General features: G+C 60.2%; 78 protein-coding genes, 1 tRNA gene and 2 pseudogenes. 46 read left to right on the top strand and 35 right to left on the bottom strand.

Translation table 11 applies throughout. The features are described 5' to 3' along the window. Positions 1–510, bottom strand: a pseudogene (locus tag AU381_RS30840) (hypothetical protein); the annotation flags it as partial. Positions 511–707: 197 nt separating this feature from the next. Here AU381_RS30840 and AU381_RS24095 point away from each other — a divergent pair. Beyond that, positions 708–1,274, top strand: a complete 567-nt coding sequence (locus AU381_RS24095) for a transglutaminase-like cysteine peptidase (protein WP_064244289.1) — start codon at positions 708–710, stop codon at positions 1,272–1,274. A gap of 50 nt (positions 1,275–1,324) precedes the next feature. Here AU381_RS24095 and AU381_RS30835 read toward each other — a convergent pair whose 3' ends face one another. After that, positions 1,325–1,735, bottom strand: a complete 411-nt coding sequence (locus AU381_RS30835; RefSeq protein ID WP_244520123.1) for a MerR family transcriptional regulator — start codon at positions 1,733–1,735, stop codon at positions 1,325–1,327. Positions 1,736–1,932: 197 nt separating this feature from the next. Between AU381_RS30835 and AU381_RS24090 the strand changes: the two genes are divergently transcribed. Both AU381_RS24090 and ilvC read left to right on the top strand, forming a co-directional pair. Continuing rightward, positions 1,933–2,580, top strand: a complete 648-nt coding sequence (locus AU381_RS24090; protein WP_064244288.1) for a TetR/AcrR family transcriptional regulator C-terminal domain-containing protein — start codon at positions 1,933–1,935, stop codon at positions 2,578–2,580. A 60-nt stretch (positions 2,581–2,640) separates the two neighbouring features. Beyond that, complete coding sequence (ilvC, locus tag AU381_RS24085; protein ID WP_064244287.1) at positions 2,641–3,660, top strand: ketol-acid reductoisomerase; 1,020 nt, start codon at positions 2,641–2,643, stop codon at positions 3,658–3,660. A gap of 108 nt (positions 3,661–3,768) precedes the next feature. Here ilvC and AU381_RS24080 read toward each other — a convergent pair whose 3' ends face one another. Further along, the gene (locus tag AU381_RS24080; RefSeq protein WP_064244286.1) at positions 3,769–4,023 is read right to left on the bottom strand and encodes a hypothetical protein; all 255 of its coding nucleotides are present in this window, start codon (positions 4,021–4,023) and stop codon (positions 3,769–3,771) included. Positions 4,024–4,573: 550 nt separating this feature from the next. Between AU381_RS24080 and AU381_RS24075 the strand changes: the two genes are divergently transcribed. The 3 genes from AU381_RS24075 to AU381_RS24065 all read left to right on the top strand — a co-directional run bounded on the left by AU381_RS24075 (position 4,574) and on the right by AU381_RS24065 (position 10,059). After that, entirely contained in the window at positions 4,574–6,331 is a 1,758-nt protein-coding gene (locus tag AU381_RS24075; protein WP_064244285.1) for an adenylate/guanylate cyclase domain-containing protein, read from the top strand. Positions 6,332–6,507: 176 nt separating this feature from the next. Next, on the top strand, positions 6,508–7,734 hold the full coding sequence (locus AU381_RS24070; protein WP_064244284.1) for an aminotransferase-like domain-containing protein: 1,227 nt from the start codon (positions 6,508–6,510) through the stop codon (positions 7,732–7,734). A gap of 354 nt (positions 7,735–8,088) precedes the next feature. After that, positions 8,089–10,059, top strand: a complete 1,971-nt coding sequence (locus AU381_RS24065) for an acyltransferase family protein (protein WP_064244296.1) — start codon at positions 8,089–8,091, stop codon at positions 10,057–10,059. A 238-nt stretch (positions 10,060–10,297) separates the two neighbouring features. Here the strand turns inward: AU381_RS24065 and AU381_RS24060 are convergent, their stop codons facing one another. Together AU381_RS24060 and AU381_RS24055 are read right to left on the bottom strand one after the other, a co-directional pair. Beyond that, positions 10,298–11,347, bottom strand: a complete 1,050-nt coding sequence (locus AU381_RS24060; protein ID WP_064244283.1) for an aldo/keto reductase — start codon at positions 11,345–11,347, stop codon at positions 10,298–10,300. A gap of 80 nt (positions 11,348–11,427) precedes the next feature. After that, positions 11,428–12,102 carry a glutathione S-transferase family protein gene (locus tag AU381_RS24055; RefSeq protein ID WP_064244282.1) on the bottom strand — a complete coding sequence of 225 codons (675 nt, stop codon included), beginning with the start codon at positions 12,100–12,102 and terminating at the stop codon, positions 11,428–11,430. 287 nt (positions 12,103–12,389) lie between these two features. Between AU381_RS24055 and AU381_RS24050 the strand changes: the two genes are divergently transcribed. From AU381_RS24050 to AU381_RS24040, 3 genes are all read left to right on the top strand, one after another. Beyond that, on the top strand, positions 12,390–13,202 hold the full coding sequence (locus tag AU381_RS24050) for a class I SAM-dependent methyltransferase (RefSeq protein WP_064244281.1): 813 nt from the start codon (positions 12,390–12,392) through the stop codon (positions 13,200–13,202). A 231-nt stretch (positions 13,203–13,433) separates the two neighbouring features. Then, positions 13,434–14,042, top strand: coding sequence for a glutathione S-transferase family protein (locus AU381_RS24045; protein ID WP_064244280.1), 609 nt, complete (start codon positions 13,434–13,436; stop codon positions 14,040–14,042). A gap of 189 nt (positions 14,043–14,231) precedes the next feature. Further along, on the top strand, positions 14,232–15,944 hold the full coding sequence (locus tag AU381_RS24040) for an HAD-IIB family hydrolase (protein ID WP_064244279.1): 1,713 nt from the start codon (positions 14,232–14,234) through the stop codon (positions 15,942–15,944). Positions 15,945–15,969: 25 nt separating this feature from the next. Here AU381_RS24040 and AU381_RS24035 read toward each other — a convergent pair whose 3' ends face one another. Next, on the bottom strand, positions 15,970–16,164 hold the full coding sequence (locus AU381_RS24035; protein WP_064244278.1) for a hypothetical protein: 195 nt from the start codon (positions 16,162–16,164) through the stop codon (positions 15,970–15,972). Positions 16,165–16,484: 320 nt separating this feature from the next. Here AU381_RS24035 and ftsZ point away from each other — a divergent pair, with 320 nt between their 5' ends. After that, entirely contained in the window at positions 16,485–17,522 is a 1,038-nt protein-coding gene (ftsZ, locus tag AU381_RS24030) for a cell division protein FtsZ (RefSeq protein ID WP_064244277.1), read from the top strand. A 149-nt stretch (positions 17,523–17,671) separates the two neighbouring features. Here the strand turns inward: ftsZ and AU381_RS24025 are convergent, their stop codons facing one another. Together AU381_RS24025 and AU381_RS24020 are read right to left on the bottom strand one after the other, a co-directional pair. Then, a complete protein-coding gene (locus AU381_RS24025) occupies positions 17,672–19,441 on the bottom strand; it encodes an adenylate/guanylate cyclase domain-containing protein (RefSeq protein WP_064244276.1) in 1,770 nt (589 codons plus the stop codon). A gap of 307 nt (positions 19,442–19,748) precedes the next feature. After that, on the bottom strand, positions 19,749–21,086 hold the full coding sequence (locus tag AU381_RS24020; RefSeq protein WP_064244275.1) for a PQQ-dependent sugar dehydrogenase: 1,338 nt from the start codon (positions 21,084–21,086) through the stop codon (positions 19,749–19,751). A gap of 263 nt (positions 21,087–21,349) precedes the next feature. On the opposite strand from AU381_RS24020, the gene AU381_RS24015 reads away from it, so the two are divergent. From AU381_RS24015 to AU381_RS24005, 3 genes are all read left to right on the top strand, one after another. Next, on the top strand, positions 21,350–22,492 hold the full coding sequence (locus AU381_RS24015; RefSeq protein WP_064244295.1) for a TRAP transporter substrate-binding protein: 1,143 nt from the start codon (positions 21,350–21,352) through the stop codon (positions 22,490–22,492). A gap of 76 nt (positions 22,493–22,568) precedes the next feature. Continuing rightward, on the top strand, positions 22,569–23,237 hold the full coding sequence (locus AU381_RS24010; protein ID WP_064244294.1) for a TRAP transporter small permease subunit: 669 nt from the start codon (positions 22,569–22,571) through the stop codon (positions 23,235–23,237). Beyond that, a complete protein-coding gene (locus AU381_RS24005; protein WP_064244274.1) occupies positions 23,234–24,976 on the top strand; it encodes a TRAP transporter large permease in 1,743 nt (580 codons plus the stop codon). The genes AU381_RS24010 and AU381_RS24005 overlap by 4 nt, the downstream gene beginning before the upstream one ends. 476 nt (positions 24,977–25,452) lie before the next feature. Here AU381_RS24005 and AU381_RS24000 read toward each other — a convergent pair whose 3' ends face one another. Next, positions 25,453–27,477: a BTAD domain-containing putative transcriptional regulator gene (locus tag AU381_RS24000; RefSeq protein ID WP_064244273.1), complete on the bottom strand. Its 2,025-nt coding sequence runs from the start codon at positions 27,475–27,477 to the stop codon at positions 25,453–25,455. A gap of 526 nt (positions 27,478–28,003) precedes the next feature. Here AU381_RS24000 and AU381_RS23995 point away from each other — a divergent pair. The 6 genes from AU381_RS23995 (at position 28,004) to AU381_RS23970 (ending at position 37,642) form a co-directional block, all read left to right on the top strand. After that, positions 28,004–30,919: a calcium-binding protein gene (locus tag AU381_RS23995; RefSeq protein ID WP_064244272.1), complete on the top strand. Its 2,916-nt coding sequence runs from the start codon at positions 28,004–28,006 to the stop codon at positions 30,917–30,919. A gap of 231 nt (positions 30,920–31,150) precedes the next feature. Then, positions 31,151–32,488, top strand: a complete 1,338-nt coding sequence (locus tag AU381_RS23990; protein WP_064244271.1) for a TadE/TadG family type IV pilus assembly protein — start codon at positions 31,151–31,153, stop codon at positions 32,486–32,488. Positions 32,489–33,239: 751 nt separating this feature from the next. Beyond that, positions 33,240–33,683 (top strand): NlpC/P60 family protein, encoded by a 444-nt coding sequence (locus tag AU381_RS23985; protein WP_064244270.1) that lies wholly within the window; start codon positions 33,240–33,242, stop codon positions 33,681–33,683. Between the two features lie 115 nt (positions 33,684–33,798). Then, the gene (locus AU381_RS23980) at positions 33,799–34,905 is read left to right on the top strand and encodes an endonuclease/exonuclease/phosphatase family protein (RefSeq protein ID WP_064244269.1); all 1,107 of its coding nucleotides are present in this window, start codon (positions 33,799–33,801) and stop codon (positions 34,903–34,905) included. A 4-nt stretch (positions 34,906–34,909) separates the two neighbouring features. Further along, positions 34,910–35,710: an NUDIX hydrolase gene (locus tag AU381_RS23975; RefSeq protein WP_156528658.1), complete on the top strand. Its 801-nt coding sequence runs from the start codon at positions 34,910–34,912 to the stop codon at positions 35,708–35,710. 198 nt (positions 35,711–35,908) lie between these two features. After that, positions 35,909–37,642: an adenylate/guanylate cyclase domain-containing protein gene (locus AU381_RS23970; RefSeq protein ID WP_064244268.1), complete on the top strand. Its 1,734-nt coding sequence runs from the start codon at positions 35,909–35,911 to the stop codon at positions 37,640–37,642. Between the two features lie 21 nt (positions 37,643–37,663). Here AU381_RS23970 and AU381_RS23965 read toward each other — a convergent pair whose 3' ends face one another. Further along, a complete protein-coding gene (locus AU381_RS23965; RefSeq protein WP_064244267.1) occupies positions 37,664–38,866 on the bottom strand; it encodes an MFS transporter in 1,203 nt (400 codons plus the stop codon). A gap of 318 nt (positions 38,867–39,184) precedes the next feature. Here AU381_RS23965 and AU381_RS23960 point away from each other — a divergent pair, with 318 nt between their 5' ends. After that, positions 39,185–40,102, top strand: coding sequence for a PhzF family phenazine biosynthesis protein (locus AU381_RS23960; RefSeq protein WP_064244266.1), 918 nt, complete (start codon positions 39,185–39,187; stop codon positions 40,100–40,102). 160 nt (positions 40,103–40,262) lie between these two features. Here AU381_RS23960 and AU381_RS23955 read toward each other — a convergent pair whose 3' ends face one another. From AU381_RS23955 to AU381_RS23935, 6 genes are all read right to left on the bottom strand, one after another. Then, complete coding sequence (locus AU381_RS23955; protein WP_064244265.1) at positions 40,263–41,390, bottom strand: tyrosine-type recombinase/integrase; 1,128 nt, start codon at positions 41,388–41,390, stop codon at positions 40,263–40,265. Beyond that, positions 41,276–41,569: a helix-turn-helix domain-containing protein gene (locus tag AU381_RS31270; protein WP_162273456.1), complete on the bottom strand. Its 294-nt coding sequence runs from the start codon at positions 41,567–41,569 to the stop codon at positions 41,276–41,278. Before AU381_RS31270 ends, AU381_RS23955 begins: the two co-directional genes overlap by 115 nt. A gap of 931 nt (positions 41,570–42,500) precedes the next feature. Then, positions 42,501–45,464 (bottom strand): type I restriction endonuclease subunit R, encoded by a 2,964-nt coding sequence (locus AU381_RS23950; protein ID WP_064244264.1) that lies wholly within the window; start codon positions 45,462–45,464, stop codon positions 42,501–42,503. Further along, positions 45,461–46,648 carry a restriction endonuclease subunit S gene (locus AU381_RS23945; RefSeq protein ID WP_064244263.1) on the bottom strand — a complete coding sequence of 396 codons (1,188 nt, stop codon included), beginning with the start codon at positions 46,646–46,648 and terminating at the stop codon, positions 45,461–45,463. Before AU381_RS23945 ends, AU381_RS23950 begins: the two co-directional genes overlap by 4 nt. Then, the gene (locus AU381_RS23940; protein WP_064244262.1) at positions 46,641–48,143 is read right to left on the bottom strand and encodes a type I restriction-modification system subunit M; all 1,503 of its coding nucleotides are present in this window, start codon (positions 48,141–48,143) and stop codon (positions 46,641–46,643) included. The genes AU381_RS23945 and AU381_RS23940 overlap by 8 nt, the downstream gene beginning before the upstream one ends. Next, positions 48,140–49,669: a type I restriction-modification system subunit M gene (locus tag AU381_RS23935; RefSeq protein ID WP_064244261.1), complete on the bottom strand. Its 1,530-nt coding sequence runs from the start codon at positions 49,667–49,669 to the stop codon at positions 48,140–48,142. Before AU381_RS23935 ends, AU381_RS23940 begins: the two co-directional genes overlap by 4 nt. Positions 49,670–49,885: 216 nt before the next feature. On the opposite strand from AU381_RS23935, the gene AU381_RS23930 reads away from it, so the two are divergent. Both AU381_RS23930 and AU381_RS23925 read left to right on the top strand, forming a co-directional pair. Next, positions 49,886–51,442: a hypothetical protein gene (locus AU381_RS23930; protein ID WP_064244260.1), complete on the top strand. Its 1,557-nt coding sequence runs from the start codon at positions 49,886–49,888 to the stop codon at positions 51,440–51,442. Continuing rightward, positions 51,439–53,778 (top strand): phospholipase D-like domain-containing protein, encoded by a 2,340-nt coding sequence (locus tag AU381_RS23925; RefSeq protein ID WP_064244259.1) that lies wholly within the window; start codon positions 51,439–51,441, stop codon positions 53,776–53,778. The genes AU381_RS23930 and AU381_RS23925 overlap by 4 nt, the downstream gene beginning before the upstream one ends. 433 nt (positions 53,779–54,211) lie before the next feature. Here the strand turns inward: AU381_RS23925 and AU381_RS23920 are convergent, their stop codons facing one another. Next, on the bottom strand, positions 54,212–55,822 hold the full coding sequence (locus tag AU381_RS23920; RefSeq protein ID WP_082910340.1) for an anti-phage dCTP deaminase: 1,611 nt from the start codon (positions 55,820–55,822) through the stop codon (positions 54,212–54,214). 578 nt (positions 55,823–56,400) lie between these two features. Between AU381_RS23920 and AU381_RS23915 the strand changes: the two genes are divergently transcribed. After that, positions 56,401–57,033 (top strand): DUF2971 domain-containing protein, encoded by a 633-nt coding sequence (locus AU381_RS23915; protein ID WP_064244258.1) that lies wholly within the window; start codon positions 56,401–56,403, stop codon positions 57,031–57,033. A 1,272-nt stretch (positions 57,034–58,305) separates the two neighbouring features. Here the strand turns inward: AU381_RS23915 and AU381_RS23905 are convergent. Continuing rightward, complete coding sequence (locus AU381_RS23905) at positions 58,306–58,605, bottom strand: hypothetical protein (RefSeq protein WP_064244256.1); 300 nt, start codon at positions 58,603–58,605, stop codon at positions 58,306–58,308. 2,367 nt (positions 58,606–60,972) lie between these two features. Here AU381_RS23905 and AU381_RS23895 point away from each other — a divergent pair. Beyond that, positions 60,973–61,221 (top strand): hypothetical protein, encoded by a 249-nt coding sequence (locus AU381_RS23895; RefSeq protein WP_064244254.1) that lies wholly within the window; start codon positions 60,973–60,975, stop codon positions 61,219–61,221. A gap of 98 nt (positions 61,222–61,319) precedes the next feature. Further along, positions 61,320–62,345 (top strand): hypothetical protein, encoded by a 1,026-nt coding sequence (locus AU381_RS23890; protein ID WP_156528657.1) that lies wholly within the window; start codon positions 61,320–61,322, stop codon positions 62,343–62,345. Between the two features lie 455 nt (positions 62,346–62,800). Here the strand turns inward: AU381_RS23890 and AU381_RS23885 are convergent, their stop codons facing one another. Beyond that, entirely contained in the window at positions 62,801–64,681 is a 1,881-nt protein-coding gene (locus AU381_RS23885; RefSeq protein WP_162273455.1) for an AAA family ATPase, read from the bottom strand. Positions 64,682–64,694: 13 nt separating this feature from the next. After that, positions 64,695–64,994, bottom strand: coding sequence for a DUF6634 family protein (locus tag AU381_RS23880; RefSeq protein ID WP_064244251.1), 300 nt, complete (start codon positions 64,992–64,994; stop codon positions 64,695–64,697). A gap of 563 nt (positions 64,995–65,557) precedes the next feature. On the opposite strand from AU381_RS23880, the gene AU381_RS23875 reads away from it, so the two are divergent. After that, positions 65,558–65,890, top strand: a complete 333-nt coding sequence (locus AU381_RS23875) for a helix-turn-helix domain-containing protein (protein ID WP_064244250.1) — start codon at positions 65,558–65,560, stop codon at positions 65,888–65,890. Positions 65,891–66,157: 267 nt separating this feature from the next. Here the strand turns inward: AU381_RS23875 and AU381_RS23870 are convergent. After that, a tRNA-Lys gene (locus AU381_RS23870) sits at positions 66,158–66,233 on the bottom strand. Positions 66,234–66,506: 273 nt separating this feature from the next. On the opposite strand from AU381_RS23870, the gene AU381_RS23865 reads away from it, so the two are divergent. From AU381_RS23865 to AU381_RS23850, 4 genes are all read left to right on the top strand, one after another. Beyond that, positions 66,507–67,277: a Stf0 family sulfotransferase gene (locus tag AU381_RS23865; protein WP_064244249.1), complete on the top strand. Its 771-nt coding sequence runs from the start codon at positions 66,507–66,509 to the stop codon at positions 67,275–67,277. A gap of 187 nt (positions 67,278–67,464) precedes the next feature. Then, positions 67,465–68,475, top strand: coding sequence for a glycosyltransferase family 2 protein (locus AU381_RS23860; protein WP_064244248.1), 1,011 nt, complete (start codon positions 67,465–67,467; stop codon positions 68,473–68,475). Between the two features lie 214 nt (positions 68,476–68,689). Continuing rightward, complete coding sequence (locus tag AU381_RS23855; RefSeq protein WP_064244247.1) at positions 68,690–69,685, top strand: TIM44-like domain-containing protein; 996 nt, start codon at positions 68,690–68,692, stop codon at positions 69,683–69,685. Between the two features lie 250 nt (positions 69,686–69,935). After that, entirely contained in the window at positions 69,936–70,619 is a 684-nt protein-coding gene (locus AU381_RS23850; RefSeq protein WP_064244293.1) for a pentapeptide repeat-containing protein, read from the top strand. Between the two features lie 106 nt (positions 70,620–70,725). Here the strand turns inward: AU381_RS23850 and AU381_RS23845 are convergent, their stop codons facing one another. The 4 genes from AU381_RS23845 to AU381_RS23830 form a co-directional block, all read right to left on the bottom strand. Next, the gene (locus AU381_RS23845) at positions 70,726–71,253 is read right to left on the bottom strand and encodes a hypothetical protein (protein ID WP_244520120.1); all 528 of its coding nucleotides are present in this window, start codon (positions 71,251–71,253) and stop codon (positions 70,726–70,728) included. A 14-nt stretch (positions 71,254–71,267) separates the two neighbouring features. Then, a complete protein-coding gene (locus AU381_RS23840; RefSeq protein ID WP_064244246.1) occupies positions 71,268–71,531 on the bottom strand; it encodes a hypothetical protein in 264 nt (87 codons plus the stop codon). After that, positions 71,531–71,857 carry a hypothetical protein gene (locus AU381_RS23835; protein WP_064244245.1) on the bottom strand — a complete coding sequence of 109 codons (327 nt, stop codon included), beginning with the start codon at positions 71,855–71,857 and terminating at the stop codon, positions 71,531–71,533. The genes AU381_RS23840 and AU381_RS23835 overlap by 1 nt, the downstream gene beginning before the upstream one ends. 219 nt (positions 71,858–72,076) lie before the next feature. Beyond that, positions 72,077–72,766, bottom strand: coding sequence for a S24 family peptidase (locus AU381_RS23830; protein ID WP_064244291.1), 690 nt, complete (start codon positions 72,764–72,766; stop codon positions 72,077–72,079). A 307-nt stretch (positions 72,767–73,073) separates the two neighbouring features. On the opposite strand from AU381_RS23830, the gene AU381_RS23825 reads away from it, so the two are divergent. The 4 genes from AU381_RS23825 (at position 73,074) to AU381_RS28980 (ending at position 75,608) form a co-directional block, all read left to right on the top strand. Then, positions 73,074–73,571 (top strand): helix-turn-helix domain-containing protein, encoded by a 498-nt coding sequence (locus AU381_RS23825; RefSeq protein ID WP_064244244.1) that lies wholly within the window; start codon positions 73,074–73,076, stop codon positions 73,569–73,571. A gap of 115 nt (positions 73,572–73,686) precedes the next feature. Further along, positions 73,687–74,307 carry a hypothetical protein gene (locus AU381_RS23820; RefSeq protein WP_064244243.1) on the top strand — a complete coding sequence of 207 codons (621 nt, stop codon included), beginning with the start codon at positions 73,687–73,689 and terminating at the stop codon, positions 74,305–74,307. Between the two features lie 202 nt (positions 74,308–74,509). Beyond that, positions 74,510–75,016: a BA14K family protein gene (locus tag AU381_RS28985; protein WP_082910343.1), complete on the top strand. Its 507-nt coding sequence runs from the start codon at positions 74,510–74,512 to the stop codon at positions 75,014–75,016. A 199-nt stretch (positions 75,017–75,215) separates the two neighbouring features. Then, positions 75,216–75,608 carry a BA14K family protein gene (locus AU381_RS28980; RefSeq protein WP_082910336.1) on the top strand — a complete coding sequence of 131 codons (393 nt, stop codon included), beginning with the start codon at positions 75,216–75,218 and terminating at the stop codon, positions 75,606–75,608. Positions 75,609–75,635: 27 nt separating this feature from the next. Here AU381_RS28980 and AU381_RS23810 read toward each other — a convergent pair whose 3' ends face one another. The 3 genes from AU381_RS23810 to AU381_RS23800 all read right to left on the bottom strand — a co-directional run bounded on the left by AU381_RS23810 (position 75,636) and on the right by AU381_RS23800 (position 77,684). Further along, positions 75,636–75,815: a hypothetical protein gene (locus AU381_RS23810; RefSeq protein WP_064244241.1), complete on the bottom strand. Its 180-nt coding sequence runs from the start codon at positions 75,813–75,815 to the stop codon at positions 75,636–75,638. 105 nt (positions 75,816–75,920) lie between these two features. Next, complete coding sequence (locus AU381_RS23805) at positions 75,921–76,115, bottom strand: hypothetical protein (RefSeq protein WP_064244240.1); 195 nt, start codon at positions 76,113–76,115, stop codon at positions 75,921–75,923. Positions 76,116–77,177: 1,062 nt separating this feature from the next. Next, positions 77,178–77,684 carry a hypothetical protein gene (locus tag AU381_RS23800; RefSeq protein ID WP_425288633.1) on the bottom strand — a complete coding sequence of 169 codons (507 nt, stop codon included), beginning with the start codon at positions 77,682–77,684 and terminating at the stop codon, positions 77,178–77,180. Between the two features lie 120 nt (positions 77,685–77,804). Here AU381_RS23800 and AU381_RS23795 point away from each other — a divergent pair, with 120 nt between their 5' ends. Continuing rightward, positions 77,805–78,203 carry a hypothetical protein gene (locus AU381_RS23795; protein ID WP_064244239.1) on the top strand — a complete coding sequence of 133 codons (399 nt, stop codon included), beginning with the start codon at positions 77,805–77,807 and terminating at the stop codon, positions 78,201–78,203. Here the strand turns inward: AU381_RS23795 and AU381_RS23790 are convergent, their stop codons facing one another. Next, a complete protein-coding gene (locus AU381_RS23790; RefSeq protein ID WP_064244238.1) occupies positions 78,204–78,608 on the bottom strand; it encodes a hypothetical protein in 405 nt (134 codons plus the stop codon). A gap of 321 nt (positions 78,609–78,929) precedes the next feature. Here AU381_RS23790 and AU381_RS23785 point away from each other — a divergent pair, with 321 nt between their 5' ends. After that, entirely contained in the window at positions 78,930–79,085 is a 156-nt protein-coding gene (locus AU381_RS23785) for a DUF3309 family protein (protein WP_064506657.1), read from the top strand. 35 nt (positions 79,086–79,120) lie between these two features. Here the strand turns inward: AU381_RS23785 and AU381_RS23780 are convergent, their stop codons facing one another. Beyond that, a complete protein-coding gene (locus AU381_RS23780) occupies positions 79,121–79,462 on the bottom strand; it encodes a GFA family protein (protein WP_064244236.1) in 342 nt (113 codons plus the stop codon). 175 nt (positions 79,463–79,637) lie between these two features. Between AU381_RS23780 and AU381_RS30455 the strand changes: the two are divergent. Next, positions 79,638–80,432, top strand: a pseudogene (locus AU381_RS30455) (terminase large subunit domain-containing protein); the annotation flags it as partial. Positions 80,433–81,347: 915 nt separating this feature from the next. Further along, complete coding sequence (locus tag AU381_RS23770) at positions 81,348–81,818, top strand: hypothetical protein (protein ID WP_064244234.1); 471 nt, start codon at positions 81,348–81,350, stop codon at positions 81,816–81,818. Positions 81,819–81,952: 134 nt separating this feature from the next. Here AU381_RS23770 and AU381_RS23765 read toward each other — a convergent pair whose 3' ends face one another. The 3 genes from AU381_RS23765 to AU381_RS23755 all read right to left on the bottom strand — a co-directional run bounded on the left by AU381_RS23765 (position 81,953) and on the right by AU381_RS23755 (position 85,067). Further along, positions 81,953–82,999: a glycosyltransferase family 2 protein gene (locus AU381_RS23765; RefSeq protein ID WP_064244233.1), complete on the bottom strand. Its 1,047-nt coding sequence runs from the start codon at positions 82,997–82,999 to the stop codon at positions 81,953–81,955. Positions 83,000–83,379: 380 nt separating this feature from the next. Further along, entirely contained in the window at positions 83,380–84,207 is an 828-nt protein-coding gene (locus AU381_RS23760; RefSeq protein ID WP_064244232.1) for an NAD-dependent epimerase/dehydratase family protein, read from the bottom strand. A gap of 17 nt (positions 84,208–84,224) precedes the next feature. Further along, positions 84,225–85,067, bottom strand: coding sequence for a glycosyltransferase family 2 protein (locus AU381_RS23755; RefSeq protein WP_064244231.1), 843 nt, complete (start codon positions 85,065–85,067; stop codon positions 84,225–84,227). Positions 85,068–85,242: 175 nt separating this feature from the next. Here AU381_RS23755 and AU381_RS23750 point away from each other — a divergent pair, with 175 nt between their 5' ends. The 4 genes from AU381_RS23750 (at position 85,243) to AU381_RS23735 (ending at position 88,082) form a co-directional block, all read left to right on the top strand. Beyond that, on the top strand, positions 85,243–86,001 hold the full coding sequence (locus tag AU381_RS23750; RefSeq protein WP_064244230.1) for a TylF/MycF/NovP-related O-methyltransferase: 759 nt from the start codon (positions 85,243–85,245) through the stop codon (positions 85,999–86,001). 559 nt (positions 86,002–86,560) lie between these two features. After that, positions 86,561–87,376 carry a lysozyme family protein gene (locus tag AU381_RS30130; protein WP_064244229.1) on the top strand — a complete coding sequence of 272 codons (816 nt, stop codon included), beginning with the start codon at positions 86,561–86,563 and terminating at the stop codon, positions 87,374–87,376. A 123-nt stretch (positions 87,377–87,499) separates the two neighbouring features. Further along, a complete protein-coding gene (locus AU381_RS30830; protein WP_064244228.1) occupies positions 87,500–87,751 on the top strand; it encodes a hypothetical protein in 252 nt (83 codons plus the stop codon). After that, positions 87,744–88,082: a DUF1515 family protein gene (locus AU381_RS23735; protein WP_064244227.1), complete on the top strand. Its 339-nt coding sequence runs from the start codon at positions 87,744–87,746 to the stop codon at positions 88,080–88,082. Before AU381_RS30830 ends, AU381_RS23735 begins: the two co-directional genes overlap by 8 nt. A gap of 92 nt (positions 88,083–88,174) precedes the next feature. Here AU381_RS23735 and AU381_RS23730 read toward each other — a convergent pair whose 3' ends face one another. Together AU381_RS23730 and AU381_RS23725 are read right to left on the bottom strand one after the other, a co-directional pair. Then, positions 88,175–88,477, bottom strand: coding sequence for a hypothetical protein (locus AU381_RS23730; protein WP_064244226.1), 303 nt, complete (start codon positions 88,475–88,477; stop codon positions 88,175–88,177). A 32-nt stretch (positions 88,478–88,509) separates the two neighbouring features. Continuing rightward, a complete protein-coding gene (locus AU381_RS23725) occupies positions 88,510–88,788 on the bottom strand; it encodes a hypothetical protein (RefSeq protein ID WP_064244225.1) in 279 nt (92 codons plus the stop codon). 330 nt (positions 88,789–89,118) lie between these two features. Here AU381_RS23725 and AU381_RS23720 point away from each other — a divergent pair, with 330 nt between their 5' ends. The 4 genes from AU381_RS23720 (at position 89,119) to AU381_RS23705 (ending at position 93,173) form a co-directional block, all read left to right on the top strand. Continuing rightward, entirely contained in the window at positions 89,119–90,894 is a 1,776-nt protein-coding gene (locus AU381_RS23720) for an SLC13 family permease (protein WP_064244224.1), read from the top strand. 163 nt (positions 90,895–91,057) lie between these two features. Beyond that, the gene (locus AU381_RS23715) at positions 91,058–91,618 is read left to right on the top strand and encodes a DUF924 family protein (protein WP_064244223.1); all 561 of its coding nucleotides are present in this window, start codon (positions 91,058–91,060) and stop codon (positions 91,616–91,618) included. 126 nt (positions 91,619–91,744) lie between these two features. Continuing rightward, complete coding sequence (locus AU381_RS23710; RefSeq protein ID WP_064244222.1) at positions 91,745–92,224, top strand: GFA family protein; 480 nt, start codon at positions 91,745–91,747, stop codon at positions 92,222–92,224. A 448-nt stretch (positions 92,225–92,672) separates the two neighbouring features. Beyond that, the gene (locus AU381_RS23705) at positions 92,673–93,173 is read left to right on the top strand and encodes a hypothetical protein (RefSeq protein ID WP_064244290.1); all 501 of its coding nucleotides are present in this window, start codon (positions 92,673–92,675) and stop codon (positions 93,171–93,173) included. Positions 93,174–93,197: the final 24 nt, after the last annotated feature.

The following is a 93,197-nucleotide window of genomic DNA, read 5'->3' as shown; positions in this document are numbered from 1 at the left end:
GCCGCCATCGCCGCCGCCGCTGCCGCCGCCATCACCGCCGCCGCCGCCATCGCCGCCGCCGCCATCGCCGCCGCCGCCGCTGCCGCCGTCATCACCGCCGCCGCCGCCGTCGCCGCCGCCATCGCCGCCGCTGCCGCCGTCGCCGCCGCTTCCTCCGCCGCTGCCGCCGTCGCCGCCGCTTCCTCCGCCGCCACCGCCGGTTCCGCCGCTGCCGCCAGTGCTCGGACGAGTTGCGTCGGAATCGCTGCGATCGCGGCTGGGGGCAGTGGCGCCTATGGCCGCTGTCGTCAACGGCGGGCACATTTTGATTTGCGCGGGAGTAAGAATTCTCGATCGATTTATTGCAACGCAGCACGCTGCAAAGTTGTTTTCCGTCAACGGGCTGCATTGCGCTGCAGTCATCCGCCGACGCTCTACTGCGTCCGCGTCTGTAACTACAACGACGGCTGCTATCGAGGCCGTGGAGAGCATGAAAAATGTTCTAAATATCGATCTATGAATTCTTTTCATTACTTTACTCCACGCAAATATAAATCATGAAAATAAAGTGATGATTTACTTAAAGATGCTGGCGGTCAATTTACGAAATATTAGTAGGGTCGTCACAAGAATGCCCTATTCCGAGCTAATCAAGCACGGGCTAATCCTTATGATTTAAACTCTCTACGTCGCGCTTTGGGGAGTGCGACTACCTTTGGGGGAATTTCATGAAACGCTTCATCGCGCTGACCGCTATTCTATTGTCGATCGCTGCCCCAAGGGTGGCTGATGCAGGGACGATCATGAAAACGACCGGCAAGGCTTTTGCGCCCCCGGCCTTCCACACCTTCTGTTCGCGGGAACCGAGGCTGTGCAGAACCGGCGGAGGCAGGGGAACGGTCACCCTCGGCGCGGAAAAGGTAAGCGAACTCAGACAAGTCAACAGTGCCGTCAATGCCCGTATCAAGGAGCGCAGCGATCGTGCGAATGTCGGCAGGACCGACGACTGGCGCGTACCGACAGCCTATGGAGACTGCGAGGATTTCGCAATTATGAAGAAGAGCGAGCTCCTGAAGCGCGGCTGGCCGGCCTCCGCATTGCTGCTGACGGTTGCCCGATATCACGGCGATGGCCATACGGTACTGACCGTCCGCACCAGCGAAGGGGATCTTGTGCTCGACAACCTGACCAATTCGGTCAGGGACTGGTCGAGCACGCCCTATGACTATTTCGCCCGCCAGTCGCAATCGAACGGCAGCCGCTGGGAGCGGATCGGCGGAGCACAGCGCATCTGATTGAGGCTCGCCTGCGGCCGACTCGGCGCGACTGCTGCAGCCTGCAAGCATCAAGCGACCGATGCGCAGGCCAGCCGAGAGGCGCCGAAAGGCGGGCGCCTCCGGCTCAGTGCGCTACAGCGTGGGCCGACATATACATGCCGCCGAGGCGTCCGTCGGCGGCAGACGTCGAAGCCGTCGCGCGCGACTCCCAGAGTCGACTGCCTAAGGCAACACGAGTGTCGATTGCTGCGGCCAGGATGACGGTGATCTTCGACAGGCTCGGGCCAAGGCGCTTCAGGGCCTGAATCTCGTGCAGGCGAGCCAGCTCTGCGGCGCCATAGAGCCGCCAGTTCGCCTGTGCGCCTCGGAAAGACCAGCCCGCGGCTTTCGTAGACGCGCAGCGCCCGGACGGTCAGGCCGAAGCGCTTGGCACAATCGGCGGCGGTCAGCCATTGGTTTTCTTCGATTTTACGAGCCATCGCATCTCCTTTGAGAATCTCTTCTAAGGTGTGACCTTGGGTTCGGCTCAAGAGGCAGCAAAATCGCACGAGAGCTCCCGGACCTTTCTGCTTCTTTCACAATTGCTTCCGCGTTGCAGAATCGGCCTTGACGTCCTGCTGCCGTCTCAATAAAAGTTGCGAACCGTACCGTACGGTACTGATGGAGCGGCAGTGAAGTGCAAGGTGTCGGAGCGACAGAGGAGGCAGGTGCCGGAAGCGGCGTGACGGAGCGTCAGGGTGCCGTTCTGGAACAGGCGTTGCGGCTCCTCGTCGATGGCGGCGAGAGGGCGCTGACGACCGCGGGGGTGGCGCGCGCGGCGAATTGCTCCAAGGAAAGTCTCTATAAATGGTTCGGCGACCGCGACGGGTTGCTCTCGGCGATGATCGCCTTCCAGGCGAGCAAGGTGAGGACGCTCGACGTTTCTGGCGAGGCGCTGGACGGGGCGAGGCTCAGGGCGCATCTTGTCGCCTTCGCAACGGACCTGCTGGAGGTGCTTGCCGGCGACGTGTCGCTGGCGCTCAACCGGCTGGCGATCGGCCAGGCAAGCCGCGAAGGCTCCAGGCTCGGCCGGCTGCTCGAGGAGCGCGGACGCCGGCAGATCGGCCGCAGGGCAGGGGCCTTGCTCGAGGCAGGCCGCAACGCGGGGCTTCTCGGCTTCGATGATGCGGAGGAGGCCTATGGCGCGCTCTATGGACTCGTCGTCGCCGACTGGCATTTGCGCATGCTGCTCGGCGAGGATCCGAGCGGATTGAAGAAGAATTTCGGCCTGAGGGCGGAGCGGGCGGTGAACGCCTTTCTCGCGCTCTACGGCAGAAAAGGGTAACGGCGGTCGGACATCTGGACCGTCAAAGCGAAACGGACAAGCAAAGGGAAGGAAAGTTCAATGCGCGTCTATTACGATCGTGATGCCGATCTCAACCTCATCAAGTCGAAGAAGGTCGCTATCATCGGCTATGGCTCGCAGGGCCGCGCCCATGCGCTGAACCTCAAGGACTCCGGCGCACAGAACGTCGCCATCGCGCTCAAGGCCGGCTCGGCCACGGCGAAGAAGGCCGAAGCCGACGGCTTCAAGGTCATGACGGTTGCCGAGGCTGCCGCCTGGGCCGACCTGATGATGATGGCGACCCCGGACGAGCTGCAGGCCGACATCTACAGACAAGAGATCGCCGGCAACATCCGCGATGGCGCGGCGATCGCCTTCGCCCACGGCCTCAACGTTCATTTCGGCCTGATCGAGCCGAAGGCATCGGTCGACGTCGTGATGATCGCGCCGAAGGGCCCGGGCCACACGGTTCGCGGCGAATACCAGAAGGGCGGCGGCGTTCCCTGCCTCGTCGCCGTTCACCAGAACGCTTCCGGCAATGCGCTCGATCTCGCGCTCTCCTATGCCTGCGGCGTCGGCGGCGGCCGCTCCGGCATCATCGAAACCAACTTCAAGGAAGAGTGCGAAACGGACCTCTTCGGCGAGCAGGTCGTTCTCTGCGGCGGTCTCGTCGAGCTCATCCGCGCCGGTTTCGAAACGCTGGTCGAAGCCGGCTACGCGCCGGAAATGGCCTATTTCGAGTGCCTGCACGAGGTGAAGCTGATCGTCGACCTGATCTATGAAGGCGGCATCGCCAACATGAACTACTCGATCTCCAACACGGCCGAGTGGGGCGAATACGTCACCGGCCCGCGCATCATCACGGAAGAGACCAAGGCCGAGATGAAGCGCGTCCTGAAAGACATCCAGACCGGCAAGTTCACCTCGGAATGGATGCAGGAGTATCGTTCGGGTGCAGCCCGCTTCAAGGGCATCCGCCGCGTCAACGACGCGCACCAGATCGAGGAAGTCGGTGCCAAGCTGCGCGGCATGATGCCGTGGATCGGCAAAAACAAGCTGGTCGACAAGGCGAAGAACTAAGCCTTACCTCCCAAGGCCAGAGGAAGCCGGGGCCCGTGCCTCGGCTTCTCATTGTGGGTGAAGGGAAGGATGGTGCGGGCAACGGGGCCGCGCCGAGGCTTGACCGCATCACATCGGGTCTTTGCCCTTCATGGCATTTGCCATATGTGTCTTGCACTTATCCTGGTCATTCGCCGCCAATGCTTCCTTGGCCATGGCGAGCTCTTTCTGGGCCATCTCCTTGCGTCCCGAGTCGGTAATCTGGCCCACCTCCGTTTCGAGCTTCGTCATGCCCGCCTGATCGCAGACAATATCCGCCTGTGCGAGAGCGGGGGACACGCAAGCAGCCGATATCGCGGCGGCAACCAACAGTTTCTTGAACATATGTAACCTCCAATTTCATCGCTTGGTGCGATACACGGGGCCAAACCGCCGTCGGGCGGTTCAGTTCCTTCAAGGAGGCTATCAATGCTGTAGAAATCGCGCTGCCACCCGTGCGCCCGTAGCTTCTCGCGCTGTACTTGCGGGCAGCCCAAGGCTGCCGCTGATGGTGCAGTTGCGATCGGCAAGCCAATTCTCGGGCTGTGGTGGGCGCCGGATCAGTCACTCTGTGGTGCTTCCGACATGGTCCTCTGTCATCGCTCGATCTCCACTGCGAGAGCCCGTAACCACCGGTTTCAACCGGTTGCACAATTCGCCACGCGAATCCATCTCGGCTCCAGCAATCGTCAGCCCCCTCAGCCGCCAATAGTCCTGAACGTCCAATGGAGAAAATCGTCGTGAGCTTGCAACCTGCGGATGACGCACCGGCCCATTATGTTTAGGCCGAACACAACCCCGCCTTGATCCCGCTGCCAATTTGCGCTTCTCCGGTTTTCGTATTTAAGCTACCCTTGAAACATCCTGGCCCTGTGCCGAAGGAGCGGCAGTTCTCGTGGAACGCAAGCTCGCAGTGATCCTTGCCGCTGACGTAGCTGGCTACAGCCGGCTCGTCGCTGCCAACGAGGAAGGCACGCTCGAGACGCTGAGGACTTATGGCTCTATTATCGCCGATCTTGTGACCGAGCATGGCGGGCGGATATTCGCAACTGCTGGCGACAGCGTGGTGGCTGAATTTCAGAGCGCCGTACAAGGGGCCCGCGCCGCCGTCGCGATTCAACGGATCCTCAGGCGCCGCAATGCCGATCTTGCGCCGGACCGAAGGATGGAGTTCCGCATTGGTCTCAATCTGGGCGACGTCGTCGCGGAGGGCAACAACCTGCTCGGCGACGGCGTCAACGTCGCAGCTCGGCTACAGGAGGTTGCACAACCCGGAGGAATTTGCGTTTCGGGCGCATTGCATGACCAGATCGAGGGTAAGCTCGATTTTCCAATAGTCCGCCTGGGCGACCGAAAGCTCAAGAACATCCCGCGGCCGGTCGCGGTCTACGGAATCGATTGGCGTCCGGCGGGTTCGGCGGAGGCGGCGGTGCCTGGCGGGCCGATCGCCCTTCCGGACAAGCCCTCGATCGCGGTGCTTCCCTTCGTCAACATGTCCGGCGATCCGGAACAGGAATATTTCGCCGACGGCCTGGCCGAGGATATCATCACCGCCCTTTCGCTTTATCGCTGGTTCTTCGTCATCGCCCGCAACTCCTCCTTCGCCTACAAGGGGCGAGCCGTCGACGCAAAACAGATCGGTCGCGAGCTCGGCGTTCGCTATATCGTCGAGGGGAGCGTGCGCAGGGCCGGCACCCGTGTACGGGTCTCCGGCCAGCTTGTTGAGGCCGATACCGGGGTGCATCTCTGGGCGCAGCGCTATGACCGCGAATTCGCCGACATCTTCGCCATCCAGGACGAACTCGCCCAGAGCATCGTCGGCGCGATCGAGCCGGAAATCCTGATCGGCGAGAGCCGCCGCGCCTTGTCTCGCGGGACGGACAATCTTGACGCGTATGAATGCCACATGCGCGGCACGTGGCTGCACAATGCACAAGACACAGCCGAGCATTTCAAGGAAGCGATCACCTGGCACCGCCGGGCAATTGCCCTTGATCCTGATTTCGGCCGCGCGCACATGATGCTCGCCCGAGCGCTCTATGCCCGATGTTTCCATGGTTTCAGCGACGATGTCGACCGCGACGGTGCCGAACTCTGCGCCGCGGCCGAGCGCGCGGTAGCGCTCGAGGACCGCGATCCATATTCCCACTACGCCATGTGTCTTGCCCATTTCGCGGCACAGCGGGCGCATGCGGCCGTCGCCGAGGCGCAGCGGGCGGTCGACCTCAATCCAAATCTGGCGCTTGCCCACATGGGCCTGGGTTGGGCGCGGATCTACACTGGTCAGTTCGCTGAAGCGCTCGGATCATTACATACTGCACTGAGGCTCAGCCCACATGACCCGATATCCTACCTGTTTCTCGATCGTATCGCGCTCGCTCACTACCATCTCGCTGACTATGAGGAGGCGCTGCATTACTCGGAGCGGGGAGCCTCGCTCCGCCGGGGTTATTTCAATCGGATCGTGCTTCTTGCCAGCCTGGGGCAACTCGGACGCGACGGAGAGGCCCGTGGCCTCATTCCGGAAATCATGGCGAATGTGCCATCCGACATCACCCACTATTGGCGGATGCTGACGCCGTACGTCGATCCTGCTCACTACGAGCATTTCCTCGACGGACTGCGCAAGGCGGGGTTGCCAGTGGAAGTGTGAAAGAGCAAATCACAAGCAGGCTGACCGTCAGCGGAACCCTCCATCTCATCTTTACAGTCGGCTTCCACGCATACCTTCCATGCTTATGCAGGCGGACTCGCCAAAATAGGTCAGGAATATTGACATAAATCGCACGCTGTGATCATCTCCGGGCCATCGCCAGGAGGAAGGGCCGCATGCTCAATTGGGAAAGCATTTTTGCCACGCGCTCGAGCCGGATGAAGGCTTCGGAAATTCGCGAACTCTTGAAGCTGCTCGACCGTCCGGACATCATCTCCTTCGCCGGCGGCATTCCCGATCCCGAGCTCTTTCCGCAAGCAGAGTTCAGCCAGGCCTATGCGGAGATCTTCGGCGGACCGGCCGTCAGTGCCGCTCTGCAATATTCCGTCAGCGAAGGATACAGGCCGCTGCGCGAATGGCTTGCCAGGCAGATGGCGGCACTCGGCATTCCCGCGACGGTCGACAACATCTTCATAACTTCCGGTTCCCAGCAGGGGCTCGATTATCTGGGCAAGCTGTTTCTCTCGCCCAAGGACACGGCGCTCGTCACGTGGCCGACCTATCTTGGCGCGCTGCAGGCTTTCAACGCCTATGAGCCGAACTACGATCAATTGAACCCCGGCGGCAACCGCACCCCGGAAGCCTATGTCCAGGCAGCAGCCGAGGCCGGCGGCCGGGTGAAGTTCGCCTATCTCTCTGCCGATTTCGCCAATCCGACCGGCGAGACGGTGGACCGTGCCGGCCGAGAGCGGGTTCTGGATCTCGCCGAGGACCTCGGCATCCCGGTCATCGAGGACGCCGCCTACCAGTCGCTGCGCTACGACGGCGAGGCGATCCCGCCGATCCTGGCGCTGGAGATCGCCCGCAAGGGCAATATCAACAGTGCCCGGACAATCTACTGCGGCAGCTTCTCCAAGACGCTGGCACCCGGGCTTCGTGTCGGCTGGGTCTGCGCAGCCGAGCCGGTGATCCGCAAGCTGGTGCTGATGAAACAGGCCGCCGACCTCCATTCCTCGACCATCAACCAGATAGCGATCTGCGCCGTCGCCGAGCGCGGCTTCGACGAACAGGTGGCGAAGATCCACAAGGTTTACAGGCACCGCCGCAACGCCATGCTTGCGGCGCTTGAGAAATACATGCCGGCCGGGGTCACATGGACGAAGCCGGAAGGCGGCATGTTCGTCTGGGTGACGCTGCCGCAGGGTACGGACGGCGCCGAACTCCTGGCCAAATCGATCCAGACCGCCAAGGTCGCCTTCGTTCCCGGCCGCGCCTTCTTCGCCGACGGCTCCGGAGGAAACACGCTGCGTTTGAGTTTCTCCTGCGCCAGCGACAAACTGATCGACGAAGGTATCCGACGGCTCGGCGATTTGATTCGCGGTGGGATGGCGGAAGCCGCCTAGCCGATATTTTTCCACGATCATGCTGCCCGAAGCAGAAGGCGGCATCATTTGGCAGCGACCTCGGTTGAGGTTTTCGGCTCAAGCCCTTGCCTTTGCTCGAAATTCACTGAGCAGGCCAACGACTTCCTGGACCCTCGGCCGCATTGCCGTGCCGGCCGTATGAGCGGTCGGATTGCCGGTTGCACGAGGGATCAAAACGGCAGGCCCCTTATTGCGGCCATATTCTGAACCAGGATCACGCTCCGTTACGCCGCGTTGCAGCAAGATGCTGCGACGCAAAAGGAACTTTGCCTCCCCGGTTCGCTGATGTCCTTCGGCCGGTCGGGGGTGGCCCAGGGACAGGGCGTTATTCGCATGAATACACCAGCAACTTCAGGAAGTTTTCGTCCGGATATCGAAGGACTGCGCGCCCTGGCGGTCTCCGGCGTCATTGCCTTCCACTTCGGCATGACCAGCTTGCCCGGCGGCTTTGTCGGCGTGGACATCTTCTTCGTCATTTCCGGTTTTCTGATCACAAGGCATCTGCAACAGGAGATTTCGAAAAGCGGCACTGTCGATCTCTGGCGGTTCTACGCGCGCCGTGCCCGCCGTCTGCTTCCCGCTTCGCTTTTCGTTATCCTGACTACGCTGCTCGTCGGCTATTTCATCCTCGCGCCGTCCGAGCAGCAGTTCTATTCCAAGGGGTCGCTGTTCGCCTCGGCCTATATGATCAACCTCTGGCTGATTCGGTGGACGGTCGACTACTTTGCCTCGGACGCCTCGAACAATCCCTTCATCCATTTCTGGTCGCTCTCGGTCGAGGAGCAGTTCTATCTCGTCTGGCCCGCGCTGCTTCTCCTCCTCGCGCGGCTCAGGCCAGGGAAGGGGGGTCTTTTCATTCTCCTCTCCATGGTCGCTGCCATCTCGTTTGCGCTGTGCTGGCGCATGACGGCCGTGTCGCAGCCTTGGGCCTTCTATTTCTCGCCCCTGCGCGCCTGGGAATTCGCTTGCGGTGGTCTTGCTTCGATGGTGCTGCCGCAGCGATGGGCGCGGCGCTTCCGCTTTTCGCCCGCCCTTGGCTGGCTTGGGCTCTTGCTTATCGCCACGGCCTATCTGACGGTGACGGAGGGGATACCCTTTCCCGGCTCGATCGCGCTGGTGCCGGTTCTCGGCACGGTGCTGGTGCTCCTGAGCGGCGCGCATGAGGGCTCGGCCGGCCCGAAATCCGTCCTTGCGCTCCGGCCGTTGCAGGAAATCGGAAAGCTCTCCTATTCCCTCTATCTGTGGCACTGGCCGGTCATCGTCTATGCGGGCATTGTCCAGCCGGAACTCTCGCTCGTCGATCGGCTTCTGTGCCTGGCTGTCACGCTGCTCCTGTCGCTCTTCAGCTATCACTTCATCGAAAATCCGATCCGCCACAACGCCTGGCTGGCGGCGAAGACGGCGCGATCGCTGGGGCTTGCCGCGCTGCTCACCGGGGCCGGCACGACGGTCGCCTATGGCAGTGCCGCCTTGGCCGGCTACAGCTTCGATGGCAAGCAGCGGCTGATCCAGCAAAGCGCCGAACGCAAATCGGCGGCGCGGGAATTCGATTCGGCCTGCGTGCTCGAAAGGGAGGCGGTGCGGCCGAAGGCTTGCGCATTCGGCGCTGCCAAACCGAAGAAGACCATCGTCCTCCTAGGCGACTCCCATGCCGATCATTGGTCGACGCCGCTCAAGAAGATCGCGGAAAGGAATGGCTGGCGGCTCGTCACCTATCTGAAGTCATCCTGCCCGGCAGCGGACGTGCCGACCTGGAACGGCGTGCTGATGCGGAACTATGACGAGTGCGATGCATGGAAGCGCCTGGCCTTCGGAGAGATCGCAGCGCTTAAGCCGGATATGGTGATCCTTTCGCAATATTCGTCGAACTATGTGAGGAACGACATCAATTCCATATCCAGTCACCAGATGGATGTGCGGGACTGGGCGAAAGGCATCGAACGCTCGGTCGAGACATTGGAACGCGCCGGCAGCGACGTCGTGCTGCTGCGCGACGTGCCGGTGCACAAATCCTATCTCGACAAATGCGTCGCGCGTGCCTTGTGGCAGCAGAAGAGCCCGAGCGTCTGCGACACGCCGCGCCGCGAGGCGGTGGAGGAAACCATTCCCGCCGCCGAAAGGAAGATCGCCTCGCAGACGCATGCGTCTTATGTCGATGTGGTCGATCTCTTCTGTAACAGGACCACGTGCCCTGCGGTGATTGACGGAAAGCTCACTTTCCGCGACCGCCATCATATCGCCACGCCCTATGCGGAATCGCTGGCGCCGTCCCTTGAGCGGGCGATTTTCGGGGACAGGCGGTGAGGGCGGGAGGCGTTGCTACCCCCCTCTGCCCTGCCGGGCATCTCCCCCACAAGGGGGGAGATCAGCAAGCGGCTGACGTCTCGTTCAATCTACAGCGCTCCGATGCGCGTTCGCTGGTTTCGACTGCGCCAACTCGGGCAGGGCTTTGCTTCTGACCGATCTCCCCCTTGTGGGGGAGATGCCCGGCAGGGCAGAGGGGGGTAGCCTTCAGCGAACGCGGGGAAACCCATTGCTCCGCTCAAACATGCGGTCCGAGCAGCGACAGGTCGGCCGCGCCGAGCCGGTCCTTGGCGGTCCAGAGCTGGTGCCAATAGGGATAGATGACCGGCGGCAGGCTGACGGCGTCGAGCAGTTCGCGTTCCTCGTCCGACAGCTTGAGGCTGGCGGCGGCGAGGTTGTCGCGGAACTGCGCCTCGGTGCGGCCGCCGATGATGACGGAGGTGACAGCCTTGCGGCCGATCAGCCAGGCAAGCGCCACCTGCGCGGGCGAGACGTTGCGCTCGGCGGCGATCGCCACCAGCATTTCGACGATCTTCCAGAGCCGTTCCTCGTCGCGGATCGGCGGCTCGTTCCAGCCGGCGAGCTGACGAGTACCTTCCGGCGCCTGGCCGCGCCGGTGCTTCCCGGAGAGGAGGCCGCCGGCGAGCGGGCTCCAGACGAGGATGCCGAGGCCCTGGTCGATGGAGATCGGGATCAGCTCGTATTCGGCCTCTCGTGCCTCCAGCGTATAGTGGATCTGCTGACTGACGAAGCGCTGACGATGCTCGAGCGCGCTGATGCCGAGCGCCTTCATGATGTGCCAGCCGGAATAGTTGGAGCAGCCGATATAGCGCACCTTGCCATGGCGCACGAGCGTGTCCAGCGCTTCCATCGTTTCCTCGAGCGGCGTCTGGCCGTCCCATTCGTGCACCTGGTAGAGATCGATCACGTCGGTCTTCAGCCGTTTGAGGCTCGCCTCGCAGGCGCTGATCAGGTGCTGGCGCGAGAGGTTGCCGTCATTCGGGCCCGGGCCCATGGAAAAGCGCGCCTTGGTGGCGAGAAGCACGCCGTTCTTCCGCTTGCCGCCGAGAACCTCGCCGAGGATCTCCTCGCAGGTGCCGGTCGAATAGATATCGGCCGTGTCGATCAGGTTGACGCCGGCGTCGAGGCAGAGATCGACATAGCGGCGGGCCTCCTCGACACCGACATTGCCGACCTTGGCAAAATTGCCGCCGCCGCCGATCGTCATCGTTCCCATGGTGATGGTCGAGATCTTGAGGCCTGAGCGGCCGAGCAGACGATATTCCATTGTCTAGCTCCCTTGCGTGGTCGTTGCCGGAGAAGGTAGCCGGAGCGGGCGCGAAAACAAGCGCCGCCCCCGGCCGGAGGTCAAAGAAAGCGCGCCGGGATCGCTTCCTTATAGGGGAACATATCGAAATAGGGCTTCGCTTCGGCGAGGGTGCGCTGGAAGGATGGGCGCTCGAGCAGACGCTCGAAATAGGCCGAAAGGTCCGGATGCGTGCCGCTGAAGGGTTGCACGATGCCGGCATAGAAGAGGGCGGGTGCGGCGGCGCAATCGGCGATAGTGAAGGTCTCGCCGACAGCAAAGCGCCGGCCCTTGAGCTGCCGTTCGGCCAGATCATAGGCTACGGCGAGCGACGCATGCGCATCGGAGACACCGCGCCGGTCGTTCTCGCCGGAAGCGCGTAGCGTATCGGTGACGATCTTCTGCATCGGTACCTGGATGTAGAGATCGAAGAAGCGGTCCCACAGCCGTGCCTCGAGCGCCAGCGCCGCTTCGCGCGGGATCAGCGGTTCGCTGCCGGGGTAGTGGCGATCGAGATATTCGATGATGATCGAGGTTTCCGGCACAATCCTGTCGCGGGCGCCGTCGTGCAGCACCGGGATCTTGCCGACCGGCCAGACTTCCAGGTAACGGGCATTCTCCTCCGGGTCCAACAGGTCGACGGTCCTCGCCTCGAAGGGCGTTCCGGCTTCGTAGAGCGCGATCAGCACCTTGTGGCAGAAGGAGGCAAGCGGATGAATGTAGAGCGTCAGAGCCATGCGATCGTCCTTTGCCGTGTGGGGGAGGGGCCGTTGGAAAGATTATAACTATTGCGCGATCATGCTGGAACCCTTTGACAAGCACAGGGATAAGGGCGATTGGGCGTCGCATTGACTCTGCGTGGGCATGCGGCCGCCAATGTGCGAAACCAGCCGCAGGGTTCTGATTCATTCGATCTTCTCGTTGTATACGCTAGACGGCTTCGCGGAAGCGGTGCAAAGGCGTATCATGCCACCGGAGCCAGGCCGCAGTTGTCGCGAGCGGCGGGACAAACCGGGAGGGGAACATGACGGAGGCGGACAAGGTCTTTGCCGGAGCAATACCCGCGCTTTACGAGCGGCTGATGGTGCCGCTGATCTTCGAGCCCTATGCGATAGACTTGGCCGAGCGGGTTGCCCGCCTCAAACCCCTCGACGTATTGGAAATCGCCGCCGGCACCGGCGTCGTCACTCGGGCGCTGGCGCCCAAGCTCGATATCGAGGCGCAGCTCGTCGCGACCGATCTCAACCAGCCGATGCTCGACGTCGCGCAATCGAAGATGGGTGATGACGAGCGGGTCGTCTGGCAGCAGGCGGACGCAATGGCATTGCCCCTCGACGACGAGAGCTTCGATGTCGTCCTATGCCAGTTCGGCGTGATGTTCTTTCCCGACCGGGTCAAAGCCTACCGCGAGGCGAGGCGCGTGCTGAAGCCCGGCGGGCGCTTCCTCTTCAACGTGTGGGACAGGGTCGAGGCAAACGAGCTTGCGCACGCGGCCGTGGAGGCGCTGCAAGCGCGCTTTCCGGAAAACCCGCCGAGCTTCATGCGCCGCGTGCCGCACGGTTACGCGGACCCCGCGAGGATCAGAACCGACCTCGAGGCTGCCGGCTTTCACGACATCACGCACGAAACGCTGGAGAAAGCAAATGGCCCCATGTCCGCTTACGACGCCGCAACAGCTTTCTGCCAGGGGACGCCCGTCCGCAACGAAATCGAGGAGCGCGACGCTTCAGCGCTATCGGCGGTGACCGAGGCCGTGGCGGAGGCGCTGACGAAACGGTTCGGGAGCGGGATGATAGAGCGGCGGCTAAGAGCTCATATCGTCGAGGCCGTTTGGTAAGTATGGGCCGTCCCTTTCTCATTGCGAGCCAAAACGAGGTTCGGACGACCCGCGATGCACGGCGAGCTCCGCCCGTGCCCGTCTTCGTTCCAGCGAAGGATGTGGAGAAGCAGCAGGAGCTTCTCTCATCTTCCGGGGCAATCTACGTTCAAATGAAAACCGGTTGCTAAATACTACCATCGTGACATAATCCTGCCTCTATGGCGACACGCACCACTGAGGAGGAAGGCGATGAAGCTCTATCAGGGAATGGGACCAAACTCCTATCGGGTGCGCATATTCCTCAGGGAAAAGGGCATAGACGTGCCGATGGTGGAGGTCGATTTCGCAAAGGGCGAGCACAAGGCGCCCGTGTTTCTGGAGCTCAATTCGCTAGGGCAGATCCCGGTGCTGGAACTCGACGACGGCGCGATCGTCACGGAAAGCGTCGCGATCTGCCGCTATTTCGAGGAGACGCATCCCGAGCCGCCGCTTTTCGGGTCGGACGCTGTCAGCCGTGCCAAGGTGGAGATGTGGAACCGGCGGGCGGAACTCGTCATCTTCGGCACAATCGGCAATGTTGCGCTCCATTCCGATGCGTTGTTCAAGGATCGCCTCACGCAGTTTCCGGCCTTCGCCGAGACCGAGCGGCAGGCCGTGCCGAGGAAGTGGGCATGGCTCGACCAGGAGCTTGCCGACGGCCGGCCGTTCCTTGCCGGCGAGAGTTTCTCCGTCGCCGACATTACGGCTGGAGTCTGCGGCTGGCTCTCGGAAATCTTCGGCATGGAAATACCCGCAGACCTTAAGAACGTACAACGCTGGAACGAGCGGGTGAGAGGGCGGCCGAGTTGGAATGCGTGAGGCGGAACGCTCTCGGCATCGAACCGCATCGGAAGCGTAAACTGACAAGTCGCCTGTGCTTCTGCTCCGGAGAGGCCGTCCATATCCGCTGTCGCACTGCGGGAACCAGCAAGGGGCTCGCACGTTCCCTGTCAGCACGGAAAAGGCGACGGCCGGGGAATCCGGGCCGTCAAAAGAGGCGGCGCGCTCATGTATTTCATGGCCCTTGCGACAGATTATGATGGCACATTGGCCGAGTACGGTACGGTTCGGCCAGAAACCCTGGAAGCTTTGAAAAGACTAAAAGAGACGGGCCGCAAGCTGCTGCTCGTCACCGGACGCGAGTTGCCGGACCTGAAACGGGTTTTCTCCCATCTGGATCTGTTCGACAAGGTCATCGTCGAGAATGGCGCCTTGCTCTATTCGCCCGATACCGAAGAGGAGAAACCGATCGCGCCGGCGCCGCCGCCGGAGTTCGTTGAGCGCCTCAGACAGAAGGGCGTCGACAACATATCGGTCGGACGCTCGATCGTCGCCACCTGGGAGCCGCATCAGGCCGCCGCTCTGGAAGCGATCAATGAACTCGGCCTGGAATTGGAGATCATTTTCAACAAGGGCGCGGTGATGGTGCTTCCGACCGGCGTCAACAAGGCAACGGGTTTGAAGGCGGCGCTGAAGGAGATGCAGCTCTCGTTCCTGAATGTCGTGGCTGTCGGCGATGCCGAGAACGACCACGCATTGCTCAGGATGTGCGGCTGTGGCGCGGCGGTGGCGAATGCCTTGCCGGCGCTGAAAGATACCGCCGATTTTGCGCTGGAAGGCGAGCGCGGCGAGGGGGTCGAGGAACTGATCGCAGAGATCATCGAGCGCGACTATGCGTTCTGCGCCAATCAGCGCCACCAGGTGCCAGTCGGCGAGGATAAGAACGGCCCGGTGGAAATTGGACCGCCTGACGTCTTGCTGATCGCCGGTAGCTCCGGCATCGGCAAGTCGACGTTGGCAACGGCTCTTTCGGAGCGTTTGCGCGAGCGGCGTTTCCAGTTCTGCGTTTTCGATCCGGAAGGTGATTACGAGGATCTCGAAGGTACCGTGACCGTGGGCAACAGTTCGACCACGCCTACGGACAGCCAGGTGCTGGAAATTCTCGCCAATCCGGACGACAATGTGGTTGTGAGCGCGCTCGGCTTCGAACTCAAGGAGCGGCCTTCCTTTTTCGCCAAGCTGATGCCGGGCCTGTCGGCGCTTCGCGCCCGGACGGGCAGACCCCATTGGCTGATCATCGACGAGGCCCATCACCTCATGCCGGCGCCGCGCGACAGTGCCTCGCTGGCGCTGTCGGACGACATTTCGGGCACCATCATGATCACGGTGCATCCGGACGCGGTCTCGCCCAAGGCGCTCGCGGCGGTAACGGCGGTGGTGGCACTCGGCCCCAAGGCGCGCGAGGTGATCGAGACCTTCTGCGGGGCCGTCGGCGAGGCGCCGCCCGCAGGCATCGATCAACTCCACGAAGACGACGAGGTGCTCTTCTGGCGGCGCGCGACGGGTGCCCCGGTGCAGCGCATCCGGGCCGAAAAGCCGAAGCAGGCTCGCAAGCGGCACACCCGCAAATATGCCGAGGGGCACCTCGGCGAGGACGCCAGCTTCTACTTCCGCGGCCCGGAGAACAAGATGAACCTGCGCGCTCACAATCTGATCATCTTCCTGCAGATTGCCGAGGGGATCGACGACGAGACGTGGGAGCACCATCTGCGGGCGGGCGACTACTCGAAATGGTTCGGCGAGCGCATCGGCGATCCGGAGCTGGCGCAGGAAGCCGCGGGATTCGAGGAGGATCGTTCCCTCTCGCCCGCCGAAAGTCGGCAGAGGCTTAGCGACGCGGTCCGCCGGCGCTACACAGCACCGGCGTCCGGGAAGGACTGATGCCACGGCGAGGGAGTAAAGGCTTTTAGCGTTTCGGCCTCTGCTTGGTGGCGGCACTCCTGCCGTCAGAGCTCTTCGACCGCTCCTCGAACCGGTCTGCGCCCTTGGCGAGATCGGATCCCTTTTGCGCTTCCACCTTCTTCTCTTCCTTGGCGGCGCTCTTGTGCAAGCCGCCAGCGGATTTCTTGCCCTTTGCGGTCGGGGCTTGTTCGACACCCATTGCAGCCACTCCTCAATGAAGACGTATTTGAACGTCCCGGGAAGTTCCTTGTTCCTTCCAAGAGTGTCTTTGCTCTCCTGCACTACCGTGAGCGATGGAGGGACCGGTATGGCGTGCAACTTGTGCTCTCAACCAGGCAGCGGTTCGCCTGTGTTGAACGTAGCTGTGGACTTGCCTTGATTTTGCCCCTCTTGCCTTCTCCCTGGCCTTTTTGAATTCCTAAGATGAAGGCGCGTGATTCGCGCCGCACCGCATTCGATCGCGTTTCCCGGGGCACGGGCAGCTTTCGACGGCCGGGGAACTGCCCAAGGAGAAGAGCCATGACAGAGTACAAGAAGCCGATCATCACCGAGATGCGCCCGAAAATCACTGTCATCGGCGTCGGTGGCGGGGGCGGCAACGCGATCAACAACATGATCGCCGAAGACCTGCAGGGCGTGGACTTCATCGCCGCCAATACGGATGCGCAGGCGCTCGCCATGTCGAAGGCGGCGCGGCGGATCCAGCTCGGCGCGGCCATAACCGAAGGTCTCGGCGCCGGCTCTCTGCCGGATATAGGCAATGCGGCGGCCCAGGAATCGATCGACGAGATCATGGATCACCTTGGCGGCACGCATATGTGTTTCGTCACCGCCGGCATGGGCGGCGGCACCGGCACCGGGGCAGCGCCGGTGATCGCGGAGGCCGCGCGTCGGGCCGGCATCCTGACGGTCGCCGTCGTCACCAAGCCCTTCAGCTTCGAAGGCAAGCGGCGCATGCAGACTGCGGAACTGGGCATCGAGCGGCTGCGCGAGAGCGCCGATACGGTGATCGTTATCCCCAACCAGAACCTCTTCCGCATTGCCGATGCCAAGACCACCTTTGCCGATGCCTTCATGATTGCCGACCGGGTGCTCTATTCCGGCGTCAGCTGCATCACCGATCTGATCGTCAAGGAAGGCTTGATGAACCTCGACTTCGCCGACGTGAAGACGGTGATGAAGGGTATGGGCCGCGCCATGATGGGCACGGGGGAGGCAGCCGGCGAGGGCCGCGCGATGATGGCGGCGGAGGCGGCGATCGCCAACCCGCTGCTCGACGAGGTCTCGATGCGCGGCGCCAAGGGCGTGCTGGTCTCGATCTCCGGTGGCATGGACATGACGCTTTTCGAGGTGGACGAAGCAGCGACCCGCATCCGCGAGGAAGTCTACGACGAGGCCGACATCGTCGTCGGCGCGATCTTCGACCGCAGCCTGGATGGTACCTTCCGCGTTTCGGTCGTTGCGACGGGGCTCGACAGTGCCCGTGGCACCGAGGCGGCGACGCCCGAGGCGATGAACGGCCAGGCGGCGGCTGCGCCGGTGCGGACGCTGCAGTAAGGGTGGACCGCGTGGTGCGTTTTTGATCGAGTTTGCCCCTCACCCTAGCCCTCTCCCCGCGCGCGGGGAGAGGGGACTTGAGAGGTCGCGTAGTCGTCCCTTCGCCCCGCTTGCGGGGAGAAGGTGGCCGGCAGGCCGGATGAGGGAGATCACTCCGGCAGACCGGCGCGGCGCAGATCGTCGACGAAGCGGTTGACGAAATCCTCCGACATGGCGGCAACGCTGCCGAAATAGAATTCGGCGCGGGCGCCGGCGAGGGTTATCTCCGGGCGTAGCCGCCGAAGATCAGCAATCGCCTGGCGCGCCTCCTCGAAGGGACCCTTCGCTCCGAGCACTGCAGCCAGCACCATGGCCGGCCAGAAGGTGACGTTTTCCTGACGCAAGGAGGCGCGAGCGGCGGCCGCTGCTTCCGCGAGGCGTCCCGACTGGTAGTGGGCGATCGCCAGCATGTTGTGGAAGGTCCAGAGATGCGGATCGCGAGGGCTCAGCCGGAATGCCTCGTTGATCGCGGCGATGCCTTCCTCCGGACGGTCGACATAGCAAAGGACCTGGCCGAGGGCGAAGTGGCCCTGGGCGAAGCTCGCGTCGAGCCGGAGAGCGTTGCGCAGATGGTCGATGCCGCGCTCGGGCTGGCCGCCGAGCGCCAGCGCCCGGCCGAGCGCCAGGTGTGCGGCGGGCTCGCGGCTGTCGAGGGCGATCGCCCGCTCGGCGAGCCTGGTGGCATCGCCGATCCGCTCGGCCCGTCCCTCCAGCGGGCCGTACCAGCCGAGCTGGATATGGACATAGGCAAGCCGCGCATGGGCCTGCGCGAAAGTGGGCTCGAGGCTAATCGCCTGCTCCAGGAGCTCCTTGGAAATCTTCAGGTCGTCGAGGTTGAACTTGTAGAGGTGCCAGAGGCCCTTCAGGTAGATGTTCCAGGCGTCCATGTCGGCGGCGGTATGACCGCGCAACGCCGCGAATTCGATCATCCCGAGTTCCGGTTCGACGGTGCCGGTGATCTGGCCGGCGATCTCGTCCTGGAGCACGAAGATGTCGTCGAGCGTCCGGTCATAGCGCTCTGCCCAAAGCAGCATGCCGCTTTCTCCGCTCAGCAATTGGGCGGTGATGCGGATGCGGTTTCCGGACCGGCGAACGCTGCCCTCGATAACGTATTTGACACCGAGGTCCTCGGCCACCTTCCTGACGTCGACGGACTTGCCCTTGTAGGTGAAGGACGAGTTGCGGGCGACGACCCTGAGCCAGCGGCAGCGGGCCAGCGTCGCGATGAGCTCTTCCGTGAAGCCGTCGGAGAAATGCTCCTGCTCGCCGACGCTCGATAGGTTGATGAAGGGCAGGACTGCAATCGACGGGCGCTTGTTGTCCGGTACCGGCCGCTCCCCCGGCGGTGCGGCGGGGAGGGGTTCAGACGCCTCGCCCGGTTGCCACCGCCAGATGCGAACGGGACCATGCACGTCGCTGAGTGTCCGCTTGCCGAAGTCGATGGCCGGAAATTCAAGCCTGGACGAGACCTGATCATGGACCTGCTGCGAAACGCAGAGGCCGCCGGGCGGAGCAATCTCCTGGAGGCGCGTTGCGACGGTAACGCCATCGCCATGGATGTCATTGTCCTCGACGATGACGTCGCCAAGATGGATGCCGATACGCAGCTTCAAGCGCTGACCGTCGACCTGTTCGTTGTGCTGCAGCATCATCTCCTGGATCGTCATCGCGCAGCCGACGGCATCGACAACGCTTGCGAACTCCGCCAGCAATCCGTCTCCCGTCTGCTTTACGATCCGGCCGCCATGCGCGGCGATCGTCGGGAAGATCAGGGTGCTGCGACAGGCCTTCAGCGCCCGGAAGGTTCCGGCCTCGTCGAGCCCCATCAAGCGGCTATAGCCGACGACATCTGCATCGAGAATCGCTGCCAGCCGCCTCATGCGGCAACCTCCCGGCCCTGATGCGATGATTGGGATTGATCCATCCAAACCATGTTGCGGCGATTCCAATACGTGGGGCTCGGGATGTCGGCGAATTGCCGCTGCACTTCTTCATCCCGCTGGCGAAGCCTATCAACGGCAAAGGCGGCTGTGAAGTGTTATCGAACCCTCCAGTGCAGTGGGGCCGGAGCAGTAGATGCTGTCGCCGCCCTTGAAAGAATACTGCTCGCACGCCAGCGCTTATTCCGGCCTCCCGAGACCAGGGCTCTCGGTCCGCTTGATTTTGGAGTTTCCGATCGCTCAGCGGTCACTTTGCGCGGCGGCTTACGCGCCAGACGACATTGCCGACGTCGTCGGCAACGAGCAGCGCGCCGGTCTTGTCGATGGCAACGCCGACGGGGCGACCCATGGCCTTATTGTTGCGGCCGATGAAGCCGGTGAGGACGTCCTTCGGCGGACCATTGGGTTCGCCGTTACGGAAAGGCACGAAGATGACCTTGTAACCGCTGTAGACGCTTCGGTTCCAAGAGCCGTGCTGGCCGACGAAGGCGCCGTTGCGATAGGCCCCGCCCAGGGAGGCTCCCTTGGAGAATGTCAGCCCCAGCGACGCCGTATGCGAGCCGAGGGCGTAATCGGGCTTGATCGCCTTCGCGACAAGGTCCGGACGTTGCGGCTTGACCCGTGCATCGATGTTCTGGCCGAAGTAGCTGTAGGGCCAGCCATAGAAACCGCCATCGCGGACCGAGGTCATGTAGTCCGGGACGAGATCGTCGCCAATCTCGTCCCGCTCGTTGACGGCGACCCAGAGTTCGCCACTCTCAGGATTCCAGGAGAGGCCGTTCGGGTTTCGCAGGCCGGAGGCAAAGACGCGAGTGCGGCGACTCCCCCTATCGACCTCGAGCACGGCGGCGCGGTTTTTCTCCGCCCCCATGCCGTTCTCCCCGACATTGCTGTTCGAGCCCACCGTAACGTAGAGCTTGCGACCGTCGGGGCTCGCAATCACGTCCTTGGTCCAATGGTGGTTCAGAGCTCCTGCGGGCAGATCGACGATCTTTTCCGGTCTTGCGGTTATCCGAGTTCGGCCGCTTCTATAGGGGAAGGCGACCAGCGCATCGGTGTTGGCGACGTATAGCCTGCCGTTCGACAGCGTCATGCCGAAGGGCGAGTTGAGCCCCTCGAGAAACGGCCGGCGCAGATCGGCGACGCCGTCGCCGTCCGTGTCGCGCAGGAGCGTGATGCGGTTGGCACTTCTCGTCGCCGCGCCAGCCCGCTTCATCGCAGCGCCCATCACGAGCTTTCGAAGGCTGAAGCCACTATCCTTCTTTTCCGGCGCATTGCTTTCGGCGACCAGCACGTCGCCGTTCGGCAGTACATGCAGCCAGCGCGGGTGGTCCAGACCGGTCGCGAAGGCATTCACCCTCAGCCCTTTCGCCGGCCTCGGCATGGCACCTCCCGGCCAGCCTATCGCCTCGGCAATCTTGATGGTCGGGATCAGCGTCGGTCTCGGCTTCGGCAGAGTTGGGTTCGGGCCATAGCCGCCGCTGCCTGCAATTGCGCCCGTCCGTTGCGCGGAGACGCTGGCGCAGCCCGCAAGGAAGATGCTGACGACGACAACGATCGAATTACGCAAGTAGCCGGTCCTCATCGGATCTCCTCCGAATGTATTGCGCCGCTTCGGCGTTAGACGCACAGCCGCTTAGCAATATTCCTTATCAGGCCACCAAACAGCGGCGTTCGCGTCTTGTTCCTGCAATCTTTGCGTGGGGCGGCATTCGGGAGTATTCTTCGATCAGCTCGAAATGAGTGGGGCTCGGCGCCTCTCAATGGGCGCGCAGCCTCTTAGAACTTTGAATCGCCTGCGAAACTAGTTCCTGGATGTATCACGTGCGCAGGCTCTGGGAGGAAAAGATGAAGCAAGGAACCCGGAACGGGGGGAAAACTTCGCGCCGCCAATTCCTGAGCGGCGCTGCCATGGCTGGTGCGGCGGCAGTCGCGGCGCCCAGCGTCGTCAAGGCGCAAGGGCCGACCAACATGCGCTGGCAAAGCACCTGGCCGTCGAAGGACATCTTTCACGAGTTCGCCAACGATTTCGCCAAGAAAGTCAACGACATGACGGGCGGCGACCTCAAGATCGAGGTGCTGCCGGCGGGTGCAGTCGTCCCAGCCTTCGGCCTGCTCGATGCGGTGTCCCAAGGGACGCTCGACGGCGGCCACGGCGTCGTTGCCTACCACTACGGCAAGCAGTCGGCGCTGGCGCTATGGGGCTCAGGGCCAGGCTTCGCAATGGACGCCAACATGCTGCTCGCCTGGCATAAATACGGCGGTGGCAAGGAACTCCTTGTGAAGCTCTATGAGTCGATCGGCGCCAATGTCGTGTCGTTCCTGTACGGCCCGATGCCGACGCAGCCGCTCGGCTGGTTCAAGAAGCCCGTCGCCAAGGCCGAGGATATACAGGGTCTCAAATTCCGCACGGTCGGCATTTCGATCGACGTCTTCACCGGGCTCGGCGCGGCGGTCAATGCTTTGCCGGGCGGCGAGATCGTCGCCGCGCTCGATCGTGGCCTGCTCGACGCGGCGGAGTTCAACAATGCCTCGTCCGACCGGGTGCTCGGTTTCCCGGACGTGTCGAAGATCTGCATGCTGCAGAGCTATCATCAGAATGCCGAGCAGTTCGAAGTTCTGTTCAACAAGGCCCGTTACGACCAGTTGCCGGAACAGATAAAGGCGATCATCGCCAATGCGGCGGAAGCCGCCTCGCAGGACATGCACTGGAAGGCGATCGACCGCTATTCGCGCGACTATGTGGCGATGCAGACCACCGATCAGGTCAAGTTCTACAAGACACCGGATGCGATCCTCAAGAGACAGCTCGAAGTCTACGACGAGGTGGTGAAGAAGAAGTCGGCGGAAAACCCGCTGTTCAAGGAGGTCATACAGTCCCAGATCGCCTTTGCCGAGCGCGCGACGCGATGGGAACAGGACACCGTCGTCGGCCGGCGGCTGGCATTCGACCACTATTTCGGGAAAGAGGGGGTCGCGAAGTCGCTCTGACCTTCTCACCTTTCGCGCGCCACCGGGCCGAGGCCGGTCACGCGTGATCGGAGCATGGGGCATTCTGGGGGAGCGCGTGAACGTTCAACATTTGCTCATCAGCATCGACAAGCTCAGCGTGTGGGTCGGCAAGGCCGCCGCATGGCTGATCATCGGGCTGATGACGCTGGTCTGCGTCGAGGTATTCAAGCGCTATATCATGAACACGCCGACCGCGTGGATCTTCGACGCCAGCAACATGCTCTACGGCACGCTGTTCATGCTGGCGGGCGCCTATGCGCTGGCGCAGAACGCCCATGTACGGGGTGACTTCATCTACAGCTCGCTGAAACCGCGCACACAGGCCACGCTTGATCTCGCGCTTTACATCCTGTTCTTCCTGCCGGGCGTCGCGGCCCTCGTCTATGCCGGATACGACTATGCCGCCCTTTCCTGGCGGATCCGCGAGCACTCGACCGTGACGGCGGAAGGGCCGCCGATCTATTATTTCAAGACGGTCATTCCCGTGGCCGGCGCCCTCGTGATGCTGCAGGGGCTTGCCGAGATCGTGCGCTGCATCGCCTGTCTCAGGACCGGGGCATGGCCACGCCGGATGGAGGACGTCGAGGAGATGGACGTGGTCGCCGAGCAGCTTGCACATAGCGAATATGTCGATCTCGAGGCGCGCGAGGCGGCGATCGAGCGGGCGCAGGACATCGACAGGGCGGCCCGACAGCGTGGCCTCGGCGCAGAGGAGGAGCCGTGAGCGACCCGTTTCTCGGAATGACGATGCTGATGCTCATCGTCGTCGTGATCATGATGGGGTTCCCGACGGCCTTCACGCTCATGGGGCTCGGGATGGTCTTCGGTTTCTACGCCTTCTACAACCCCGCCGAGCACTGGATCGACAATCGTGTTTTCGATCTCATGGTCCAGCGCACCTATGGCGCGATGACCAACGACGTGCTGATCTCCATTCCGCTCTTCGTGCTGATGGGGTACGTCATGGAGCGCGGCGCGCTGGTCGACAAGATGTTCTACAGCGTTCAGCTCTCCTTCCGCCGCGTGCCGGCGTCGCTTGCGGTGACGACGCTCATTATCTGCACCTTCTGGGGCATCGCCAGCGGCCTCGTCGGCGCTGTTGTGGTGCTGATGGGCGTGATCGCCATGAACCCGATGCTGCGTGCCGGCTACGACGTGAAGCTCGCCTCCGGGGTCATCACCGCAGGCGGCACGCTCGGCATCCTCATCCCGCCCTCCGTGATGATCATCGTTTATGCGGCAGTCGCCGGGCAATCGGTGGTCAAACTCTATGCGGCAACGATGTTTCCGGGCTTCTTCCTGGCTCTCCTCTATCTTGCCTACGTCCTTGGCTGGGCGGCGCTCAACCCGAAGATTGCGCCGGCCCTGCCCGAGGAACAGACGCGGGTTCCGGTGCCGGACTGGATGAGGCGCTTCGAGGCGCTCTATTCGCGCAACATGTTGTTCGGGCTTTTTGCCGCATTGTTCTCGCCGCGTCGGGCACTGGGGATCGAGACGGAGGAAGGGCGGTTTACCTATTGGAAGCTCATGAAGAACGCGGGCGCGGCGCTTGTACCCTTTGCCTTGACGGCCTCAACGCTGGCGCTCGTTTGGTGGTATGTGGTTATCCACCCCGAGGGGGCTGAAGCCGAAGCGGCGCCCGAGGGTTTGGAGGAGCTCGGAGCAGCGCCGGCCGATACCGGGCAGATGACGGCCGACGGTCCGGCCACGAGCTTTTACCTGTGGTTCGGGCTAGCGACGGCGGTCGCTTTGATCTTGCTTGCCCGGTATTACCGCAACATGAACGCGGAGCGGCTCCAGGTGGTGAAGCTCCTGGCCTCCTCCGTCATGCCGCTCGCCATCCTCACCATCCTCGTGCTTGCCGTCATCCTCTTCGGCATCACGACAGCGACGGAATCCGCAGCGGTCGGGGCGGCGGGGGCGTTTCTGCTCGCACTGCAGGCGGGAACGCTCAACTGGAAGCGAACCAAGGAAGCGGTGTTCCTGACGGCGAAGACGACGGCGATGGTCTGCTGGCTCTTCGTCGGTTCGGCGCTCTTTTCCGCGGTGTTCGCGATCCTCGGCGGCCAGGCGCTCGTCGAGGAATGGGTGCTTGCACTCGATCTCACGCCGCTCCAGTTCATGATCCTGTCGCAGGCGATCATCTTCATCCTGGGCTGGCCGCTCGAATGGACGGAGATCATCATCATCTTCGTGCCGATCTTCCTGCCGATGCTCAGGCACTTCGACATCGACCCGATCGTCTGGGGCGTTCTCGTCTTCATCAATCTTCAGGCGGCCTTCCTGTCGCCGCCGGTCGCCATGTCCGCCTATTATCTCAAGGGCGTCTCCCCGCCGCACGTCACGCTCAGGCAGATCTTCGCGGGCATGATGCCGTACATGCTGATCGTCATCCTCTGCATGATCATCATGTATATCTGGCCTGGCATGACGCTGTGGCTGCCGAACTATCTCTATGGCTGAAGCGAGCCGCGCCGAGCGTCCCCCGGATCTCGTCGGACATCGGAAAGAAAGCAGGGCCCGCTGTCAGCAAGCGGGCCCTCCAAGAATGCGGTGAAATGTCCCACCTATGGCGCAGTCATTTTGACAGTAATGTCGCGCCCGCCCTCTAATGCCTTGGGCTATACCGATCAGCACGTTTCCCCGAGAGCCGCCGCGAGCTCAACCGGTTCGCTTCTCCAATCAGAGCTCACTTTTCAGCGAGCTCTGATCTAAATTTATACTGAAATCAATTCGCTGATTTGCAGCCTCATCTTCGCCAGATCAGGGGCATCGGTCCAGTAACTTTTCAGGGCGAATTGTAACGATGCACGATCGATTCTTGCGCAAGCTGGTCTCCGGGGCCACGCCACCGAGATCGGCCCGAGACCTGGTGAGGGCGGCGGCAAATGAGCCCCACTTGAAAGCCACCAATTGACATTCATGTGCGTGAAGGCCCGCTATTCGAGGCCCGCCCGCTGCAACACCTCTATGATCCGTTGACGCGGTGCTGATGCCATTCGCCCGATCAGATTGTCCAGGCTGGCGATCGACAGGTTCGGCAGGAGCGCTTTTGCCTCGGCCACCGCGGCCGTCGCCTCGTTGATCCGGCCGCTTTCGACGAGTGCCGCGGCGAGCCCCAAGCGCGACCAGCACTCGCGTGCCTGGCGGGCGATTGCCGCACGGGCTGCAGCTTCCGCCCCGGCTATATCGCCCATCAGAAAGAGACAGACCGACCGCACGGTCATGAACATGCTGAGGAGGGGATCGCGCGGGCTGAAACGTATGGCGCGATCGATACAGGGAAGGGCCTCGACCGGCTGCCCGGACCAGATATGCACCTGCGCCAGTGCGTAATGGGCATGGGCGTAGCTCGGGTTAAGCTCTGTCGCGATGCGAAGATGGTCGTGGGCGAGGCCAAGCTCGCCCTGGCAGGTGAGAAGCCTCCCCAGCATGACGTGCGGATAGGGATGAGCGCCATCGAGGGCCACGGCGTAGCGGGCATGGGCGAGGCCGGCCTCAAGTGTGGCGGCGACGTCATCCGACATTTGCCAGACGATGCGCACGACCGCGGCCTGCGCCAGCCCCGCATGGCCGAGAGCGAAGCGCGGCTGGAGTTCTGTCGCGCGCCTGAAGCACTCCTCCGCCGCGTCGATTTCGTCCATCGAGAAGTTGTAGGCATGCCAGAGGCCGCGGTGAAAGAGTTCCCAGGCATCCATGGTCCCAGGCGGCTTGCGCAGTGCTCGCTCGCGCTCGGACGAGCGCACTTCCGCGTCGACGGCGGTGATGATGAGGCTGACGATTTCATCCTGAACCGCGAATATCTCTTCAAGCTTGCGGGCGTAGCGTTCGGCCCAGACGGTTCGGTGGGTGGCGGAGTCGATGAGCTGGACGCCGAGGCTGAGATCATTTCCCCGGCGCCGGAGATTGCCGGTAAGCACATAACGGACATCCAAAGCCTGGGCGGCGTCCTCTGCAAACCGCGGTCCGGCGCCGAGCGCGAGAGTGGATTGGCGGGCAATGACGAGGAAATCTTTGTGACGCGACAACTCGGTAATCAGATCCTCGGCGAGGCCCTCCGCGAGGAACGACTGGTCGGCGTCCTCGGCCGGACGGAGAAAGGGGAGGACGGCGATCGAAATGCGGAAATCAGGATCCGCAGCCCGTGCCGCTTCCTGTTGGATGGGTGCGGGTGAGACCTCCGGGCGTCTGGCTTCCCGCGTCGGCTTTGCTTCCAACGATAGTTCATCGGCCAGAGCGACGGTTTGCGGCGAGGGCTCTGTTCCGAGTTCGTCGGCAAGCAGTTGGCGGCACCTCTGGAATTGTGCCACGGCAAGCGAACGCTCTCCCTGGCGTGCATAGAGGCGCATCAGCAATCGGTGACTCTTTTCCCGAAAGGGGTCGAGCGCGACCAGTTGCCGGGCAAGCGCTACGGCTGCGGCTTCTTCGCCGCTCTCGGCAAGCTGTTCCGCAGTCTTGGCAAGCAGCGTTTCTGACAGATTGCGGCATCGCGTCCGCTCGAACTCGATCCATTCCGTGAGTTCTTCCCCGGAGCCCGTCAGGCCTTCCAGGAACTCAGCGGCCAAGCGTCGCGCCGTTTCGGCTCCCTCCGTTGCCGGGGTTCGGGCCACGAGCGACTCGAGTTCACAAACGTCGGTGGAAACGAAGTTCGGGTCGAGCATGACCGCCTCGCGGTTGGCGATCACCATGTGGTCGCCCAGAACGGCGCGGATCGCCGCCAGCGCATTGCGCAAGCTTGCCCGCGCCTGCTCCGCGCCCCGATCTTCCCAGAAGAGCGCGCAGAGCTTGGAGCGAGACTGATACTGGCCTGGAGACAAAGCCAGATAGGCGGCAAGAAGCCGAATCTTCGCCGTCGGCAGGAACAGGGCTTCACCGGTGGCGGAGCGAACGGCGAACCCTCCAAGCAGAGTGAAGCCGACCCGCAACCCACGGATGTTCTCTGAAAACCGCGGTTCCTCGTTCATTTCACGCTCTTTTCACGGATGGCTTATGTTCAATTTTCAGATGGGGTGCGCACCAATGCGACAAGCGGCATCGGAGCGCGAGACGCCATTCGGCGCAACGGGTGGAATATGCATGCGGCAGCGCATACTTCCTTTCGGGTGGAAAGTTGCGAGTTGCCATTATCGGGTCAGAGCAAAAAACAACGTGGACCACAATCGAGGAAGAAACTCAAGACTTTCAGCATGATCCGCTCTCTCCATCGGCGTTGCTCGTCACGATCGGAGTAGAGTTCTTCGCCCTTCTCCGGCTGTTTCCGTGGGAACACCGCGCCGGTTTTTTCTGAACAATATGGGGGACATGGACGTAAGTCGTCCGGAATCGAGGAGATAGGCTGTGATCAATATCCGCTAGCGAAGGCGTCCTCTCAAACCTAGGCCGCCGGCATCCAGCCGCGGCAGGATTTTCCAAAAAGCTCAAATCCGCTTCGACGCTGCTCCCTAGCTGGCGAACGAAGCCTCTATGCCAACAAGTATTCAGGAGAAACAAATGAAATTGATACAGGGCACGGACAGCGCCGATACGCTGAACGGCGATTTCGGCACGGACCAGATCTTCGGCATGGACGGAAACGACACGCTCAGCGGCTCCTTCCAGGGCGACTTCATCTTCGGCGACACAGGCGAAGACACAGTGAACGGCAACTCCGGCGATGATTTTCTCGATGGCGGCGACGCGAGCGACGATATCAACGGTGGCTCCGGTCGCGATATGATCCAGTCGGAGGTGCCGCTCTCCGGGAGCGGCGACGTCGTCGACGGCGGGTCGGGCACCGACCGACTGCTGGTCGACTATGCTGAGTCGACGGCGGGCGTGACCATCACGATCAAGGACTGGATCACGCCGCAGACGCTGGTCGGCAACATCCAGGCGACCAATGTCGAAGCCTTCCAGATCACCGGCAGCGATTTTGCTGACACGATCACCGGCGGCAACTACAGCGACTTTCTATTCGGCGGTGCCGGCGACGACAAGCTGACTGGCGGTCGCGGCGTCGACCTGCTGACAGGCGGCCTCGGTCATGACACGCTTAAGGGCGGCTATGGGACGGATATCCTCAACGGCGACGACGGTGACGATATTCTCACCGGCGACCAGGGGGCCGACCACCTTTCCGGCGACGGCGGCAACGACGACGTCCGCGGCGGCCTTGGACAGGACACGGTTGAGGGCGGTCTGGGCACTGACAGCCTGTTCGGCGATGATGGTGACGATTCGCTCGACGGCGGTATCGGCGACGACAAGGTCGAGGGCGGCGCCGGCAACGACACGATCACCTACGTCTATGGCGAGGGCAAGGACACGATCACCGATGCGAGCGGCAGCGACCGGCTCGTCATCCGCAGCTTCACCGGCGATTTCACCGCAAAGCTGCCGACCGAGCTGAACACGCTGGCCGGCGGCACGACCTTCGTCGGCATGGAACACTACAGCATCCATGCGACCGGGACCGGGATCAACAGGATCGTCACCGGAGCGGGCAATGACGTCGTCGATGCGGGCGCCGGCAACGACTCGATCACCGGCGGCGCCGGCAACGACAATCTCAACGGCGGCATCGGCAAGGATACCGTGTCGGGCGGGGCCGGAAACGATGTCGTAACGCTCGGCGACGGCGGCGCCGATACGGGCGACGGGGGAACCGACACGGATACCGTCGTCGTCGACCGCCGCTCGGCGACGGCAGCCCTGAGCTTCTCGGCGACAGGCGCGACGGCGACGCTGTCGGACGGCACCAGCCTGAAGAATTTCGAGCACTACCGGGTGTCGTTCGGCGCCGGCGATGACATCGTCAAGTCGGTCGGCAGTGCCCAGAGCGTGGCGTTCTACGGCCTTGCCGGCAATGACACGCTGATCGGCAGCAACGGATCCGACATGCTCGACGGCGGCACCGGCAACGACAGCCTGTCCTCCGGCGCCGGCCATGACCGCCTCGTCGACCTTGGCGGCACCAATGTGATCAAGGCGGGCGACGGCAACGACACGGTCACCGTCGGCGACAGCGGCGCCGCGATCGGCCACAACACCGTCGATCTCGGCACCGGCAACGATTCCTTCAAGCGCAGCGCCTCGACCGGCAAGCTGACGCTCGACGGTGGCGCCGACACGGACTTCGCCTCGATCGATTTCAGCAAGTACAGCGCCGGCATCACCTTCAAGCTGGCGCCCTCGGTCACCGTCAGCAACGCGCCGGTCACGGTTAAGAACGTCGAGCGCATCGAACTCATCGGCGGCAGCGGCAGCGACGTCTTCGCCGGCGGTGGCCTGGACGACCGGCTCTGGGGCGGCGGCGGACACGACAGTCTGACCGGCGGCGCCGGCAGGGATGTGCTCGGCGGCAATCTCGGCAACGACACGCTGCGGGGTGGCCTCGGCGACGACACGCTTTACGGTGATGGGGTCGGCTTTTACGGCGGCCTCGACAAGCTCTACGGCGAGGACGGCAACGACCGCGTCTATGCCGGCATCGGCGACGTTGCCGACGGCGGTACCGGCACCGACACGCTCGATCTCGACGTGCGCAACCAGACGAAGGACATCACCTTCAGCTTCGCGACCGGCAGCGCCACCGTCGATGCGACGACCTCCTTCAAGGCCTTCGAGGTGCTGAACTATCTCGGCAGCGCCGGCAAGGACACGGTGACGGGCGGCAGCCTCGGCGATCGGCTGGAGGGCAATGGCGGCAACGACACGCTGCGCGGCGGTGCCGGCGACGACGTGCTCACCGACGGGGCCGGCAGCGACAGCCTCTACGGCGATGCCGGCAACGACACGCTGGTGCGCACCGTCTTCAGCGGAACGGACGTGTTCGACGGCGGTACCGGCACCGACACGCTGTCCTTCGGCAGTCCCACCGAGAACTCGGTGGTGCTCGACCTGCAGAACCAGGCCTCGAACCGCGGCATGGCGCAGGGGCTGACGGTGAAGAACTTCGAGATCATCAACGGCAGCGTCAATGACGACGTCATCCGCGGCGACGGCCTCGCCAATACCCTGAACGGCGGCGGCGCCGACGACGTCCTCGACGGCCGCGGCGGCGTCGATCGGCTGAACGGCGGCGCCGGCGATGACTGGCTGACCGGCGGCACCGGCAACGACCTGTTCGTCTTCGACCGCTCCGGTCGCGACGGCGAGGGCGACGTCATCACCGACTTCACGCGCGGCCAGGACAAGCTCTTGCTCGACCGCAGCGACTACGGCATCGCCGCCGCCGATACGGCGGTGACGCTCGTCGTCGGCGCCGATCCGGTGGCGACCAGCACGAAGGGCACCTTCCTGTTCGAAAGCGACAACGGCCGGCTGTGGTTCGACGCCGACGGCAAGGGCGCCGAGGCGGACCTCGAGCTGGTGGCGATCCTCAAGGGCGTCACGACGCTGTCGACGAGCGACTTCTCGCTGTTCTGATAAGGCTTCGTTAAGCCGTTGATAGCGAATGGGGCGGGATGGTCTGCATCCCGCCCCATTCTCAAGGTCGATAGATTGTTGGGCCGTCCGCCTGACGCTTGCAAGACCAACAATGCCGCTGCTTCGAGGCAGGGTACGTAGAACTTTCCTAAAATGCCGCAATATTCTCTAACGAATTCTGAATTAGACGGTGCTTAACTTCCTGCTGCTGAGATTTTCGGGGGGAAGGCTATGAGGGCCGATCAGTTCCGTTTGCAGTTCAGGAAATTGGCAGGCAGCAGGGACGGAAATTTTTCTGTGCTCGGGGCGATCGCTTTCGTGCCGATAATCGGGGCGGCTGCAATGGCGATCGACCTCGTCGGCGCATATCTCGAGGCGGAGAAGATCCAGAGTGCGCTGGACGCTGCGGCTCTTGGCTCTGTGAGGGCCTATGGGGAAGGCGCGACCGAGGAAGCAGCTCAGGAGGAGGCAGAAAAGTTCTTCTGGGGCAACTATTCATTGCCGCAAGCCGGCGTTATCGACGCGCTGGCAGGGCCGATCGGTACGGATACGCAAAACGCCCTGGCGGTGGCTTTCACACGCGACGTCCACGAAGACACCGCGGCTGCCGAATTCGTCTTCGAATACAAGCCCATCTTTCTCGAGCGCACGCCGCTGCAGATCAGACGCCAGGCGATTGCCGCACGCGCGGCCGGTGCAGAGGCCTGCATCCTGGCGCTTCACCATACCGCCGATCGAGCATTCGAGGTCAGCGGCAGCTCCGCGGTGGACCTTACCGGATGCTCGGTCCTCTCCAATTCGAATGACGATCAGTCGATCTATGTTGGCGGCACCGGCAAACTGAAGGCAGAGTGTCTTTACGCGGCCGGCAAGATCTATGGCTCGCCACAGGACGTTACGCTGGCCTGCGAGAGTGCGGTCGAAGGGTCATCGCGGATCGCGGACCCGTTCGCAAGCAAGGCGCTGCCCAACACCGGCAGTTGGGTCGATCTCTCCGGTTGCGGCCAGAACTACGTAGCTGGCGGTGGCGGCAACGGCGATTGCAACGGCACAGGGAAGACGCCTAAAAATGCGACGGGCTACGTCGTCACGTTAAAACCCGGGACTTACGGAACGCTGGAACTCAAAGGGGCGATCAAGCTCGAGCCGGGCAACTATATCATCGACGGGGGGCGTCTCGAGCTGGGCAGCCAGACAGTCGTTACCGGTGACGACGTGACGTTCTTTCTGATGAACGATGCTGAGCTCAAGATCAACGGTGGCGCCACCTTCAACATCTCCCCCTCGCTCGAGGGAGACTGGGCTGGCTTTTCGATCGTAGCGGAGCACGGAAACCAAACGGCGGCGATCGTCAACGGCAACAGCCAGTCATCGCTTACCGGGATCGTCTACCTACCGGACGTCGCCGAACTGCAGTACGCCGGCAACGGCGCGACAAGCGGCGAGTGCATCCGACTGATCGCCCAGGAAATCACCCTGATCGGCAACAGCACGTTCAAGATGGACTGCAGCGCTGAACTGGCGAATACGCAGTTCAACTATCCCGGGACCATCCGGCTGGTGCGCTAAATTTAAGACTGCCTGTCGCCTGATCTCATGGACTTCATTCGCTGCCTGGGCAGCGGAGAAGAGTGGTGCGCTGAAGCGGCACTCGTTCAGTGCTGCCACGCGCGCGACGCGGGTGGCCCAGCAGAATTGCACGCGCGCAAATTCTCGGTGCTTGGTGTCGAAGGCGCGCCATTTTTGGGTCAATTCTGCCGTAATCGGCGTAGAAATGCGCGCCTCTCGCACATTGGGCGCGATCTTTGCCACAATTTCGCTGCACCTCGCCGGCAAAGTCCTCACGCTGACCAACGGCTGGCAGGGGAATTCCATATCTCGCTGAGCGACCGCCATCAGGTTGGGGCACGGCCATTGCAGTTCGCGGGCCGGCTGCAACTTCAAGCCTGGAACCCGGCATCGGGTTTCGGCGACAGGGGATGTGCAGCCTCAAAGCGCTAGACAGTCTTTCGTACGTCGTAGCGAAGCGTGGTGTAGTTGCGTGTTCGCCTGGGCGGCACCGCTCACGGGCGGAGCATGCGAAGGTTCGACCTTGCGGTGACCGCCGTGAGTTTGTCGCACGCCTCGATCAAGGACGCTCTAGCCCTTTGACTCCGGAGCATTTTCATCCGCGTTCGGGACGTTCTTCCGAACGCGGGCGACTCTATGCGTGCAAAAAACTTGCGCGTCTGTGGAGGGCGAACCTGGTGCGATGGGCGGAGACGCAGAGCGGGTGCAAGCCGGCATGAGGCCGGTCCCGCGCACAAAGGAGACCCAACACATGAAGGTTGCGGCGTTTCTGACTGCGGCATTTGTCGCGCTTACATCACCGGAGACCGCGTCGGCAGGTATGCTCGCCCAGGCCCAGCAATATGCGGGACTGCACGAAGTCAAGCACAACAAACGGCTACGCGCCGCCCTCGGCATCAATCCGGCACGCACGCCCTGGTGCGGACACTTCATGGGCATGATCGCCCGAAAAGCCGGTCGGCACCCCCCGCAGAGTTATGGGATTGCGCGATCGTGGCTGCGATTCGGTGCGCCGATCAAGCTTTCCTATGCACGCCCGGGCGACGTCATCGTGGTCAGAACCGGCCGTCGCTATCATGTCGGCATCCTCTCCGCCCTGTCGAAATCGACCGCGCGGGTCATCGGCGGCAACCAATCCGGGCGGGTGCAATTGTCCTATTTCAGCCGCGGGCAAGTGGTTGCAGTCAGGCGATAGAGGGGAGATTGGCCGGCCATCTCGATCAACATGATGCGCTCGAGGGCAGGTTGCGCTTTACACTTTTGCTCGTCACGCACTAAGCTCCGCGGCACTTCCAATCGCGGACTGCCCGATGTCGCTTCGCCTAGCCACCTTCAATATCGAGAACTTGCTGAGCCGCTTCGATTTTTCCGGCTTCCGCAATCAGCTCAAGCAGGACCGGGTGCTCAGGCTTTTCGATGTGCGCAGCGAGTCGGAATATCAGCGGCTGGAAGAGGCGCGCACGATCGCGCATACGGACGACACGCGGCAGATGTCGGCGCTCGCCATCGCCGACTGCGATGCCGACATTCTCTGCCTCCAGGAGGCCGACAACATGGCGGCGCTGCAGGCTTTCGAATATGGCTACCTCTTCCGCATGGCCGGCAACGGTTACCGGCAGAAATATCTGATCGAAGGCAACGACTCTCGCGGCATCGACGTCGCGGTGCTGATGCGCGAGGCGACGCGCGATGGGCAAGAGATCGAGTGCCTGGAGGTCAAGAGCCATGCGGCGCTGACCTATGAGGATCTCGATCTTTTCAATGATGAACTGGCACTTACCAACCGCCCGCGCGATCGCATCTTCAAACGCGACTGCCTGGAAGTGGACTTGAAGATTGGTGGCCGGCCGCTGGCGCTTTATGTGGTGCATTTCAAATCGATGGGGCCGGCGCGCGACGGCCTCGACGGACGACAGGCGACAATGGCCATTCGCGCCGCCGAGGCGAGAGCGGTGCGCCACGTCATCGAAAACCGGTTCGGTCGCGGCCATACGGCGGACAAGATGTTCGCCATTTGTGGGGACATGAACGACTATCAGGAGAAGGTGCTCATCCTCGGCGACCGCCGCAACGGCTACGACTTCGTGCCGTTCGAGGAAGAGATGAGCGCACTCGATGTTTTGAGCCACGACCGCTTTGTCGAGAACCCTATGTCGAAGCGTCCGGTGCTTGATCGCTGGACGCTCTTCCACAGCCGCGGCCCTGAGGAGCGGCACCTCTGCCAACTCGACTACATCTGGCTGTCACCGGCGCTTGCGCGGCGCAACGCCGGCAGCATTCCGGAGATCGTCCGCGCCGGCCAGCCCTACCGTACGATCTTTCCCGCGGGGCAGGAGGTGGACCGCTATCCCCGTACGGGCTGGGACCGGCCCAAGGCCTCCGACCATTGTCCCGTCGTGATGACGCTGGATATCTGACCCCATGACGCTCCTTGAAAGCAACCGGCCGGCCTGGCCGGCGGAAGGCACGGTCTTCCCAGTCGCGGAGATCGACATTGAGGTTTCGTCGGAGCCGCATCCGTTCCACCTCGCCGAGGCAGATCGAGCGCAGGATAGCTGGCAGCGCGAGATCGCTGCCAACCCGCATCTTTTCGATGGCAGGATGGTGCTGCAGCGGTCGGTCCGCATCGCTGAAGGGCGCATCATTGCGCGGGCGCATATCGTTCCCTATTCGACCTTCCTGTGGTGGCGACGAACGCGTGGCCCCGGCGCATGCCACATCTTCGGCATGCCGATGCTGCTTTCCTCGGACGGCGCCATGATCGCCATCCGAATGGGTGCGCATACGGCCAATGCCGGCCGAGTCTACAGCCCCGGCGGCTCGCTGGAGCCGGAAGACGTCGTCGACGGGCGTTGCGATATCGCCGGCAATATTGCCCGCGAGGTGAGGGAGGAAACTGGCATCTCGCTTTCCGAGGCCGCCGCCGAACCGGGCTGGCACGCCATTCACATGGACGGCTCTGTCACCGTTTTTCGGGTTTTTCGACTGGCCGCAACAGCAGACGAGGTCGTCGAGCGGGTGGCGGCGCATGTCGCCACCGATCCGCATCCGGAGATCGACGAGGCAGTGGCGATCCGCGGACCAGAACCGACGGCGTACAACTATCCGGAATTCATCCCGCCGATCCTCAAGTGGCTCTTTGCGCGACAGGACGGACAGTGCATTTCGGCATTGCCGGCAACCAGATGGGCGCCGACGCGCGCTGGACCCTCGAACCTGTAACGAACTCGGGGATGAGGGCGCTGCGCCCGGACTGTGCTAAATTCGGGCGGACACGGTTCACAGCCCTGGCAACGGTGCCGCGAAGTCGACCAGCTTGCGCAAGCCGACGTTCGCGGCACCGCGGTGTTTCGCTTTGCCGCATCTTTCCCGCTCTATGATAAAAAGCTAAATTTTCATCCATTGCGCGTGGAGAGCGGTATGGCGAACGGGCGGGTCGAACGGCGGCTTGCGGTCATCATGGCCACGGATGTCGTCGGCTATTCGCGCCTGGTGGAGGCCGACGAAACACGCACTTTGGACGCGATCAAGCGGCTGCAGGCTTCCATCTTAACCCCCTCCATTGCCGCTCGTGGCGGCCGCGTCGTCAAGCTCATGGGGGATGGGGCGCTCGTTGCCTTCAACTCCGCAGTCGACGCGGTGGACTGTGCGATAAGCCTTCAGGAGGAGCTCGCTTCCGACCAGAAAGAGCTGATGCTCGACGACCGGATCGTCCTGCGGATCGGCATCAATCTCGCCGACGTCGTCATCGAAGGAGACGATCTGCTGGGAGACGGCGTCAATGTCGCCGCCCGTCTGGAGGAAGCGGCCGAGCCGGGCGGCATTTGCGTGGCCGATATCGTCCATCGGCAGCTCGGGCCAAAGAACCGTTCGGCCTTTCTCGACGGCGGTGAAATATCGCTGAAGAACATCGCCCGGGCCGTCCACGTCTGGCATTGGCGGTATGCGCAAAGGGCCGGGCCCGCGGCCCTTCCCGCGCGGCAGCGAACTTCGATTGCCGTCCTGCCGTTTGAAAATCTGAGCGGCGCGCCGGACCAGGACTTTTTCAGCGACGGCATCAGCGAGGATATCATCGGCGGCATCGCCCGATTTCGCTCGCTTTCCGTCATCGCCGCGACCTCCTCCTTCAGCTTTCGGGGGGAGAGCGCGGACCTGAAGGAGATCGGCAGGAAGCTCAATGCTGCCTATCTCGTAGCGGGAAGCGTGCGTCGGGCAGGCGCGCGCATGCGTATCACGGCACGGCTTGTCGAGGCCGCCAGCGGAACCCACCTGTGGTCAGAGCACTACGACCGCGAGCTCACCGATATCTTCGCGGTGCAGGACGAAGTGACGCGGACGATCGTCTCGACCCTAGTGGGGCAGATCGAGTGTGCCGATGTTCGCCAGGCGCTGCGAAAGCCGACGGCGAGCCTTGCGGCCTACGAGTCTTATCTCCGCGGGCTCGTCCACATCAGGGGCTATGGTCCCGATGACAATCGGCAGGCCTGCCTGATGTTCGAGGCGGCGCTTGAACGAGACCCGCAATTCGCGTTGGCACAGGCCTATCTTGCCCTGGCAAGGATGGCGCTGCATGGCTATGCCAATGCGCCGCGCGACGTGCTCGACAATGCGCTGGCGCTGGCGCGCAGAGCGGTTTGTCTCGACGAAGGCGAGGGCGGCTGCCAGCGCCTGCTGGCGCTCGTCCATGTCAACCGCCGCGAATTCGAACTGGCCGAGCGGCACTATCGTCGTGCCTATCAGCTGAATCCGAACGACGCCAACACGTTGGTCCAGATGGGCGGCCTGCTCGCCCGCCGCGGCAAGCTCGAGGAAGCGATCGAATGGATCAGTGAAGGCTTTCGGCTGAACCCGTTTCCGCCGCCATGGTACTGCGCCGCGCTTGGCAACGCGCTGTATATTCTCGGCCGCTACGAGGAAGCCGCGGCGGCGCTCAAGGAGCTGCCCAATCCGGGGCCGTTCACTTTCGCGCGCCTCGTAGCCTGCTACGCGCAGGCCGGCGACACGGGAGCGACCGAGGCGGCGAAGGCGCAGCTCTTGAACCTCTGCCCGGACTTTTCGACGGAAGATTTCATCCGGCGCGGACTTCTGCTTGAGCGCCCGGAACAACTGGACCTCTTCCGCCAAGGCTTGCTGAAGGCGGGACTGCCGACGTGAAGGGTCGGGGCGCCAAGCGGTTCATGCTCTCTCGCTTGCAAGCCGGGAGCGGATCGAAGCCAGCCCGGCGATCGTCAGCGCGGTAAAGGCGGCGCCGGCGACGAAGGTCGCCTGCGGCCCGGCTAAGTCCCAGAGCACGCCGGCGATGACGCTGGCAAGCAGCAGGGCGGTGCCGGTTACCAGGTTGAACATGCCGAAGGCAGTGCCGCGCAGCTCGGCCGGCGCCGTTTCGGCGATCAAGGTTGCCAGCAGCCCTTGAGTAAAGCCCATATGCAAACCCCAAAGCGCGACGCCGATGCCGAGCGCAGCGATGCCTGTCGTGAAGGCGAGGACGAGGTCGGCCAAGACCAGGAGTGCAAGGCCGAGCACGAGGAGGGTCAAGCGGTTGACACGATCGGAGAGCACGCCGGCGGGATAGGCCGAGAGCGAGTAGGCGAGGCTCATGATTACCAGGACGACCGGCGCCAACGCCGGGGACAGGCCGATCGATTGGGCGCGCAGGATGAGGAAGGCTTCGCTGAAGCGGGCCAGCGTGAAGACCGCAGCGACGGCCACCACCCACCAATAGGCCGATCCGAGTCGTCCCAATTCATCACGACGCAGCGGCATCCGCACCCGGCGCCATTCCTTCGGCCGCGCGGGCTCCTTGACCCCAACGAGAAGCACGCCCACGGAGAGCAAGGCGGGAATGACCGCAAACCAGAACACCGTTTGAAATTGATTGGTTGTCAGCCACATCAGACCGATGGCGAGGAGCGGACCGACGAAAGCGCCGATCGTATCGAGCGACTGGCGCAAGCCGAAGCTTGCGCCGCGCAGATGGGGCGGAGCGAGGTCGGCGACGAGCGCGTCGCGCGGCGCGCCGCGGATGCCCTTGCCGACACGATCGATGAAGCGAGCCGCCACCAGCCATTCTAGGGAGGCGGCAAGCGGAAAGATCGGCTTGGTGAGCGCTGCCAGGCCATAGCCGAGGGCGGCGAGGAACTTGCGCTTGCCGAGCCAATCGCTAAGCGCGCCTGAGAAGACCTTGGTGATCGAGGCCGTCGCTTCGGCAACGCCCTCGATCAGGCCGACGGCGAGCGTCGATGTGCCGAGCGCAGTGACCATGTAGAGGGGCAACAGCGCGTGGATCATCTCCGAGGAGATATCCATGAACATCGACACGAAGCCAAGGGCCCAGACCCCCGCCGGAATGCCTCTACATGACATCGCTTGGATCGTCATGGTGTCTCAGCGGCCTCTTTTCCGCCGTTTCGTGGAGTACGCCGCTTTGCACGCGGAAAGGGACTTAACGGCAGAATCTCATAACGATTGTTTTGCAGGGCCGAAAGGCCACGGGCGCTCCAAATGCGCTACAGTCGTTGAATGCGGCTTCCCCGTATTGCTCCCCGCGGCATCGGATCGTGAGGTTGAGGGCAATCTGAGGGTGTTTTTTTGCCTTGCCGCCAAGGCTACGGCATTGCAAGGTCATGGCGCAGAACTGCCGGTCCGGATCTCGGTTACGGCGTATCGACCAACGCGCGCCTCATGAAGGGGAGATGTATGGGACGACGCTACGCGATCTACGACGTCTTCACCGAAAAACATCTTGCGGGCAATCCGCTTGCCGTAGTGTTCGAGGCGGAAGACCTGAGCGACGTGGCCATGCAGGCGATCGCTCAGGAATTCAATCTTTCCGAGACAGTCTTCATACAGCGGTCGGGGAGCGCCGCCTATTCGGTACGCCTCAGGATATTCACGCCTTGGCACGAACTGCCCTTTGCCGGGCATCCGACGGTCGGAGCCGCCGTCGCAATCGCCGAGTCGCTCTATGGAGGGTCCGAAAAGCCGCTCGATCTGATGCAGGTGCTGGAAGAAAAGGTGGGCCCGGTGCGCGCTGCGGTGCGGCTGAACCCCCGGGGAGCGACATTTGCCGAATTCGACCTGCCCCGCAAGCCAAGCCGGCTGGATGCGCGCTTCGACAAGCAGGCGATCGCCGATGCGCTTAGCCTCAAGGCCACGCAGATCGGCTTCGAGAACCACGTCATTTCCTTCTGGAGTGCCGGCGTTCCCTTTGTCACGGTGCCTTTGCACGACGTCGGTGCCGTCGCGGCAGTGGAGTTCGACCCGCAGCGTTGGGAGCAACTGGCGCCGCTCGCGGAGGGCCGGCTCGCCGCCGCCTATCTCTACTGCCGCGGCGGCATCAACCACATGGCCCGCTTTCATGCCCGCATGTTTGCGCCGGAGATGGGGATCACCGAAGATCCCGCGACCGGCGCGGCGGTGGCGGCGCTTTCCGGCGCGATTCACCTCTTCGACAAGCTTGTCGATGGGCATCACCCGATCCTGATCGAGCAGGGGGTAGAGATGGGGCGTCCCTCCTTCATCCATCTCCACCTCGACATTGCCGGCGGCAAGATCGCCACCGCCCGCATTGGCGGTCACGCGGTGAAGATCGCCGAGGGGGAACTGGTGGTCTAAGCGGCCTCAGACGTCAACGCCTGGATCGACTGCCAATGGAAAGAACAGGACAATGAAGAAGTCTGGTGGGTGATCACGGGCTCGAACCGTGGACCCGCTGATTAAGAGGCGCTTGCCTGGCGCCGACCCTACCAAGGAAAAACCATGCGAAAGCAATCCCTTACGAAACTAGCGCCTCGTCGCTTCGGGAGGAATTTCGGGACTTTGCGCTTTCTTCCAGCGCCGCCGCCAGATCCTCCTGCATCACATGCGCATACTTGGCGGTCGTTGCTATGTTGGCATGGTTCAGGGCAAGTTGGACCAGCTTGAGATTGCGCGTCTGCCGCAGCAGCTTGGTCGCCCTGTCGTGACGGTGGTCGTGGAAGCGGAAGTCCGTCACGCCGGCCTTCGCTCGGCACCGGCGCCAGACGGTCTGGACGTTTGAGGGCTTGATGGGATATCGCTGTCCCTTGACTAGGCTCTTCTTGCGCAGGTTGCGCTGTGCGATGAAGGTAAAGACGTAGGTCGGATGATGTCCCTTCAACGGCTCGAGCAGGGCCCGGATCGAGGGAGTAAGCGGAGTCCGAGCGACCGTGTCGCCCTTTCCCGGAGTGGCGATCACCCCAGCCTCTTCATCAATGTGCTTCCATTCGATCAGGGTCTCAGAGAGGCGGCGCCCACTCAGGTGGGCGAACAGATACCATGGCATATAGTCAGGTCGCATCGCGGCGTCCAGGGCGATCCGCTCGTCCTCCCGCAGTTCGCGGACGCGCTCCTTCGGTTCCTTTAGCCAGTGCTCGCGCCAATGGGGCTCGAGAGGAAGTGAGCAATGCCAGAGTGTCCGAGCGCGCCGAAAAATTTTCTTCATCGGTTCCAGCACCTCTCTGTTTATTGTGGCGTTCGTGACGGTCCTGTTCTCGACCGTTTTAAGCTTCGCTTTTCCCCACCTTGGCTGCTGCCTTCGGTACGCAACCAGCGCCGCCACCGCCGTGTCATCGATCTCGTCAAGCCGAGCCTCCTTCCCGAAGTAGTCAACGAGCCGCTTGATTTTGGCGAAGTACCTATCCGCGTGCTTGAGAAACTGCCCGCTTTCGAGCCAATAGCGGCCAGCGGCTGCATTGAAGGTCATGGGAGCCTTTCCGCTCTTCGCTCTTTCCTTGATTTCCTCGTTCGCCCTTTCCTTCAGTTGACGTTCTATGGCTGCCGCTTCCCTCCGATTCGCGGATTTTGTAGATCCGTGAAAGCGCTCGCCGTTGATCCAGAAGTCGTAGTGATAGTAGGGGGTGCCCGAAGGCTTATAGACCGACATGAATATGTCTCCTTTCCCCGTCTGGTTAGAATGAAGTGTTCGAGTTGGGCGACAGCGAAGCGTCGATACACTCGGCTCTCGGTCCCCACGTTGACGAACTCGAGATGCCCGATCGCGACGAGACGACGAAGTGTCTTCTGTGAAATGGCGAGACGAGCCGCGGCTTCCTTGGTAGTCATGAGCCGGTCGTCCAAGATGTACGAAGGCATGCTTCACCTCGATCCAGAGCACTTAGATCTCACGCGCAACAGGTACGACACGCCGGACGCACCTCCAGCGTCAGGCGACCTGTCTAAGCCGGCGCCAAAATGTCAATTTGAATGCTGTCTTCCGCGACGGCCACTTGTTCTCGTCGCCATAGTCCGTCGCTCCCTGCCGCGGCCATCTTGTTTCCGGTATTTCGCCATGGTTCGGCGTCCCAGGAGTCTCGACGTGCTACGTGACCCGCTGCAGTTGGGCCTGGTCGGGTGATCGGCACCGTCCCAGAATCGAGCGCCACCGGCAGCGGATCCGCCCGCACTTCCAGGCGAACATCATGCCTCTCGCAGAGAGAGGGGCTCGGCCATCGAAAACCGCGCGCATATTATCATAGAATTATAAACTCAAAAAGAAGTAAGTAAATAGCAATCGCCAGCAACTCCCCGATAGACGCATAACAGCGATTAAGACACGAGGCGGGTTTGTCAACAATTACGAACTATCTAACGACTCATTTTCTTGAATCCATGAGTTAACGAAAACCAGACGTAAAGGATTCGCGTTTATTTACTTTCACCACGCGGTCTCGACGCGACTTAAATCCGCGTCGAATCCTTTCGGCCCACTACAAACCCGTTCGGGAGATTGTGTGGCCTGCGCGCGACCAGCTTGTCGCGCTGGCGAAGGAGTCGATCCTGGACGGATCCGTGAGAGTGATAGAACGGAGGCGGTGCAGCGACAGGAGTTGCTTTGGAGGATTTAACCGACCGGGAACTCGGCTTTCGCCTCGAGAGAGGGAAGTGCCGCCGCTAGTCGCTTGAAGATCTCGTTCCACCTTAATCGACAGCCCTCAATGGAAGAAGCTGACAGGGCGTGTCGCACGGCCCGTGCCCCGTGATACAAATGGCATGATCAGTAGTATTCTCTAATGTACACGTACGCCCGCTCGAACAGATCTGCGTCTTGATGTAGCTTATAGCGAAATAAAGTCTGCCTGAGCGCTTTCTTGACCTCGCGTTCTCCAGCGTGCGTCGCCTGCCAGCCATCGAATCTAACCGCACGCACAATCTCGTCGATGTCGTCCACGACCCGCTTGACCATGACAGGCGTGTCGCCGTTCCGGGCCTCCTCAAAAAGTGCACTCAACGCCGCTTTGCCGCGGTCGATGTCCTCTTCCTCAGGCGTCTCGCGTTCGGTTTTCACTACGTCCTTTGCCAGCGCCAGAAGCTCTTTCAGGAAGTCGATTGATAGCAGCAAGCCCTGCTGGTGCCGGTTCTTCAGGTCCTCCAGGCGCTCGCCCAATGCCTTGAACTTCGGATTCCCCACGTGTTTCCGTAGTCGGCTGGCCAGCTTGACTGAAATTTCCTTGGCCTTCTTTTCCGGGTCGGGGTTGCCGAGGACGGCCTCGAGCAGTTCGGCGTCCAGAACCAGCGTGTCGAGATCGTCGCGCACTGCGTCGACATGGACGTTCTCGTGGATCAGTTCGATGGTCTTGGCGCCCAGTCGGTGCCAGAGCAGCCGTCCGGTTCCGGTCGAAGGCTTCAAGGATTCGTAGACCTGCGCCAGCCAGCGATAATCTGTTTCATACTGGGTCAGCATCGGATCGGGCGATAGGGCCTCCCAGACCCTCGCCAGTACGCTGAAGTCGGCCGCGAAGGCGTCGCGCAGCTCGTTATGCGGGATGCACTCCTGCGCAGCAATCAGACCCTCGTAGCCGGTGAGACTGCGGTCCACGCCCGCGAAGTAGGCGAGGCACTTCTGAAGCGCGGTCGGGAGAGCATTGATCAGCTCGGCGATATTCGACACCGCCTTCTTCATCCCCTCTTCATCGAACTGCAGGGCTTGCGCGACATCATCGAAGATGCCGAGGTAGTCGACGATCAGCCCGTGCGTCTTCTGTTCGCCATAGGGCCGGTTGGTGCGGCAGATCGCCTGCAGCAGCGTATGGTCGCGCAGCGGCTTGTCCAGGTACATCGTCTGCAGGATCGGCGCATCGAAGCCGGTCAGCAGCTTCGATGTAACGATGATGATCTTCAGCGGGTCCTTCGGGTCGCGGAAGCGGTCGAGCAGCTTTTCCTCGGTATCCCGGTCGCGCTTGTAGGGCGTATACTCTGGTTCGCCGCTGTTGACCGAGATCACGATATCCGAAACTTCGGGCGGCAGATGCTTGTCGAGCTCCTGCTTGTACAGCAGGCAGCTTTCCCGGTCGAAAGTCACCACCTGCGCGCCGAAACCATTCGGGGCGACTCTCTCCTGGAAGTGGTTGGCGATGTCACTGCAGATGGCGCGGATGCGCTCGGGCGATTTTACCAAGATAGACATCTTGGCCGCGGCCTTGCCCAAACGATCCTTGTCGTCGTCGGTCAGGCCTTGCGTCAGTTCCGCATAGGCGTCCTCGATGGCCTGCTGGTCGATGTGCAGGTTCACCAGACGCGGCTCGAAATGGAGCTCTTTTGTCGCGCCGTCACGGATCGAGTCGTTGAGGCCATAGCGGCTCATGTAGCCGCCTTCGTCCGTATCGGCGCCAAAGGCGTAGAAGGTGTTCTTGTCGGCGCGGTTGATCGGGGTGCCGGTCAGGCCAAAGAGGAACGCGTTCGGCAGCGCCTCGCGCATCTTGCGGCCCAGATCGCCTTCCTGCGTGCGATGCGCCTCGTCCACCAGTACGATGATGTTGTCGCGGTCGTTCAGCACTCCATCCGCCTCGGCGAACTTGTGGATCGTGGTGATCACCACCTTCCGCGCGTCCTTGCCCAGCAGATCGGCCAGTTCCTTGCGGCTTTCCGTGCGCACCATGTTGGGCATGTCGGCAGCATAGAAAGTGCCGGAGATTTGGCTGTCGAGGTCGATCCGGTCGACCACGATCAGCACCGTTGGATTCTTCAGCGCCGGGTGCAGCCGCAGCTTGCGCGCGGCGAATAGCATTAGAAGCGACTTGCCCGATCCCTGGAAATGCCAGATCAGCCCCTTGCGCGGCTGGCCCGCCACCACGCGTGCAACGATCTTGTTGACGCCATCCACCTGCTGATAGCGGGCGATGATCTTGATGCGGTGCTTGCCCTTCTGCGTCGCGAAGGCCGTGAAACTGTCGAGCATGTCGAGCACCATTGCTGGTCGCAGCATCGAGGTGGCGGCCTTTTCTACCGCACCCATCGTCTGAGGCCCGTCGCCGTCACGCCAAGGGCCCCACATGTCGACAGGCATCCGGACCGAGCCGTAACGGAACTCCTTGCCCTCGGTCGCCACCGAAAAGACGTTGGGCACGAACAGCTCCGGCACGTTGCGTTCGTAATCGTCATGCACTTGCAATGCGGCGTCGAGCCAGCTTTGGCTGGACCGCACCGGCGTCTTGGCCTCGATCAGCACCAGCGGAATGCCGTTGACCAGTAGAACCAGATCGGCGCGTTTTTCGGTTTTGCCGGCGCGGATGATGAACTGCTGGGTGACGACGAAGCTGTTCTTCTCGATATCGTCGAAATCGATCAGGCGGATGGTGACGTGTTCGCCATTCGCGCCGAAGGGCATGGAGCGCTCGCCCAGGAGCCACGCCGCAAATTCCTCGTTCGCCTTGACAAGGCCGTCCGACCGCGCGCCCATGACGATGGCGCGCAGGCGGTAGAGCACGTCATCGGCCCGGCCGGGATTGGCGGCGATGTCGGAGTTCAGACGAATCAGGGCGTCGCGGAGATGGGCCTCGACCAGCACCTCTTGCGGCTGGCGGGGAAGGTCGGCGGGGGCGACGTAATGCCAGCCAAGGCCCGCGATGTTGCCGCACGCGCGGGCGAGGCCGGGTGCGAATTGCGTCGGGCGAACCGATGTCGCTCCGGCGAGAAGGTCGCGCAGATGGGCTTCAACGGTGTTGGATTCGTTAAAGGTCATTGCTGCATACTCAACTGACTATTTACCATGAACTTTTGAAGCTCTGACGCTTTAGCGACGCGTTCCAAAACACCGGTCCAAGCGCTATAAGCGTCATCAAGCTTTTCAACTATCTCGACCTGCTCATAACCATTCGGAACTGGTACGTTGAATCTCTTTATGTTTTCGAGGTTGAGTCGAATTCGAGTCGTCCCTTGCGAAAATTCTTTTGATTGAGACAAGCCCATTGGGCTGTTCAGAAAAAAAGATAGATAACGCGCGTCCATCCTCGAATTTACACGCAAGCAAAAGCAGTCCGCCTTATTTATTGATGGACCAAGGTCGGTTGGAACGACGCAAGATCGACCTGGCGGGATTTCATCATCACCCAAACCTGCAATGACGATATCACCAGGCCGAACTTCATATCTCTCAAGGTCCGTATGAAAATACGAAAGCGGAATATACGCTTTGTCATCATTTAAAAATATATTTGGGGCAATATTATTTAATCTAATAACGCGAACACCGCTTGCGGAATAGTGCTCTGTTTTTAGCTTGCTACCGAATGGACCATCTGACGCGTAATCGACTACTTCCGAAAGCTTCAATTTGGGAATGGAAGGAGAATTTAATAAATTCTCCGCAAGAGCAATAAACAAGGCCTCTGCTTTCCTAGCTAGCTTAAATAGCGACTCTGAATACCTTACCGTAGACAAGAAAATTTCCACCAAACGCGCCTGCGCCGGGAGCGGTGGCAGCAGGAATTCCTCGGCGGCCAGCGTCTTCCAGTTAATGGTGGGCGACAGTGACCCGACCGAGATGCTCAAGGCCCGTTCCATGAACATATCGCTCTGCATGAAGAAGGGCAGAAACTCGGGCAGTACGGCGTCGGACTTGGCGCGCAGCACCATGGCATGCGCCGAACAGATGCCTTCAAAATCGGCCACCGCCACCTTGCGCTGATACACGCGGCGCTTGCCGAAGATTATGTCACCCGGCTGGAACCGCAGCTTGGTCGATTCCACATCCGTGGGTTCGCCCCAGCGCCGGATGTGTAGGCTGTCGGGATCGAGGTGTTCCAGCCCGACGTAGCGTTCAACACCGGCCTCGGCGGGGTTGTCGACCCGGTCGTTGATCTGCGTGGCAATCTGGTCGAACCGCACGCGCGTCCACCCCGCCTTCGAAATTGGCCGCTCAAGCATCGGCATCCTCCGCAAGCGTCAGGCCATCGAGCATGTCCACCAGCGCGTGCACGCCCGACCAGAAGTCTCGCCCTTCTTCATCGAACGCCGCCCACGTCGACGCCAGCGTCGCCTCGCCCTCTGCCGCAGCCGCCTTGGGTCGCTTCACATAACGGGCAATCGATAGATTGCCGTCTGCCGCCAACACATCGGCCACTTTCGCCACGGCAGCAAAGCCGGGATAGTCGGCGAATGCGTGATAGGCCGACAGAATGCGTGCCTGGTGTTCGGTGCGCAGGAAGCTTTGCGCCCGCTCGCGCGCAATCTCGGCCACCGCATCGATGAACAGGATGCGTCCCTTGCGCGCCGCGGGCCTCTGCGACCGGCAGATCACCACGCAGGCCTCCATCGGCGAGTTGTAGAACAGCCCCGGCCCGAGCCCCAGCACGCATTCGACCCGATCGGATTCCACCAGCCTGCGCCGCATCTCGGCCTCTTCGTTGCGGAACAGCACGCCATGCGGGAACAGGATCGCGCAGCGCCCGGTCTTCGGGTCCATAGACGACAGGATGTGCTGGAAGAAGGCGTAATCCGCCCGCCCCTGCGGCGGGGTGCCCAAGAAGTTGCGGCCCCACGGATCCTTCTCCCATGCGCCGCGGTTCCATTTCTTAATAGAGTAGGGCGGGTTGGCGAGAACCACGTCGAAGGTGCGCAGTCGGTCGCCCTGCACAAAGGCGGGCGCGGCCAGCGTGTTGCCGCTTGCGATGTGGAAATCGTCGACGCCATGGATGACGAGGTTCATCCGCGCGATGGCCGCGGTGATGGTAATCAGTTCCTGCCCATAAAGGCCGGTGGTGCGTGTGTCGCCGCCGCGCCGCTTCACTTCGGCGAGGCACGAGATCAGCATGCCGCCGGTGCCGCAGGTCGGGTCATAGATGCTCTCGCCCGGCTGGGGCTCCAGCATCTGCGCCATTAAATGGACGAGGGTGCGGTTGGTGTAGAACTCCTGCGCGGTGTTGCCACTGTCATCGGCGAATTTCTTGATCAGGTACTCGTAGCCGTTGCCAAGTTCATCCTCGGGCACGGCGGCAAGGGTCAGGTCATGCTTCGAGAAATGCTCGATCAAGTTCTTCAGCGTACTGTCGGGCATCTGGGCCTTATCGGTCCAGTTCGCGTTGCCGAAGACGCCTTGCAAGCGTTGAGGGTTCGCCGCCTCGATGGCGAGGAAGGCCGACAGCAGCGCCCGCCCGACATCGCGCGGCGCCGCGCGCACGTCATTCCAGTGCGCGCCTTCGGGAATCACGAAGCGGTCATTTGACGTAGCGGTGGCATAGCCTTCATCGCCTGTTTCATTGAACGCCTCCTGATAATCCTCGTCCCAGACGTCGGACAAGCGTTTGAAGAACATCAGCGGGAAGATGTACTGCTTATAGTCGCTAGCATCGATGAGCCCGCGCAGCAGTGTCGCGGCGCCCCAGAGATAGCTTTCGAGTTCGCGTTGGGTCAGCCCGCTCATTGCAGCCACCCCCCTTCGACCAGCACCTTGCGTAGGTGATCCTCAGCCGCCCGGGCATCGGCGAGCGCGGTCTTGAACGCCTCGACGGCTTCAGGCAACGGTGGGATGTCCTGGCCGATGGGCGGCAGGACGTAACGCGAGATGTTCAGCGTCCAGCCTTCCTTCTTGATCTCATCGAGCGTGGCCACCTTGGCACGGTCCTCGACATCCTCGAAGGCACGGTACGAGGCAACGATCTGGTCGCTGTGCTCCTGATCGAGGAAGTTCTGCGCCCGGCCTTTGCGGAAGAGGTTAGAGGCGTCAATGATAAGGACCTTGTTCTTGCGAGACTCGGGCTTCTTGCGGCGCAAAATCACGACACATCCGGCCAACTGGGTTCCGTAGAAGAGGTTCGGCGCAAGGCCGATGACTGCCTCAACCATGTCCCGTTCGAGGAGGGCCTGCCGGATAGAGCCCTCGGCTGATTTCCTGAACAGGGCTCCCTGTGGCAGGACAACGGCCATACGGCTGTTCCCGGTTGGCGCCATGGAGGCGATCATGTGCTGGACGAAGGCATAGTCGCCATAGCTCTCGGGGGGGATCCCATACATAGCGCGGCCCCATGGGTCGGCCTCCCAAAGATCGCGGCCCCATTCCTTGAGTGAGAACGGAGGGTTTGCAATGACGCAGTCGAACGTGGCGAGGCCGCCCGTGCTGGAATCGGTAAAGGCCGGATCTCGCAGGGTGTCCTCTCGGGCCACTTGGAAATCTTCAATCCCGTGAAGGACGAGGTTCATCCGCGCGATCGCAGAGGTAGTGAGGTTCTTTTCTTGTCCGTAGATCTTCCCATAAAATCTGCGGGCATCGCCTCCTTTGCGGGTGACGTGCTCTATAGCGCCAAGCAGCATACCACCTGTCCCACAGGCGGGATCGTAAATGCTCTCACCTTCCTTAGGATCGAGGATCTCGACCATCATCCGCACAACGCTTCTTGGCGTATAGAACTCGCCGGCCTTGTTGCGGCGCGTGACGTCGGCGAACTTTCCCACGAGATATTCATAGGCATCGCCGAGAGCGTCAGTGCTGACCGCCTGATTGCCGAGCTGGATCTCTGAAAATCCTTCAATCAGGTCCTTCAGTAGCTCATCGCTGAACTTCTCTTTGTTGCCCCAGTCGGCGGAGCCAAAAACACGAAAGAGGGTATCTGGATTGGCGCGCTCGATTTCTTGCATAGCCTTTTGCAGAGCTGCACCAACGTTTGACGCCAGGCCCCGCACATCGTTCCAATGACTGCCGTCCGGAAGCACGAAACGGTGGGCCTCAGGGAATTGAAAGGGATCGACGTCGCCGTAGATTTCTTTGGCTTCGGACGTTTCCTCGTCCCAGACATCCGAGATGCGCTTGAAGAAAAGGAGAGGAAGGATGTAACCCTTCCAATCGGTGCGGTCGACGGCGGACCCACGCAGCACATTCGCCGCTTCCCAAAGAGCAGATTTCAATTCCTGTGCGCTCAACTCTTGATACTCATTCGTTTCCAGTACAAGCATTAATATCTCGGATTTGTAGGACAGGCGGAGCGTGTTTCCTAGATGCCCGATGCGTGAATTCTTGCGGATAATTCAGTCGGCACATTAGCCATCCACAATCACTGCTGCTGTCCTCCGCAGATTTGGGTTATACACCCGACAATCGAAAGTTCCCGCTTCAAGAAGTCACTACTTTGCCGCTATTCTTTCAATGGGCAATGGGGGAATCACTGCGACGTGGCGGACAAGATTGATTTGGGGCCTGGATTTCCGGAATGGACCGAAATCGGACAGGAGACGGGCCTTGATCCGCTCGGCATGCAGCGACCCATAGAACTCGTGTATCAGTCGCTGTTGCCTGGGATTAGCACGATCACCTTGCGGTTCAGGTACTACTCCTTCTTCGCGTGGCTGTTGGAGGCATACGCAAAGCAGGACAAAATCACGACAGCCTATGAAGATTTTCGCAGATTTCAGCGGCGGACAGAGGCGCTGTATGCCCTGGCCTGCGCACGGGGTGAAACGGAGCTTGGCGTCGCTGGCATCGACTGGGCATTCCGACAACTTGCTGCGATCGACCAAGCCGGCCCTGACACTGTCGTCGACTTCAGTATCGCAGCCGATTCCGAAGCCGAAGAGAAGCTTCGCTATCTTCGAAATAAGGGTGGTGCCTTCGGAGCCATCTACGCGAGCCAGATGCGCGAGATGGGGCTGGTGAAGTTGGACGACCCCGATCTGATTGTTCCCTTTTGCAAGGATTCTGCACTTCCTCTCGCCAGCAGCTTTCAGGATGCCCTCGGTGATTTGGCTGGCGAGTTTCTGGCCGCAGTGGGGGCTGGCAAGGTTTCGCTCGACTTGCTTGATCGACTCGCCTGCATCAAGCCCTCGAAAATCCAGATTGGAAGCCCGGAGCAGCAGCATCTCGCATCGATCCTCATGGCGCGGCAGGAATCAGCCTCGGCTAGTGATCAGACCAGACGCAAAACGCTCTTGATGTTGCTGCAACTCGCGCGGACGATCGATAGGCCGCCAACGTCCGAGGAAACGAAATGGACGTGGTTCGGGGCAGAGACCGCAAAGGGCATCGTCCTGCCGGACTCTGATCTTCGAAAAGTCTGGGCCCTTTACCAAGCCAGCGATCTTTATCGGCTTGGCTATGAGGTTCTGCTTCACGCCTGCCTCCGAATATTGAGAAACGCTCCAAGAGGCCGACTCGCATTGCCGAGTGTCGTTGCAGATCTACTGGAGTTAGCCGACATGCCAAGTGGGGTGACCCTTGGGGACTGGATGCTAGAACAAACAGATGGCGACAGCCTTGAAAACCGCGCCAGGACTGCGGCCCAGACGATGCGATGCGCGCATTCTTCTGGGAATAGTCAGGAAGAGGTGCGATCAGCATTGATGCTGATTTCCGCTTTGACGCTCAAAGCTTCGGAATTCGATCGATCGGTCCTCCAATGGCTGGGGGCCGCAGGGCATTTCCAGTCATTGGCAAGCGAGACTAAGTTCCTGGAAGGACGGCTCGATCTGCCAGTAACAGAGGCGGTCTCGGGACTGGTGAGGGAGCGTATCCTCGGGCGACATCTCTGGGTCGCCTCACGTAAGTTCCGCAACCAGAAAGCTTATACGTTCCTGTTTGAACCCGATGAGGGGGAGCTCCGTTATCGCAGTTTCTTCAGGGTTTCGCCAAGCAGCCCGCGGATCGACCAGGCGGTGCAATTTCTGCGCGACATCAAGTACCTCGACGACAAGGGGATCACTGCACTCGGGCTTAAGGAGCTTGAGCAGGCATGAGGTACTTCGACGTCTTTGGAGAAAGCGGATTCCATTCAGCATTCATGACGACCTATGCCTTTTCCGCACAGGCCTTTGAGGACGTTCCGTTTCCGAAACTCCGAGGTGCGGGTTGTCGCAACATTGCCGTGCTCGCCGACAGGGCGATGCTGAACACTAGCTTTCGCGATTACGGTGCTCCGCGGTATGCCGGAGCACTGTATCACGTAGCTAAGATTTCTGTTGATGGGGCGTTCCACCCCAAGTTGACTCTGTTCCTCGGGGCTGAGAAAGGGCGGCTCCTGATCGGATCAGCAAACCTAACCGCACTTGGGTTGGCCGGGAATAAGGAGCTTGTAGCCGATATCAGGTTCTCAGCCGACGACGGGAAGTATGCCTCGCTCTTTGGGCAGGCAATCAACTATATCAGGCGCTATGTCCCGGCCGAAGATCCTTGGCTTCCGGAAGCCCTCGGGCGAGCGTTTCGGTACTCGCCGTGGCTCGGCGACGCCGCCTCAACCTCCACACCGGTCAATCAGGATCTACTCTTGTTGGCAGACGGCCCCGATCGCACAATCTTGGATCAGATCGAAGAGGCCACTGCCGATGACGAGATCGAGCAGCTAGTTGTTATGTCGCCTTACTGGGACGCCAAGTTGGAAGGGCTGGCCAGACTGCGATCAATTTTCGGTATGCCGCCGACCGACTTGTTGATCGATAAAACGACGGCGCAATTCCCCGCCACCGAACTGGCCGGTGCAATCGGCATTCAGCTTTTCGATTTGAAAGACGAAAGTTCCGCCCGCTTCGTTCATGCAAAGCTGATCGTTGCGCTTGGAAAGAAATGGGATCATGTCGTCGCCGGCAGCATGAACTGCTCCTTGCCAGCGCTTCTTGGCCCTATTGTCGAATGGGGAAATGCCGAACTGGGAATATACAAGCGCGTAGAAAAAGGTGCTGCGCTTCAAGCACTGAAGCTGGACGGATATCGACAGACACCGATAGATCCAGGCGACGTTCCTCAGAGAATTACCGCGTCGGACCTACGGAATGAAGCACACATCATCGATGGTGGTTTGTTTGAGCTACGAGGACAGAACCTTCGCTGGAGGCCACCCGCGCACCTGCCGAATCGTCCATTGGCGGTGCAGCTTTACGACCGGGATGGGGCGAAGATCGGCGATCAGATTCCGATAGGGGCATCCCCAAGATCCAGTTGGGAACTGGCAGTCGCCGACACCCGTCCGAGAACCGCCGAGATTTTCTTTGCTGACGGAGGTCGATCCGCTCCCACCGTTATCGTTGATCTCGATGCGCTGATTGTTCGGACAATTCCCCCACACCGGGGTAAGAAGCGCCGCATCGCCGACCTCATTGACGAGACAACATATGAAGACCTGTTCCTGTTGCAGGCAATCAATGAGTTGGAAACGCTCGATCTGGCGGAACAACCAGAACAGGATCCGCGTCACGGAACAGCGCATTATCCCCGAAACGGAAGCGAGGAACGCCCAGCAATGAGGACTATGTCCTACGAGGCCTTTGTTGCGGCGCGCAGCCGCGCCAAAGCCGAGGATCAGCGCCAGGCCGCCCTTTTGAGCAAACGGCAGGACGGTTGCGCCGATCTCGTCAGCATGTGTCTGAACAGGCTCATTGGCCTCGTAGCGGCCGATTTCTCGGCGGAAGACGAGGCCGATCTCCGACGTCAAGAAGAAGTCGATTTACGGTACACCGAGCCTTCATCCGACCAGGAAGAGGAGAGGAAGAAGGAGGCGGCAGCCAATAAAGCCGAGGGAGGGGCCACCCGGCAACGCGTCCGCGCGACGGCAAGGAAGATCCTAGATGCCATCGCTGCGTTCGAACAACGGACGCGATCGTTAGCGGGCCACCGGATAAAGACGACGGAACTTGTGAGGCTTAGAACGCTGCTTCAGATCGTATTGGCATATGCACAACCTGCGGGCGGAGACTCCAGTGACCTCCATGTGCTGCCTATACAAGGGAAGAGTGAAGACTGGCCGCGCCTGCTCGGACGCTTATTGAACCTACATTTCAAGACCATGCATGCTCTCCACATCCTGGACGTGGAGGCTGATGAAAATGAGCAGCAGCGCGTCCTGGAATACTTGGCGGTGGCGCGCTATGCGGCACACGCCGCCGTGACAGGAGCCCGACTTGCCACATCGGCGAACCCTGTCCTCAAGCCGCTTGCACAGCTTGCGAAGGATGTCGACAGTCAAGTGAAGGCAGTGATTCAATTCCAGGCCAATGACATGCAAGTCTGCACTGAGATCAACGCCCGTTTGAATGAACGTTTCGCCAAGAAGCTAGGGATTGCCGCTGTGCCGCTGCTTTGAACGATTTTGGCGGGTATCCTCGGACGCGCCGCCGCAGAGCCGCTCCTCAATATGCCCGCCTTTCGTAAAAGGAGAAATTCATGGCTGCGCCGGTTCTGGATAGGCATGGACCGGCCCGTCGTATCCGTATTATCGAGGGCGATGCGCTTCCAGACGTTCCGCCTCGGCGCGATCTTGTCCTGACGAGGGACGACGGCGAAGACTGGAGCGTGGGCATACGATGCCCGTGCGGATGTTGCGAGAAGATTGAACTAACTCATCTTGGAGAAGGCTAAGCCGAGAAGGGATGTCAGGATCGATGAAGCCGGTCGCCCCACGCTGCATCCCTCAGTCTGGCAGCAGACGGGTTGCCCTTTCACACTTCTGGTTGCGGCGGGACGAATCCATGGTGCGATTGATATCGAACGGCGAGATGTGGCTGTAGTGCTGCATCTCAATCCGATGCTTGACCGCGGCGTCTGCGCCCGTTGCTTGCTGGCCTAAGCCTCGCATTGCTCGCTTCGATCAACCGCACCCGAAACGCCGCAATTTCTTTGACGACGAGCGAGATGGCAGGTTCTTCGTTGTCGATGTAGGAAGAACCGCGGTCCTCAAGTCGCGGGACCGGTTTTCCAGCGGACCAATCCTGAGCCTTGCCTGCCGAATCCTTTCTTTTCTTCTTTTCGAAGATATCCCGGTAACGCCTCGGAGAGATGCCGATAAACGGTTCGAAAAGGACCTTTGCGTCGGCTTCCGTGCTCGAGAAGGTGATGGAATCAGAATGCAGATCCTTGGCGTGGCTCTTCGGATACGGTTCGAGAAAGACCACCTTGCGAATTCCGGAGGATACGATGTGCTTGGCACACATGTGGCACGGGAAAGTGGTCGTGAATAGGATGGCGTTTTGAAGAGCTTTGCCTTTCCTGGCAGCGTCGGTGATGGCTGACATCTCGGCATGGATTATCCGGCCGAACTCGATGATGTCCATAATCTTCGAGTCGGAAATCAGCTTCTCGGACACCAACTTCTTCACTTGAATTGCAGTCGGCCCGGCCTTCTTGAGATCTTCAGAAACGTATCCAAGCTTCCCGAGACGCTCGATAAGATCATGCAGAAGGCGAAGCTTCCTTGAATGGTTACCGTCCTCTCCTTCTTCAAAATCGCGATGCTGCTCGCCGGGATCGTCGCACCAGTACGTCCCACCGAAGGCTTTGGGAACCTCATTGCAGCCGAGCGTGATTACTTCGCCCTGCTGTGAAAAGACCGCCGCTCCAATTTGTCTCGACAGGTCGAGCGAGCGAAGCGCCGCCCCTGCTGCGGCGTACATTCCGTACTCCCCCTTCGTAGGAGAAAGGCCATTATGGCCGAAGAAAGCGCGAATGAAGCGGTCCACCACTTCCTTGGTCTCGGCTCCCGAGCCGCCAGGAACAAACACGTCTCCTAAATGAAAGACGTCCGAGACGCGCTGACCGTAATCGTCTCCGATCTCGTTGTGATCTCTGGCAATTAGGTCGATCGCGATCTTCTCGGCCTCGTCATCTTCGATGATGGTTGTCCCGTGGCCCTTGATCTTCCTCATAAGCTGACGGCGTCGTTCCTCCGGATCCGAGTAGACGGAAACGAGGATGAACTTGCGACCGTAAACCTCCCGGAGGAGGGTAATTTCTTCCTCACGTTTAAACTGTCGGATGATGAAAGCTGTCTGAAGCAGAGGCTGATTTCGGGCCTTCTCCGGCTCCATGCCCTCCGGGCCGAATTCTTCACGAAGATTACGGATCTCGCTAATCGCCAAGCAGGCCAGAGCCGCTTGATTCTTCGCTTCCCGACGTACACGATCGGCATTCTCGATCAGTGAGTAGTATCGGTCATGATAGGTTGAATCCTTCACCTTAAGGCCAGGCAGAAGATCGCCCATCACCGAAGTTATGTGGATGACATGAGATTCATACTCGACATCGTCGAGCGCATTCTTCAAATGCGCGACCACGGCGTCCATCTGAACTCCGATCGGTCCAACAAGTCCGATTACAAGTTCGGGATTGTCAATTTTGACACTGGCGTTCACGTCACACCTTAATCGGAACTTAACGGCTCAAAGGCGATTGTGATTTCGCGCTGCCGTTAATCATTGTAGAGTCGAGTCGAAATATCCTCGGAGGGATGACATCATGGAAGCGAAAGCTGTCAAGCGAGAAGCAGTTTCTGGCCAGTCTCGGGGAGATCGTCTGTGGACAATCATGACTGACGCCGCACAGAACGTGCTTGACCGCCCTGAAACGCGGCGCGGTCCGTATGTTATCAGAGATAACGACTTGAGAATCGAGAATAAGGCCGTCAGCGGCGCCTGAGGCTCCGCGAAACAAAATTTCAGCACGGCTCCTTGCCTGGTGAATTGTAGAGGTTTGTCCTTCTAGGTTCGTCTTCATCTTCGGTTCGCCGGCCCCTGATTTGTCCTGCCTCGTCACCTCGCGTCCATGACCTCCCCAATGTGGGTCCCGGAGTTTCGATGCGCTTGGAAAAGGCTCGAAGAAGCAAAAGCAGGAGAAAATGAGGGAGTGGAGGCGACTTCTGTAAGATCGGCCCTGCGCTTTAACGAGAGTTCAACCAATACGTGAGAGAAGATCGGCAATAAAGAGGTTGCCGATGATCCTTTACAAATACCGCGCTCTCAACCGATACACTGATGAAATCATAGAGTCCCGGCGCCTCTTCTGCGCCAATTGGGGCGAGCTAAACGATCCGATGGAAGGTATGTTTGAATTCTTTTCAAGCGACCACCACGACCGTCGCTATCTGGAAGACATAATCCGCCATAAGAACGAATTCCGCGTGTGTTCCCTGTCGAAAGTCAAGTATTCGCATCTGCTGTGGGCGCACTACGCAGACCAGTTTCGCGGCGTGCTTATCGCGGTCGACATACCTGTTCCGGCAGCCGACCTCGTTGAAGTTTATTATCGGTCCTCTCACTCCTTTCCAGTGCGACGCAATTGGATGAACACCGAAACCGTTGCCCGGAGAATCTTGTCTTCCAAGCATAAGGATTGGAGTTACGAAAAGGAAGTCAGGATACTTTCGAGGGAGGAATACTTTCCCATCCCTATCATCCGGCATGTCACTCTGGGGATTCGATCGAGCAGATCAGACGACGAGCGAGTTATGTGGCTTTGCCGCGACCATCGCATTCCAGTCTACAAGCTCCGACTGACGGACGAAGGCTTGGAGGAGCGCCCGATCGATGAATACTACCGCGCCCGCGCCGATAGCGAGGCCTGGTGAACAGCTCGTAGATCAGCTCTGTAGTAGTCACCTTGGAAGTCGGGTTTGTTGTGATTTCTTCCCGCGCGCCAATCAACGTTCCTACATCGTTCTCGGCGCGGCCTTCGGTAGTTAGCATCAAGGCTGCCGATGAACCGGCGGCCAGCCCTCGACGCCGAGGATTTCTGGGTTGGCTCCTCGGAAAATAAAGTCGCTGAAAATTCGGGAATAATTGCTTGCCCAGGAAACTGCCACCTTCAGTCTATATCGCGATGGCCTCATCTGCCAGCGCCGCGATCGGCCAGAGCCTATCGCGAGGGGCGCCAGCGATGATCAATGTGCCGAGAACAGAGCCCGGCTTGGTAGCTGCGGTGACAAGCCACGCAGTTCCGACGATCGCAAGGAACTGGCGTCGCATCCTCGCGCCTCATGGTGTGAGGATTGAGCTGAGCGCGGTCTTCACGCATCAAGCGCCGAGGGTCAGATTCAAGAGTACGCACAAGGTGCGAGCGCTTTGTGAACTTGCCGACCTCCTGCTCGTAGTGGACGACGAAGATACGGGCCGGCGTCGAGCGTCGCTCATTCAAGCAAAAATGGCTTCGCAACGCGGCACGGTCAAAATCAGCAGGCTTCAGGACAAGCTGCAGCTAGACCTTTTCCAGAACTGGCCAATCTTCGACTTCGAAGAACCGATATACAAATTGGCCAAGCTGAATTTCCACCACGGTGGACCAGCCGCTCAGTGTGGTCGCTATGGCGTCATTGACCGTCACTGGAATGGGCCGCCGAGATCCCCGGACTGGTCCCAAATGCATCCTTCCAACGTCCCCGGCAAGACTGCGGGGTCACAGACCCTCGCCGACTTCATCGTGCGACTCGTGTCGGGTCGAGCCGGTCGAGATGCGACACTTTCTCTACGCACGGACTGGAGTAAGACGGTCGACGCCCTTATGACCATCACATACGCGAGGCAGTTCCAACACAGAGCGACACTCGGAGCGGCACGCTTTCCCCGAGGCAACAGCACAACCGCATATTTTCTACAAGACGAGCTGTTACAGGTTTCGGTGACAAGCACTGGCTTGCTTGCGGAGGACAGCCTTCCTGAAGTCGTGGTGGTCGATGGGCCACCGCCTCATCGAGCACTCAGTGTATTACGAATCCGGGTCGGCGGAGGTTAGTGGGTCATTGGCGACCAATGGAGGCGGAGGACCATTGGGAAACTTCCACTCGCGGCCGGTTTTCCTCCTTAGCCTATCAACCTGCTTCCCAAAGCGATCGAACATCAGTTCATCAGGAACATGACCAGCCGTCCCCCAGCGCTCCGCCGACATGAAAGCCCATGTTGAAATTGAGTTTCAGGTCGAACACGCCATTCTGCAATCTAATCTCGAGATGCCCGGTGACCGAGTCCTCCCCGGCATTATGCGCGAAACGCTTGTTGCGAAGCGTGATGAGATCGTCGTGAGCCTTCCGGAGATCTGGCGGCAGAACGTCCCGCGAGACGCCGCTTCCCAGACCTCCGTCGATTAACCGCGCGTATGTGATCGCAAACGGTGTGGTGAGCATTTCATGCTCGAGGACGACCTCCATGGTCGGTTCGAACACCGCAGTCGAAAGTCGGTGCCACGTGTAGCCGCACAACGCTGATGCCGGACGACGGCTTCTCGCCCCGAACGGACAAACCAACGGTCGAGCCTTCAAAGCCGCCAACTTTCACCTAATCACATACTACGGTGGCCCACCTATACCCGCACTGATTGCCGCCCGTGCCTGGTCCAGCTTTGATCGTACAGCCATTATTGAGTGGCCGACCGCAAACCGCTTCGCAAGCATAACTAGGACTAAACCCGCTGTTTCCGCCGGAGCCACACGGATAGAACGTTTCGTACGTATTTAAAGAGCAGGTATTACTGCAGTTATTTTGTACATCATCACGAAGGCAATCGTCAGATGTTTTGAATTGACCCCAACAAATCGTGGTTGACGTTCCAGGATATGCGCTGCTTACCATTAATAAAAGCGAGCTGGCCGCGCATACTCCCATAAACTTGATTCTCATTAGACATCTCCGGCTATTCGACAACACATCGTTTTTTCTGATATAATTTTCGGTCAATGTGAACGGATACTGCCAATAATCATTGACTGAGCGTCCCAATAACGCCCTGAAGATTACCTATAGTTTGGAAACTCGAAGGCGTAATTGTGTAGCTACCTGTGACAAAGGATTGAGTGCTTGAAATCGGGCCACATAGACCAGTGTCCGCACATGATGAGGCAAATATTGCTAGGGGATTAGGTGTTCCCCAGTTAGAAGGCCTTGTCCTGAACCAAGCGCTATAAGATCCATTATGTAGATCACAGATGCAAATGGCTTGGGCGGCGTTTTGAGCTAGCTTTGATTGAGCGAACGAAGCGCTCGGGCCATTGAGCAACCCTAGCAATGTCGAGACGCAAAGCGATAAAGAACAAACGCGTATACTGTTCCCCAAGAAGCGCATGGCTACCCCCTATTTCGAAATTCAAATCTATGGTTGGTGGGTTCAGTCGCAGTACATTCTTCGGCATTCGTTTTGGTACTGATTTAGGCAGGCTGCATAGTCCACGGCCCTCGAAGCGATGGAGGTATTTGCAGTCTGATCCCTGCAATAGGAATCTCCTCTCTGGAGGCAGTCTGAATAGGAAGGCAGGCATGCCGCCAGAAGGACGATCGGCGATTGCTTTAACGGAGACCTCGTTCCAAGAAGTGCTATCTCGGTTGCCTCGCAAACGGACACCAGAAACATCGCTAGCAATAGCGTGGCGATGTACTTGATCATCTAAGCACCTCAACTTTCGTTTGCCCAACGAAGTTTCAATGGCTGCGCTTAATTCGCAGAGATAATAACCTTTGGCATGGTATTGTTATAACTGCTACCAAGATAGTTGTTCTTTTGTGTGCGTGCGTATCAATGACTGCTGGATATGATAATCCGACAGTTAACTATCCAATTGTAAAATTTACTCAGATAATGGCAGGCCAACAATTCGCTTCTGCGAAAAGCTGGATGAATCCTTCAAGCCCGTATATCGTTCATCACTAATACTGCTTATGGAGTTCGGATGCAACCTTATTTAGCTGGAAGGGCGACAGCGCCCTTCTACATTGCAAAAGAGCAATTATCGGGTGGAAGCTGGTAGCAAGCCATGATCAGAGTCAATGCTGCCCCCCGCACCAATTCAGAGGGCTTCCGCGCAATGGGAAGCCCTCTATGCGGCCAATCACCCGCCGTGCTCGCGGTCACCCGCTCATTACACCCTTCGGGCAATCGAACGAGATGGTTGCCATCCGTTTGAACCACCGGAGCTGCTTCACGGGAGGTGTACCGCCCCGGACGGTCCTCCGGCGCGTTATTGGCTGGATGGTCAGGCGTAGCCTGTTCGGGCTGACGCTCTCGGCACAGCAACACCTTCGCGCTCGATCTCTCCAAGGATCTCGGATCTCGCTTTGTAAGGATCGACTTCGAAGCCGGTGCGGCAAGAGGAATGACATCGGGCTCGACGAGGGCCTGCCGCCAGCGCCAACCTAAAACGTCTCGCACGCCGGTCGCAGAAGCGCAGTCCCGGGACGGTGGCATGATTTCTGCAATGCTCAGGCACCGGGCTGATTTCACTGCCCAGTGACGTCCGGCGAATTCTTTCCTCGCCTCCATGCCGGAAAAGCCCTTATGACGCACTGGTTTAGTGGCGTCAGAAAATCCTCTTTTAATTGAGTGTAATTTATGGCATCCTAAATTACTGGTATATGACGTTTGCGACCGGGGGCTTACCGTCGCGACTTCGATTAACCCGAATCAAATAGTAGCCGATGAACCGAGGACTTCGAGGAGAGGTCCACCGGGTGCGTGCTTTTGCGCTTCTAGTTCGTTGTCCATCAATGCGTACCCTCAGGATCATCAAAGCTCTAGGGAGGACGCCATGTTTCGAACACTGATCGCTTTCTCAATCGTCATCTTGCTGCCGAATTCGGGATACGCCGCGTGCGCTTCCGATGACTACTTATGCCAGCAGGCACAGTCGGATCTGCAACGGCAGGATAGTCAGGCCGCGCAGCAAAGAACTGACCAGCTTAACCAACAAAATGGCACCAGCCAGTACAGCGGCCCGAGCTGCTACACGACGGCAAGCGGAAACCAGGTCTGCGGTTACCAGCAGTCTACTCCATAGATGACGCGGACTCTTTCGAAATCCAGGTTCAGAGGAAATCAAGCACCAGGGCAGCGAGCCATGCTCGAAACATGGGAATCCGAGATCGGAGGTCTGAAATGGGAACTCTTCAGATTGCATTGCGGCTATCCGTCGGTGCCGCGGCGTTCTGGCTCGCGGGGACGGAATCTGGAATAGCGCAGTCAGCGCTCCCAAGCGCATGTGCAATCCTAGCTAACCGAGTGACGCCAGACGTTTCATCCCAGGTTACCTCAGATGAACGATTTGCGGTCTTCCAGCAAATCATTAGCCAGGAGACATTTCGCAACTTCGATTCAGCCAAGTCATCTACCCTCGATCTCGGCATCTCTGTCGTGAGTTATGTTGACGCCTTTTTGGGAACCACATCTGACAGTGCGACTTGGGAACAAAATTGGAGCAGGTTCAGGAACTCGACATTTGCTCAAGGCTCCTCGGCCTTTTTGCAGACGACCGTGGATCGACACTGGAATGTCGACGTCGTGAAGGCGATTTTGGGCGGGTGCCCTGGAAAGCCGTTTTTCGGAGTCTTGACCGAAGTAACCGCAGAACAGGACGCCTTTACAATCCTCCTCCACGGCGTGGGGCCGTGGAGCCTCGAACAGATCTCCATAAAGCCGTCAGATGAAAAGTTTGAGTGTGATGGCGCAGAGAGGGTGTCGGCACGGGAGCCTATGGAGGCAAGGGACGAAATTTTCCTGACATGCAGCAAGGACAAAGACAAGAGCGCGCTCATTACCATTCGAAGCAGTCAGGGGTCTGCTGGGCCATTCACTGTCAAAAGCCTGTTAGGGGCCGCCAAGGATGATGTTGCAGGCCTCCGTGCCACTGTCTCAACCCTGCAAGCCAGCCTAGATGCACTACAGAACCAGGCTGCTTGGCTGACAGAGGCCCTGGACTCCCAAACTGCGGCCCACAGGCGAGCTTTGGACGGATTAAGGACATATACTGGCGGAAATCCCACTTCCGGCCGAATGGGCAACCGAAGCATGTGTCCAGATGGCGAGTATGCCATCGGCATCAATGGCACAGGTGTTCCCGTGGGCGAGGGCGGGGCAATCGGCAGCCATCAAGTAATCTGTCGGCCGCTGAACATAGTGCGATAGCGAACGCGGACGAAGCGGCTTGTCTTCGTCCTACGAGGCAGGTGGGCACATTCTATGCTGTCCCCGCTTGAGAACTTGAAAAGCCTGTCCTCCTTGCGGAGGCTGCGGCCGTCCTTCTGGACGATGATGGGGAGATAGCCTTTCAAGTCGCTCTTGTACCACTGCGACGGCGGGCCGCCCAGAACAGCACCTGCGTGGACGTCACGTACATCTTGCAATCCGAAATCCTGATCATTTCACGCAACCTGCAGGGGCTTGGTGCTTTTGCCGACGAGCTGACGCGATGAAGCGCTCATCTGTCGAACTTGTGATTATCACCCCAGTGCGATTTGCGGGTGCGGCGAAATATCCGCAACTTCTCCCGGGGCCTCCCCTGACCGACAAGGATGCGAATCCTTCGCAGCGGGCGAAAGCCGACCTCGAGCAGGGCTTGAAGAAGCGTCTTGTGGGGTGGCTCACCCATCTGGGGCTGCCCCCGGATCTGGCAGCACAGCTCCGTTCCGGCTTTCCACCCTCACGGACCTGTGGAGCATCGAATCCTTTGCAAGCGCAACAATCTGGTCTCCTTCCATTTCAAGCATTTCCAGAACTCGTTGGTACTGCGCGTCAAGGATCTGCATGACCTCGTCTTCGATGACCGCCGGCAGTGGCGAATCCTTGAGGGCTTCAATGTCCTTGATGAAGATCGGTGTGCTGCCCAGGCCGTATGAGGCCACCAGCCTTCGGGCAATCGTCGTGGCTCTCTCTACATCGCTGCCGTCGACGCCGCCTGAGCCGAGCGAACGGTCGCCGAATATGACCTGCTCTGCTGCCATACCTGCTAACGCGACGGCGATCCTGTCGAGCAGCGAGTTCTCTGTAGGGACCCAATCTTCAAACAGCTCGTAGGACGTTTCTCCCCCAGCGTTCGAATGTGCGCGCGGATCGAAGGTCTGGCGAACGGTTATCGTTGCGGTCTTGGCGAAACCGACTGCCAGAGCTACCATTGCGTGACCGCTCTCGTGAACTCCCAAGCGAAATTGCGCCTCGGGCGAATACTTCACCCGGGCCGGCAGAACGGCAGCCACGTCCTCGATCCCAACCGCGCGTCCCTTGGCGCGTGACCGCCGCCTAGCATTGCGGGCCACCTTCTCGAGGTCGGATCCCGACATTCCTTCAAGATTCGCGACGGAGTCCGCCAGAGACGCTGCGTCGATCACACCCTTCAAGTGGTAGCTGAGGATCTCGGCGCGTGTCTGATTGTCCGGAAGCGAAAGTTCGAAATGCTCCTCGATCCGGCCGCTTCGCAGGACCGCCGGGTCTATGAGTTCGCGGTAGTTCGTGGCTCCAATGACGATGACACCGTCGGGCAATCTCGTCATCAGGCTGAGAAACTCGTTTATGACCATTTGCCAGTAGAGTTGATACCTCTCTCCATGCAGCATTCCTCGATGGCCGAGGCTGTCAAATTCGTCGATGAAGAGAACCGCACCGTCTGCTGCCGCTGCGTCGGCGAAGCTCTGGTGCATCGCCCGGAGTGTGTCGTCGAGGTGACCTGCCTTTTGCCATTTACCGACGGTTGTTGACACGAATTTCAATCCAAGGGCATTCGCGAATGCCTGGCCGAACTGGGTCTTGCCTGTCCCCGGAGGGCCATAGACGAGGGCCCCGGATCCGACCTCCGACCATTCAAGTTTGTCCTGCCGCCAGAGGGCGACATCGTTGGCGACAAGACGAGCCCAAGCCTTCTCCCTTTCGTATCCCGGCAGTTCGAAAAGGCTGGGGCCTTCGGCCGCGGCCATCCCAAGTTGGGAGAGCTCTGACAGATCGCCCTCATTCAATTCGCGTCTGGCCAGGGCCGCGATGATCATCTTCTGTGGCTTCGCAGCCACAGCCGAGGCGATCTCATCGGCAAACGGAGACCGCGAGGATAAGATGCGGGCAGCTTGGACGTGCCGCGCGGACGGTGGTGCGATCTCGAGGATCTCGTCGGCGGCGAAGCACAGTTCATGGGGCACGTTGCGGAGGTCCGCAGTAATGATGATTGAGAGCTCGTCCAGGTCGAAAATGCTCAGATCTTCGTTCTGGAGCTTCGATTTCTTCCGACCGCTCCCGACCGCATGGATCCGCTTGCCGGCGAGAACCCAATCGGTGTCGCGGTCGATCCTGTCGAGATACTCGGCAGCATCTCTGTACTCGTCTGTTCGATAACGTGGGGGAGTGACGAAAATGGTCAGTCCCCTGTGCTTTTGCTTGCCACTCATCAGAGGCGAATGGCGGAGCGCTCTTCGCATCCCGCAATAAGCCAGGAAGACGGCAGGGGACTTGGCAAGCTTCCGGAATTCCGACTTCTGCAACCTAGAACGCATTTTACTGCCTTTCGAAGCCGTGGGGCCGGCCCAGACGGTACCAGCGGTTAATGGTCCGGGCCACGCCACGTTCGAGGTCGAGATAGAAGATCTGGGTCGAGAGGCAGCGATGCCCGTCCGAAATCCTCGGGTGCCCGGTGACGATGCCCGTCAAGCTGAGGGCGGGCTGTCGGATCAGAGCGTATTCGTCGAGGAACGGCGCGTGGTCCAGCATCGAACGATCGAATCTTTCGGATCCAACCTTCCCGATGTCATCGGCAAGACGGGCGAGTGTAGCGGCATCGGCGAATATGTGGTGCAAAGCTGTACCTCCAAGGGACTGAGTTCCTTGTTCGATGGGGGCATGAGCCACGAAGTCATGGCTGCAGTTTTCGAGAGAAATTGAGTAGCGATATGCAACGCTAGGGTGGGGCAGCGACCGTTACAGGGTGAACGTGGCAGGCCCTTGGTCGACCGCTGCGGTTTGGCATTTTCTTGGCACCGTGCGCCGTCGCGCAAGCAGCCGCATGAAGGTCAAAGGATTCGGACGCGTGCGACGAATGTCGTCCCAGAACATCCCGGCAATTGGCAGATCTCGCCAATCTCGACCTGTCGGCAAGTTTGCCGTCGCCGGGAGCTGCCTTGTCGTCGGCGTCACTACGGAGGTGACGTGTGCGAGCAACCCCGGAGTCGAAGCCAGCCGCTGACACAGCGTTAATTTCAACGCTCATGATTCGATCCACCTCCAGAATTGTGCTGCAAGCAATCAGGCGCCTACAGAGCTCGCGAGTCTTAATTACAGACTTTTAGACGCCATTGGCGCCTATAAGTCAACGCCCGTTGCATCGGTTTGCCCATAAAGCCGATCCGTGCCATTGAATCCTTATGTTGATAGCGCCATCGACGATATTGAAGGCAGCCCGCGAGTTCCTCGGCCTCAGTCAGGACCAGGTCGAGGCATTGCTGGGGATTTCCCGCAAAACGGTCCAACGGGTCGAGCGAGGCGACCCAGTGATCGAGCACTACGTTCTTCGGCTCCAGCTCTTTTACGAAGAGAACGGGATCGAGTTTGTCCCGCCAGCAAATGAGAAGGGATGGGGGATCTTCAACCACAACACTCGTGACGACCCTCTTCGGCTGAATAGACTGCCCGAGGTCAAGACCGAGAGGAAGAAGATGCGGAAACCAGTTGAGAAGGCATTGACGGAAAAGTGGTGAACGTCTTTTGCGGCGAGTGGCAATCCTTCCCCTGCCGGCGGCCCAGCTCGGATGGCGGGCGACAAACTTCACCGGACAGGCAGGCAACGTTGAACCCGGCCGAAGCCAGAGATCAGGATTCGAAGGGAAGCCGGGCGTGACGTTGTTCGGGATTTTTCCGGGGTTCTGCGCTCCTCACCGGCGCATTCCGCTCCTAACCGCCAGACGTCCGCCCCGCAGCACGAGCCTCCCCCGCTATCCTATCGCATTGAATTAGCGGGGGAAAATTGGTGGGTGATCACGGGCTCGAACCGTGGACCCGCTGATTAAGAGTCAGCTGCTCTACCAACTGAGCTAATCACCCGTCCAAAACCGCGTCGCTGCGGTCTGGTGGGGCGTATAATGGCGTTCGGCTGGCTTGTCCAGCACCCTCTGCAAGATTCCTTGGAAAAAATTGATCCCCATCCGGCGATCCGGCGGGCGAGTGCTGCCTCCGTCTTGTTGCAGGCTGGCCCCAATGTTCTGGGTTGGCATTTCAATGCCGCGGTAGAAGGACGGTGCACTCCAAAAATTGCCGATATCTCTCTTTAGCACACCTGCCGGCTGGGGAAGTTGCAGGATAACCCGACGGAGAATCATGCGCGGCTATTTACTTTTGACCGAGGCGAGAAGCGGCTCAAACTGGCTCGGCTCACTTATTAATAACTCGGGGTACATGGGGCAGTCGAGCGAATGGCTGTCGCCGAAAATCCATCGCCTCGACACCAGCTCTTTGTCGTGGGAGGAGTTCTTCGAGGAAATCATCGGAAAAAGTTCTACTGACAATGGAAAATTTGGATTGAAGATATTCCCCAATCATCTTTTCATCACGCGCGAATTTTACGGGATGGACTTCATTCAATACTGCCTTTCCGTGCATGATGTAGCGCTTATCTTCCTGCGGCGCGACGATACGCTGCGGCAAGCGATTTCCTATGCCAGGGCAAGACAAACGCGCAGTTTCGCCGCTCATATCGAAGGCACGGCTGATCCCCGATACGATTTCGAAGAGATTGCGAGATGCTTTTTCTATATTCGCGACAGCAACAGTTTCTGGCAGAGCTATCTGGAAATCAGCGGCGCGAAGTTCACCGAGTTCGTCTACGAGGACCTCGTTCCGGACCCTTCTCCTCTTATCGCCTGCGTTGCAGAGCACCTGAAGGTGCCCCCGCCGCCGAAGCTCCAAACATCGCTGGCGGTCCAGCGTGACAAGTTGACCGACGAATGGATTGAGCGCTTCAACGAGGATCGCAGATCTGCGGACTTGCTGGACGCTTACGATCGCCGCGAGCACATTCCCAGGAAGATCAAGAACTTTTTCAAACTGGCGACGCGCAGGCTTCAGCCGCGATACCCTTTTGCATTCTAACGGAGCAGGTCCGAGATCGTGCGGCCTACGGGGCGCATGTCGCTCCCGCTCCCGTGGAGTTGAATTCCCGGGACGAGGTCGATAAACGCACGTATCACGACGGCCGACTGGAGGGATCTTGGGCGATTTTCACTACCCTTTTCGTCTTTCTGAGAACGGGCGAAGCCGAAGGAGTCTTCTGGACCGCTTGGTGACCCGGTATGAGACCTACAAGCTTACGGCCCGGGTGCGCAAAAGGAAACGTGCGATCGAGATCGTTTGCCTCCGCGAAGGCGGTCAACGACCTCTCGCCAAGGACGATATTCCGCTCGTCTTCAATACGCATAACGACCTGAAGCTGATCCCGTCCTTCCTGGCGCATTACAGGAAGCTAGGCGTTTCGCGTTTCATCTGTGTTGATGACGTTTCATCCGACGGCACACGCGAGTACCTGCTTTCGCAAGCGGACGTCGATGTGTGGAGCTCACCCCTGCGTTACCGCGATGCTCGCCGCGGCCGCGAGTGGCGCGAAGCCCTATTCGACCGCTACGGGGGGGACAGGTGGTACCTCAATGTCGACTCGGACGAATTTCTGATCTATCAGGATTGTGAGCATCAGCGCCTCGACAATCTCATCCGGGTACTCGAACGGCGGGGCGAAAAGCGTCTCGCCGCTCCCATGCTCGACATGTATCCGATCGAGCCGCTTGGCTCGGCCACGCTCGGCGCGAACGACCATCGCATGCCGTGGGAAATTGCCGACCACTTCGATGGCGTCGGATATGAGATCAGCTATACCAAGCGGGCGATAAGTATCACGGGGGGGCCGCGGAACCGCAAGTTCGCGCACGTGCTGGAACTCATCAAATATCCGCTGATCTTCTGGGACAGGAATTGCAGTCTCAGCGTCAGCATTCACCAGCCGCTGCCATGCGAGAGAAACTTCGGGGATATTTCCGGGGTGCTGCTGCACTTCAAGTTCTTTTCCGATTACCGCGAGAAGATCGAGCAGGCGGTAAGCGACGGGCAGTATTTCGACGGGGCTGCCATATATCGCAAGATGTTGGATGACCTACAGAAGTCCGGCGAGTTCGATTTTGCCAATGAGCATTCCGTTCGGTTTTCCGGGTCAAGGCAATTGCTCGAGCTCGGTTTCATCGCGCCTATTCCCTTCGCATCTGATCCAGCCGCAGCGCGGGAAGCAACCACGCAGACCTAACGTCGCGACGGGGACCATCGAGCAGGGCCCGCTATACGTTGCGGGCAGGATTGCACGGAAATTCGAGCCCAAATCGTGGAGGGCAAATGCTTCGGCGTTGCCCCCTCGGGTCCCCGCATAATTCAATCCCACACCCTTAAACTCCCGCGCCCTAAGCTCTATATGTTCCGGCGTGGCCGCTTGGGGCCGGGAGTTGTCATGGGAAGCGATGAGAATGCAGCGTATTCTGTCTATAGCGATGGTCGGTCTTGCGGTGATGCTGACGGTGGTTGACGTCGCCGAGGCCCGGCGGGCGGGCGGCGGGTTCGGTTCGCGTGGCAGCCGGACCTTCTCCACCGCGCCGGTAACCCGCACCGCGCCGGCTCCGGCGGCGCCGATCGAGCGGACGATGACGCCGCGGCAGAACGTGCCGACCGCGGCCAGCCCGACGACGCAGAACCGGACGGCGAACCGCCCCGGCTTCTTCAACAGTTTCGGCGGCTCGATGCTGGGCGGTCTGCTCATGGGCGGACTCTTCGGCATGCTGCTCGGCCACGGTTTTGGAGGCGGCATCGGGTTCCTCGGATTGCTGCTTCAACTTGGGTTGATCTTCTTCGTCGTTTCCTTCGCGATGCGGCTCTTCGGCCGCGGCCGGAGTCCGGCCTATTCGACGCCATCTCCGTCGGCGCAGTCTTCGGCATCCGCAACGGCGCCTGCATCCTTCCGCATCCCGCGGATCGGTGAGGAGCTGGGCGGGCTCGGCGCGAGCGCCGCGGCCTCCGCAACAGCGTCTGCGGCAGCCGGGGCTGGACGGACGGACGAGATCGGAATCGAGCAGCGTGACCTCGACCGGTTCGAAACGATGCTGAAAGAGCTGCAGGCGGCCTATGCGGCGGAAGACTATGCGGCCTTGCGCCGGCTGACGACCCCGGAAGCCATGTCCTATCTCGCCGAAGAGCTCGGAGAAAACGCGACGAACGGCCTCAGGAACGAAGTCCGCGATGTGCATCTTGTCCAAGGCGATGTCGCCGAGGCCTGGAACGAGAGCGGCACCGATTATGCGACGGTCGCCATGCGCTACGAGAGCATCGACGTGATGCGCGATCGTGCGACCGGACGCGTCGTCCGTGGCGATGCCGAACGGCCGAGCGAAGCGGTGGAGTTGTGGACCTTCGTGCGCAAGCCGGGCGACGGCTGGCAGATCTCCGCGATTCAGGCGGTCGAGGAATAGTGAAGCGGCAAAGACGCTCGGAGCTGTACTCCCGACCTTCGGGATTGTTGACTCTCGTTCCTGACGCTGAATTCACGCGATGCTACTTAAGCTCCGAGAGAAGATATTCGAGCGGCAGTAGCTTTCGTCGCGGCGCGTTGGGCAATAAAATGGACATTCCTCTCGGGCGCGGACTGACATGGTTTTGTGGGCAGCGACATTGACCAAGCATGCGGAGACCCCAGGCGAGGCGGTCAAACGGCGCCGCGGCATGGTTGCATGCCTTTTCGCCGTCGCGGCGTCGGGCCTTGCCCACACGGCAGAGGCGGCGGATTGCAAAAGCCTGCCAGGACCGGGAGCGGACTGGCGGGAGTGCAACAAGCGGCAACTGATGCTTGGTGGGAGTGACCTGAAAGGCAGCAATCTGGTCGACACGGATTTTGCCTCCACCGACCTGAGCGGCGCCGATCTTACTGCGGCAAATCTGGAGAAGGCCACATTGGTGCGTGCCTCGCTTGCCGGCGCCAAGGCCGGCAAAGCGAACTTCTCCAGGGTCGAGGCCTATCGTGGCGACTTCTCCGGCATTTCCGCCGAGAGTGCGTTGTTCGTCAGCTCCGAGCTGCAACGCGCCGATTTCACCGGAGCCCGGCTGACTGGAGCCGACTTCGAAAAGGCCGAACTCGGCCGCGCCAATTTCCACAAGGCCGTTCTTACCGGAACGCGCTTTTCCGTGGCCAATCTCTCGCGTGCCGACCTGAGCGGTGCCATATTCGAAGGTCCGATCGATTTCGACCGCGCCTTCCTGTTCCTGACGAGGATGGAGGGGCTGGACCTTTCGGCCGCGAAGGGGCTCACCCAGGATCAAATCGATCTCGCTTGCGGCGACGCTGCAACGAAACTGCCCGCTGGAATTACCGCCCCCACCAAGTGGCCGTGTCCCCCCGACGATGACTGACGGCAGCGTTCTGCGCACGAGGGCGCGGCTGAGGCGGCTGTATGGCCGATGCAGTCGGCACTGAGCCAAGGCAAAGCGTTTCCACAAGACTCACGGTGCATAGAACTCAGTTGATCCGTTTGCCGAAAGAGCTCTCTGGAAAAAGGCAGAATACCGGCTTCTGCCGCAGGGCGACGGCCGATCTCGCGCTCGATGCCAGCCATCGCCGGACGGCGTCCTCGGCGTTCTCGCCGCGGACGACTTCGATCGATCGGCCCATCAGATCGAGGCGGCGGCCGGAATAGCCTGCATCGCCGGGATGCCTGCCGAAACGCGACGGACCGAGGTCGGTGCACCATCGTTTCCTATGTGGAAATGGCTTTCCGGGGCCGGCTTCGAAGAACGCCCACACGTCGAAGTCCTTTATGCCGTTCGTACCATCGAGATAGTGAAGCGCGCTTCCTTGGGCGAGGGCAAGCAGCAGCAGACGATCGCGGTAGAGTGCTGCCACTCTTGCGCGATCGAAAACAGCGCCAAGGCTCCGCATGGCGAACGAGGTGATCGCTGCCAGATCGGCCAAATCCAGAGGTTCGTAGGACCTTTCCGCGACGCCGCCGATCATGTTGCCCCAGCCGGTTCTTTGGACATGGTGCAATTATATCTGAGTTCTTATTCCACGAGTCCGTTAGGCACCAGCCTCAGGCCACAATTGGCTGAAGAACGGCTTCCTTTCAGGGCGTCCGCGGATCTGTCGCCTGGAACGGCTGCGGTCACCTCGTATCCCAACGCCGTGGCGACCTTCTTCAGCATCTCGCGGGCGCGAAACTCGTGACGGGCGGCAGTTTCCTCATCCGCGACAAAGTAGGCGGCGCTCACGGCCTCGATGAGGTTCAAGGCGGCGAGATTGACGACGGCGTATGTCTCGGCGTGCATTACAACGAGCCCCCGAATTGCTGGCGAAGATTGTGTGTTCCGTGAGAATTCTGCGTTTGATCGTTTCGCGCACCTGAAAACTGCTGCTCAAGATTTCTTTCGAAAAAGGCATCGTCAGCGATCTCTGCCGCGGGTACGGCTTCGCGCTGAAACACGTCTCCGTCGGCGCCAAGGTGCCAGGTCAGCGAGGCGAGGCTCGAATAGGTTGAGGAGAGAAATACCTTCAGCGCCGTCTGATTTTCCGTGTCGTTCGAACGCAGCAGATCGGCCGAGAAGAGTTCTTCTACATGGTCGTGGAGATCGGATTTTATGCGTGGGATGGACATCTGCCTTTCCTCGTGGGCTCGACCGCCGTCGCCGTCCGGGCCGTGGCTCGAAATGTGCTTGTCTGAAGACAACATCACATCCAACACGAATAATGTCAACATGATTCGTGTTGACGTGGCGTCGTCGGTAGCCGGAATCGGGGCCGCCTGCGAACGGCAGGCAATGCCAGGGCAGCGCCCTGAATGTCGTTTGGCAACGGTCGTCCTGAAGGGGGTCTCTCAGGCGTTGCCGGCGAGTGCGATGTAGTGGACCGAATGCACCGTGCGGGCGTCGAAGCGCAGTTCCTTTTGCGGGTTGAACTGCTCAAGCACCAGCTCGGAACTGTTATGCCGGACAAATTTCTTCACGTAGGCGAGCAGGGCGCCGCCCTCTTCCAGGCGGATCTGGGCGATTACATAGTCGCCTTTCCGGACGCGCCGCGTGGGGTCGACGAAGCAAACTTCGCCGTCCTCATAGCGCGGATACATGGAATCTCCAGATACTACGACCGCGTAGGCATCAGAAATTTCGGAAAGAACAGGCGGTGCCATGATTTCGTACAACACAGTGCCGTTCATCAGAAATTCACCATCTACACCGCCAACGGCCTGGCCAAAGACAGGTATTTTCTTGCCCTGTCCGACCACCTTGTTGGGAGGCCCAGCGTTCGGCGGCTCGATCTCCGTCGGCTTGGGGATGGGGATCGAGATGCCGATCCTTACGTCCGGTACCCCACCCATAAGCCAAACCGGATCGACGTTGAACTTGCGCGCGTAGATCTTGGCCTCGGCGAAGTCAAAGTCGTTCTGGCCGTTCTCATGGGCGCGATAAGTCGAGGCGACGATGCCGAGGGCGTTCGCCGCATCGGAGGCAAAGCGGTATCTCGCATTGATGCGTGCCTGGCGCAATCGTTCGGCTTTTTCATTCATGACATGGAGCATAGCAACACGTATAACATAAATCATGTTGACATAACAACATGTATGGTGTCATTCATGGGTGGAGAAGTCAAGGGAGACAATCGCCTATGAACTACCCATATCCGATCTCCGAAGGAGAGGATGCAGTCGCCCAGCGTGCCATCGAGCACCGCGAGGACCGTATAAGGCGCGGGCAAGCGACGGACGGCTGCGTTCGCTGCCCGCGTCTACCATCGATGTTGCCCCGTGCTGCTTCCGGAGAAATCCGGAGTTGGGCCGAGCATCATGCGCTCGGGACAGTGGGAAGGAAAAGCGCATGACCGACTCGCAACTCACAAGGCAGCATCGGCATTATCTGGCGGTCCGTGAGCGACTGGTCCGCTCCGCGGGCAACTCCGGACGATGGCCCGCAATCGCCGAACTGGAGGCACAGCTGGCTGAACTCGCCACGGAGAACGCCGCAAGAGCGCGTCGAATAGCGACGCTGGAAGAGGATTTGGCCGATGCTCAGGCGCGGCTGCTCGCGCAAGCTCAAATGCTGTTGTCAGGTCGTCGGGCGGATGACGACGACGACGCGGAGGGCGACAAATCCTCGATCGAGGAGATCGTTGCAGCCGTGCTCGCGGACTTTCCAGGGGTGACGTGGGCGGACATTGTCAGCGTCCGGCGCGACCGTCGGTTGGTGAAACCCCGGCATGCCTGCATGCGTGCGGTCTACGAGAAGCGGAGGGATCTGTCGCTACCGAGGATCGGCCGCATCTTTCATCGCGACCACACGACGGTGCTCGCAGTCGTGAATCGCCCAGTGCCGTGATCGGTCGCCACCTGCAGCGCACCGTGATGCCCCGCCGGCTCCCGATTTGAGCGCGCCGGGATTGCGAACCCGGGCGCGTTTCTTCCTCGTTCCGAAATTTCGAAAGGATAAATCAATGTTGAGCAAGGCTCAGAAACTCCGGGCGAAGCGCAAGGCGCAACTCGGACGCCCGCGCAAAGCGAATGCCGAGCGCTTCGCCTGTGGCAAGATCAAGCCGGACTGGTCGAAGCGGGAGAGCGAGAAGGAGGTCATGGCCGTGGCGCTTGCGGCGCGGCAGCGCATGCACGGGCTCGCGACGAGCAGTAGTTTCGCCGGCTATACGCTTGGACGCCTGTTCCTCGACGGGCGAATCACGGAAGCGCAGCGGGAGGCGGGCGACGACTATGCGAGCGCGATGGCGCGATACTATCATCTCAGCGGAATCCCTTTCCCGAGCATACGCGCCCAAGCGATCGATCGGGTGCAGGGACATCCCCCCGAGACGAGCGAGGAGCGCCATCGTCAGATAAAGCGGGCGACAGAAGGAATGATGCGGCTCGAAGGCGTGTTGCTCGGATGCGACGAGGGACGACAGGTCAAGACCACGGTCTTCAATGTCTGCGTGATGGACTATGAAGGCCTGAGAATGATGCCCGAGACACAATTGCTGTGGCTAAAACGGGGTCTGAATGCCCTCGTCTTCGAAAGGGGTTTGCGCGAATACGCGGAGGGGGATAGTTCTTTTAACCAGATATAGGAATATTATCCTAATTCGTCGCACCTGTTGCCGGACTTGGTCGTTCGATGTCTTGCGGGAATTCCCAGGCTGCGAGCCAAGTCCGCCGACAGTCGGCGAGGGCGATCAATACTTCGTGATCGTTCTCTAAGTGCTGGCACAAATGTGGAATTCAGCCATTCTCTTTTTCGAAGGGATGAAGATCCTACGAAAGGTGAAGGCAATGAAAAGGCTAGCAATCATTGCCCTGTCGCTGGCGACGGCGATGAGCAGCGTTCCGCCGCCCGCAGGGGCGTTTCCCACCGTGCCGACGATAAAGTCGGAAGCCACTGATGTTCAGCGGGTACAGTTTTCCTATGAAAGGGGTGAGGAATTCAAAGGGCGCGGGTGCCGATATCCCTGCGTTCGCGGGTGGGATCGGCGCGGGTACTATAGTAACCGCCACTATCGGCACGGGTACCGCCGCCATCACTACCGGCATTATGATGACGACGATGATGATCTAGGTGCGCTGTTCGGCGGTCTGGCGGCCGGCGCGATCATCGGCGGGCTGATAGCACAGCCGCGATACTACGCGCCACGGCCCTACTATGCGCCCCCGGCCTACTACGCCGGCGGCAATGCCCATACGCGTTGGTGCTATGCGCGCTATCGGTCCTATCGGGCATACGATAACACGTATCAGCCCTATTATGGCGCGCGTCGGTTGTGCGTTTCGCCCTATCTGTGAGCACAGCACGTCGCTATAGCGGGGCCGCAGTCATTATCATTTTTCCCGCCTCATGATTTGTGAGGCGGGAGGCGCGGCATTTTCTGTTTCGCAGTGGCGCTGACATTCTACGGGGACCCGTTGTCGAGTACGGCCCCTCCGGGGCGTTCCTTCGAAAAACGGGCGTAGCGGCACTGTTACGAGAGAAGACAGCGAGCCAGTGAAAACACAATGTACCATCGCGTTGACGCTTGTGAGTGCGCTGGCAGGTGCTGCTTCGGCGGAAGCCCAAACATGCATCGGCATTTGCGGGGATTCTTCCAAGCACGAACTCTTTGTCGAGCGGCAATACAGGGACTTCCTGTTGCAGCGCTATCAAAGCTATGGCTCGCGCTATCAGGGGCGAAGGCCCGACATCAGTATAGGACCGGGGGCGACGGTTGGAGGGCCGTTGCCGGGGACCGCAGGGACGCGGCCCCGACGCGCGATTCGCCTCGACTTAAATGCCCATCTGCGCTGGTGTCTGGAGCGCTACGCCTCGTACCGTCTGGACGACAACAGCTATCAGCCATTCAAAGGCCGTCGCCGTCAGTGCAATTCGCCTTACGACTGACGCGAACCGGATCGTCCGGGTCGCTCTTCAGCCCCGCCCCTCAATCAGCTTCCTTGCGGCCTGGGCGGCAACTTGTGCCTGAAGCTCGCTACCAAATTGGCCTTGGGCAGGGTAGGTCACCCCGCGATAGGTGAGTACGAAGGCCCAGCGGCCGTTCATTCGCTTCTCGACCTTTATCGTCGCAGCGGGATTCTTGTCAGAGTTCAAGGCAGACTCCCTCGCTTCTCGCGCCGGCCCCGTGGCTCGGCGCGAGTACCTTGCGCATCCGCCGACGAAAGGCAAGGGCGCGAGGTCGAACGAACCGTCGAGTCGTTATTCTAGCGTCCGAGGCGGCCCGAAGCGCTCCATCACGAAAGAGGTCTGAATGTGGGGGGCCTGCAGGCGGCTGGTCTTTTCGAGCTTCAGAGTGACTTCTTCGGCCGGCGGCATGCGCTGCCAGGCCGTGGAGAGAAACAATGCGGCGCCGGCGACAAATCCGACGGCGACATAGATCCAATGGTTGCGCATGTGAACAACTCCTTCTCCCGCGAAGGCAATGCGTCGAGGGGCTTACTGGTTCCCGGCATGGCCGGAACGCGGGCAATATGTTCAAGTTCTAAAATAGCTGCGGCTCGCACCGCTTATTTTTGCAGCATTTAAAAAATAGGCCTGTCAGCTTTTACGTGTATCGGTGCTGACCCGGCACTCAAATAATAGTACGGCTCGCCCTGAGCGAGCATCAGTCAAACATCCGCAAATGGTGCGATGCCGGAGTTTTTGATGGCGTCACACGGTTTGAGGCATTCTTCAAAAGACCTAGGCCCAGTCCTTGCGCATCAACCCGTTGAGGATTGAAACAGAGCCGAATGTGCTATGCAAGTAGTTTGTAATATACGTTTGTATAATAAGATCCTCGGACGACTTTGCTATTCTCGGCCGTGGATCCCAGTAGGGCGGGATTCACGATTGTGAGGTCCACAGCTGCGCACAGAATTCTGTGGCTAATTCCCAAATCGAGCGTCGGGCCGCCGAGTGGAGCTTGCATGCGAGGGCCTGGTGGAGTATTCCATAAATCAAGGATAGGAATTTTGTCCTCAGGTCGTTGGTGCCTTCCCAGCGATTGATGCTGGCACCCCGACCTCTAGCGAGGGGCTCGCACCAGGCCTCCTCTCAATTGTTATCAGATCAAGCTTACGGCGACCTGCGCGTCTTCAAGACGCAGCGGCGTCGTATGCGGCCGGCGATGCGCCTTTCGCGTCGACCCAAATCCGCAGGGCGGGTTCGGAAGCGTCACGACGCGAGTCATGTATGCTCTTCCAAGAGGGCACGTGAGCTAACGGCAGCATCGCCGGCCGCGATGGATTGTCGGAGTGCGGATTACGAGCGGAGACGCAAGGCAACGGTTGTTGAGCCGTGGGTCGATGCAGAGAACCGCAAAATCGGCGCCCAGAGGTTCTCGAAGATGCTAGGAACTACTCTGCTAGACGCTCTTCGGAATTGGCGCGAGTAGTCGCTGCTGTCCAGTGTATGGGGGCGAGGGCAACCCTGCCCGGGGGGCCAAGACGCATGTAAGCACAGACGGCGGTTATGCTACATGCGTGAAGCCGGCGTTGCCGGATCCGGCTTGTTCAGGTCCTCGACCACAATTATAAGCCTGCCGAATTGGGTGCCGCGAACTTCGCCTCGCTCATAAGGTGGGTGGAAGAGCACGGCGACGCGAGGGCTACCGCTTCTGAGCCATATCTGGAAGGAGCCGTCACGGAATATGCAGCAGGGTTTAGGCTCGGCGGGAGCGGATTTGAAGGAAAGCAGATAGCTGTCGCCCGACACCTCCCGCAGTTCTATCATATGCTCCGCAATCGGAAGCAAACAGAGGTAGCTGCCATCGCACCAACCGGTTGCGTGCTCGAAGCTCTTATGGTCTTGTCGGCCTTTTGAAGCCAGGCCTTGACGAAATATTGTGGTTTTCCGGATTGACCGGCAGGAGCGGCGGAAGCGGTTGTGGCGGCGATCAAGAAGGCGGCAAGAATGCGGCGCATGTTTCCCTGCTGACGGCGAAATGGTTCGATGAAGACGGGTAATACTGGCCTTCAGCATTCAATGTGAGTCGCGATTCTGGCGCAATTAGGGGTGGCGCTGGGTTTGTCGAATACACGCACAACCGACGCCCTATATTCCAATGAGGGGGATCGATGGGCAGGACAAGCGGAGAGCGGGATGCTTGAGGACGAAAACGCCGCATCGCAAGCGGAGCTGCCGGACGATACAACGGCACGGTCCGGCACGCCGATGGGACCAGCCAGGTGGCGTGGCCAGTTGGGGAGCACGTTCCTCGACGCGGTGCGGGCGGATTTCGCGGCGCATGGCGTTGGCGTGATCGCCCGCATTCGGGCGGAGAAGCCCGAGACCTACCTGAAGCTCGTCGCCTCGCTGCTGCCCAAGGACTTGAACGCGGCCGCAGGCGGTATGGACGAGCTGTCGGACGATCAGCTGATCGAGCGGATACGCACGCTGGATTCAGCTATCCGCCCGCTGCTCAATGTGGGAAAGACCCGGGCGCGCCGGTCGAGGCGACCGGCGCGCGATGGTTCCCCCTGCTTGGAAAGGAAGCCCTGATCAGCGCGCCGCCGATGTTGCGGTCGTCACAGCCGGCTCGCCGCTCGAGAAGATGATGACAGCGAACAAGAGAACGCCCGCAAAGGCGATGAGCGACGAAATGGCGACAATCGGCTCCATGGCGGCGTTGCCCGAGAGCATCAGGTAGAGCGAGGGGATCAAGACCGCCACACCGAAGGTGTAGACGGCGTACTGGACCATCGCCAGGCGCCTTGCCGCCTTTTGCGGATTGAGCGCGTGGTAGCCGCCGAAGATCGCCATGGTTACCCAGCCGAGCAGGTTGGCATGCGCGTGAGCGCCAGTCGCGCTGTGGTCGCCGGCGATGGACATATGCAGGCCGATGGCGATGCCCAGGATCAGAAAGATAATGGCGGTTTTGAAATAGAGATTTGCAATACGTGGCATTTGAACTTCCCTCTGTTGCCAACCGAACTTTAGCATGTTCTCCAAGTGCTGAGAACGAGCCGATAAAAACGCCTTTGCAGCTTGCAAGCTGTTCCCCTCGGCACACGCAAGCGGGCGCTTCCCGAAGCACCGACACTCGCTCCGCGCGTTTCCGCCTGCGTCAAGACGGAACCAACAGAGACCTTTCGGCATTCGATAGGATGTGGAATGCGGTTTGCAGCGCTCCTCGTCCTTCAAGACGCGAGAAAATCGCTGCAGTAACTTGAATTGCTGCATGATCGTGTCGTCAAAACAGACAATCATGCAGCGGAGGATCGCGATATGCTTGGAACTGTCCTTCTTGTTATTCTGATCCTGCTCCTGATCGGCGCCATTCCGGCCTGGCCCTATTCGGCCAACTGGGGCTATGGCCCTTCCGGGCTTCTCGGAGTGGTGGTCGTCATCCTCTTGATCCTGTTGCTGATGGGCAGGATATGACGCCCGGCGGGTTCCAATCGGGCGCCCGCCACTTTTCACCAAGTCGCGCCATCGATGAGGCGGTGCGGGATATCTTCCCAGACTGAGCGGTCGAACATCCGCAGGTTCACGCCCATCCGCGCCGCCTCACGACCGATCGGCGACCAGTGGGTGGTGCAGCCGCAGATGCTGCAATGGAATGCGGTAAGCGTCTTACCGCCCTGGACGTAGCCGACGAGGCGCTTGTCTTCGTCGCTTACCGTCACCTCGCTTGGGTCGTAATATCCCCAGAGCGCGCCGAGCCGGCTACAGAGCGAGCAATTGCAATCGCCAAGCGTTTCGGGGCGGACCGGTACGGTGATGCGAACCGATCTGCAATGGCAATGGCCTTCGATCATGAGTGTGTCTCCTGGGCCGGCATCCGAGGACAACGGGCGCAATAACCCGAACTATTATTGAGTTTATTCGATCGCAGTCCAGCGGCGACACTATCAGCCGACACCTTCCGCTGCTCGCGCAGCGAGAAATGCTTGAAGCGTGGGCTTCATCCAGAAAACAGGGACTTCGCCACGGATGACACCACCCAGCACATCCGGGGCTACTGCGCCTGAGATCTCGGCGCTGCTGAAAGAGCAGGCCATGCTCATGGCGGAGCTCGACCGTCGCCGACGGACCGACATTCTGGCGCGTTATCGGCCCTACGCCAAGCAACGGGAGTTTCATGCGGCGGGCGCCAACTATCGAGAGCGCCTGTTCATGGCGGGCAACCAGCTCGGCAAGACGCTCGCCGGTGCGGCCGAAGCGGCGATGCACCTCACAGGACATTACCCGGGCTGGTGGCAGGGCAGACGCTTCGACAAACCTATTGTCATGCTCGCCGGCTCGGAGTCCTACGAGCTGACGCGCGACGGCGTCCAGCGGTTGCTTGTCGGGCCGCCGCTTACCGAGGACGACTGGGGGACAGGCTTCATTCCGAAAGCTGCCATCCATGCCACCACCCGGCGCTCCGGCGCGTCCGGCGCGCTCGACAGCGTGACGGTGCGGCACGCTACGGGCGGCGCTTCGACGCTGCTCTTCAAGGCCTATGAGCAGGGCCGCGGCAAATGGCAGGCGAACACAGCGGACTATGTCTGGTTCGACGAGGAGCCGCCGGAAGACGTCTATTTCGAGGGTATCACGCGCACAAATGCGACGCGCGGTTCGATCGCCGTGACCTTCACGCCGCTCAAAGGCTTGAGCGCCGTCGTGGCGCGATACCTCATGGAAAAGTCGCCGGATCGCGAGGTCACCACCATGACGATCGAGGATGCCGAACACTATACGGCCGAGGAGCGGCAGCGGATCATCTCGAGCTATGCGACGACGGCCTTGACGCCGTTTGCGCGGACGCTGCTGGATGACGCGACGGCCGGCGCCGCACTTACGACGCTCGGAGTTTCAGCTTTTGCCCAGTCCGTGCTCGACGATGCGGATGCCGCCACGGCGCGTGCGACGCTTGGAGCCAATAACGCCGCGAACCTTACGACTGGCACTTTGCCGGACGCCCGACTGGACGGCGTCTATAACAACGTCACACAACTTGCGCTGACCACTGATGGCGAGGCGGTCAAACTCATCGGCTCTGCGACGGGCGACCCCTACGTAGGATTCTGGAAAGCGACGGCGCGCCAAGGCTACATTCAGCACCGCGACGGCACGGCGAATGGCGAAGGCCTTCGCGTTGCTAACGACCTGACCGGGGACTATCTGTACCTGTCGAATGTGAACAGCACCGACGCGCTGAAATTCTACGATGGCTCCGCTGCGGCGCACAACACGGTCTGGCATTCCGGTAATCTCGCTGCTGCCGATGTCAATGCGCTCTATGGCTACACGCCCGCAAGCAACGCGGTGCAGGTGATCGCCGGCAGCGGCCTAACCGGCGGCGGCGCGATCTCGGCGAACCGTACGCTGACGCTCGGCACGCCATCGGACATCACCAACGCGACCACGAATTCTGTTAGCGGAACGAGCCATACGCATGCGCTGGGGTTCGTCGCGGCGGAGGTTTCGACAGCGACTAGCAGCAGCACCACGAGTTTTCCGTTAGGCCACGTGATTAGTTGTTATTCCGCCTCCGAGGTAGCGAGACGCGCTTCAGTTGCGCCATGCTTATATGGCATTGACACTATGCAGTACGTCGTAAGTGGTACCTCTGGTGCCAGCACTTCTTTGTCCGGGACGTGGCGATCTTGTGGTGTGGTGGGCGGTACTGATCGTTACATTGTGCAAAGGGTAGCCTAAATGCAGCTAAACCGAGTTCATTCCATCCGAGCGACGCAGGACAATGATGTCTACGAGGTGTCGTGCAGCATCACGGACATTACTGGCGCTAGCTATGACACCGTTTATGTGAGCCGGCCTGACGATCCCTATGGTCTAAATCCATCCATCCGAAAGTGGCTGCGGGAGAATCTGGAGGCAACAATCGAGGCTTACGTCCCGCCGACAAGCGAGCAGCTTCGTGCCTCAATGCCACCGTTGACTGCGCGGCAGTTGCGGCTTGGTTTGCTCGAAGGTGGGATTTCGCCGAGCCAAGTCTCGGCGGCGATCGTCGCTATGCCCACTGGCGCCGATAAGGATCGAGCACAGATAGAGTGGGAATACGCGGTGACGGTTGGTCGCACACATCCCCTGATCTCCAACATTGGCGCTGCCCTCGGACTCACGGACGAGCAGATCGACGCGATGTGGGGCGCGGCTGCTCGCTTATAAACTGCGTTCGCCGACATTGGTTTACTCGGGCCGGTACACAGTCCGCTGCCATTTTCGGCTGAATATTCGTTGATCAACGGACGAACCGGCCTCGCATCCGGCAGCGATTCGCTAAGTCCAAACCATACGTTGGACTAGCCCCAATGCCGCACCGGTCCGAGTCGCTCGTCGTCCGGATCAAATTCAATAGTGGGCATGAAACCAAGGTCGATGAGTTGTTCCGGATTGAGAAAGCGGATTGAGGGTTCGCCGACGAATTGGATAGCGCCAGCATTGTCGAGCTCTCTCTGCAATGCTTGGTAGTGTTGTGAGCCATTATAATGCTGCTTATTTGAAACGGCTTCCGCGATCTTTTCGCGGTAGTTCGTAAAGAATTTAAAGTGCAGCAACACACCCCATATCGGCGAAAAATTGCGGTTATAGGGAAGGGGCCGATGGATGCTGCTCCCAAAGCGGCACCATTTGTCCCAGTATATGAGCGGATATTTAATTAGTTCATTGTCCTCGCCGAAGAGCCGCTTTCTCGGCCCTCCCTTTACGCTTATGCCCCGCTTCAGAAAGCCTATTTCATAACCGCTGCAATCAATATGGTCGACGGCATGCCAGGGCATGTTGCCGTTTCCGCTCGTCCCATCGCCAGCTGGATAGAAATCCAACATAGGTGCTGGGAGTCTCTTGATGCCGTGCTCTTCAAGCACTTCAATCAGAGCTTTGAGCGGCTCGCGAAGGCATTGGTCGTAGACAAGGAATTCGTCCGAGTCGACGTTCAGGTACCAGCGATTATAGCCGTAGCACTCGAACAATGCTTCGCGCCACCGGCGCCCTCTTCGTGCGGCTTCAAATCGAATCGGAGAGGTCCATACGTCGACGTCCGGCTGGTCCAGCAAATACTCGCGAGAGCCATCAGTGGAAAGGTCGTCAAGGCAGATAAAGCGGGTGACGCCAAGCCTTCGGTAGTGGCTTAGGAATGCGGGAATGAGAGCCATTTCGTTGTGTGTAACGAATATGAGCGGGAGATCCGCCGCTTCCAGAGGACGCATCTCCTTTGTCGGGGTAATGGTCACCTTCTCAATATTCCTGCGCTCCCTGGCGGTCACCCGCCAGCTGTCATAAAGGGTTCGAAGATGATTAATGATGCTGCGCTCAGGAAACGAGTCTCCACGGCCAAAAGGATACTTCATCTAAAAACCCGACAGGTTGTACCGCGCCTCTCACCGCGCGCTGCTCAAACGCGACTCGATGAGGTTTTACTATTCTTAGAGGGACAGAATGGGGGATTTCTCTTAACGTGCGGCGTCCTATAATACTATGCTTTTACTCTTGCGTAGTTTTTCCACTGAAACCTTTTTTCTCCTGTCACGTTGATGTGACGAGAAGTCCGCGGCGAAACCGTCGTAAACAGGGGAAACCACAACGACCATCGATTTCGTTATTCATATTGTCTCGAATATGAGCTTTTCTCGCTCATATCGAATGTTGCTGGCACTCGCAACAGCTGTACCTGGGAAACCAGAACGGTTCCCACAGGCAGATCGGTAGTGCTCGGGAATCGCCGCTCGGATCAGCCCTTGACGCCGATGATGTACGGGGGATCGACTAAGTTTTCCGGCCGGGCACCGAAATTGAGGAGGTGCCGGCTCGCATATTCGTCGGCAATCCGTTCGGCGAGCTCGCGGACAGTCACCGGCTGCCCGGAGCAGATGTTGACAGGGCCCAGCTTCGTTCCGAGGGCGGCGTCCACGATTTGCTGTGCCGCGTCCTTGACATCGAGATAGTCGCGAACCTGCGTTCCCTTCGTGAGATCGGCGACCTTCCCTTCTGACATTGATTTGCGGAGGTAAGGCACAAAACGGCGCTCGTTCTCGCCCTCTCCGTATAGGTAAAACAGTCGGCACCAGACGAACTCGGCGCCCCTCGCGGGCAGGAGCTCCGAGAGAGCGGTGAAGATAGCTGCCTTTGCCGCGGAATAGGGCGTGGTCGGTTTTAGAGGCGTATCCGTTGTCAGCGTTCCGACGCTGACATCATACTCGATGCATGTCCCGATCCCGACGAAGCGGCGAACGCCGACGTCAGCAGCGGATTTTGCCATCCGCAAAGAACCGATCAGGCAATCCATGTTCTCCGGAGCCGTGAGGTATTTTCCGGCCTCGACATACCATGCCAGATGAATAACGGTGTCGATGTCGCGCAGGGTTTCCCGCCACCAATCGTCCCCTTCTGCGAAGGCAGATTTGGTCGACACGATGCGGTCTTTAGGAAGGACGCCTGTGAAGATGCCTTCTTTTCCGTCGCGAACCAGGACAGAAACATCCTCCCGGCGCTCAATAAGATTGTTGACGACGTGCCTTCCAACAAACCCTGTCGCGCCGGTGACAAAAATCTTACGCACGCAGTTCTACCTTACTGTCAAAAAATCCAGAGGAGTTTGTATCTGGTTTTACGACGAGCGTCATTCCAGAACATCACGAACAGCCGAATTCGTACGGGGAGGGTCGTTCTTGGCAGGCTTTCCTTCAAACGGTAGCAGCCCAGAGTGTAGATCATTCGTTGGCGTAGCTTTTCACGAAACTTGGTCGCACCGTATTTCTGCTCCGATCCAGATCCTTCATAGAAGTCGTAGGTTGGCCCTTCGACATAGGCCACCAGATCACGCACGACGAATTCAGCAACGACATAGGACGCGAAGCACCAGGGGGTTCCCAGGTCGTACCAGCGGCGCAACAGAATCTCGATCGCGCTCGATCTATAGAGGCCATAAAACCATTCGGCTGGAAACGTCAGGTTTCTCGGTATGCTGCCTTGGTCGTAAAGTTGCCGGAACTTGAGCACGTTCTTGTTTGGCGCGAGCAGCCGCGTCACGTCCCCTCTAATCCGCCTCGTTGCGCAAGCGGCCAATAGCTTTGTCGGGTCATTTTCCAGGGCGGCGACAAGCTTCGAAAGGAAGTCGACTGACGATTCGTCATCGCAGGCGCGGAGACAGAAGAACTCGCCCTCTTCGGCGCCGATGCGAGCAGCCTTCGCCATATTGTCGAGCATTCCAAGATGGCGTTCATTGCGCACGACCGAGAAGCGGCTGTCCTTTGCGCAGAAACGGTTTGCGATCTCCAACGTCTCATCAGTGGACTGATTTTCCAGAATGATCGCTCGAAAGTCCGTCCAATCCTGATCCGCGATGCATTGCAGACTCTTCTCCATAGTCTTCGCCCCGTTGTAAATCGGGAATACGACGACGACTTTCGACTTAGGCATGAGGCATCCTCGGAGTTTGCATGTGCGCGCCCCTCTCTGTTCTGATAGTTTGAAAGAGTCAATGAATTCATCGCCCACGCCCGTCCCGTCAGCCCGGAACAGTCAGATGCCGCAACTCGCGCCCTGATCGGGCCCTTGTAATTCGGTTCCATCTTCACACTGCGAGGATATCACCATGGGCATGCGCGAATTTCGAAAGCGCGTGAATCTGTTCTTCAACGGGGAGAAGGCGCTCCCTGGTTTCCACGCCGATAACTTGCGCGTGCTGAAGAAGAATATCGGCTTTTTGGATGAACCAAGATTCAAGGAGGCTTGGGAATTCGGGCGAAGCGGAAACAAGCATGCCTTTGGAAAGAAGCGCGACGTTCCGGATATCCGCTGGCGGGCGCATGTATGCTGTTGGGCCGCCAGCAACGCTTTAAGCCTCGAAGGCGACTTTGTCGAATTTGGAGTGAACGGCGGCCTGGTTTCCATGACAGTCTGCGAATATTTGAACTTTGGAAAACAAGACCGAACCTTTTGGTTGTTTGACACTTTCGCCGGTATTCCAACGGAGTCTCTAAGCGGAGAGGCCGCCGAGAAAGCCAAGCGCGCCAACGACGGCCTTTATTCGGACGTTTACGAGATTGCTAAGCGCAACTTTTCCAAGTTCGAGAATGCCCGGCTGGTTAGGGGGACTTTGCCCGAGACCTTGGACGCCTCACCAGTCGGAAAAATTGCGTATCTCTCCGTTGATTTGAATGTCGCCAAATATGAGAGAGAGTGCATCGAGAGAGTGTGGGATCGAATCGTGCCGGGCGCTCCCATCGTCTTGGACGATTATGCGTTTCAGGGGCACGAGGATCAATATGAAATGTGGAACGAGTTCGCGACGGCTTGGGGGCACATGGTTCTCACGCTGCCGACAGGTCAGGGTTTAATAATCAAGCACTGAACCGACTGAGACCCTTGATGGATAGTTAAGGTTCAACGCTGGCGCCGGTAAGGAACGTTCTGCTTCCATTCATCATTGATGCATTAGACTTACGCTCAATGATGAGAGGAGACCCCAATATGCGACGTTTCCCGTCTCGTCTCGCGGCAGCTATCGCCATCTTGATGATTGCTCCGACGGACAGTTTCTCTCAAGACTTCGAGCTCTATATCGGTCCTGGCGGACCGCGTTACCATGATGACTACCGCCCCCGCTACGATGAGTACAGGCCACGGCGATACTACCGACAGGACTACCCAGAAGCATATCAGTGCACAGAGCGCCAAGCACTCTATATGGCGCGTCGATATCTCCGAAACCCAAGGATCGGACGAACGACGAGACACTCTATCGAGGTGAAGGGTGTCGGGAGCCGCGGAGAACGCAATCGCGTCATCTTTGGAGCCGAGCCCGGCTGCCCGCGGATAGACTAATGCGGGCGCCTATTTAGTCTTAGATTGCGATGCCCCGCCCCATTGAGGCGGGGTTTTTGTTCGTCACTCAACAGAAAAGGTGATCAATGAACAACCCCGTGCCTTCCAGCGCGGCGATGCTGCTCGACTTTATCCGTCAGGCGGAAGTCGGTAGCAGCGACCGCGCTTCTTATGATGTCATCTATGCACACAGACAGAACGACCTCGCGAAGCCGCTTACCGCAATGACGCTCGGCGAGGTGATCGATGCCCAGGCGGGCTGGTCAAAGGCGCATGGGTCGAGTGCGGCTGGCGCCTACCAGTTCATGCGGGCGACGCTGACTGGGTTTCTGAAGGAAATACCATCGCTGCGCAGAGACCTGGTCTTCGAGCCCGCGCTTCAGGACAGGCTTGGATATCATCTCCTCAACCGCCGCGGCCTCGCGGGCTTCATCGCCGGCGAGATCGGCGTTACCGAATTCGGCCGACGGCTGGCGATGGAATGGGCGTCGCTCCCGGTGCTTGCAGACACCGGCGGCGATCGGCGGCGCGTAAAGCGCGGCCAGTCCTACTATGCCGGAGATGGGCTCAACAAAGCGCTGGTGAAGCCGGGGAGGGTGGAAGCGGTGCTTCGTGAGGTGCTCGCTGCCTATCACCCGCCGGATGTGGCGTCGGCACCAGCGCAGGAAGTGCCGGAGTCGACAGTGCGGCCCGAGATGCGGCGCAAGGCTGTGGCGCGTTCCGGCCGGTTCTGGACATGGCTGTTGACCGTAGGCGGAACCATCATCACAGGGCTCAAGGAACTGAACCTCGTGGCGCTCGACTGGCGGGTGCAGCTTGCCATTCTTGTGACGATCGTCGGCTTTGCGATTTACGCAATCTCATCGATGCCGGCGTTTCGGGAAGCCCTGGGGCTCAGGTGATGAGTTTTCCCTGGGGCAGGTTTTCGGGCGGCGTGCTTGTGCTCGCCGCGCTCTGTTGGGTCGTGCTGGAAATTCGCGAGAACGGCGCTCAGGCGGTCCGCACTTCAATCGAAAGGCAAAACAATGAAGCGGCGAAAAGCGCTGGCGCGAAGCGCCTTGACTATGATGCCTGCTCTGCTTCTGGCGGGTTGTGGAACTTCGGGACCGGCAAATGTGAGCGGTCTGCGCGACGTGGTCGGCACTGACCTCGTGGGGGTTCGCGGCGCCACGGCGGCAGATCAGCGCAGGATAGACCGGACGGTCGTCGGCTTTTGTGCCGCGTCGGTCTGGACCAAGGGTGAATGCGCGAAGCACGGGGAGCACCGGGATGGTTGACGCCACGGTTCACCAACAGCTTGGGACGCTGATCGCCGAGGTGAAGAACCTGCGGGAGGATTTCCGCCGGTCGGAGGACAGGTCCGATGCCGGGCGGGCGTCGATGAATCGGCGAATCGACGAACTCGTCGGACGGGTTGGAACGCTCGAGGGATCGATGACGCTCGTCAAAGATGAGATCGCCGAGATGAAGCCGGTGACCGAGGATGTCCGCAAATGGAAGCTGATGGGAATGGGTGCGCTCGGCGTCATCGGCATAGGCGGCGCAGCACTCGGCGTCACCTTCGCCGATGTGGCCAAACGGGCGGTCACGCTGCTCAGGGCAGCGTAGCTTTGTATGTGTGGGCGCCGGCGGTGCGCGAACGCCGCGGTGCCGTGGGAAATGGACCCCTGTCGCCGGATGTGGAAACCTCGGCTATCGCGTCAGTCGTCGTCGTCGTCGTCGAAGAGGAGGAAATCCCGATAACGCCGGCTAACCAGCCGCAGCGAGCGATCCGGTTGGATCACATAGGTCTCGTAGACGCGACGACCAAACGGGCCAATGAACTGATGCGGCACGATGCTTCCGACCGGCGCCTTGGTGAGTTTCGTACGCGGCTGGCCGCCATAGGTGATGCTGCCGGGAATGGGTTCAAGCCCGTACGAATAATAGCCCACCGACGACGTCGTCATCTCGCAGCCGGTAAGCAGCAGCACGGTGCAGAGGGTGGAAAGTACATTTTTCATGGCAATCTCCGCGTTGCAGAGTTCATACCGCCTCAGTCGAAGATATCGTAATCGATACGCCGGCTCGTCAGCCGTAGCGAACGATCCGGCCCGATTATATATGTTTCCGAGACCCGGCGCCCGAAATCATCGAAAAACCGGTGCGGCACGGTACTGCCGACTGGCGCCTTGGTGAGTTTGGTGCGCGGCTGGCCGCCATAGGTAATGCTGCCGGGTATCGGCTCGAGATTGGGGCCATAGCCGACGGTCTGTGTCGAGGTGCAGGCGCCAAGCATCAGAGCTGCGAAAACCGCAGAAAGGGCACTCCGCATGGCGATGTTCTCCGCTTCGGCCACGACGCCGCGACAAACTCGGCGTCTGCCGGGGCTGTTTGCACGTTTAACTGGTGCATCATTGTATTCCCGAAGCCGCAATGGTCAAAGAGTGGATCAAGTTCCTGCGGATTCCTGGTGACACAGGGCAATTCACCGCAAACCCTTAAACATTTCGGTTGCGCAGAAGGGTTGATTTGAACCAGTTAGACAGTCGGACACGCAAGCTGCGGCGCCAGGGGGGAACGTGGACCTTTTGAAGGAGTGACGCGTTGCAGCCCTGCGGGCGCCTGACGTCGTGTCGCGTCCAGTCCGTCGCAGGTGTTGTACATGACTGCCGAACAGTCCCTCTCGTTTCTGGTCATTGGCACCATGATGGTCTTCTTCATATGGGACCGCTTCCGCTATGACGTCGTTGCCTGTTCGGCGCTGATGCTTGCGGTGGCCGTCGGCATCGTGCCGTTCGACAATGCCTTTGACGGCTTCAGCGACGACATCGTGATCATCGTCGGCAGCGCGCTGATCGTGAGCGCCGGCGTTGCGCGATCCGGCGTCGTGGATGCGGCGATCCAACGCTTCCTCCCGGAACTCAACTCAGTGAGGGCACAGCTCGCGCTACTCGTGGTAACCGTCACGGTGCTTTCGTCCTTCATCAAGAACATCGGCGCGCTTGCAATCATGATCCCGGTTGCCTTCCAGTTCGCTCGGCGCTCGAACGTCCAGCCGTCGGTGTTCCTGATGCCCATGGCATTCGGCGCGCTGATCGGCGGACTGATGACGCAGGTTGGCACCTCACCCAACGTCGTCGTGTCGCGGGTACGGCAGGACCTGACCGGTGAGAGCTTCAGCATGTTCGATTTCACGCCCGTCGGCGCTTCGCTGGCGCTGGTAGGGGCGATCTTCCTGCTCTTTGCCTATCGGCTGGTGCCGGAGCGAAAAAGCCAGCAGGTCTCGGTGCAGCAGGCGATCGAGATCACCGACTATACGTCCGAAGCCATGGTTACGCCCGGTTCTCCGGCGATCGGCAAGGCGTTAAGCAGCCTCGTAAGGCTTGGCGACGGCGGTGCGGTCGTCATTGCGATCTTCCGCCGTGGCACCCATCTGGCGCCGCTACCCGACGTGGTGATCGAGGCCGATGACATCCTGCTGCTCGAAGGCGGCCCGGCTGCGCTCGACCGCATCGTTTCCCAGGCGAAGCTGAAAATCTCCGGCGACCGATCGCCAACGTCCGCCGAGACGGCGCGCACCGAGATCGAAGCGATTGAGGCGGTGATTGCCAGCGGTTCGCCACTGGTCGGCATGTCTGCGGAGCGGCTCGCGCTGTTTCACAACCACAATATCAACCTGCTTGCCGTAAGCCGGCAGGGCGAACGGCTGAAGCAGCGGCTCGGCAGTATAAGGTTGCGGGCCGGCGACATCGTCGTCTTGCAAGGCGCGCGGGCGGACCTGCCGGCCTTCCTCCAGGATTTTAGCTGTCTCCCGCTTGCGCAGCGGGATATCCTGCTCGGAACCATCCGACGCGCCCCGGTGCCCCTGCTCGTGTTGGCTGCCGCCATGGGGGCGACGGCGGTCGGCATTCTGCCGGTGCAGGTCGCCTTCTTCGCAGCCGCGCTTGCGATGGTGGTCTTTCGCGTCATCCCGCTGCGGGAAGTTTATCGGGCCGTCGACGGGCCGATTCTCGTCATGCTGGCGGCGCTGATCCCAGTCAGCGATACGTTACGCACAACGGGCGGCTCAGACCTGATAGCGAGCTGGTTAAGTGGCATGGCGGTCGACCTGCCACCAGCCGGCGCACTCGCGCTCATCCTCGTCGCAGCGATGGCGGTCACACCCTTCCTCAACAATGCCGCCACCGTGCTGGTCATGGCGCCGATCGCCGCGAGCTTCGCGTCCGCGCTCGATTACCGGCCGGATGCGTTTCTGATGGCTGTGGCGATCGGCGCCGGCTCCGACTTCCTCACCCCGATCGGCCACCAGTGCAACACGCTGGTCATGGGGCCAGGCGGTTATCGCTTCAGCGACTATCCGCGCCTCGGCCTGCCGCTCTCCATAGTCATCGTGCTCGTCGCCGTACCGATGTTGATGTGGGTCTGGCCGCTGCGGTAAGGCAAGGGTCTGCGTGCGATAAGCGATGGACTTGCTCGGTTCGCCATCATTTTCGCCGGAGTTTTACGTCATCTGGCAACGCAGGCGCTGCAAACGGACATTCATACGGTGGAAACCGCAAGATCGTATCCTATCTGAAGAGCGACTCACTGGAGGCAGTCGCATGACCGATGAAGCGGAAATCTGCACGCCGGAAATGGTGCTGAAGTTCTGGTTCACGGAGCTTTCCTATGACCACTGGTTCACGCCAAGTCCCGACCTCGATCAACAGTGCGTGCAGCGTTTCCAGGCATCGCATCTGGCGCTTTCAAGAAGGCTCGCCAATGTCTGGCGCCAGACGCCAGGCAACTGGCTCGCAGCCATTATCCTCTTCGACCAGTTGCCGCGAAACATGTATCGCGGCTCCCCGCTCGCCTACGCGACCGACTGCCTTGCGCTGCGCGAGGCGAAGCTCGCGATCGGTGCGAGTGCCGATATTGCGGTGCCGACGGAATGGCGCCCCTTTTTCTACATGCCCTTTGAGCACTCCGAGAACCTCACCGATCAGACGATGGCGGTGAAGCTTTTTACCGCGCTTGGTGACCCCGGTTACCTTGATTATGCCATTCGCCACCGGGAGGTGATCGAACGGTTCGGCCGTTTTCCCCATCGCAACCCGATCCTTGGTCGGACTTCGACACCGGCCGAGGAGGAATATCTCGCGCAGCCGGGCGCCGGTTTCTAGAACCGTTGCTGCTGGTCGTAAAATCGGAACTGATTCAAGGAACACACAGCAGTTCGAAGGGCATGGCGACCTCGCGTATCTGAAGAAACGCACGGCGCCATGGGGATCACTGAGGGAGGAAAGGGCATGAGCATGAAAACGCTTCCGTGGGAAGGCGGGTGCCGCTGCGGTCAGGTGCGCATCAAGGTCAGCGCCCCGCCGCTGCTCACCATGGCCTGCCATTGCACGGGGTGCCAGCGCATGACTGCGAGCGCTTACTCCCTGAGTGTCGCTATCCCGAGCGAAGGCTTCGCGGTGACCGGGGGCGACCCGGTAATCGGCGGCCTGCATGGCGCGACGCGACACTATTTCTGCCCGCACTGCATGAGCTGGATGTTCACGCGCCCGGAAGGCATGGACTGGTTCGTCAACCTTCGTGCGACCATGCTCGACGACACACAATGGTTCGCGCCCTTCATCGAGACCTGGACCCGTGAGAAATTGCCGTGGGCGACGACGCCTGCCGTACATAGTTACGGGACGGTGCCGGCTATGGAAGATTATGAAGGACTGCTGCAAGAATATACTGGATGGGCTGCTCAGCCGGGGGCTCGAACTTTCGATTGAGTCGGACCTGCAGCGGTTCGGGGCGACATGCAGTCTCCTTGCATGCGGCCCTGCGGACGGATTTGTGGCCGCCCACCAAGTTGTCATCATGCGCGGGCAGTTGTAATATTTCCCTTGAGCCTCTGGTGAGGCGGATCATCGCAGTAAGCGTGTAGATCCCTTGAGCGTTACTGTCGAAAGATCGAGGGACTCTCGGTGAGAATACCTGCTGGCACGGGCTCTACAGCGCCGCGCGTCTTAACAGACGCGCAAAGATCGCTGTAGCGCTTTGAATTGCTGTATGTGTTCATCCTTAGGTTACGATTTCTGTCCGGGAATGAAGAGTTGAGAGAGCGCCGAATCCGTCGGAGTCGGCGAAGCACACTTGGTGGGAAGCCTGAGGCCGACCGTTCTATACAAGGGTCCGCGGACGACGGTCTTTCCAGTTTTCTTGAAGTGGATCAACGTGATGCCGGAGAAGCATAATATTGACGCCGCTGTAAAACCTCCAAGCGCGGAGGAGCTTCGCATGCAAGTCCTCCAAAGGGAAATGGAGGAAATGGACAAGGAGCGGAAGCTCAAGGCGATCCAGGAGCAGAAGCACGCGGATTTCGCAGCGGATTTCCTTCAGAAGCACGTGACGGAGGAAGAGATCGCCATGGTGCGCCGTCTCGTCGCGAATGCCGTCCGGGACGGCAAGTTCGAGGCGATGGTCTATAGCTTCCCGTCCGAACTCTGCACCGACAGCGGCCGGGCGATCAACAGCGGCGACCGTGACTGGCCGGAGACACTCCAGGGCAAGGCTCGGGAGTTCTTCGAGCGCTACCAGACCTACGGCAAGCCGCAGGGATACAAGCTGAAGGCGATGATCATCAATTTTCCGGGGGGCATGCCTGGCGATGTTGGTCTCTTCTACCAACGAGCGGTGATCATGACCGATGCGCCCATTCGCGGAGTCCGATGGACATGATCTTCCACGGCTGGTCGACGAGCT

The sequence above is a fragment of the Sinorhizobium glycinis genome (genome assembly GCF_001651865.1).
Lineage (GTDB): Bacteria > Pseudomonadota > Alphaproteobacteria > Rhizobiales > Rhizobiaceae > Sinorhizobium > Sinorhizobium glycinis.
Note: the sequence above shows the minus strand (reverse complement) of the source record. Positions and strands in the feature narration are given on the sequence as shown.

Excerpts from the sequence above, each read along its gene's own strand:
- AU381_RS23805 (WP_064244240.1), bottom strand. The coding sequence starts at position 76,115 with ATGCGCAACCATTGGATCTATGTCGCCGTCGGATTTGTCGCCGGCGCC.
- AU381_RS23980 (WP_064244269.1), top strand. The coding sequence starts at position 33,799 with ATGTCGCTTCGCCTAGCCACCTTCAATATCGAGAACTTGCTGAGCCGC.
- AU381_RS23950 (WP_064244264.1), bottom strand. The coding sequence starts at position 45,464 with ATGACCTTTAACGAATCCAACACCGTTGAAGCCCATCTGCGCGACCTT.
- AU381_RS23960 (WP_064244266.1), top strand. The coding sequence starts at position 39,185 with ATGGGACGACGCTACGCGATCTACGACGTCTTCACCGAAAAACATCTT.
- AU381_RS24025 (WP_064244276.1), bottom strand. The coding sequence starts at position 19,441 with ATGAGGCGGCTGGCAGCGATTCTCGATGCAGATGTCGTCGGCTATAGC.
- AU381_RS23725 (WP_064244225.1), bottom strand. The coding sequence starts at position 88,788 with ATGCGGAGTGCCCTTTCTGCGGTTTTCGCAGCTCTGATGCTTGGCGCC.
- AU381_RS23790 (WP_064244238.1), bottom strand. The coding sequence starts at position 78,608 with ATGCCACGTATTGCAAATCTCTATTTCAAAACCGCCATTATCTTTCTG.
- AU381_RS24035 (WP_064244278.1), bottom strand. The coding sequence starts at position 16,164 with ATGGGTGTCGAACAAGCCCCGACCGCAAAGGGCAAGAAATCCGCTGGC.
- AU381_RS24070 (WP_064244284.1), top strand. The coding sequence starts at position 6,508 with ATGCTCAATTGGGAAAGCATTTTTGCCACGCGCTCGAGCCGGATGAAG.
- AU381_RS23785 (WP_064506657.1), top strand. The coding sequence starts at position 78,930 with ATGCTTGGAACTGTCCTTCTTGTTATTCTGATCCTGCTCCTGATCGGC.
- AU381_RS23915 (WP_064244258.1), top strand. The coding sequence starts at position 56,401 with ATGATCCTTTACAAATACCGCGCTCTCAACCGATACACTGATGAAATC.
- AU381_RS23975 (WP_156528658.1), top strand. The coding sequence starts at position 34,910 with ATGACGCTCCTTGAAAGCAACCGGCCGGCCTGGCCGGCGGAAGGCACG.
- AU381_RS23755 (WP_064244231.1), bottom strand. The coding sequence starts at position 85,067 with ATGCCTAAGTCGAAAGTCGTCGTCGTATTCCCGATTTACAACGGGGCG.
- AU381_RS24050 (WP_064244281.1), top strand. The coding sequence starts at position 12,390 with ATGACGGAGGCGGACAAGGTCTTTGCCGGAGCAATACCCGCGCTTTAC.
- AU381_RS23940 (WP_064244262.1), bottom strand. The coding sequence starts at position 48,143 with ATGAGCGGGCTGACCCAACGCGAACTCGAAAGCTATCTCTGGGGCGCC.
- AU381_RS23990 (WP_064244271.1), top strand. The coding sequence starts at position 31,151 with ATGAGGGCCGATCAGTTCCGTTTGCAGTTCAGGAAATTGGCAGGCAGC.
- AU381_RS23750 (WP_064244230.1), top strand. The coding sequence starts at position 85,243 with ATGGGCATGCGCGAATTTCGAAAGCGCGTGAATCTGTTCTTCAACGGG.
- AU381_RS23965 (WP_064244267.1), bottom strand. The coding sequence starts at position 38,866 with ATGACGATCCAAGCGATGTCATGTAGAGGCATTCCGGCGGGGGTCTGG.
- ftsZ (WP_064244277.1), top strand. The coding sequence starts at position 16,485 with ATGACAGAGTACAAGAAGCCGATCATCACCGAGATGCGCCCGAAAATC.
- AU381_RS23855 (WP_064244247.1), top strand. The coding sequence starts at position 68,690 with ATGCAGCGTATTCTGTCTATAGCGATGGTCGGTCTTGCGGTGATGCTG.
- AU381_RS24020 (WP_064244275.1), bottom strand. The coding sequence starts at position 21,086 with ATGAGGACCGGCTACTTGCGTAATTCGATCGTTGTCGTCGTCAGCATC.
- AU381_RS23995 (WP_064244272.1), top strand. The coding sequence starts at position 28,004 with ATGAAATTGATACAGGGCACGGACAGCGCCGATACGCTGAACGGCGAT.
- AU381_RS24045 (WP_064244280.1), top strand. The coding sequence starts at position 13,434 with ATGAAGCTCTATCAGGGAATGGGACCAAACTCCTATCGGGTGCGCATA.
- AU381_RS23825 (WP_064244244.1), top strand. The coding sequence starts at position 73,074 with ATGACCGACTCGCAACTCACAAGGCAGCATCGGCATTATCTGGCGGTC.
- AU381_RS23735 (WP_064244227.1), top strand. The coding sequence starts at position 87,744 with ATGGTTGACGCCACGGTTCACCAACAGCTTGGGACGCTGATCGCCGAG.
- AU381_RS24015 (WP_064244295.1), top strand. The coding sequence starts at position 21,350 with ATGAAGCAAGGAACCCGGAACGGGGGGAAAACTTCGCGCCGCCAATTC.
- AU381_RS23800 (WP_425288633.1), bottom strand. The coding sequence starts at position 77,684 with ATGCTGAAGGCCAGTATTACCCGTCTTCATCGAACCATTTCGCCGTCA.
- AU381_RS23795 (WP_064244239.1), top strand. The coding sequence starts at position 77,805 with ATGCTTGAGGACGAAAACGCCGCATCGCAAGCGGAGCTGCCGGACGAT.
- AU381_RS24080 (WP_064244286.1), bottom strand. The coding sequence starts at position 4,023 with ATGTTCAAGAAACTGTTGGTTGCCGCCGCGATATCGGCTGCTTGCGTG.
- AU381_RS23720 (WP_064244224.1), top strand. The coding sequence starts at position 89,119 with ATGACTGCCGAACAGTCCCTCTCGTTTCTGGTCATTGGCACCATGATG.
- AU381_RS24060 (WP_064244283.1), bottom strand. The coding sequence starts at position 11,347 with ATGGAATATCGTCTGCTCGGCCGCTCAGGCCTCAAGATCTCGACCATC.
- AU381_RS23705 (WP_064244290.1), top strand. The coding sequence starts at position 92,673 with ATGCCGGAGAAGCATAATATTGACGCCGCTGTAAAACCTCCAAGCGCG.
- AU381_RS23925 (WP_064244259.1), top strand. The coding sequence starts at position 51,439 with ATGAGGTACTTCGACGTCTTTGGAGAAAGCGGATTCCATTCAGCATTC.
- AU381_RS24065 (WP_064244296.1), top strand. The coding sequence starts at position 8,089 with ATGAATACACCAGCAACTTCAGGAAGTTTTCGTCCGGATATCGAAGGA.
- AU381_RS24055 (WP_064244282.1), bottom strand. The coding sequence starts at position 12,102 with ATGGCTCTGACGCTCTACATTCATCCGCTTGCCTCCTTCTGCCACAAG.
- AU381_RS23710 (WP_064244222.1), top strand. The coding sequence starts at position 91,745 with ATGAGCATGAAAACGCTTCCGTGGGAAGGCGGGTGCCGCTGCGGTCAG.
- AU381_RS30830 (WP_064244228.1), top strand. The coding sequence starts at position 87,500 with ATGAAGCGGCGAAAAGCGCTGGCGCGAAGCGCCTTGACTATGATGCCT.
- AU381_RS30835 (WP_244520123.1), bottom strand. The coding sequence starts at position 1,735 with ATGGCTCGTAAAATCGAAGAAAACCAATGGCTGACCGCCGCCGATTGT.
- AU381_RS28985 (WP_082910343.1), top strand. The coding sequence starts at position 74,510 with ATGAAAAGGCTAGCAATCATTGCCCTGTCGCTGGCGACGGCGATGAGC.
- AU381_RS23875 (WP_064244250.1), top strand. The coding sequence starts at position 65,558 with ATGTTGATAGCGCCATCGACGATATTGAAGGCAGCCCGCGAGTTCCTC.
- AU381_RS23970 (WP_064244268.1), top strand. The coding sequence starts at position 35,909 with ATGGCGAACGGGCGGGTCGAACGGCGGCTTGCGGTCATCATGGCCACG.
- AU381_RS23890 (WP_156528657.1), top strand. The coding sequence starts at position 61,320 with ATGGGAACTCTTCAGATTGCATTGCGGCTATCCGTCGGTGCCGCGGCG.
- AU381_RS23765 (WP_064244233.1), bottom strand. The coding sequence starts at position 82,999 with ATGAAGTATCCTTTTGGCCGTGGAGACTCGTTTCCTGAGCGCAGCATC.
- AU381_RS23905 (WP_064244256.1), bottom strand. The coding sequence starts at position 58,605 with ATGGAGGTCGTCCTCGAGCATGAAATGCTCACCACACCGTTTGCGATC.
- AU381_RS24095 (WP_064244289.1), top strand. The coding sequence starts at position 708 with ATGAAACGCTTCATCGCGCTGACCGCTATTCTATTGTCGATCGCTGCC.
- AU381_RS30130 (WP_064244229.1), top strand. The coding sequence starts at position 86,561 with ATGAACAACCCCGTGCCTTCCAGCGCGGCGATGCTGCTCGACTTTATC.
- AU381_RS23835 (WP_064244245.1), bottom strand. The coding sequence starts at position 71,857 with ATGTCCATCCCACGCATAAAATCCGATCTCCACGACCATGTAGAAGAA.
- AU381_RS23840 (WP_064244246.1), bottom strand. The coding sequence starts at position 71,531 with ATGCACGCCGAGACATACGCCGTCGTCAATCTCGCCGCCTTGAACCTC.
- AU381_RS23780 (WP_064244236.1), bottom strand. The coding sequence starts at position 79,462 with ATGATCGAAGGCCATTGCCATTGCAGATCGGTTCGCATCACCGTACCG.
- AU381_RS23770 (WP_064244234.1), top strand. The coding sequence starts at position 81,348 with ATGCAGCTAAACCGAGTTCATTCCATCCGAGCGACGCAGGACAATGAT.
- ilvC (WP_064244287.1), top strand. The coding sequence starts at position 2,641 with ATGCGCGTCTATTACGATCGTGATGCCGATCTCAACCTCATCAAGTCG.
- AU381_RS24040 (WP_064244279.1), top strand. The coding sequence starts at position 14,232 with ATGTATTTCATGGCCCTTGCGACAGATTATGATGGCACATTGGCCGAG.
- AU381_RS23865 (WP_064244249.1), top strand. The coding sequence starts at position 66,507 with ATGCGCGGCTATTTACTTTTGACCGAGGCGAGAAGCGGCTCAAACTGG.
- AU381_RS23715 (WP_064244223.1), top strand. The coding sequence starts at position 91,058 with ATGACCGATGAAGCGGAAATCTGCACGCCGGAAATGGTGCTGAAGTTC.
- AU381_RS23820 (WP_064244243.1), top strand. The coding sequence starts at position 73,687 with ATGTTGAGCAAGGCTCAGAAACTCCGGGCGAAGCGCAAGGCGCAACTC.
- AU381_RS23895 (WP_064244254.1), top strand. The coding sequence starts at position 60,973 with ATGTTTCGAACACTGATCGCTTTCTCAATCGTCATCTTGCTGCCGAAT.
- AU381_RS24000 (WP_064244273.1), bottom strand. The coding sequence starts at position 27,477 with ATGAACGAGGAACCGCGGTTTTCAGAGAACATCCGTGGGTTGCGGGTC.
- AU381_RS23945 (WP_064244263.1), bottom strand. The coding sequence starts at position 46,648 with ATGCTTGAGCGGCCAATTTCGAAGGCGGGGTGGACGCGCGTGCGGTTC.
- AU381_RS31270 (WP_162273456.1), bottom strand. The coding sequence starts at position 41,569 with ATGACTACCAAGGAAGCCGCGGCTCGTCTCGCCATTTCACAGAAGACA.
- AU381_RS23730 (WP_064244226.1), bottom strand. The coding sequence starts at position 88,477 with ATGAAAAATGTACTTTCCACCCTCTGCACCGTGCTGCTGCTTACCGGC.
- AU381_RS23830 (WP_064244291.1), bottom strand. The coding sequence starts at position 72,766 with ATGAATGAAAAAGCCGAACGATTGCGCCAGGCACGCATCAATGCGAGA.
- AU381_RS23935 (WP_064244261.1), bottom strand. The coding sequence starts at position 49,669 with ATGCTTGTACTGGAAACGAATGAGTATCAAGAGTTGAGCGCACAGGAA.
- AU381_RS23850 (WP_064244293.1), top strand. The coding sequence starts at position 69,936 with ATGGTTGCATGCCTTTTCGCCGTCGCGGCGTCGGGCCTTGCCCACACG.
- AU381_RS23985 (WP_064244270.1), top strand. The coding sequence starts at position 33,240 with ATGAAGGTTGCGGCGTTTCTGACTGCGGCATTTGTCGCGCTTACATCA.
- AU381_RS23955 (WP_064244265.1), bottom strand. The coding sequence starts at position 41,390 with ATGTCGGTCTATAAGCCTTCGGGCACCCCCTACTATCACTACGACTTC.